104 protein-coding genes, 1 tRNA gene and 1 other annotated feature (2 of these 106 only partly in view) are annotated in these 114,505 nt (G+C 64.5%); of the genes, 64 read left to right on the forward strand and 41 right to left on the reverse strand.

Translation table 11 applies throughout. The features are described 5' to 3' along the window. Window positions 1-11: the 5' end (the start) of an aldo/keto reductase gene (locus C5L14_RS09650; protein ID WP_105861802.1), read on the reverse strand. 976 nt of this gene lie to the left of the window's left edge; the window shows 11 of its 987 coding nt (coding positions 1-11); the start codon lies at window positions 9-11; its stop codon lies off the left edge, out of view. Window positions 12-155: 144 nt separating this feature from the next. Between C5L14_RS09650 and C5L14_RS09655 the strand changes: the two genes are divergently transcribed. Further along, window positions 156-1,073, forward strand: coding sequence for a LysR family transcriptional regulator (locus tag C5L14_RS09655; RefSeq protein ID WP_105861803.1), 918 nt, complete (start codon window positions 156-158; stop codon window positions 1,071-1,073). 13 nt (window positions 1,074-1,086) lie between these two features. On the opposite strand, the gene C5L14_RS09660 is transcribed toward C5L14_RS09655, so the two are convergent. From C5L14_RS09660 to C5L14_RS09670, 3 genes are read right to left on the reverse strand one after another with little or no spacing between them, the layout of a single operon-like run. Further along, a complete protein-coding gene (locus tag C5L14_RS09660) occupies window positions 1,087-2,055 on the reverse strand; it encodes a threo-3-hydroxy-L-aspartate ammonia-lyase (protein ID WP_105861804.1) in 969 nt (322 codons plus the stop codon). Then, window positions 2,052-4,133, reverse strand: a complete 2,082-nt coding sequence (locus tag C5L14_RS09665; RefSeq protein WP_105861805.1) for a prolyl oligopeptidase family serine peptidase — start codon at window positions 4,131-4,133, stop codon at window positions 2,052-2,054. The genes C5L14_RS09660 and C5L14_RS09665 overlap by 4 nt, the downstream gene beginning before the upstream one ends. Window positions 4,134-4,175: 42 nt before the next feature. Further along, the gene (locus tag C5L14_RS09670; protein ID WP_105861806.1) at window positions 4,176-5,336 is read right to left on the reverse strand and encodes a M20 aminoacylase family protein; all 1,161 of its coding nucleotides are present in this window, start codon (window positions 5,334-5,336) and stop codon (window positions 4,176-4,178) included. Between the two features lie 98 nt (window positions 5,337-5,434). Between C5L14_RS09670 and pgi the strand changes: the two genes are divergently transcribed. From pgi to C5L14_RS09690, 4 genes are all read left to right on the forward strand, one after another. Beyond that, complete coding sequence (pgi, locus tag C5L14_RS09675; RefSeq protein WP_105861807.1) at window positions 5,435-7,072, forward strand: glucose-6-phosphate isomerase; 1,638 nt, start codon at window positions 5,435-5,437, stop codon at window positions 7,070-7,072. A gap of 624 nt (window positions 7,073-7,696) precedes the next feature. Further along, window positions 7,697-8,098, forward strand: a complete 402-nt coding sequence (locus tag C5L14_RS09680; protein ID WP_105861808.1) for a hypothetical protein — start codon at window positions 7,697-7,699, stop codon at window positions 8,096-8,098. Then, the gene (locus C5L14_RS09685; protein WP_146126874.1) at window positions 8,064-8,405 is read left to right on the forward strand and encodes a hypothetical protein; all 342 of its coding nucleotides are present in this window, start codon (window positions 8,064-8,066) and stop codon (window positions 8,403-8,405) included. The genes C5L14_RS09680 and C5L14_RS09685 overlap by 35 nt, the downstream gene beginning before the upstream one ends. Before the next feature lie 371 nt (window positions 8,406-8,776). Beyond that, window positions 8,777-9,862: a dipeptidase gene (locus C5L14_RS09690; RefSeq protein ID WP_105861810.1), complete on the forward strand. Its 1,086-nt coding sequence runs from the start codon at window positions 8,777-8,779 to the stop codon at window positions 9,860-9,862. 208 nt (window positions 9,863-10,070) lie between these two features. Here the strand turns inward: C5L14_RS09690 and C5L14_RS09695 are convergent, their stop codons facing one another. From C5L14_RS09695 to C5L14_RS09765, 15 genes are all read right to left on the reverse strand, one after another. Further along, window positions 10,071-10,805: an endonuclease III domain-containing protein gene (locus C5L14_RS09695; protein ID WP_105861811.1), complete on the reverse strand. Its 735-nt coding sequence runs from the start codon at window positions 10,803-10,805 to the stop codon at window positions 10,071-10,073. A 10-nt stretch (window positions 10,806-10,815) separates the two neighbouring features. Then, window positions 10,816-14,070, reverse strand: a complete 3,255-nt coding sequence (locus C5L14_RS09700; protein ID WP_245443338.1) for an error-prone DNA polymerase — start codon at window positions 14,068-14,070, stop codon at window positions 10,816-10,818. 149 nt (window positions 14,071-14,219) lie between these two features. Beyond that, a complete protein-coding gene (locus tag C5L14_RS09705; RefSeq protein WP_105861813.1) occupies window positions 14,220-15,938 on the reverse strand; it encodes a Y-family DNA polymerase in 1,719 nt (572 codons plus the stop codon). Continuing rightward, window positions 15,853-16,575 (reverse strand): ImuA family protein, encoded by a 723-nt coding sequence (locus tag C5L14_RS30315; protein ID WP_181161101.1) that lies wholly within the window; start codon window positions 16,573-16,575, stop codon window positions 15,853-15,855. The genes C5L14_RS09705 and C5L14_RS30315 overlap by 86 nt, the downstream gene beginning before the upstream one ends. Before the next feature lie 326 nt (window positions 16,576-16,901). After that, window positions 16,902-18,386 carry a SulP family inorganic anion transporter gene (locus C5L14_RS09715; RefSeq protein WP_105861815.1) on the reverse strand — a complete coding sequence of 495 codons (1,485 nt, stop codon included), beginning with the start codon at window positions 18,384-18,386 and terminating at the stop codon, window positions 16,902-16,904. Between the two features lie 69 nt (window positions 18,387-18,455). Continuing rightward, window positions 18,456-18,511: a sequence feature (sul1 is cis-regulatory element that is thought to sense ions involved in sulfur or methionine metabolism; They are found in Alphaproteobacteria), on the reverse strand. Between the two features lie 111 nt (window positions 18,512-18,622). Further along, complete coding sequence (locus C5L14_RS09720) at window positions 18,623-19,567, reverse strand: ABC transporter permease (protein WP_105861816.1); 945 nt, start codon at window positions 19,565-19,567, stop codon at window positions 18,623-18,625. Then, a complete protein-coding gene (locus C5L14_RS09725; protein ID WP_105861817.1) occupies window positions 19,564-20,619 on the reverse strand; it encodes an ABC transporter permease in 1,056 nt (351 codons plus the stop codon). Before C5L14_RS09725 ends, C5L14_RS09720 begins: the two co-directional genes overlap by 4 nt. After that, on the reverse strand, window positions 20,619-22,127 hold the full coding sequence (locus C5L14_RS09730; RefSeq protein ID WP_245443324.1) for an ABC transporter ATP-binding protein: 1,509 nt from the start codon (window positions 22,125-22,127) through the stop codon (window positions 20,619-20,621). The genes C5L14_RS09725 and C5L14_RS09730 overlap by 1 nt, the downstream gene beginning before the upstream one ends. A gap of 190 nt (window positions 22,128-22,317) precedes the next feature. Continuing rightward, entirely contained in the window at window positions 22,318-23,352 is a 1,035-nt protein-coding gene (locus C5L14_RS09735) for a BMP family protein (protein WP_105861818.1), read from the reverse strand. A 204-nt stretch (window positions 23,353-23,556) separates the two neighbouring features. After that, on the reverse strand, window positions 23,557-24,852 hold the full coding sequence (locus C5L14_RS09740; protein WP_105861819.1) for an amidohydrolase family protein: 1,296 nt from the start codon (window positions 24,850-24,852) through the stop codon (window positions 23,557-23,559). A 202-nt stretch (window positions 24,853-25,054) separates the two neighbouring features. Next, entirely contained in the window at window positions 25,055-25,975 is a 921-nt protein-coding gene (locus C5L14_RS09745; RefSeq protein ID WP_105861820.1) for an ABC transporter permease, read from the reverse strand. After that, window positions 25,975-27,042, reverse strand: a complete 1,068-nt coding sequence (locus C5L14_RS09750) for an ABC transporter permease (protein WP_105861821.1) — start codon at window positions 27,040-27,042, stop codon at window positions 25,975-25,977. Before C5L14_RS09750 ends, C5L14_RS09745 begins: the two co-directional genes overlap by 1 nt. Continuing rightward, complete coding sequence (locus tag C5L14_RS09755; protein ID WP_105861822.1) at window positions 27,032-28,564, reverse strand: ABC transporter ATP-binding protein; 1,533 nt, start codon at window positions 28,562-28,564, stop codon at window positions 27,032-27,034. The genes C5L14_RS09750 and C5L14_RS09755 overlap by 11 nt, the downstream gene beginning before the upstream one ends. A 301-nt stretch (window positions 28,565-28,865) precedes the next feature. Beyond that, a complete protein-coding gene (locus C5L14_RS09760; RefSeq protein ID WP_105861823.1) occupies window positions 28,866-29,960 on the reverse strand; it encodes a BMP family ABC transporter substrate-binding protein in 1,095 nt (364 codons plus the stop codon). Between the two features lie 62 nt (window positions 29,961-30,022). Beyond that, window positions 30,023-30,793, reverse strand: a complete 771-nt coding sequence (locus C5L14_RS09765; RefSeq protein ID WP_105861824.1) for a GntR family transcriptional regulator — start codon at window positions 30,791-30,793, stop codon at window positions 30,023-30,025. Here C5L14_RS09765 and C5L14_RS30825 point away from each other — a divergent pair. The 7 genes from C5L14_RS30825 (at window position 30,792) to C5L14_RS09795 (ending at window position 37,196) form a co-directional block, all read left to right on the forward strand. Further along, entirely contained in the window at window positions 30,792-30,914 is a 123-nt protein-coding gene (locus C5L14_RS30825; RefSeq protein WP_281062568.1) for a hypothetical protein, read from the forward strand. The genes C5L14_RS09765 and C5L14_RS30825 overlap by 2 nt on opposite strands. Window positions 30,915-30,988: 74 nt before the next feature. Continuing rightward, a complete protein-coding gene (locus C5L14_RS09770) occupies window positions 30,989-31,855 on the forward strand; it encodes an aromatic ring-hydroxylating oxygenase subunit alpha (protein ID WP_105861825.1) in 867 nt (288 codons plus the stop codon). Between the two features lie 33 nt (window positions 31,856-31,888). Further along, on the forward strand, window positions 31,889-32,794 hold the full coding sequence (locus C5L14_RS09775) for an aromatic ring-hydroxylating oxygenase subunit alpha (RefSeq protein WP_105861826.1): 906 nt from the start codon (window positions 31,889-31,891) through the stop codon (window positions 32,792-32,794). Window positions 32,795-32,817: 23 nt separating this feature from the next. Then, entirely contained in the window at window positions 32,818-34,584 is a 1,767-nt protein-coding gene (locus C5L14_RS09780) for a Rieske 2Fe-2S domain-containing protein (RefSeq protein WP_105861827.1), read from the forward strand. A gap of 144 nt (window positions 34,585-34,728) precedes the next feature. Then, complete coding sequence (locus C5L14_RS09785) at window positions 34,729-35,376, forward strand: glutathione S-transferase family protein (RefSeq protein WP_105861987.1); 648 nt, start codon at window positions 34,729-34,731, stop codon at window positions 35,374-35,376. 119 nt (window positions 35,377-35,495) lie between these two features. Continuing rightward, window positions 35,496-36,482 (forward strand): tRNA dihydrouridine(20/20a) synthase DusA, encoded by a 987-nt coding sequence (dusA, locus tag C5L14_RS09790; protein ID WP_105861828.1) that lies wholly within the window; start codon window positions 35,496-35,498, stop codon window positions 36,480-36,482. 111 nt (window positions 36,483-36,593) lie between these two features. After that, the gene (locus tag C5L14_RS09795; protein ID WP_105861829.1) at window positions 36,594-37,196 is read left to right on the forward strand and encodes a hypothetical protein; all 603 of its coding nucleotides are present in this window, start codon (window positions 36,594-36,596) and stop codon (window positions 37,194-37,196) included. A gap of 89 nt (window positions 37,197-37,285) precedes the next feature. On the opposite strand, the gene C5L14_RS09800 is transcribed toward C5L14_RS09795, so the two are convergent. The 3 genes from C5L14_RS09800 to cobT all read right to left on the reverse strand — a co-directional run bounded on the left by C5L14_RS09800 (window position 37,286) and on the right by cobT (window position 39,959). Then, a complete protein-coding gene (locus tag C5L14_RS09800; RefSeq protein WP_105861830.1) occupies window positions 37,286-38,044 on the reverse strand; it encodes an MBL fold metallo-hydrolase in 759 nt (252 codons plus the stop codon). Between the two features lie 351 nt (window positions 38,045-38,395). Next, on the reverse strand, window positions 38,396-38,695 hold the full coding sequence (locus C5L14_RS09805; RefSeq protein ID WP_105861831.1) for a porin: 300 nt from the start codon (window positions 38,693-38,695) through the stop codon (window positions 38,396-38,398). A 238-nt stretch (window positions 38,696-38,933) separates the two neighbouring features. After that, window positions 38,934-39,959 carry a nicotinate-nucleotide--dimethylbenzimidazole phosphoribosyltransferase gene (gene cobT / locus C5L14_RS09810; protein WP_105861832.1) on the reverse strand — a complete coding sequence of 342 codons (1,026 nt, stop codon included), beginning with the start codon at window positions 39,957-39,959 and terminating at the stop codon, window positions 38,934-38,936. Between the two features lie 173 nt (window positions 39,960-40,132). On the opposite strand from cobT, the gene cobS reads away from it, so the two are divergent. The 6 genes from cobS to cml all read left to right on the forward strand — a co-directional run bounded on the left by cobS (window position 40,133) and on the right by cml (window position 44,835). Then, window positions 40,133-40,939 (forward strand): adenosylcobinamide-GDP ribazoletransferase, encoded by an 807-nt coding sequence (cobS, locus tag C5L14_RS09815; RefSeq protein WP_245443325.1) that lies wholly within the window; start codon window positions 40,133-40,135, stop codon window positions 40,937-40,939. Between the two features lie 35 nt (window positions 40,940-40,974). Further along, a complete protein-coding gene (locus tag C5L14_RS09820; protein ID WP_105861833.1) occupies window positions 40,975-41,223 on the forward strand; it encodes a DUF1289 domain-containing protein in 249 nt (82 codons plus the stop codon). Window positions 41,224-41,304: 81 nt separating this feature from the next. Continuing rightward, complete coding sequence (locus C5L14_RS09825; RefSeq protein ID WP_105861834.1) at window positions 41,305-42,090, forward strand: transporter substrate-binding domain-containing protein; 786 nt, start codon at window positions 41,305-41,307, stop codon at window positions 42,088-42,090. Between the two features lie 44 nt (window positions 42,091-42,134). Then, a complete protein-coding gene (locus C5L14_RS09830; RefSeq protein WP_105861835.1) occupies window positions 42,135-43,010 on the forward strand; it encodes an NAD(P)-dependent oxidoreductase in 876 nt (291 codons plus the stop codon). 27 nt (window positions 43,011-43,037) lie between these two features. Next, window positions 43,038-43,373 carry a hypothetical protein gene (locus C5L14_RS09835; protein WP_105861836.1) on the forward strand — a complete coding sequence of 112 codons (336 nt, stop codon included), beginning with the start codon at window positions 43,038-43,040 and terminating at the stop codon, window positions 43,371-43,373. Window positions 43,374-43,614: 241 nt separating this feature from the next. Further along, window positions 43,615-44,835: a CmlA/FloR family chloramphenicol efflux MFS transporter gene (gene cml, locus C5L14_RS09840; protein ID WP_105861837.1), complete on the forward strand. Its 1,221-nt coding sequence runs from the start codon at window positions 43,615-43,617 to the stop codon at window positions 44,833-44,835. A gap of 257 nt (window positions 44,836-45,092) precedes the next feature. On the opposite strand, the gene C5L14_RS09845 is transcribed toward cml, so the two are convergent. From C5L14_RS09845 to moaA, 6 genes are all read right to left on the reverse strand, one after another. Further along, on the reverse strand, window positions 45,093-45,305 hold the full coding sequence (locus C5L14_RS09845; protein ID WP_105861838.1) for a hypothetical protein: 213 nt from the start codon (window positions 45,303-45,305) through the stop codon (window positions 45,093-45,095). An 89-nt stretch (window positions 45,306-45,394) separates the two neighbouring features. After that, window positions 45,395-46,180 (reverse strand): enoyl-CoA hydratase-related protein, encoded by a 786-nt coding sequence (locus C5L14_RS09850; RefSeq protein WP_105861839.1) that lies wholly within the window; start codon window positions 46,178-46,180, stop codon window positions 45,395-45,397. 14 nt (window positions 46,181-46,194) lie between these two features. Next, on the reverse strand, window positions 46,195-47,124 hold the full coding sequence (locus C5L14_RS09855) for a DMT family transporter (protein WP_105861840.1): 930 nt from the start codon (window positions 47,122-47,124) through the stop codon (window positions 46,195-46,197). Further along, window positions 47,124-48,008: a DMT family transporter gene (locus C5L14_RS09860; protein ID WP_105861841.1), complete on the reverse strand. Its 885-nt coding sequence runs from the start codon at window positions 48,006-48,008 to the stop codon at window positions 47,124-47,126. Before C5L14_RS09860 ends, C5L14_RS09855 begins: the two co-directional genes overlap by 1 nt. A gap of 113 nt (window positions 48,009-48,121) precedes the next feature. Next, the gene (solA, locus tag C5L14_RS09865) at window positions 48,122-49,252 is read right to left on the reverse strand and encodes an N-methyl-L-tryptophan oxidase (protein WP_105861842.1); all 1,131 of its coding nucleotides are present in this window, start codon (window positions 49,250-49,252) and stop codon (window positions 48,122-48,124) included. A gap of 345 nt (window positions 49,253-49,597) precedes the next feature. Beyond that, a complete protein-coding gene (moaA, locus tag C5L14_RS09870; protein ID WP_105861843.1) occupies window positions 49,598-50,605 on the reverse strand; it encodes a GTP 3',8-cyclase MoaA in 1,008 nt (335 codons plus the stop codon). A gap of 314 nt (window positions 50,606-50,919) precedes the next feature. On the opposite strand from moaA, the gene C5L14_RS09875 reads away from it, so the two are divergent. Further along, on the forward strand, window positions 50,920-51,303 hold the full coding sequence (locus C5L14_RS09875; protein ID WP_245443326.1) for a gamma-butyrobetaine hydroxylase-like domain-containing protein: 384 nt from the start codon (window positions 50,920-50,922) through the stop codon (window positions 51,301-51,303). Window positions 51,304-51,463: 160 nt separating this feature from the next. Here the strand turns inward: C5L14_RS09875 and C5L14_RS09880 are convergent, their stop codons facing one another. Together C5L14_RS09880 and C5L14_RS09885 are read right to left on the reverse strand one after the other, a co-directional pair. Then, window positions 51,464-52,048, reverse strand: coding sequence for a L,D-transpeptidase (locus C5L14_RS09880; RefSeq protein ID WP_105861989.1), 585 nt, complete (start codon window positions 52,046-52,048; stop codon window positions 51,464-51,466). A gap of 182 nt (window positions 52,049-52,230) precedes the next feature. Beyond that, window positions 52,231-52,974: a 3-oxoacyl-ACP reductase family protein gene (locus C5L14_RS09885; RefSeq protein ID WP_105861845.1), complete on the reverse strand. Its 744-nt coding sequence runs from the start codon at window positions 52,972-52,974 to the stop codon at window positions 52,231-52,233. 79 nt (window positions 52,975-53,053) lie between these two features. Between C5L14_RS09885 and C5L14_RS09890 the strand changes: the two genes are divergently transcribed. Beyond that, entirely contained in the window at window positions 53,054-53,386 is a 333-nt protein-coding gene (locus C5L14_RS09890) for an ArsR/SmtB family transcription factor (RefSeq protein WP_105861846.1), read from the forward strand. Window positions 53,387-53,488: 102 nt separating this feature from the next. Further along, window positions 53,489-53,890 (forward strand): rhodanese-like domain-containing protein, encoded by a 402-nt coding sequence (locus C5L14_RS09895; RefSeq protein ID WP_105861847.1) that lies wholly within the window; start codon window positions 53,489-53,491, stop codon window positions 53,888-53,890. Window positions 53,891-54,002: 112 nt separating this feature from the next. On the opposite strand, the gene C5L14_RS09900 is transcribed toward C5L14_RS09895, so the two are convergent. Beyond that, on the reverse strand, window positions 54,003-54,773 hold the full coding sequence (locus C5L14_RS09900; RefSeq protein WP_245443327.1) for a helix-turn-helix domain-containing protein: 771 nt from the start codon (window positions 54,771-54,773) through the stop codon (window positions 54,003-54,005). A 232-nt stretch (window positions 54,774-55,005) separates the two neighbouring features. On the opposite strand from C5L14_RS09900, the gene C5L14_RS09905 reads away from it, so the two are divergent. From C5L14_RS09905 to C5L14_RS09970, 14 genes are all read left to right on the forward strand, one after another. After that, window positions 55,006-57,261: a marine proteobacterial sortase target protein gene (locus tag C5L14_RS09905; protein WP_105861990.1), complete on the forward strand. Its 2,256-nt coding sequence runs from the start codon at window positions 55,006-55,008 to the stop codon at window positions 57,259-57,261. 74 nt (window positions 57,262-57,335) lie between these two features. Beyond that, complete coding sequence (locus C5L14_RS09910) at window positions 57,336-57,878, forward strand: class GN sortase (protein ID WP_105861849.1); 543 nt, start codon at window positions 57,336-57,338, stop codon at window positions 57,876-57,878. 75 nt (window positions 57,879-57,953) lie between these two features. Then, the gene (locus C5L14_RS09915; RefSeq protein WP_105861850.1) at window positions 57,954-58,736 is read left to right on the forward strand and encodes a DeoR/GlpR family DNA-binding transcription regulator; all 783 of its coding nucleotides are present in this window, start codon (window positions 57,954-57,956) and stop codon (window positions 58,734-58,736) included. Window positions 58,737-59,122: 386 nt separating this feature from the next. Beyond that, a complete protein-coding gene (locus C5L14_RS09920) occupies window positions 59,123-60,631 on the forward strand; it encodes a sugar ABC transporter ATP-binding protein (protein ID WP_105861851.1) in 1,509 nt (502 codons plus the stop codon). Then, window positions 60,631-61,626 (forward strand): ABC transporter permease, encoded by a 996-nt coding sequence (locus C5L14_RS09925; RefSeq protein WP_105861852.1) that lies wholly within the window; start codon window positions 60,631-60,633, stop codon window positions 61,624-61,626. Before C5L14_RS09920 ends, C5L14_RS09925 begins: the two co-directional genes overlap by 1 nt. 12 nt (window positions 61,627-61,638) lie before the next feature. Beyond that, entirely contained in the window at window positions 61,639-62,607 is a 969-nt protein-coding gene (locus C5L14_RS09930; protein ID WP_105861853.1) for an ABC transporter permease, read from the forward strand. A 162-nt stretch (window positions 62,608-62,769) separates the two neighbouring features. After that, window positions 62,770-63,873, forward strand: coding sequence for a substrate-binding domain-containing protein (locus C5L14_RS09935; protein WP_105861854.1), 1,104 nt, complete (start codon window positions 62,770-62,772; stop codon window positions 63,871-63,873). Between the two features lie 227 nt (window positions 63,874-64,100). Further along, window positions 64,101-65,147: an ADP-ribosylglycohydrolase family protein gene (locus tag C5L14_RS09940; protein WP_105861991.1), complete on the forward strand. Its 1,047-nt coding sequence runs from the start codon at window positions 64,101-64,103 to the stop codon at window positions 65,145-65,147. Continuing rightward, entirely contained in the window at window positions 65,144-66,115 is a 972-nt protein-coding gene (locus C5L14_RS09945; protein ID WP_105861855.1) for a PfkB family carbohydrate kinase, read from the forward strand. Before C5L14_RS09940 ends, C5L14_RS09945 begins: the two co-directional genes overlap by 4 nt. Before the next feature lie 86 nt (window positions 66,116-66,201). Continuing rightward, a complete protein-coding gene (locus C5L14_RS09950; protein WP_181161103.1) occupies window positions 66,202-67,266 on the forward strand; it encodes an ABC transporter substrate-binding protein in 1,065 nt (354 codons plus the stop codon). A gap of 280 nt (window positions 67,267-67,546) precedes the next feature. Continuing rightward, entirely contained in the window at window positions 67,547-68,440 is an 894-nt protein-coding gene (locus C5L14_RS09955; RefSeq protein WP_428832614.1) for an ABC transporter permease, read from the forward strand. Between the two features lie 9 nt (window positions 68,441-68,449). Then, window positions 68,450-69,229, forward strand: coding sequence for an ABC transporter permease (locus C5L14_RS09960; RefSeq protein WP_105861857.1), 780 nt, complete (start codon window positions 68,450-68,452; stop codon window positions 69,227-69,229). Then, entirely contained in the window at window positions 69,216-70,271 is a 1,056-nt protein-coding gene (locus C5L14_RS09965; RefSeq protein ID WP_105861858.1) for an ABC transporter ATP-binding protein, read from the forward strand. Before C5L14_RS09960 ends, C5L14_RS09965 begins: the two co-directional genes overlap by 14 nt. A 2-nt stretch (window positions 70,272-70,273) precedes the next feature. Then, window positions 70,274-72,511 carry an MGH1-like glycoside hydrolase domain-containing protein gene (locus C5L14_RS09970; protein WP_105861859.1) on the forward strand — a complete coding sequence of 746 codons (2,238 nt, stop codon included), beginning with the start codon at window positions 70,274-70,276 and terminating at the stop codon, window positions 72,509-72,511. A gap of 82 nt (window positions 72,512-72,593) precedes the next feature. Here C5L14_RS09970 and C5L14_RS09975 read toward each other — a convergent pair whose 3' ends face one another. The 3 genes from C5L14_RS09975 to C5L14_RS09985 form a co-directional block, all read right to left on the reverse strand. Then, window positions 72,594-74,453, reverse strand: a complete 1,860-nt coding sequence (locus C5L14_RS09975; RefSeq protein ID WP_105861860.1) for an ABC transporter ATP-binding protein — start codon at window positions 74,451-74,453, stop codon at window positions 72,594-72,596. A gap of 177 nt (window positions 74,454-74,630) precedes the next feature. Then, on the reverse strand, window positions 74,631-75,920 hold the full coding sequence (locus C5L14_RS09980; protein WP_105861861.1) for a glycerate kinase type-2 family protein: 1,290 nt from the start codon (window positions 75,918-75,920) through the stop codon (window positions 74,631-74,633). 191 nt (window positions 75,921-76,111) lie between these two features. Then, window positions 76,112-76,735, reverse strand: a complete 624-nt coding sequence (locus C5L14_RS09985; protein WP_105861862.1) for a CGNR zinc finger domain-containing protein — start codon at window positions 76,733-76,735, stop codon at window positions 76,112-76,114. A 97-nt stretch (window positions 76,736-76,832) separates the two neighbouring features. On the opposite strand from C5L14_RS09985, the gene C5L14_RS09990 reads away from it, so the two are divergent. Next, on the forward strand, window positions 76,833-77,765 hold the full coding sequence (locus C5L14_RS09990; RefSeq protein ID WP_105861863.1) for a DMT family transporter: 933 nt from the start codon (window positions 76,833-76,835) through the stop codon (window positions 77,763-77,765). Between the two features lie 273 nt (window positions 77,766-78,038). Here the strand turns inward: C5L14_RS09990 and C5L14_RS29955 are convergent, their stop codons facing one another. From C5L14_RS29955 to C5L14_RS10000, 3 genes are all read right to left on the reverse strand, one after another. Beyond that, window positions 78,039-78,314, reverse strand: a complete 276-nt coding sequence (locus C5L14_RS29955; RefSeq protein ID WP_146126877.1) for a hypothetical protein — start codon at window positions 78,312-78,314, stop codon at window positions 78,039-78,041. Between the two features lie 193 nt (window positions 78,315-78,507). Continuing rightward, window positions 78,508-78,582: transfer RNA gene (locus C5L14_RS09995), tRNA-Val, on the reverse strand. 14 nt (window positions 78,583-78,596) lie between these two features. Further along, a complete protein-coding gene (locus C5L14_RS10000; protein WP_105861864.1) occupies window positions 78,597-79,295 on the reverse strand; it encodes an HAD family hydrolase in 699 nt (232 codons plus the stop codon). Between the two features lie 196 nt (window positions 79,296-79,491). On the opposite strand from C5L14_RS10000, the gene C5L14_RS10005 reads away from it, so the two are divergent. The 20 genes from C5L14_RS10005 (at window position 79,492) to C5L14_RS10100 (ending at window position 101,667) form a co-directional block, all read left to right on the forward strand. After that, window positions 79,492-79,845, forward strand: a complete 354-nt coding sequence (locus C5L14_RS10005) for a hypothetical protein (protein WP_105861865.1) — start codon at window positions 79,492-79,494, stop codon at window positions 79,843-79,845. Between the two features lie 225 nt (window positions 79,846-80,070). Next, window positions 80,071-80,769, forward strand: coding sequence for a ribose-5-phosphate isomerase RpiA (rpiA, locus tag C5L14_RS10010; RefSeq protein WP_105861866.1), 699 nt, complete (start codon window positions 80,071-80,073; stop codon window positions 80,767-80,769). 17 nt (window positions 80,770-80,786) lie between these two features. Beyond that, window positions 80,787-81,431, forward strand: a complete 645-nt coding sequence (locus C5L14_RS10015) for a DUF2059 domain-containing protein (protein ID WP_105861867.1) — start codon at window positions 80,787-80,789, stop codon at window positions 81,429-81,431. Between the two features lie 229 nt (window positions 81,432-81,660). Beyond that, complete coding sequence (gor, locus tag C5L14_RS10020; protein WP_105861868.1) at window positions 81,661-83,022, forward strand: glutathione-disulfide reductase; 1,362 nt, start codon at window positions 81,661-81,663, stop codon at window positions 83,020-83,022. Between the two features lie 116 nt (window positions 83,023-83,138). Then, window positions 83,139-84,341, forward strand: a complete 1,203-nt coding sequence (locus C5L14_RS10025) for a tetratricopeptide repeat protein (RefSeq protein WP_105861869.1) — start codon at window positions 83,139-83,141, stop codon at window positions 84,339-84,341. A gap of 258 nt (window positions 84,342-84,599) precedes the next feature. Continuing rightward, window positions 84,600-85,985, forward strand: a complete 1,386-nt coding sequence (locus tag C5L14_RS10030) for a class II 3-deoxy-7-phosphoheptulonate synthase (RefSeq protein ID WP_105861870.1) — start codon at window positions 84,600-84,602, stop codon at window positions 85,983-85,985. 197 nt (window positions 85,986-86,182) lie between these two features. Then, window positions 86,183-87,079: a metallophosphoesterase gene (locus C5L14_RS10035; RefSeq protein ID WP_105861871.1), complete on the forward strand. Its 897-nt coding sequence runs from the start codon at window positions 86,183-86,185 to the stop codon at window positions 87,077-87,079. Between the two features lie 132 nt (window positions 87,080-87,211). Further along, the gene (locus tag C5L14_RS10040) at window positions 87,212-88,075 is read left to right on the forward strand and encodes a metallophosphoesterase (RefSeq protein ID WP_105861872.1); all 864 of its coding nucleotides are present in this window, start codon (window positions 87,212-87,214) and stop codon (window positions 88,073-88,075) included. Window positions 88,076-88,147: 72 nt separating this feature from the next. After that, window positions 88,148-89,746, forward strand: a complete 1,599-nt coding sequence (locus tag C5L14_RS10045) for a GMC family oxidoreductase (RefSeq protein ID WP_105861873.1) — start codon at window positions 88,148-88,150, stop codon at window positions 89,744-89,746. Between the two features lie 136 nt (window positions 89,747-89,882). Beyond that, a complete protein-coding gene (ppk2, locus tag C5L14_RS10050) occupies window positions 89,883-90,803 on the forward strand; it encodes a polyphosphate kinase 2 (protein WP_105861874.1) in 921 nt (306 codons plus the stop codon). 178 nt (window positions 90,804-90,981) lie between these two features. Beyond that, window positions 90,982-92,178, forward strand: a complete 1,197-nt coding sequence (locus tag C5L14_RS10055; RefSeq protein ID WP_105861875.1) for a glycine C-acetyltransferase — start codon at window positions 90,982-90,984, stop codon at window positions 92,176-92,178. 64 nt (window positions 92,179-92,242) lie between these two features. Beyond that, on the forward strand, window positions 92,243-92,497 hold the full coding sequence (locus C5L14_RS10060) for a type II toxin-antitoxin system Phd/YefM family antitoxin (protein ID WP_105861876.1): 255 nt from the start codon (window positions 92,243-92,245) through the stop codon (window positions 92,495-92,497). Then, on the forward strand, window positions 92,497-92,910 hold the full coding sequence (locus C5L14_RS10065; protein ID WP_105861877.1) for a type II toxin-antitoxin system VapC family toxin: 414 nt from the start codon (window positions 92,497-92,499) through the stop codon (window positions 92,908-92,910). The genes C5L14_RS10060 and C5L14_RS10065 overlap by 1 nt, the downstream gene beginning before the upstream one ends. A 9-nt stretch (window positions 92,911-92,919) precedes the next feature. Then, the gene (tdh, locus tag C5L14_RS10070; RefSeq protein ID WP_105861878.1) at window positions 92,920-93,948 is read left to right on the forward strand and encodes an L-threonine 3-dehydrogenase; all 1,029 of its coding nucleotides are present in this window, start codon (window positions 92,920-92,922) and stop codon (window positions 93,946-93,948) included. A gap of 173 nt (window positions 93,949-94,121) precedes the next feature. Beyond that, window positions 94,122-95,186, forward strand: coding sequence for a multiple monosaccharide ABC transporter substrate-binding protein (gene chvE / locus C5L14_RS10075; protein WP_105861879.1), 1,065 nt, complete (start codon window positions 94,122-94,124; stop codon window positions 95,184-95,186). A gap of 390 nt (window positions 95,187-95,576) precedes the next feature. Next, window positions 95,577-96,596: a multiple monosaccharide ABC transporter substrate-binding protein gene (gene chvE, locus C5L14_RS10080; RefSeq protein WP_245196698.1), complete on the forward strand. Its 1,020-nt coding sequence runs from the start codon at window positions 95,577-95,579 to the stop codon at window positions 96,594-96,596. 79 nt (window positions 96,597-96,675) lie between these two features. Then, window positions 96,676-98,205: a multiple monosaccharide ABC transporter ATP-binding protein gene (mmsA, locus tag C5L14_RS10085; protein WP_105861881.1), complete on the forward strand. Its 1,530-nt coding sequence runs from the start codon at window positions 96,676-96,678 to the stop codon at window positions 98,203-98,205. 2 nt (window positions 98,206-98,207) lie between these two features. Then, complete coding sequence (mmsB, locus tag C5L14_RS10090) at window positions 98,208-99,410, forward strand: multiple monosaccharide ABC transporter permease (RefSeq protein WP_105861882.1); 1,203 nt, start codon at window positions 98,208-98,210, stop codon at window positions 99,408-99,410. A 135-nt stretch (window positions 99,411-99,545) separates the two neighbouring features. Beyond that, entirely contained in the window at window positions 99,546-99,893 is a 348-nt protein-coding gene (locus C5L14_RS10095; protein WP_105861883.1) for a diacylglycerol kinase, read from the forward strand. 37 nt (window positions 99,894-99,930) lie between these two features. Continuing rightward, window positions 99,931-101,667 (forward strand): NAD+ synthase, encoded by a 1,737-nt coding sequence (locus C5L14_RS10100; protein WP_105861884.1) that lies wholly within the window; start codon window positions 99,931-99,933, stop codon window positions 101,665-101,667. A gap of 88 nt (window positions 101,668-101,755) precedes the next feature. Here the strand turns inward: C5L14_RS10100 and gcvA are convergent, their stop codons facing one another. Further along, window positions 101,756-102,682 carry a transcriptional regulator GcvA gene (gene gcvA / locus C5L14_RS10105; protein ID WP_105861885.1) on the reverse strand — a complete coding sequence of 309 codons (927 nt, stop codon included), beginning with the start codon at window positions 102,680-102,682 and terminating at the stop codon, window positions 101,756-101,758. A 127-nt stretch (window positions 102,683-102,809) separates the two neighbouring features. Here gcvA and C5L14_RS10110 point away from each other — a divergent pair, with 127 nt between their 5' ends. Together C5L14_RS10110 and C5L14_RS10115 are read left to right on the forward strand one after the other, a co-directional pair. Further along, on the forward strand, window positions 102,810-103,514 hold the full coding sequence (locus tag C5L14_RS10110; protein ID WP_105861886.1) for an SDR family oxidoreductase: 705 nt from the start codon (window positions 102,810-102,812) through the stop codon (window positions 103,512-103,514). A gap of 143 nt (window positions 103,515-103,657) precedes the next feature. Then, entirely contained in the window at window positions 103,658-104,224 is a 567-nt protein-coding gene (locus tag C5L14_RS10115) for a DUF2059 domain-containing protein (RefSeq protein ID WP_181161104.1), read from the forward strand. Window positions 104,225-104,264: 40 nt separating this feature from the next. Here the strand turns inward: C5L14_RS10115 and C5L14_RS10120 are convergent, their stop codons facing one another. Together C5L14_RS10120 and C5L14_RS10125 are read right to left on the reverse strand one after the other, a co-directional pair. Beyond that, on the reverse strand, window positions 104,265-106,226 hold the full coding sequence (locus C5L14_RS10120) for an FAD-dependent oxidoreductase (RefSeq protein WP_245443328.1): 1,962 nt from the start codon (window positions 106,224-106,226) through the stop codon (window positions 104,265-104,267). 176 nt (window positions 106,227-106,402) lie between these two features. After that, window positions 106,403-107,236: a MipA/OmpV family protein gene (locus C5L14_RS10125; RefSeq protein ID WP_105861888.1), complete on the reverse strand. Its 834-nt coding sequence runs from the start codon at window positions 107,234-107,236 to the stop codon at window positions 106,403-106,405. A gap of 361 nt (window positions 107,237-107,597) precedes the next feature. Between C5L14_RS10125 and gltX the strand changes: the two genes are divergently transcribed. The 3 genes from gltX (at window position 107,598) to C5L14_RS10140 (ending at window position 110,501) form a co-directional block, all read left to right on the forward strand. Then, window positions 107,598-108,926, forward strand: coding sequence for a glutamate--tRNA ligase (gene gltX / locus C5L14_RS10130; RefSeq protein ID WP_105861889.1), 1,329 nt, complete (start codon window positions 107,598-107,600; stop codon window positions 108,924-108,926). A gap of 82 nt (window positions 108,927-109,008) precedes the next feature. Then, a complete protein-coding gene (locus C5L14_RS10135; RefSeq protein ID WP_105861890.1) occupies window positions 109,009-109,857 on the forward strand; it encodes a hypothetical protein in 849 nt (282 codons plus the stop codon). Between the two features lie 176 nt (window positions 109,858-110,033). Continuing rightward, a complete protein-coding gene (locus tag C5L14_RS10140; RefSeq protein WP_245196700.1) occupies window positions 110,034-110,501 on the forward strand; it encodes a CreA family protein in 468 nt (155 codons plus the stop codon). 66 nt (window positions 110,502-110,567) lie between these two features. Here the strand turns inward: C5L14_RS10140 and C5L14_RS10145 are convergent, their stop codons facing one another. Further along, window positions 110,568-110,870 carry a hypothetical protein gene (locus C5L14_RS10145; RefSeq protein WP_105861892.1) on the reverse strand — a complete coding sequence of 101 codons (303 nt, stop codon included), beginning with the start codon at window positions 110,868-110,870 and terminating at the stop codon, window positions 110,568-110,570. Between the two features lie 373 nt (window positions 110,871-111,243). Here C5L14_RS10145 and cysS point away from each other — a divergent pair, with 373 nt between their 5' ends. The 3 genes in view from cysS to cimA are tightly spaced (each overlapping or abutting the next) and all read left to right on the forward strand, a layout consistent with a single transcriptional unit that may run on beyond the window. Then, on the forward strand, window positions 111,244-112,686 hold the full coding sequence (gene cysS / locus C5L14_RS10150; protein ID WP_105861893.1) for a cysteine--tRNA ligase: 1,443 nt from the start codon (window positions 111,244-111,246) through the stop codon (window positions 112,684-112,686). After that, on the forward strand, window positions 112,686-113,210 hold the full coding sequence (locus C5L14_RS10155) for a GNAT family N-acetyltransferase (protein WP_245443329.1): 525 nt from the start codon (window positions 112,686-112,688) through the stop codon (window positions 113,208-113,210). Before cysS ends, C5L14_RS10155 begins: the two co-directional genes overlap by 1 nt. Beyond that, a protein-coding gene (gene cimA, locus C5L14_RS10160) for a citramalate synthase (RefSeq protein ID WP_105861894.1) crosses the window boundary here: on the forward strand, window positions 113,207-114,505 show its 5' portion. 297 nt of this gene lie beyond the right edge of the window; 1,299 of the gene's 1,596 nt are visible here — the first part of the coding sequence; the start codon lies at window positions 113,207-113,209; the stop codon falls past the right edge of the window. The genes C5L14_RS10155 and cimA overlap by 4 nt, the downstream gene beginning before the upstream one ends.

The raw sequence follows: 114,505 nt of genomic DNA on the forward strand, positions 1-114,505 counted from the left end.
CGTTCTTTCATCGTTTCATCCCTGCGTTTCGCGGCCTCCCAGAGTCAGGCTGAGCCGGCGGTTTCAGATCCGCGAGGAGGATAGGGCTTGAGCGTGCCGGCCGCTCATAGTTTAGTGTGAACAGCGATCATCGAAGCAATGAAGAAAATTCATTTATGGCGACTTTCGAGCGGACGGACCTCGGCGATTTCAACGTCTTCCTGACGATCGTCCGCCGACGCAGCTTCACCACGGCCGCCATCGAACTCGGCCTGACGCCGTCTGCGGCCAGCCATGCCATGCGGCGTCTCGAAGCCAGGCTCGGGGCCAAGCTGCTGAACCGCACGAGCCGGGCGGTCTCGCCGACCGATCTCGGCCTCAAATTCGCCCAGCGCCTCGAAGAAGGCTTCGATGCGATCGGCTCGGCCCTGGAGGTGCTGGAGGCGCCGGGAAATGTTCGCTTCGGCGAGTTGCGCCTCAACGTCTTCCGGGATGCCGCCCATCTCCTGATCTCGCCGGCCCTGCCGGAATTCACCCGCCAATGCCCCGATGTGCGCCTGACCGTCGCGGTGGATGACCGGCCCATCGATATCGTCGCCGAGGGCTATGATGCCGGCATGCGCTATGGCCACCATGTGCCGGAGGACATGATCGCCGTGCCGCTCACCGGGGCGCAGCGCTGGGTGGTGGTCGGTTCTCCCGCCTATTTCAGGGAGCATGCCAGGCCGCAGATCCCCGATGATCTCGCCGGCCATGTCTGCCTGCAATTGCTCCTGGGCGACAACACCGCCTATCGCTGGGATCTCGGCAGCGGCGGGGAAGCGCGCCGGCTGCGCGTGCCCGGCCTCATCACCCTCAACGATACGGCTACCACGATCACGGCCGCCAAGGCTGGGCTCGGCCTGGCCTATGTCCTGGAAGCGCGGATCGCCGAAGAACTGGAGGAAGGCAGCCTGGAGATCGTCCTTGCCGACCAGGCTTCGGACGGTGATCCCTTTCACATGTATTATTCGAGCAGGCGCCACAATCACCCGGCCTTGCGCACCCTGATCAACATCATCCGCCAGCAGAACGGCATGACCCGGCTGGCGTGAGCCAAGAGCGCGCCTATTCCGCCAGCAATTCGCAGAAGCGCTCCAGATCGACATTGCCGCCGCTGATCAGCACGCCGACACGCTTGCCGGCAAGCTCCGCCTTCATGGCACGGGCGGCAGCGAAGCCGAGGCAGCCCGTCGGCTCGATGACGAGCTTCATGCGGGTGGCGGCAAAGCGCATGCACTCGACGAGTTCCGCGTCCGAGACGGTGAGGATGTCGTCGACGTCGCGCTTGATGATCGGGAAGGTATGGGATCCCAGATATTGGGTCTGGGCGCCGTCGGCGATGGTGCGGGGCGTATCGATCCGGACGATCCGGCCGGCGCGGAAGGATTGCTGGCCGTCATTGCCGGCCTCCGGCTCGACACCGTAGAGCCGGCAGTTGGGCGAGAGGGCACGCGTTGCCAGCGCCGATCCGGCGAGCAACCCGCCACCGCCGAGACAGACGAAGAAGGCATCGAGTTCGCCGACTTCCTCGAAGAGTTCCTTGGCTGCAGTGCCCTGACCGCAGAGCACGTCCGGGTGGTCGTAGGGCGGGATCAGCGTGAGGCCCTGCTCATGCGACAGGTTTCTCCCGATCACTTCTCGATCTTCGGTATAGCGATCATAGAAGATGATCCTGCCGCCATAGCCCCTGGTGGCCTCGGCTTTCGCCTTCGGCGCGTCATGAGGCATGATGATGGTGGCGGGAATGCCGAGGATGCGGGCTGCAAGGGCGATCGCCTGGGCATGGTTGCCGGAGGAAAAGGTCACCACGCCCCGGCGTTTCTGCTCGTCGTCGAAGCGCGACAGGGCATTGAAGGCACCCCGAAACTTGAAGGCGCCCATGCGTTGCAGGTTCTCGCATTTGAAGAAGACCTGCGCGCCGAGTTCCTCGTCGAAGCTCCGCGAGGTCATCACCGGCGTGCGGTGCGCCTGGCCGCGAATGCGCTCGGCGGCGGCGGCGACATCGGCATAATCAGGCAAGGCTGGGCGGCTCATGCCTGGCTCTCCCAGCCGATCGCCTGGCGCAGGAAGGCATAGCCGAGGGCGATGAAGGACGCGCGTTCGCGGCTGTCCTTGCCATAGCCGTGGCCACCGGCCTCGGGCTCGTAGAAATGCACGCGATGGCCGAGCGCTTCCAGCTTGGCCGCCATCTTGCGGGCATGGGCAGGATGGACCCTGTCGTCGCGGCGGGTGGTCGCCAGCAGGATGGGCGGATAGGAACCGGCATCGGCGACGTGATAGGCCGAGATCTTCTGCAGGAAGGCCCAGTCCTCGGGCTTGTCCGGATCGCCATATTCGTCGATCCAGCTCGCACCTGCCAGGAGCTTGGTGTAGCGTCGCATGTCGATCAAAGGGATGGTGCAGAACAGGGCGCCGAACTTTTCGGGATGGCGGGTGAGCATGTTGGCGATGAGAAGCCCGCCATTGGAGCCGCCTTCCGCCGCGATGCGCCCTGGCTGGGTGATGCCGCGGCTGACCAGGTCGCCGGCCACCGCCGCGAAATCCTCATGGGCGAGATGCTTGCCCTCGCGCCGGCCGGCCTCGTGCCAGCGGGCGCCGAACTCGCCGCCGCCTCGAATATTGGCGGTGACCGAGGTGCCGCCCCGTTCGAGCCAGAGCTTGCCGATCGAGGCGCTGTAGCTGGGCAGCACGGAAACGCCAAAGCCGCCATAGGCCGTGAGGTGAACCGGCGCTTCGCCGGTCTCGCCGGCAGGTCCGACCAGCGTATAGGGGATCTTCTCGCCGTCGGCCGAGACGGCCTCGTGCTTGACGACCTTCAGCCCCCTGCTGTCGAACGCGTCGGGGCTGCGCTTGAGGAGGAGGGGACTTTGTACCGCCTCCGGCCTGCTCATATCGAGCAGCAGCATTTGCGGCGGCGTAATCGGGTCCTGCAGCGATACCATCACTTCGCCATTGGTATCGGCCTCCTCGGCATCGAGCGACCAGGCATGAACGACGCCCGTGGAGGGCAGTACGTCGATGGTGTGCTTTCGCCATCCTTCCAGGCTGGGCGTGACGACCTCGAAACGAGGCTGGAGATTATCGAGAATCGACAGCATGAGCTGCCCCCGGTTCCAGAAAAACCCGTCCAGGGTACGGCGCTCCTCAGGTTCGAACAGCACCTGGAAAGCGCGGTCGCCCGCCCGGAAGGCGGAGAGGGAAATGCCGAGAAGGGCGTCACCGGCAAAGCGGATGTCGGCCGGGGTCCAGGCTGTGCGCAGCTTCACCGCCAGCCAGTCGCCGAACACGTCCCACTGCGAATCGGCGGGCAGAGCGATCGCCTCGCCCGGACCGTTCCTGTCGCCGAGCCAGCCGCGTGTTTCGAAAAAGACGGGCTTTTCGAGGAACCAGATGCGTTCGCTGCCGCCGGTGCGGTCGATACCGGCCCAGACGGACATGGATTGGGGCTGGACCTCGAAGACGATCGCTGTCTTCAGGGGGTCTTCGCCGCGCCGCCACAGGCGCACGGTGCGGGCATAGCCGGAGGTCGTCGCCATGCCTTCGCCAAGCGCGCTGGACAGCAGCAGCGTATCGGCATCGAGCCAGGCGATGCCGCCCTTGGCTTCCGGCAATGTGAAGCCGTCGGTGACGAAACTGCGCGTCGCAAGGTCGAATTCCCGATGCACGGCCGCATCGGCGCCGCCGCGCGACAGGCTGAGGATGGTGCGCCGGCGCTGGTGCGGTTCGAGCGACGCCCCGGCCCAGACCCAGTCTTCGCCTTCCGTCGCGGCGAGGGCGTCGAGGTCGAGCAGGATGTCCCACGCCGGTTCCGTCTGCCGGTATGAGGCGAGGGTGGTGCGGCGCCACAGGCCACGCGGATTGGCGGCATCCGTCCAGAAATTATAGACGAACTCGCCGCGCCGGCTGATGCCGGGAATGCGGTCGGGGCGATCGAGGATCGCAGCCAGGGCGTCGCGGTCGCGCTCGAAACCGGCAGTGCCGAAGCGGGCCAGCGTTCGCTGTGAACGCTCGTTGACCCAGGCGAGGGCGTCTCCGCCTTCGATATCCTCCAGCCAGAGATGGGGGTCGTCGTCGGGCGCGGCCAGAGTCGGCCGGGAGACGCGATCGGACATGCAGGACGTTCCTCGAGGTAGGGGGGCCGGGAAAGAGCGATCTCAGCCGGCGAGCCGTGTTTGCGCCAGCTGCGTCCAATAGCTGATTCCGGCGGGAATGATGGCATCGTTGAAATCATAGGCGGCATTATGCAGCCCGGCGCTGTCGCCATTGCCGATGAAGATGAAGGCGCCAGGGCGCGCCTCCAGCATGTAGGAAAAATCCTCCGCCCCCATCATCGGCGGAGCGGCGGTGTCGACGGCGGCCGAACCCGCCACCATGCGGGCAATCTCGCCGCAATAATCGGTCTGGGTGTCGTGGTTGCGCGTCACAGGATATTGGTGGCGGTAGGTGATCTTGGCCTTGGCGCCGAAGGCCTGCGCGGTCAGCGAGGCGACCTCGGCCACGCGCCTTTCCAGCAGAGCGCGCATGTCGGCTGTGAGGGCGCGGCAGGTGCCGTGCAAATGGGCGGTGGAGGGAATGACGTTGTAGGGCCCGCCCGTCTGGATCGTCGTTACAGAGACCACCGCGCTCTCGAGCGGATCGGCATTGCGCGCGACGATGCTCTGCAGGGCCGTGACGATCTGAGCGGCGACCAGCACCGGATCGATGCTCTCCTGCGGGCGGGCGGCATGGGCGCCCCGGCCGGTGATGTCGATGTCGAACGTGTCGCTGGAGGCCATGATCGGGCCGCGGCACATGGCAAAATGCCCGGGCGCCAGGCCTGGCAGATTGTGCATGCCGTAGACTTCCTCGATGGCGAAGCGCTCCATCAGTCCGTCCTCCACCATGGCCTTGCCGCCGCCGCCGCCTTCTTCGGCGGGCTGGAAGATCACCACGGCGTTTCCGCTGAAATCGCGCGTGCTGGCCAGGTTCTTGGCGGCGCCGAGCAGCATGGCGGTATGGCCGTCATGGCCGCAGGCATGCATCTTACCCGGCACGGTGGAGGCATATTGCACGCCGCTTTCCTCCAGGATCGGCAAGGCATCCATGTCGGCCCGCATGCCGACCGTGCGCGAACCGGGGCGGCCCTTGATCACGCCGACCACGCCGGTACGGCCGATGCCCTCGACAACCTGGTCGCAGCCGAAATCACGCAGAAGACCGGCCACCAGCCCGGCCGTGCGCTCGACGTCATAGAGCAACTCCGGGTGGCGATGAATGTCGCGGCGCCATTCGGTCGCCTCGGTTGCCAGAGCCTTGATGCTTTCCGAAATCGTCATATGCCTTCAGTTCCAATATTGATTTATGCCCCCGCTCCGGGCGACAAACACAGCCCGCAGTTTGGCACGCCTTCGGACAATGAGGAAGGGAAACGGATATGGAGCATTCACAGGCCGCAAAGGTTTGGCAGGATCTCGAAGCCCACAAACAGAAACTGGCCTCGACGACGACGCGCGACCTTTTCGCCGCGGATCCCGACCGATTCGCCAAGTTCTCCTTCACGCTCGACGACGTGCTGGTGGATTTTTCCAAGAATCGCATCGCCGACGAGACGCTGTCCCTGCTGCTCCAATTGGCGCGGGCGCATTGCATCGAGACCCGCCGGGACGAGATGTTGAAGGGCGACAAGATCAACACCACCGAGGGGCGGGCGGTGCTGCATACGGCCCTGCGCGCGCCTGCCGATGCCGACATCCGGGTCGACGGCAAGAATGTCGTGCCCGACGTGCATGAGGAACTGGCGCGCTGCTACGCTTTCGCCGAGAAGATTCGCTCGGGCGAGCTGCGTGGCGCCACCGGCGACAAATTCACCGACGTGGTCAATATCGGCATTGGCGGCTCCGATCTCGGCCCCGCGATGGGCGCCCGCGCCCTCTCGCCCTATGCCGACGGCCCGCGCGCCCATTTCGTCTCCAATGTCGACGGCGCGGACATGGCGGATACCCTGTCGCGCCTCGACCCCTCGCGCACCCTGTTCCTGGTTTCGTCGAAGACCTTCACCACGATCGAGACCATGACGAACGCCCAGTCGGCGCGGCAATGGATCGCCAAATCGCTGGGCGAGACGGCGGTGGGCGACCATTTCGCGGCGATCTCCACCAATATCGTCGCGGTCGAGGCCTTCGGCATCAACAAGGACCGGATGTTCCGCTTCTGGGACTGGGTCGGCGGGCGCTATTCGATGTGGTCGGCCATCGGCCTCGGCCTGATGATCGCCGTCGGGCCGGAGAACTTCTCGGAGTTCCTGGCCGGGGGCCATGAGGTCGACCACCATTTCGCCACCACGCCGCTGGAGAAGAACATCCCGGTGCTGATGGGTCTGGTCGGCATCTGGCACCGCAATTTCATGGGCTATGCCGCCCATGCCGTGTTGCCCTACGACCAGCGCCTCGGGCGCTTCCCGGCCTATCTGCAGCAGCTCGACATGGAGTCCAACGGCAAGCGCGTGCATCTCGACGGCTCGCCGGTGACCTCGGAGACCGGTCCCCTGGTCTGGGGGGAGCCCGGGACGAACGGCCAGCACGCCTTCTATCAGCTCATCCATCAGGGCACCAATGTGATCCCGGCCGACTTCCTCATCGCGGCCGAGCCGCATGAAGCCGGCATGGGCGACCATCACGCCATCCTGATGGCGAACTGCCTGGCGCAGACCGAAGCGCTCATGCATGGCCGTTCGCAGGAGGAAGCGATGGCAGTACTGAAGGCCCAGGGGCTTGACGACAAGAAGATCGCGCTTCTCGCCCCGCACAAGGAATTCCCCGGCAGCCGCCCCACCACCACCATCGCCTATCGCAAGCTCACCCCGCGCATGCTCGGCCGCCTCGTGGCGCTCTACGAGCACAAGGTGTTCACGCAGGGCGTGATCTGGGGCATCAACTCCTTCGACCAGTGGGGCGTGGAACTCGGCAAGGAACTCGCCTCGCGCCTCCTTCCGGTGGTCAAGGGCGCGACCGTCGACGGCCTCGATGCCTCGACCAAGGGACTGGTAGCGCATTTGAAATCGCTGCGAGGCTAGAGAGGAGGGCGGGCCGTCGGCCCGCCATTCCATATTAGAACAAATAGAGAACAAAATTTGACAAGGTCGCGATACTCGGATAACTTGTTGCTATGGAGTGCGCGAATATGAAATCAGTTGGGAAATTTCTGTTCTCCCTTGCTATATCTTTTGCGACATTGAGCTGTAGTGTTCGTATTTCTAACGAATTAGGAGATAGAATTTATGATCCAGTTGAAGGATCTTATGTTTTAGTGAGAAATTACGGTACAAAAAACATAGATTTTCTCTTTACGGATTGTGTATTCTATCTTGAAAATGGAAAGGTACTTTCTAAGCGAGTTCGTATAGAAAATCTTGCGCCAAATAAGGAAATTAAGATCCGATCGGGTTTAGGGAAGGATAGAAAAGTGGAATGTAAGCCACTGCCTTGGTATATGCAGGATAGTGTACGAATATCGAGATAGGTATTTTAAATAATAATTAATACTGAATAATGAGTATAATGTATATGAATTTTATAATTAAGGCGAAGGTATGCTTGAATCTAAGTGAAAGGATGCTGAGAATTTAAAATAGAAATGGAGAGTATTTTAAATTGAGGTCTTTAAAGGTTGAGATGCGGGAATTCATAAGGAGACGAAAATGCCGGATTGGCGTATTGCTTATAATGAAAGGCCGCTTGGTGTCGGCGTACATGGTGTCATAGAGATTTATGACGATAAGGGAAAACTCCGACGGTGGTACGAGGGGCTGGCAGCGGATTCGAAGCTTAATAAGAAGCCTATCGGATCCGAGAAATTTGGCGATGTCATCCAAAGCGATATCTGGGATGCCGATAGGCTGCTGCATTTAAAGGAAAAAGATCGCAAGTCTCCCAACGCCTTGAAAGACTCAAAGGAAGCCACCACGGTCTATGTCGGCCCGCAAGCTGCCGTGGAGAGTGCCATGCGCGCCATGACGGCTGCTTCCAAGGCGATCGATGCGAAAAGAATTCCTTATCAATTGCCGCTTGTCGATTCCGGCCTTTCAGCCCCCTACCAATAGCAATTCCTATATCGCCACCATGTTTGCCGTCATGGGCTTGAAGAAACCGCCGCCGAACAGTGGCACTGCTATGGGGCAGGTCGGTGCCGGCAAGCTATTGCTGGACCCTGACGAGATTGCCGGATTTCATGGCATGATCGGTCAGGCGGAGAACCGGAATGTTCCCCTGCCGCCGATCCGCCCATCGGCCGAGATCGATGGCATCGGCAAGCAGAGCATGAATGAAGCGGCTCCCGCCAATGCGAACGCGCCTGCACAGCCGCTTTATCTGCGCATGCCGGAGATGGCGCGTAAGCTCTATCCTTAGGAAGCGTCGAGGCATAAGTGAATTGTGTTGGCTCGACCTTTGTCATTGCCGGGCTCGACCCGGCAATCCAGCGCCTTTCCAAACAGTGAAGATGGCGACCGCTGGATGCCCGGGTCAAGCCCGGGCATGACAAGGGCGGCGCTTTGGTTATTTCTCGGCGCTTCCTTAGAAGGAAGGTCATTGCTTCCCCTGATCATCTCGGACGCAACAGCACAGCGTATCGCGATGATCAGGGGACCTGTGAACAATTGCATGTGTTCCAATCACGAAGCGCTATGTCTTGATAGGCGTCAGCCGAAGTGACAGTCTGACCCGGCGCGGCGACTCGGTCGAAGGTTTCCGGTCGCCGCTTGCCTGGAAGGACATCCCCCGTGACTTCGACCGCCGAACCGTCAGCCATCGTTCCTGTCTTCGATGGCCATAATGACACGCTGCTTCATCTGGCCTCCGGCAAGGCGAAACAGGCCGAGATTGCCTTTGGCGAGGGGGATGGTTCGGGTCATATCGATCTGCCCCGGGCGCGTGCCGGCGGTTTTGCCGGCGGTTTCTTCGCTATGTTCCCGCCGCCCCAGGCCTCGACGACCAATATGGACGAGGAGATGAAGGGCGCGAGCTATGATCTGCCGCTGCCGCCCTTGCTGCCTTGGGAGAAGGCGCAGGCCTCGACCGTCGGCATGCTGTCGATCATGTTGCGACTGGAGCGGGCCTTTCCCGACGATGTCGCCATCTGCCGCAGCGCCGCCGAGATCCGTGCCGCGATGGCGGCCGGCAAGATCGCGGCCGTCCTGCATATCGAGGGGGCGGAGGCGATCGATGCCGATTTCACCAGCCTCGACGTGCTCTTCGCCGCCGGCCTGCGCTCGATCGGGCCGGTGTGGAGCCGCCCCAATATCTTCGCCCATGGCGTACCCTTCCGCTTTCCGGCCTCGCCGGATACCGGTCCCGGCCTGACCGAGATCGGCCGCGAATTGGTGAAGCAGTGCAACCAGCGCGGCATCATGATCGACCTCTCGCATCTCAATGAGAAGGGTTTTTGGGACGTTGCCGGGTTGAGCACGGCGCCGCTCGTCGCCACCCATTCCAACGTCCATGCTTTGTGCCAGTCCACGCGCAATCTCACTGACAGGCAGCTCGATGCCATCAGGGAGAGCAGCGGCGTCGTCGGCCTCAATTTCGCAACCTGCTTCCTGCGGCCGGACGGCGCCATGCGTGCGGATACCGATCTCGAAATCATGGTGCGCCATCTCGACTACCTGGTCGAACGCCTGGGCGAGGACGGCGTTGCCTTCGGGTCGGACTTCGACGGCGCGGTGATCCCCGCCGCCATCGGCAGCGTTGCCGGCCTGCCGCGCCTGATCGAGAAGATGCGCGGCGCGGGATATTCTGAGGCCCTGCTGCACAAGATCGGCCATGAGAATTGGCTGTCCCTGCTGGAGCGGACGCAGGGGCAGGGCTGAGATCTCGCTTCAAAGCGTTGAGGTCTGTAGTCTGGATAGCGTGGCGCGACCCCTCATCCGCCCCTTCGGGGCACCCAGTCCACTCCAAGTGGAGTGGACGATACCCGCAAGGGGAGAAGGTGTTCGGCTTGCGTTTCGCTTTACAAAATAGACCCCTTCTCCCCTTGCGGGAGAAGGTGCCGGCAGGCGGATGAGGGGTTATGATGCCCTATGGCCTCGGGATCTTCGATGCCAAGGCGGTTCCATGCCGGCACAGATCCGCCAACCCGCACCGCGGACAGAGCGGCCTCTGGCTGGTGCAGACCTCCTGGCCGAAGCGTTTGATCAGCCAGTGCAGCTCATAGAGATCGTCGGCATCCCAGCTTGCCGGCATCAGGCGCAGCATGATTCGATGGGCCATGGTGAAGCTGGCATTGTCGGGCAGCAGACCGAAGCGTTCGGCGAAACGCCTGATGTGCCTGTCCACCACGAAGACACGCCGCCGGAGCGTCGAGAAATTGAGCACTGCTGCCGCGCATTTGGGGCCGATGCCATCGTAACGCTGGAGCAGCTCCATCGCGGCTTCGACCGAGAGCGCAGCGAGGTGATCGAGATCGAACCGCCCCCGCTGCTCGACGATGCGATCGACCGAAGCCACCAGCTGGCTGGCTTTCTTCTCGGGATGGGTGACCGTGGCAAGCTGCTGAAGCACCTCGCGGGGGTCGCTCTGCCCCAGCCTGTCGAGAGGACGGAAATGCTCGCACAGGGCCTGGAAGGCTTTCTCGGAAGCGGAATCATAGGTTTCCGAGCTGATCAGCGCCTTGACGAATTGCTCTGGCGGCGTGTGTCGCCGAGTATCGCGCTGAGGGCCATAGGCGGCGAGCAGGCGCTGGCGCAGCACGGCGATGGGTTCCTCCCGGCCGAAATCGAGCCCGAGCTGGATCTGCTCCCTGATGGCAGGCATGCCCACTTCCTCAATGGAAATCCCGGCTCTTGAACAGGCTCAGTTCGAGCTGAGCCGGCGGCGGAGCTGGCTGGCCGTCCGGCATGTCGCGCAGGCGGGCGAGTTCGGCGGACAGGTCGAGCACCTCCTCGGCGATGACATGCACCACGTCGCTGGCGCGCTGCAGCCGGCCGCGTATGGCGACGAAACGGGCATTCATCACCGCGCGGCGGTTCCTCTCGAAGGTCCGCGACCACACGATGATGTTGGCGATGCCGGTCTCGTCCTCGATGGTCATGAAGACGACGCCGCTGGCGGTGCCGGGGCGCTGGCGAGTCACCACCAGGCCGGCGACGGTGACGAGGCTGTCCTGGGTGAGGGTTTTGTCGCGATGCGCCTCGTTGGTGATGGCACCGAGCTGCTGCAATTGCGGGCGCAGGAAGGAGCAGGGATGGGCCTTGAGCGACAGACCCGTCGACTGATAGTCCTCCAGCACATGCTCGCTCTGCGACATTACGGGCAGGGCGACGGCAGGTTCGGGAAACAGGGCATCGTCGAAATCGTCGGCCAGCAACGGCATATCCCGGCTCGTCCTGGTGGCGCCGATGCCGATGGTCTCGAAGCGGCGCACGGCCCAGAGCGCCTCGCGCCTGTCCAGGCCGAGAGAACGGAAGGCATCGGCCTCGGCCAGCTTCTGCATCGCCGCCAGCGGCAGGCCGCTCGCCGTGCCGAAGCGCTCCAGGCTGGAAAAGCCATTGCCGCGCCGGCCGGTCATCGCAAGGATCTCGTCCCTGTTCAGCCCGGAGACCAGCCGCATGCCCAAACGCACGGCAAAGCGATGTTTGGTGGGGTCGCTGGCCGGCTCCAGCGTGCAGTCCCATTCGCTGTAATTGACGTCGACGGGCCGGATCTCGACGCCATGCTTCTTGGCGTCCTGCACCAGCTGTGCCGGCTGGTAGAAGCCCATGGGCTGGCTGTTGAGGATGGCGGCGCAGAAGACGTCGGGGTAGTGGCATTTGATATAGGCGGAGACATAGACCAGCACGGCAAAGCTGGCGGCATGGCTTTCGGGAAAGCCATATTCGCCGAAGCCCTCGATCTGGCTGAAACAGCGTTCGGCGAAGGCCTGTTCATAGCCGCGGCGCACCATGCCGTCGATGAACATCGTCTTGTAGTTGCCGATCGTGCCGGTGTGCCGGAAGGTCGCCATGGCCCGCCTCAAACCATCGGCCTCGTCCGGCGTGAAGCCGGCAGCCTTGATGGCGATCTCCATGGCCTGTTCCTGAAAGAGGGGAACGCCGAGCGTCCGGCCCAGGACTTCCGCGAGTTCGTTCCTGTCGCCGCCGCGCCGCATGGGCAGGTCGTTTTTTTCGAGGCCATCACGTCGACGCAGATAGGGGTGCACCATGCCGCCCTGGATCGGGCCGGGGCGGACGATCGCCACCTCGACGACAAGGTCGTAGAATTTCCGGGGCCTCAGCCGCGGCAGCATCGACATTTGCGCCCGGCTCTCGACCTGGAAGACGCCGACGGAATCGGCCTTGCAGAGCATGTCATAGGTGGCCTCGTCGTTGCGGGGCAGGGCCGCGATCGCGCCGAGATTGCGATCGTAATGGCGTTCGAGCAGGTCGAGCCCGCGCCGGATGCAGCTCAGCATGCCGAGTGCCAGCACGTCGACCTTCATCATGCCAACTTCATCGATGTCGTCCTTGTCCCATTCGACGAAGGTGCGGTCCGCCATGGTGGCATGGCAGACGGGCACGGTGTCGTCGAGCCTCTCGCGCGTGAGCACGAAGCCGCCGACATGCTGCGACAGATGGCGGGGAAAGCCGGTGAGGGCAGCAGTGAAATGGAGCGCCTGGCGGATCACCGGATTGTCGGGATCGAGGCCCGCCTGGCGCACCCGGCTCGGTGTCCAGGTCTGCATGCCCATGCCCCAGACCGTCTTCGACAGGGCCGCCGTCACGTCCGGCGTCAGGCCCAGCACCTTGCCGACTTCGCCCACCGCCCGCCGGGAGCGGTAATGGATCACGGTCGAGCAGATCGCGGCGCGATGGCGGCCATAATGGTCGTAAATGCGCTGAATGACTTCTTCACGGCGCTCATGTTCGAAATCGACGTCGATATCCGGCGGTTCGCCACGGTTCTCCGAAATGAAACGCGAGAACAGTAACTCCGTTTCGGTCGGACTGACCTCGGTGATCCCCAGGCAATAGCACACGGCGCTGTTCGCCGCCGAACCGCGGCCCTGGCAGAGAATTTTGAGGGTGTTGCGAGCATGATCGACGACATCGTGCACGGTGAGAAAATAGGGCGCGAATTCCAACTTGGCGATCAGGGCTAGCTCTGCGCGAACGGCATTGACGACCTTCTCCGGGACCCCGCGGGCAAAGCGCTTCCTTGCGCCGGCCCAGGCCAGGTCTTCCAGGTGCTGCTGAGCGGTCTTGCCCGGCGGAATGGGCTCGTCGGGATATTCGTAGCGCAGCTGCCGCAGATCGAACGTGCAGGCCTCAACGATTTCGAGCGTGCGCGCCAGCGCGTCGGGGTGGTCGGCGAAGAGAGCGGCCATTTCGGCGGGCGACTTGATATGGCGTTCCTCGTTGATTTCGAGCCGCAACCCGGCTTCGGCCAAGGTGCATTTCTCGCGGATGCAGGTGAGGATGTCGGCAAGCGGCCTTTGGGCCGGCACGTGGTAGAGCACGTCGTTGATGGCGACCATCGGCGCGCCGATCCTCTCGCCCAGTTCGGCGATCAGGCCGAGGCGGCGGGGTTCGTCTCCCCTGAGGCGGTGGGAGCCGGCGAGATAGACGGAGCCCGGCGCGGCCTCGGCCAGCCTGGTTGCCCGTTCGACGAAGAGCGGATCGAGCGTATCGGGCGGCAGCACGATCAGTCTCTGCCCCTCGCAGGCGGCGAGAATGGCTTCGAAGCCGAACTGGCATTCGCCTTTCGCGCGCACCATGCGCTTGTTGTTGTCGCTGAGCAGACGGCAGAGCCGGCCATAGGCCGCGCGGTCGGTGGGATAGGCGATGGCCTCGAAGCCATCCATGGTGACGAGGCGCACGCCGGGCAGATAGCGCAGGGATGGATGTTGCTTGGCCTCGCGCAGGGCCCGGACCACGCCGGCGAAGGAGTTGCGGTCGGCTATGCCGATGCCGGCCAGGCCGAGCCTCTGGGCCTGCCTCACCATGTCCTGCGGGAAGGAGGCGCCGCGCAGGAAGGAAAAATTGGTGGTGACGGCGAGCTCGGCATAGGCGGGGCTCGCGTCCTGGCCGAGCTTCGACGCAATCGCACAGCAATCGTCATTGCGAGGAACGAAGTGACGCGGCAATCCAGGCGCTATAAAGCGCGGTGTTTGCGGCTCCTGGATTGCTTCGCCCCGCCAATCGTTCGATTGGCAAGGCTCGCAATGACGGTCATTATCGGCTGCCTCATATCTCATGCCAGCAGCCCTCGGAGGGACCAGCTCTGCCGGCCGTCATGGCAGAGCCAGAAGCGCTGGCCGGTCTGTGTCTCTGCGACGTAATAGTCCTGGTAGGTCGGCGCAGGCAGCAGGACGCTGCGCTCACGCGTGGCTTCGGTGTCCTCGAAACGGTTGCGTTTCTGACTCCTGGGACTCTCGCCGTCGGGGAGGGAAGGCGCTTCCTCGCCCAGCTTGCCCCAGCCATATTCCTCCTTGCCCGGTTTGTCGGGCAAGGTCGGGGCCGCCGTCTCCCACCAGGGGCCGGCGATGCGCTCCGGTCCCTGCAATGCGGTGATGTGGTGGGAAGAGCCGCGCCAGCGGACATGATCGGGCAGGCCGTCCGGACGCGTGGCGAGGATTTGCAAGGGCTCGGGCTGGTCCAGGAACAAGGGCGGACGTTGACGCGAGCCATCGGCTGTCGGCCAGGCCGGCTCGGGTTCGGCGGCATCGCGTGCCTCTTCTGCAAAGGCCGGATCGTGCCGGGCGACGGGATGGAGCTGGCGTACGCTGCCGGGGCCGAGGCGCTGGCGGAGGGCGTCGATCAACTCCGCCCGGCGTTCGGCGGCATCGGCCGGCGGCGCATCCCGGCGCCCTTCCTTGAGAGACAGGCGGTTCTGGCGCTGGCCGAATTTCTCGGTGACGGTCGCGGTCAGGCTGATGGTCTCGAAACCGAAACCGGCATCGATGGCCTCGCCCAGCCGTTCCAGATCGAGCTCGACCAGCCTGGCGATATGGGCCGGATCGCGGGTGGCGGCGGCAAGGCCGATATGGATGGTGCGCACCTCGCCATCGACCCGGAACAGGCGCAGCTGCAAGGCCCGTGCGGCCACGCCGCCGGCGACGAGGGCGGGAACCAGATCCTGCATCAGGCGGGTGGCGACATGCACCACGGCCGCCTGGCTCACCACCGGCTCGAGGAGCTGGCGGCTGCGATGATAGAGCGGCGGCGGCTCGATCAGGGCGAGGGCTTCCTCGCGCCGCCCCATGGCCTGGTCGAGGCGCTTGAGCAGGATCGCATCGAAACGCGCGGCGAAGGGAGCGCGCGGCTTGCCGATGAGATCCCCGATGCGGATGAAGCCGAGGCGGCGCAAGGTCTGGACGAGGTCGTCGCCAAGGCGCAGGGCGGCCAGGGGCAGATCGGCAAGTGCCGGGCCGGGATCGCCGCCCTCGGCGAGGGTGCAGCCATTCCGGGCATGGAAGCGTGAGAGGGCCCAGGCCGCGCCCGGCGTGTCGGCCAGCGCCACACGCGCGCCGAGGCGAAGATGGCGCAGGCGCTTGACGATGTCGGCGAGCAGGGCCTGTTCGCCGCCGGCCAGATGGCTGGCGCCGGTGACGTCGAGGAACAGGCCGTCGGCTCCGTCGGCCTCGCGGTAGAGGGCCACGGAAGGCGTATAGCGCATCGCCCACAGGCCGAGCCGGTGCAGGGCCCTCGCATCGGCCTCCGGCATGGCCGGCCGGGTCTGCAGGCCCGGCACCTTGGCTCTCGCATCGGCGACCAGCCCGCCCACGGCGAGGCCTTCCGTCTCGGCCGGCTTGCTGGCGGCTGAAATGCGCGGGCCGCCGGCGGCATCGACCGTCAGGACGAAGGGGTAATGGCCGTCGATCGTATCAGGCGACCTTGGCGCGTTGCTCTGGGCGACGAGAAAGCGCTGGATCGGCCAGCGTGGCAGATAGATCGAGACGATGCGAGGCATGGTCATACTCCATGAGCCAGGATCCGCTTTGCCCGTTGCGGCTGCGTTCGAGCCGAACGTGCCAGCGCCAGGCGGTGAGAAGGCCGAAACGATCGCGCGGACCTGCGGCCGCTCCGACGCGCCAGCGGGACATCGCAGCCAGGGAAGGCGTGGCCAGAGGCGGGCGCAGAAGGAAGAGGGGGCAGGGGGCGGAGGCTGCCGCGAGCTGGAGGCGGCGGCTGGTGGCGGCATCCATGCCACCGCCCGTCACGGCTGCCACCGCCGCGGCGGCGCCGGAGCGCAGGATCTCCTCCATGGCCCAGGCAGCCTCGGTCTCGTCGCCGGCCGTGACCACGATGAGCCTGGCCGGATCGAGGCCGAGGGCGTTGAGGCCATGGCCGTAGAGCCGGCCGAGGCCGGCCATGCCGCGCGGCGAGGTCACCAGCCAGACCATACCCTTGGCCTGGCGCAGGGACAGGCGGGAGGCGAGGAAACCCAGCGCGCAGCCATTGTCGAAAATGGTTTGCGGCGCGATTTCATGCAGGCCGTCCAAGGCGAGGCCGCCGCCCGGCAGGCGGGTGTCGATCCCCCCGATGCCGAAAGGCAGCACGCCGGCATCGGCATGCACATGATCGAGCCGGGGCAGCAGAGCGCGCAATTCCGCCAGCTTCTCGGCCCGTTGGCCGATGGGAGAAAATCGCGATTCCGCTGGATCGCAATTTTTCTCCGGCCCCACGTTTTGACGCGATGTCTCAATCGCAAAGCCTATCGGCTTTTCTGGGAAATGTTTGGGGACAGGAGGAGGGGCAACGCGTATCGTCATGGCTAAAGTCCGTTTCGCTCAGACTAGAACAAAACGAGAACATTTCAAGCGGACTCTTCGATCATGCGCCATTCGGCCGGGAAAGCGCCCGGCATGGTAAAGGGACTCTGCAATGGCGAGGCGGCCGAGTCCCCGATTTCAAAAGTCGGGCGAAGCGTGCCTCAATGCGACGGCAAAGAGCGGGCCTGGCCTTCCTTGTCGTGCACGGCGAAGCGCTCCACCAGGGTGGCGCTGGCCTCGTTGAGGCCGACGACCTCGACCTCGCGCCCATGGCGACGCGCCTTGAGGACGATGCGGTCGAGTGCGCCAACCGCCGAGATATCCCAGAAATGCGCCGCGCCGACGTCGATGACGATGCGCTTGACGGGTTCCTGTACGTCGACGGCATCGCTGAAGGTGCCCGCCGAGGCAAAGAAGATCTGCCCTTCCACCCGATAGACGCGTTCCCTGCCGTCGGCCGAGAGGCTCGAGCGCACACGGCTGAGGCGTGAGACCTTGCCGGCGAAGAATACGCCCGACAGCAGTACGCCCACCAGCACGCCCTTGGCGAGGTCGGCCGTCGCCACCACGGTGCCGACGGTTGCCAGCATCACCACGGAGGAGGGCACGGGGTTACTGCGCAATTGCAGGAGCGAGCGCCAAGAGAAGGTATTGATCGAGACCATGATCATCACCGCCGTCAGGGCGGCGACCGGCACGATGGCGAGCAGGTCCTGCAGCGCCACCAGCAGAATCAGGAGGAAGCCCCCGGCCACCAGCGAGGATAGGCGGCCGCGGGCGCCGGAGGAGACGTTGATCACCGACTGGCCGATCATGGCGCAGCCGCCCATGCCGCCGAACAGGGCCGAGGCCATGTTGGCGATGCCCTGGCCGGCGCATTCGCGGTTCTTGTTGCTCGGCGTATCCGTCATGTCGTCGACGATCTGCGCGGTGAGCAAGGATTCGAGCAGGCCCACGGCGGCCAAAGTGAGCGCCACCGGCGTCAGGATCTGCAACGTCTCCAGCGTCAGCGGCACCTCAGGCAGGCCGAAGCTCGGCAAGGCGGAGGGAAGCTCGCCCAGATGGGCCACGGTGCGCACGTCCAGCCCGAACCCCCAGACGATGGCGGTAAGCACGGCGATTGCAACCAGGGGCGCCGGAACGGCCTTGGTCACATAGGGAAACAGATAGATGATGGCGAGGCCGAAGGCGATCAGGCCATAGGTCGCCACCGGCACATGCACGAGCTCGGGCAGCTGGGCCAGGAAGATCAGGATCGCCAGGGCGTTGACAAAGCCCGTCATCACCGACTGCGAGACGAAGCGCATCAGCCGGCCGAGCTTGAGAAAGCCGGCGATGATCTGGAAGACGCCCATCAGGATGGTGGCCGCGAAGAGATATTGCACGCCGTGGTCGCGCACGAGGCCGGTCATCAGCACGGCCGTGGAGGCGGTGGCCGCCGAGATCATGGCGGGGCGCCCGCCGGTGAAGGCAATCACGCAGGCGATCACCACGGAAGCGTAGAGGCCGACCTTGGGGTCGACGCCCGCGATCACCGAAAAGCCGATGGCCTCGGGGATCAGGGCAAGGGCGACGACGATGCCGGAAAGCACGTCACCACGCGGATTGGAAAACCATTCCCGGGAATAGGCAGACAATTTGTTCATGAGAAAATTCGCAAGGGACATGCGGCCATACCCGATGCAGCGGGTTGGATGATGCTGTCACGACATTTGCGTTATCCGGCGGATCGGCGGCCGGAAGAGCCACCCGGAATTTCACCGGGTCCTTCTGAATGGCCTCCTTCTAGCGGCAAGGTGCAGGCCGAGGCAAGGCGTAAGGTAGCACTGGCCGCAATTTTGTTGCGGCCGGCAGCAAATCGAGGGCGGCCGCGTTTTCGCGCTCAGCGCTCCTCCTTGCGGAAGGGCTTGAGCAGGGCTGCCGGTGCCACCGCGTTGCGCGACATCATCGCCATGGCGACGATGGTGAGCAGGAAGGGAAGCATCAGGAAGATCTGATAGGGGATGTGTCCCAGGCCCACCGCCTGCAGGCGCAGCTGCAGCGCGTCGACGCAGGCAAAGAGCAGGGCGGCGCCGGTGGCGCGCAGGGGATCCCAGCGCCCGAACACCACCAAAGCGATGCAGATCCAGCCGCGTCCCGAGATCACGCCGAAGGTGAAGGCGTTGAACTGGGCCATGGTGAGGAAGGCACCCCCGAGACCCATCAGGGCACCGCCCAGGATGACGGCCTCGAAGCGGCGGGCGGTGACGCTGATGCCCGCGGAATCGGCGGCGCGCGGATTTTCGCCGACCATGCGCAGGCCGAGGCCCCAGGGCGTGCGATAGATCAGGAAAGCGCTCAGGGCAACGCCGATCAGCGCGAGATAGACCAGGGCATATTGGTTGAACAGGATCGGCCCCAGGACCGGTATCTCGGCAAGGCCGGGGATCGGCACCGGCTGGAAGGCGGCGATGGTCGGCGGCGAGGCCTGCTGGCCGAACACCAGGCGATAGAAGAAATAGGCAAGGCCTGAGGCGAACAAAGTGATGCCGATGCCGGAGACATGCTGGCTGAGGCCGAGCGCCACCGTCAGCACGGCATGCAGCGCCCCGAGCAGGGCGCCGGTCGCGATGGCGGCGAGGACACCGAGCCAGGGGCTGCCGGTGAAATAGGCGGCGGTGAAACCGGTCATGGCCGAGAGCAGCATGATGCCCTCGATGCCGAGATTGAGCACGCCTGATCGTTCGGAGATCAGCTCGCCCAGCGTGGCGAAGATCAGCGGGGTGGCGATGCGCAGGGTCGCGGCGAAGAAACCGACCTGGAAGATCTGTTCGAGGACCAGGTTCATGCCGTGACCCTCTGACAGCGCAGGCGATAGGAGGTGAACAGGAGCGCGACCAGCATGGTGAGCAGCGAGGTGCCCTGGATGACGTCGGCCAGAAAGACCGGCACGCCGGTGGCGCGCGACATCGCTTCCGCGCCGGTCATGGCCGCCGCGAAGAACAGGGCGGCCGGCACCACGCCGAGCGGATTGAGGCGGGCCAGCATGGCGATCACGATGCCACTATAGCCATAGCCCGGCGACAGATCCCCCATCACCTGGAAATGCACGCCGCCGACCTCCCCGACGCCGGCCAGGCCCGCCAGCCCGCCGGAAAGCAGAGCGGTGGTGACCAGGATGGCGTTGACCTTGATGCCGCCATAGGCGGCCGCCTCGGCATTCTCGCCGGTAACGCGGATGGCGAAACCCAGCGTGGTGCGCGTGATCAGGAACCAGACAGCGGGGGCGGCCAGCAAAGCGGCCAGGACGCCCAGATGCAGGCGCGTGCCCTCGAAGAAAACGGGGAAATTGGCGCTGTCCTCGATCGGTGGCGAGATCGGATAGCCCGAGAGCGAATCCTTCCAGGGACCCTCGATGAGGGCGAGCACGCCGAGCAGGATCACCGAATTGAGGAGAAGCGAGGAGACGACATCGTCGACCCTGAGCTTCACCCTGAGGAGGGCCGGGATCAGTGCGGCGATGCCGCCGGCCAGCGCCCCTGCCAACGCCATGGCGACGTAGGCGAGCGGCCCGGGCATCGGAAAGGCGCCGACGAAACAGCTTGCCACCGCGCCGGCCATCAACTGGCCCTCGGCGCCGATGTTCCAGAACTTGGCCCGGAAGGCGACGGCAACGGCGAGGCCGGTGAAGATCATCGGCGCCGCTTTCACCAGCGTCTCGGTGAGAGCGTAGAAATCGCCGAAGGCGCCCTTCAGCATCAGCCCATAGGCCTCGAACACGTTGGCGCCGGCGAGTACGATCAGGCCGCTGCACAGGACGAGCGCGACCACGACCGCCAGCACGGGCAAGGCGACATTCAGCCAGACCGGTGTGGATTGGCGGGGTTCCAGCCTGAGCATCAGTGGGCTCCCGTCATCAAGAGGCCGAGTTTCTCGATCGTGGCTTCGCCGGCCGGCAGGATGCCGGCGACCCGGCCCTCATAGAGCACGGCGATGCGGTCGGAGAGGGTGAGCAATTCTTCCAGATCCTCGCTGATCACGATCAGGCCGCGGCGGCGGGCGCGCAGGTCGAGGAAGCGCTCATGCACGAAGCGGGCGGCGCCGACATCGAGGCCGCGGGTGGGCTGGGCCACGATCAGCACCTTGGGATCGAAGGCGAGTTCGCGCGCCAGGAGGGCCTTCTGCATGTTGCCGCCGGAAAGGGAACCGGCTCTCGCCATGGGCCCGGCGCAGCGTATGTCGAAGGCCCGGATCTGCTCCTCGGCGAAGGCCTGGATGGCGCCGGGCTTGAGCAGGCCGCGCGCACTGAAAGCGGCGGTGCCGATGCGCGGCAACACCATCGAGTCCGCGAGCGGCATGGCGGTGACCATACCCTGGGTCATGCGATCCTCGGGGATGCGGCCGAGCCCCATCTCCTGCACGCGGCGCGGGCCATAGGGCACGACCTCGGCGCCGGCGATCTTCAATGAGCCTGCCGAGGGGGAAAGCATGCCCGCGACCACGTCCGCCAGCGCCCTCTGGCCATTGCCGGTCACCCCGGCAATGCCGAGGATCTCTCCCTCGCGCACGGAAAGGGAAACGCCGGCGAGCCGCATGCCGCCATGGCGATCGGTCGAGACGTCATCGAGCGACAGGACCACGGCGCCGGGCTCGGAGGCGGGGCGTTGCGGCGGCACGATCTCCTGGCCGCACATCAGCCGCGCCATCTCGGCCGAGGAGGTCCTGGCGGGCTCGGCGATGGAGCCGACGACGCGGCCATGGCGCAGCACCACGCAGCGATCGGTGATGGCGCGCACCTCCGTGAGCTTGTGCGAGATGAAGATGATGCCGAGGCCCTCGGCCGTCATGGCGCGCAGCGCCTTGAACAGTCCTTCCGCCTCTTCGGGCGCGAGGACGGCCGTGGGTTCGTCGAGGATGAGGAGCCTTGCGCCGCGGAACAGGGCCTTGATCACTTCCAGGCGTTGCTGCTCGCCGACGGCAAGCGAGGAAACCGGCCTGTCCGGATCGAGGCGAAGATTGAACTTGGCGGCGATCTCGCCGAGGCGGGCGAGGGCGCCGGCCCGGTCAAGCCGACCGCCGCGCCCCGGCAGGCCGACCAGCAGGTTTTCGAGCACGCTGAGGCGCGGCGCGAGGTGGAAGTGCTGGTGCACCATGCCGATGCCGGCTGCAAGCGCATCGGCGGAATTGTGGATGCGCCGTATCTGTCCCTCAATCAGGATCTCGCCCTCGTCGGCCGCATAGGCGCCGAACAGGATGTTCATCAGCGTGGTCTTGCCGGCCCCGTTCTCGCCGAGCAGGCCGACGATCTCGCCCGGGCGCACCAGGAGATCGACGTCCGCATTGGCCTGCACGGCGCCGAAGCGCTTGGAGATGCCGCGCATCTCGACGAGGGGAGTGGAAAGGGGCATGGGCGAAAGGCGCACCTGGCGTTCTACCCTCCCCTGGAAGGGGAGGGTCGGACGAAGTCCGGGGTGGGATGATGGCCGGCAATGATTTTCTTCCAAACCATCAATGTCGACACCGTCGTTGAGGGGCGCTGGCCACCCCACCCCGACGCTGCGCGTCGACCCTCCCCCTCCAGGGGAGGGTAAATTATGCTCAATCCGAAACGGGGGTATTCTCGTCGACGTCGACGCGGAAGGTGCCGGCGAGGATCTCCGCCTTCTTCTTCTCCACCAGGTCCTTCACCTCGGCCGGCAGCAGCTTGTCGAACTTGTGATAGGGCGCGAGCGAGGAGCCGCCCTTGGCCATGCGCGAGAAATCGCCATAGTCCTGGGCGGTGAACACGCCGGCGCGTACCATCTTGATGGCCTGCTGCACGGTCGGGTACATGTCCCAGACCGGGCCCGTGATCACAGTGTCAGGCCCCTGGTCGGATTGATCGGACATGTTGGAGATCGCATAGATCTTCTTTTCCCTGGCCGCGTCGATCACGCCGAAGCGCTCGGCGTAGATGACGTCGACGCCGCCGTCGATCTGGGCGATGGCGGCTTCCTTGGCCTTGGGCGGATCGAAGAAGGAACCGATGAAGGTGACCTTCTTCTTCACCTGCGGATTGGCCTCCTTGGCGCCGGCGAAGAAGGCGTTCACTAGGCGGTTGACCTCGGGAATGCCCATGGCGGCCACGGCGCCGACGGTGTTGGACTTGGTCATCTTGCCGGCGATCAGCCCCGACAGATAGGCCGGTTCGTGGATCCAGTTGTCGAACACGCCGAAATTGGGCTCGGCCGGCCCGGCCCCGGAGCCGAACAGGAAGGCGGTCTTGGGGAACTGCTTGGCGGTGCGGCGGGATTCGCGCTCGGCGGCGAAGGCATCGCCCATCACCAGCTCATAGCCGCCCTGGGCATATTCGCGCATGACGCGACCGAAATCGGCAGCCTGGACCTTCTCGGAGAACTTGTAGTCGATGCCGAGTTCCTTCGCCGCCTTGGTGAGGGCGACATGGATCTGCTTGTCCCAGGGCTCCTCGATCGGGGTAGCGAAGATCGCGGCAACCTTGAGCTTCTTGTCGGAGGCGGCGAAAGCCGGCAGTGGTAGCCCGGCCGCGACCAGGCCGGCAGCGCCCAGCCCGATGAAATGGCGGCGCGACAGGCCTGTTTCCCCTTGAAGCAGGCTGCGATCTCTACGCGACATGTCATTCCCCTCTTTTGTCGGATAAAGTTTAAAACGGTTCGAAATACGGGATGGAACGTCTGGTTTGCCAAGCACTTGACGGCTCTTGCCGGAGCAATGTGCCCTGTGGCGCGACGCCTGTCCAGATGGTCAAATCCAGTGTGCCGATCTTCAAATCGTCACAGGCTGGGTCACTATGCCGGTCTGAAGACCGGCATACCACTCTCACTCCGCCGCCTTGGGCGCATAGCTCGCCGGATCAAGGCTGGCGGGTCGACCGGGCAGGTCGAGCGTGCTGCGCCGGGCCGGTGTCTGCGCAATCACCTTGCCCCGGCGAATGACGGACAGGCGGGTGGGGCGCATGCGCACGGCCTCGATCGTATCGGCCGCCTGCAGGATGACGAAATCGGCATGGCAGCCTTTGGCGAGGCCATAGTCCTCCAGACCCATGACGGCAGCCGGTACCGAGGTCACCGCCTCGAAGGCCCAGCGTATCGCCTCGCGGCTGGTCATCGGCACGGCATGCACCGCCATGTGCGCGACATCCAGCATGTCGGCGCCGCCGAGCCCGTACCAGGGATCCATCACACAATCCTGGCCGAGCGCCACGGGGATGCCGAGCGCCCGCATCTCGGGAATGCGCATCAGGCCGCGGCGCTTGGGATAGCCGTCGTGGCGGCCCTGCAAGGTGATGTTGATCAGCGGATTGGCGATCGCGAAGATCCCTGCCTCCAGGATCAGAGGCAGCAGCTTGGAGACGTAATAGGAATCCATCGAATGCATGGAGGTGAGATGCGAGCCGGCGGCCCGCCGGCCCAGCCCGAGGCGATGGGACTCCGCCGCCAGCGTCTCGATATGGCGCGAATGCGGATCGTCGCTCTCGTCGCAATGCAGGTCGATCATCAGGCCGCGCTTGGCGGCGATGGCGCACAGGGCCTTCACCGAGGCGGTACCGTCCTCCATGGTGCGCTCGAAATGGGGAATGCCGCCCACCACGTCGACGCCCATGTCGAGCGCCCGCTCGAGATTCCGGGCGGCCGTGGGCGAGCGGTAATAGCCGTCCTGCGGGAAGGCGACGAGCTGCAGGTCGAGATAGGGTTTCACCCTGGCCTTGACCTCGAGCAGCGCCTCGACCGCGAGCAGACGGTCGTCGCAGATGTCGACATGGCTGCGCACGGCCAGCAGTCCCTGGCTGACGGCGAGATCGCAATAGCGCAGCGCCCGTTCGATCACCGCCTCATGGGTCAGCATGGGCTTGAGCTCGCCCCACAGCGCAATGCCTTCCAGGAGCGTGCCCGACTGGTTGAGCCGGGGAAGGCCCAGCGACAAAGTGGCGTCCATGTGGAAGTGGCAGTCGACGAAGGGGGGCGCCACCAGATGTCCGCCGGCATCGATGCGTTGGGCCGCCTCGGCCGCGATGCCCGGCTCGATCGCGGTGATGCGTCCGCCCGTTACAGCGATGTCCTGGCCGGTACGTCCGTCGGGCAGGGTGGCGTTGGTGACGATGAGGTCGAGCGACATCGGGGCGGTTCCGTTAAAAGTCGTTCAGGAAGGAAGGGCAATTGTCATCATGGGCGGTTTGACGGATTCGGCCAATGAGTCAATCCGCCTTGCCTCTCACCCAGGGCCGCGCATTCGGGACAACACGTAGGCGCGAATACCCTCCCCTGGAGGGGGAGGGTATGAGACGGCGATCATTGACTCGAATCCGCGGCCTCGGCCCTCATCCCGCCGGCCTGAACGGTTTGGCCAGCGAGGCCGGGAAGTGCAGGGCCAGCATCTGGCGGTTGCGCGAGATCAGCACCAGCACCACGATGGTGGCGAGATAGGGCAGGGCCGACAGCAACTCGGAGGGCACGGCAAGGCCGAGCGCCTGGCCCTGCAATTGCAGGATGGTCATGCCGCCGAACAGCCAGGCGCCGAGCAGAACGCGCAAAGGCCGCCAGGTGGCGAAGACCACCAGGGCCAGCGAAATCCAGCCCTTGCCGGCCGTCATGTTCTCGACCCAGAGCGGCGTGTAGGCGACCGAGAGATAGGCACCAGCAAGGCCCGCCATCAAGCCGCCGAACAGCACGGCCATGTAGCGGATGCGCACCACCGGATAGCCGATCGCATGCGAGGTCTCCGGCGACTCGCCCATGGTGCGCAGGATGAGGCCGGCCTTGGTGCGATAGAGGAACCAGCTGATCGCCGCGAACAGTATAAGCGCGAGATAGACCAGCGCGTCGAAGCGGAAGAACATCGGGCCGATCACCGGAAGCTGGGAGAGCACCGGGATGTCGAGCGGCTTCAGGGCCTCGATCGGGGCGCTGCCGAAATTGCGCCCGACAAAGGCGGAGACGCCGGAACCGAAAATGGCGAGCGCCAGGCCGGCGGCATATTGGTTGGTGAGGAAGGTGAGGGCGAGCACGCCGAACAGCAGCGAGGCTGCGGCCCCGGCCAGCGCGCCGATCAGGATGGCGACGGGCATGGGCAGGCCTGCCATCACAGCCCAGAAGGCGAAGGCGGCGCCCATCAGCATCATGCCCTCGATGCCCAGGTTGAGGACGCCGGATTTCTCAACCACCAATTCGCCGAGCGCGGCATAGATCAGCGGCGTGGCGGCGATGATGGTGCCGGTGAAGATCGCGATGGTGAGGTCCATCAGGCATGCTCCCGCACGGGGCTGAACCGGTAGAAGATGAAGAAATCCGCAGCGAGTAGGAAGAACAGCAGGATGCCCTGGAAGATGCGGGTGAGGGAGGAGGACAGGCCGATGGTGAGCTGCACGCTTTCGCCGCCGAGGAAGAGAAGTGACATCAACAGGCCGCCGAGTACGATGCCGAAAGCGTTGAGCCGGCCGATGAAGGCGACGATGATCGCCGCAAAGCCGTAGCCGGGCGAGACCTGCGGGGACAATTGCCCGAGCGGCCCGGACAGTTCGGCCATGCCTGAAATGCCTGCGGCCGCGCCGCCGGCGAGAAGGCCGATCCACACCGCCGCGGATTCGCGGAAGCCTGCATAGCGGGCGGCGAGGGGAGCGGCGCCGCTCACCGACATCTTGTAGCCGAGGAAGCTGCGGTCGGTGAACAGCCACATCGCGATCACCCCGATCACGGTGAGGATCACAGAGGTGTTGAGGCGATAGGCATCGTCGAAGACGGGAAACATCGCGGCGGGGGGCAGCAGCGCCGTCTGCGGATAGTTGAAGCCGGCCGGGTCGCGCCAGGGGCCATGCACCAGCCAGGACAGCAGCAGGCCGGCAATATAGGTCAGCATCAAGGTGACCAGGATCTCGTTGGTGTTCATCTGCGCCCTGAGGAAGGCGGGAATCGCGGCCCAGGCCATCCCGGCCAGCGCGCCGGCCAGGATCATCAATGGCAGCAGCAGCCTGCTTTCCGGATCAGGATAGAACAGGCCGACGCCGCAGGCGGCGATCGCCCCGATGATCAATTGGCCCTCCGCGCCGATGTTCCAGACATTGGCTCGAAAGCCGATGGCGAGCCCACAGGCGATCAGGATCAGGGGCGAGGCCTTCAGGAGCCATTCCGAGACGCCGTTCATCGAGTTCAGCGGCGCGATGAAGAAGGCCTGCAGGGTCTGAAGCGGATCCTGGCCCAGCGCTAGGAACAGAATGGAGCCGACAAGCAAGGTGAGCAGGGCCGCGACCAGGGGCGCGGCGAGGCGTATGGCGGCGGACGGTTCGGGTCTTTGTTCGATCTTAAAGCGCAACGGAACCGCTCCCACCATTCTGGCCCTCGCCACCGATCCTCGTCATGAGCAGGCCGACCTCTTCGCGATTGGTTTCCGTCCGGACGAGGGGCGGCGAGACCCGCCCCTGGCAGATCACCAGCAGCCGGTCGCAGATCTCGAAGAGCTCGTCGAGTTCCTCGGAAATCACCAGCACGGCAGCGCCCGCCCGGCTGAGATCGATCAGCGTCTGGTGGATGAAGGCGGCCGCGCCGACATCGACTCCCCAGGTCGGCTGGGAGACCAGGAACAGGGTCGGCGCCAGCGCGATTTCCCGCCCCACGATGAATTTCTGCAGATTGCCGCCAGACAGGCTGCGCGCGCTCGCGCGCGGACCGTTTGCCTTGACCTTGAATGTCTCGATGACGCTGCCGGCAAAGCCCATCGCCCGCTTGCGGTCGACCAGGCCATGGCGCACCAGGTCCTTGCCATGGGCCGTGAGCACGGCGTTCTCCCACAGCGTATGCGGCGGCACGGCACCGCGGCCGAGCCTTTCCTCGGGCACGAAAGCAAAGCCGCGCCGGCGCCTGGCGGCGGCATCGAGCCGGCCGACGGCCTGCCCACCGAAACGGATGGCCTCATGCTCCGCGACTGGGCGCTCGCCGCTGAGGGCGGCGATCAGCTCGGCCTGGCCATTGCCCGAGACGCCCGCGAGGCCGACGATCTCGCCGCCATGCACGGCGAAACCGACGTCGTGGAGGGCAACGCTCCCCTTGTCTGACGGCACCGACAGGCCGCGTACCTGAAGGATCGGCTCGGCGCTGCGCGTCGAGGGCGTGACCTTCATCTCGGGCAGGGTCGATCCGACCATCAGCCGGGCCAGCTCCACCGAGGTGCTCTGCTTGGGCTTGGCGGTGCCGGTCACCCGGCCGTTGCGCAGCACGGTGGCGGAGTCGCACAGCGTCTGCACCTCGTCGAGCTTGTGGCTGATATAGAGGATGCTGCAGCCTTCGGCGGCGAGCTGGCGCAGCGTCTCGAACAGTTTCGCCACCGCCTGCGGCGTGAGAACCGAGGTCGGCTCGTCCAGGATCAGGAGCTTGGGCGTGCGCAGGAGGCAGCGCACGATTTCGACGCGCTGGCGTTCGCCGACCGAGAGGTCGTGCACCCGGCGCCAGGGATCGATCGGCATGCCGTAGCGCTCCGACAGCGCCGTGATCCGCCTAGCGAGTTCTTCCAGTCGGAAGGGACCGGGAGCGCTGAGGGCGATGTTCTCGACGACGGTGACCGACTCAAACAAGGCGAAATGCTGGTAGACCATCTCGATGCCGAGGGCGCGCGAGCTTGCCGGGTCATGCGCCTCGATCAGCCTGCCGTCGCAAAGGATCTCGCCGGAATCGGCCTGGGCCGCGCCATAGATGATCTTCATCAGCGTCGACTTGCCGGCGCCGTTCTCACCCAGCACCGCGTGGATTTCCCCGGGCATTATCGAGAGCGAGATGCCGTCATTGGCAATCACGCCGGGATAGCTCTTGGTGATGTTGCGCAGTTCGAGGCGCGGGGTCATGGCCGGTCCTTGAATACGGGGTGGGGGAAGGTGAGCCTCGAGCGCGCACGCTACCCAATGAGGCGCGACAAGCCTTCCCCACGAAGTTGGGGAAGGTGCCCAAACAGAGTTTGGGCGGATGGGGTGTGGCGGGCAGCGCAGAGTGCATCACAAGACGGCGCTACGGTTGCGCAAGCTTTTGATGGATTGCGACCCGGCTCGCCGCACCCCCTCCGACCCGACTTCGTCGGGCCATCTCCCCCAGCTTCGTGGGGGAGGCTTGGTGCGCCTTTCTCCGTTTGGTCAGAGCCTGGTCTACCCCTTATCCGAGCTTGCCGATCATGCCCTTGACGAACCAGTTCATACCGCGAATGTCGGCGTCCGTGGCCACCGCGCCGGCCGCGACCTTGACGGCACCGCCCTGGTCCTTGAGCTCGCCCGCATAGGGGTGGACCTTGCCCGAGCCGATGTCGGCCTCCAGCTGCTTGAGCTTGGCGACGACATCGCCAGGGATGGCCTCGTTATAGGGCGCCATCTTGACCACGCCGCCGGCGAGCCCGTCCCAGCGCGCTTCGGGCTTCCAATTGCCTTCGGCTACCCCTTTGGCCGCGCGCACATAGTCGCTCGACCAGTCGAGGGTGAAGGCAGTAAGCTGTTTGCCGGCCCCGAACTTCGCCATGTCGCTGGCATAGCCGATCGACCAGGCCCCGCCTTCGCCGGCGACCTGCACGCCGGTTGCGGTATCGGTCATCGAGCAGATCACGTCGCAGCCCTGCGACAGCAGGGTCTTGGCGGCCTCCTTCTCCTTGCCGGGATCGAACCAGGAATTGAGGAAGATGGCGTTGCAGGTGATTTCGGGCTTCACGCTCTGGGCGCCGAGCAGCAGCGCATTGGCCGGGCCAACGATGTCGGGGATCGGGAAGCCGCCGATGAAGCCGATCTTACCGGATTTCGTCATATGGCCGGCCGCGGCGCCGGCCACGAAGGTACCCTCGTAATATTTGGCTTCGAAGGTGCCGAGATTGGCCAGGTGCACGATGCCCGAGCAGTGCTCGAAGGCGAGCTTGGGGAAGCGCGGCGCCACCTTCTGCAGCGGCGTGCCATGCGAGAAGCTGGTGCCGAAGATCAGCTTGTTGCCCGAGGAGGCCAATTCGCGGAAGACGCGTTCGGCATCCTGCGGCATGAAGATGTTGTCGATGACGGTGATGGCGACCTTGTCGCCGAATTCCTTCTTGATCGCTTCGACGCCGAGGCTGTGCTGCTTGGTCCAGCCGATATCGGCCACGGGCGAGACGTAGACGACACCGATCTTGAGCGGCTCGTCGGCATAGGCGCGGCTCGCAAAGCTGGCGGTTCCCAGAGCAGCGCCGGCCATGCCGGAATATTGCAGGAATTTTCGCCTCGTCAGGTCGATCATGATGGCAGTCCTCTGTTGGCTCGGTGAATGCCCGGCTTGTCGCCGAGTCTGTATGGAAGTGTCTATTTCGAAGTGTGGCTGTGGCGATGCTTTGCCGCCTCACCATTGCTTTTCCGGGCGGGCTGGCGCCGGGTTTGCGAAACTTCGCCGGCTTTCGGCTCCAGATAGGGCTCCAGGGCTTCGCGGGGCGACAGCTCCGGAAAGACCTGCCGATCCATGATATAGCCGCGCACCACGCTGCGGTGATGGGTATCGATCAGTTCCATCGCCTGTTTGAGCCGCCCCTTCTCGAGCAAGTCGATCACCCGCGAATGGTCGTCGATCAGGTTGCAATAGTCGAAATCGGCCGTGACCAGCGAGCGCAGCAGCGTGGTGCGTCGGACGAGCTGGGCGTGGATATCCTGCATCACCTTGTTGCGGCTGAGGCGGACGAAGATCGTGTGGAATTCCTGGCCGAGGACATCGGCCAGGGCGTCGTTGCCGGCGGCGATGGCCTGGCGCTGGCGTTCGACGTGCTGGCGCAATTCGGCCCAGCCGGCGGGGCCCAGCCGGTCGCTGAGCTGGGCCGCCACGCCCTGTTCGACCAGAGTCAGCGCGTCGTAGATTTCCAGCGCTTCCTGCATGCCGGGGCGGGCGACGAAAGCGCCGCGATTGCGCTCGATCTGGGCGAGGCCGTCATCGGCGAGCCGGATCAGGGCCTGGCGCACCACGATGCGGCTGACGTCGAAGATCTCGGCGAGCTCCCGTTCGCCGAGCTTGCAGCCGGGCACCAGCCGGTGCTCGATGATGGCCCGGGTCAGGATGTCGGCGATCGCCTGCGAGCGGCTGCTCATGCCCAATACCTCCCGCGCCGGCAGCACGGCATGTCCGAACTGCCTGCAGCATATCGGTATTCAATCTTCCATCCGTGTCAATCAAGAATCCTTCTTTGTCGTGCAATTTTTAATTGATTGATATCCAATCCTGTGGTTCCAATGCCCGTAACGGAGCTAGGTTCATGGGGAAGAGCTAGCCGAGGGGAGGGTGCGATGAGCCAAGCAACCCTTTGTAGTGACCAAGTCCTTCTGAACGACTGGCACGTGATTGCCGATCTGACGAACCTGATACCCGGCAAGCCCTTCCGAACCCGCCTGCTCGGTGTCGCGCTGGATATCCGCTGCGATGACGGTGCCGATTGGCGGGTTGTCCGCGAGGATGATGGCGGCCCGCTCGCTTCGACCTGCCGCTACGGCTTTCTGTGGGCGTGCCTGGGAGTGGCGGAGCGCGATATTCCGAGCGTGCCGGAGGCCGGGGAGGAGGACCGCTACCTGGTGACCGGCGGCTCGATCGCCGTCCATGCCTCCGGGCTGCGGGCCGTCGAGAACTTTCTCGACATGGGCCATCTGCCCTTCGTGCATTCGGGTACGCTGGGAGAAGAGCCTCATACGGAAGTGGCGCCCTATCATGTGCGGGTGACCGAAGCCGATGAGATCCTGGCGACCGAGTGCCGGTTCTTCCAGCCTTTTGCCTCGCCTTCCGCGCAGGGCGGCTTCCTGGTCGACTATGTCTATAAGGTGATCCGGCCCTATACGGTGGCGCTCTACAAGAGCAATTCCGTGCACAAGGAGCGTTCCGACGTGATCGTGCTGTTCGTACAGCCGGTGGACGAGGAGAATTGCGTGGCCCATCCCCTGCTTTGCTATGTGAAGGACGGTACCGGCGAGGCCGCCATCCGCGGCTTCATGCAGTTGATCTTCGCCCAGGACAAGCCGATCCTGGAAAACCAGGTGCCCAAGCGCCTGCCGCTCGATCCGCGCGCCGAGACGCCGATCCGGGCCGATGCCGTCTCCGTCCATTATCGGCGCTGGCTCAGGGACCATGCGGTCTCCTACGGCGCCATTCCGGCGCGGCTTTGAGGCCTGGCGCCCCAAGATCCAAGAGGAAGAGCAATGACGCAGACACGATGCAAGGATCCTGTGACCCTCAATCTGTGGCACCCGCTCGCGGCGGTGGCCGAAACCCCCGCCGGCAGGGTCGCGGAAACCGTGCTGCTGGAGGAGAGGCTCGGCTATGCCGTCGACGAGCAGGGCGATGCCGCGGTCTGGCTGGCCCGGCCCGGCCTTCGTCACGGCGACAGCGTCGATATCGCAGGCCTGGGGAATACCCTCCCCGTCAAAATAGCCTATGGCTATGTCTGGACATCGCTCGGCGAGCCGCCGGCGGAGCTCTTCCCCATCCCGGAATTCGCCGAACCCGACCGCCGCCGCCTCAATGCCGCGACCGTGGGCGTGCATGTTTCCGCTCCGCGTGCCATCGAGAACTTCCTCGACATGGGCCATTTTCCCTATGTCCATACCGACATTCTCGGCGCCGAGCCGCACACGGAGGTGAAGGAATACGACGTCGAGATCTCGGTCGAGCGCGACGAGATCCTGGCGACGCGCTGCCGCTTCTTTCAGCCGATGGCTTCCACCGTCTCGACCGGCGGGGCCGATGTCGACTATGTCTACCGCGTGCCCCACCCCTTCTGCTCGGTGCTCTACAAATCGAGCCCGATCGACGAGAGCCGGCGCGACGTCATCGCCGTCTTCCTGCAGCCGGTCGACCAGGAGCATGTCCGCGCCCACATGATGCTGTGCATCCTCGACGACGAGAACGAGGACAAGGTGATCAAGCGCTTCCAGCAGACCATCTTCGGGCAGGACAAGCCGATCCTGGAAAACCAGTTCCCCAAGCGCCTGCCGCTCGATCCCAGGGCCGAGACGCCGATCCGCGCCGACAAGTCGGCGATCGCCTATCGCCGCTGGCTCAGCCAGAAGGGCGTGACCTATGGCGTCATTCCCGCCGCGACCTGATACGCCGAATTCCGGAGACCACCATGCTCGAGACCGCCAAGACCCGCTGGCATCCCATTGCCGCGTCTCATGACCTGCCATTCCGCCATGTCTTCCATGGCCAGCTGCTCGGCCGCGAATTCGCCGTCTGGCGTGCCGATGACGGCTACGTCAACATCTGGGAGAACCGCTGCCTGCATCGTGGCGTGCGCCTGTCGATCGGCATCAATGACGGGCGCGAGCTCAAATGCCAATACCATGGCTGGCGCTATTCCAACCGCACGGCGGGCTGCACCTATATCCCGGCCCATCCAGCCGATGCCCCGGCGCGCACCATCACCAACCGCACCTTCGCCTCGGTGGAGCGCTACGGCCTGATCTGGTCGGCCGAGGAGCCGCTCGGCGAGGTGCCGGAGATCGCCGGCCTCTCGGAAGGCAATCTCCTGGCCCTGCGCGGCATCCCGGTGAATGCGCCGCCCGAATTGGTGGCGGAGGGGCTGAAGACCCATCGCTTCCAGCCAAGCGGCGCCCTGGCGGGGGCGTCGGCCGAGACGGTGGTCGAGGCTGCCGATGGGCTGAGCATGGCGCTGCGCTCGAAGGAGGGCGAGCACTCGACCCTGGCAGTCTTTTTCGTGCAGCCGGTCGATTCCAACCGCTCCGTCATCCGCGGCGTGCTCGACGCCGTTCCGGAGGGACCCGCCCGGCTGGCGGCGCTGCGTCATCACAATGAGCTCCTGTCGAAACTGCGTGACAGGCTGGAGCGCGAGGCGGCTGCCCGGCCGGCGCCGGCGCCCCTCGAGGCGGTGATCGAGCGTGTCTCGCCCGAGCTCGCCGAGATGCCCGAACTCACCGCCCATGGCCGCAAGGCCACCATTCGCGTCGAGGTGGCACGCAAATGGCAGGCGGCCGAGGGCATTGCCGGCTTCGAACTGCGCCCGGTGAAAGGCCTGCTGCCGACATTCCAGCCCGGTGCCCATATCGACGTGCATCTGCCCAACGGCCTCATCCGCCAATATTCCATCACCAACGGCCCAGGCGAGACAGACCGCTATGTCATTGGGGTCAAGCGGGAGCGCGATTCCAAGGGGGGCTCGACCTGCCTGTACGACAGCGTGCGCGAAGGGGACGTGCTGGCGATCTCCGATCCGCGCAACAATTTCCCCCTGCGCCGCGATGCCTTGAGGACCATCTTCATCGCCGGCGGCATCGGCGTGACCCCGATGCTGGCCATGGCCCAGGCGCTGCATCACCAGGGGCTGGCGCACGAATTCCATTACTTCGCGCAGAACGAGGGACAGCTTGCCTTCCGCGAACGGCTGGAGCTGCTGAAGGCGACGCTGGTGCCGCATCTCGGCCTCGGCCCTGAGGCGACGGCGGCCAGGCTGCGCGAAATTCTCGCGGCCTATGACGGCGACACGCATCTTTACCTCTGCGGCCCGGGACCGATGCTGGAGGCGGCGCGCGCCATCGCCGCCGAGCTCGGCTGGCCGGAGGAGGCGGTGCATTTCGAGTATTTCAAGAACACCAGGGAGATCGACGACTCCTCCAGCTTCGAGATCGCCCTCGCGCGCTCGAACATGACGCTGACGGTGCCGGCGGGCCGCACCATCCTCGAAGTCATGCGCGAGGCCGGCATCGACATGCCCTCCTCCTGCGAACAGGGGGCCTGCGGCACCTGCCTGTGCTCGGTGATCGAGGGCGAGCCCGATCACCAGGACGTCTATCTCACGCAGGCCGAGAAGAAATCCGGCACCAAGATCATGACCTGCGTCTCGCGTGCCAAATCCGCCCGCCTCATTCTCGATCTCTAGCGCAACGATAATTTTTGTAGCCGTCATTGCGAGCGTAGCGAAGCAATCCAGTCTCACGAGTGCGGCTAAGCCTGGATTGCTTCGCTACGCTCGCAATGACGAAACACCACTCTTCCTGCAAGACTGCAATTCTGGGATATGACCGTGATCAAGCTCTACGACTACGAACTCTCGGGCAATTGCTACAAGCTGCGCCTGCTGATGGGCATCCTCGGCATTGCCTATGAAACCGTGCCGGTCGATTTCTATCCCGGCCGCGAGCACAAGTCGGACTGGTTCCTCAGGATCAACCCGCTCGGCCAGTTGCCGGTGATCGAGGATGACGGGCTGGTGCTGCGCGACGCGCAGGCCATCCTGGTCTATCTCGCCGCCAAATATGATGCCGGGGGCAGCTGGTATCCGCAGGGCAATCCGGCCCTGCTCGGCGAGATCAGCCAGTGGCTGGCCTTCGCCGACGGCATCACGGCCACGGCCTCGGCGGCGCGGCTGCATGACGGCCTGTTCTACGAGCTGGACGTGGAGGCGGCGCGATCGGGCGCCCACCGCCTGTTCCGCATCCTCGACGAGCATCTGTGGTTCGGCGAACAGGAAGGGCGGGACTGGCTCTGCAACGCCCCCAGGCCGACCATCGCCGACATCGCCTGCTTTCCCTATGTGATGCTGTCGGAAGAGGGCGGCATTCCCCGCCAGGACTATCCGGCGATCCGCCGCTGGTCCGACAGGGTCAAGCGCATCAAGGGCTTTTCGGTGATGTCCGGCGTCTTCCCCGCCGGCCCGGCGAAGGCGGCGTGAGGAAGCCTCTGCCGATCAACTCTTTGAAAAGACAGGAAAATGCTGTAAGAGCCTCAAGCGCTTCGCAGCCGACGCCCTCCTGACGGGCGCCGCGAGCGTAAAAGAGCAACGAAAGCAGCATGTTGGACAGAGACTTTTCCATCGCCCCGATGATGGACTGGACGGATCGCCATTGCCGGTTCTTCCATCGCATCCTTTCGGCGAAGGCCTTGCTTTATACCGAGATGGTGACCACCGGCGCCGTTATTCACGGCGACCGGCAGCGTCTGCTCGGCTTTTCCGGCGAGGAGCATCCCATCGCCGTGCAGCTCGGCGGTTCCAATCCGAAGGATCTGGCCGTCTCGGCCCGCATCTGCGCCGATTTCGGCTATGACGAGATCAATCTCAATGTCGGCTGCCCGTCCGACCGCGTGCAGGAGGGGCGGTTCGGCGCCTGCCTGATGGCGGAGCCGGAGCTGGTGGGCGAGTGCGTCGCCGCCATGAAGGCCGCCGTCGACCTGCCCGTCACCGTCAAATGCCGCATCGGCATCGACGAGCAGGATCCCGAGGCCGCGCTCGACCGCATCACCGCGGCCGTGCGGGCCGCCGGCGTCGACGCCCTGATCGTGCATGCGCGCAAGGCCTGGCTGAAGGGGCTGAGCCCCAAGGAAAACCGCGACGTGCCGCCGCTGGATTATGGCCGCGTCTACCGGCTGAAGGAAGCCAATCGCGATCTCTCCATCTCGATCAATGGCGGCATCAAGGCCGTCGAGGAGTGGAGCACGCATCGGGCTCGCCTCGATGGCGTCATGGTGGGGCGGGAGGCCTATCAGAATCCCGAAATCCTGCTTGCAGTCGATCCCACCCTGTTCGGCGTGGCCGCGCCTGTCGCCGACGGTTTCGAGGCCATCGAGGCGATGGCCCCCTATGTCGAGGCGCAACTGGCACAGGGTGTTCGGCTGAGCTCCATCACCCGCCACATGATCGGCCTGTTCCCCGGACGGCCGGGCGCGCGGCTCTACCGGCGCCACCTCGCCACCGAGGCGGTCAAGCCGGGCGCCGGGCTCGAAGTGCTGTTCGAGGCGGCTGCGCATGTCCGTCGCGCCATGGAGGCCAAGGCCGCCTGATCAGTCCGGATCGCGCGCTGCTCCCGTCAAAGTGAATCGCCTCGTCCCGCCGCGCCGCTATGCTGCGCCACTGGGCACGCCGTTGCGTCGCGGGGGCGCGGAGTTTGCATCATGACGAAACCCTATCGGCTTGCCGGTCTGCTGGCGCTCGCTTTCCTTGTTCCGGCTCAGGCGCAGGAGGCCCCGCGCAAGATCTTTCGTGGCACGGTCGAAACGCTCGACAGCAAGGGGCTCAGCCTCAAGACCAAGGACGGCCAGAGCGTCTCGATCCATCTCACGCCTGACTGGAAGGCCCGGCTGGTGGCGCCTATCGGCGTGGAAGCCATTCATGCCGGCAGCTTCATCGGCACGGCGCAGATCCCCCAGGCGGACGGCTCCGGAAAATCGCTGGAGGTCCATGTCTTTCCGCCGGGCGTGAAGAGCGGCGAGGGCGAGCGGGACTGGGATTCCCAGCCCGGTGCGCGCATGACCAACGGCACGGTGGGGGGCGAAGTCGTCTCCACGGCGGCGGGAAGAGAGGTCACGCTCAGCTTTCCCGGCGGCAGCCGCAAGATCGTGATTCCCCGCGAGGTTCCCGTGGTGCAGTTCAATGCGGCCGAGCGGACGATCATCAAGCCGGGAATCGCGGTTTTCGTCGTGGCGCAGCCCGACGGCAAGGACTGGCGCACCAACAGCGTGGCCACCGGCCAGAACGGCGCCGCGCCGCCGATGTGACAAGAGTGGAATGCGGACATCCTGTCCGTTCTTGGAGAGGCATTGCCGGAGCAGGGCGGACAAGATGTCCGCGCTCCCAGGAAGAGCTCTTAGACCTCAATCACCATGCCGTCCTCGGCAAGGTCGAACAGAGAGCGGTCGACCTTGTCGCGATAGGCCAGCATGGTCGGGCCCATATGGGTGAGCACCACGCGCTTGGCGTTGAAATCGCCGCGGCGGGAGAGCAGGCGATTATAGTCGAGATGCGGCGGGGTCTCCTCGATGGCGAAGCATTCGAGAAAGAGCAGGTCCGCGCCATCGGCGATCTCAGGCAGGACTTCGGTCCATTCGGTGTCGCCGGAATGGACGAAGACCTTGCCGCCGCCTTCCAGCCGGATGGCCGTGGCCGGCGCACCGCACGGATGCACCACCTCGACGGTGCGGATGGTGAATCCCTGGGCGTCGCGCTGCGTGCCGGGCGCCATTTCCTCCACGCTCCAGGCAAAGCTCCAGGGCGTTTCCATGGTAGCGCCGGCAAACAGCGCCTCGATGGTGGTGGACAGGCGTTCGATCGTGCCCGGAGGGCCGATGATGCGCAGTGAACGGGTACGCTTGCGGACCCACTGAGCATCGAGCAGCAGGAAGGGAATGCCGCCGAAATGGTCGCCATGCAGATGGGTCAGCATGATCAGGTCGATCTGGTCGGGATCGATGCCCATGGCGCTGAGCGCCGTCATCGTGGTCGCGCCGCAATCCAGCAGGCAGACGGTGCGGCCCTCCTGCGGATCCTCGATCTCGACCAGGCTGGCGGTGTTGAACCGTCCTCCCGATCCGAAGGCATCGCCACAGCCGATCACCGTCACGCGCATGGCAGGACCTCCTGCCGCCGGGGCGCTGCGAAACGGAGTGAGCGGAAAGAGATCTGCCTCATGCGGAAGTCTGTTCTATTTCGATAACAAGCCCCGCAGATCTGCGAGGCTTCAACCAGGAGATGCGCGTCGAGTCACCCACCGGTATGAACCGAAAAGTCCCAGAACTTCAACTCAAAGAAAGCGGGCAAAACCAGCCGGAATGAACCAGGAGTGGCCAGTTCACGAAATGCCGAAACTGTCTGTGCGAAAACGCACAAGGCGAGCGGCTCGAAACGCCGCAAGCATTTGAGATCCTATGGATTCCTCCCGGTCGAACCGAATGGCTCGAGCGGATGGAATCTGCCTGGTTCAGAATTTGCGGGCGGTCGGCTCGACCACGATGCGGAAGGGGCCGAGATCGCTGTCGCCGCGCGCATCGACATGGCCCTTGACGGTGGAGCCGAAACCGCTCTGCTGGCCGAGGCCGCTCTGCTTCCTGAAACCGTAATCGGCGCGGAACTCGCCGCCGACCCTGATGCACATGCCGGTATCGGCCGAATAGACGAAGCCTTCGCCATATTGGCTGCAGCGGGGATCCGTTTTCTCGCCGGCAAAGCCGGGCGCCGTAAAGGCAAGTACGGCAATGGCAGCGCTGATCGTCCTGAACATGAATAGGCTCCTAAAGCGTCTTGCGATCGGATCGTTCACGGGAGATCGCAAGACGCATCGAAACAAAGTTGGAGCAAAGCAGGTATTTTCGCCGAAACATACCCGACTCTAGCAGCGACTCAGGCCTAGCGCCCGATCGTGACCACTTCGCGGCAAAGCTTTTCCGGCTCGAACACGAGATATAACGGTTTGTTACATCCAGCCGCCGCGCCGCCCCGTCTGTATCATCGGGATAAGCTCACGCCTTGTCGGTGACGCCCGCCTGCGCGAAGGTCGCCATGCCGGTATGGCAGGCAAGAGCCGCCTTGATGAGGGATACCGCCAGGGCCGCACCGGAGGCTTCGCCGAGCCGCATGTCGAGATCAAGCAGCGGTTTCTTGCTGAGCCGAGCCAGGACATCGCCATGGGCGCCCTCGGCAGAAACATGCCCCGCGATGCAATGGTCCAGCAGGGCGGGGTCCATTGCGTGAAGGATCGCTGCGGCGGCGCAGACGACATAACCGTCCAGTACCACGGGCACGCGCTGGCTGCGCGCCGCCAGAATGGCGCCGGCCATCGCCGCGATTTCACGGCCACCCAGGCGCCGCAGCACTTCGAGCGGATCCTTGAGATGGCTGCGATGAAATTCGACCGCGGCCGAGACGGCTGCAATCTTGCGGGCGAGACCGGCATCGTCGACGCCCGTGCCGCGGCCGACCCAATGGGCCGCTTCCCCGCCATAGAGCGCATGGTAGATGGCGGCAGCGATGGTGGTGTTGCCGATGCCCATCTCTCCCAGGGCCAGCAGGTCGATGCCGCCGGATACGGCCTCCATGCCGAAAGCCATGGTGGCCGCGCAGGCCTTTTCGTCGAGCGCCGCCTCGCAGGTGATGTCGCCGGTCGGGATGTCCAGCGCCAAGTCGAACACCTTGAGGCCGATGTCGAAGGTCGAGCAGATCTGGTTGATCGCGGCGCCCCCGGCTGCGAAATTCTCCAGCATCTGGCGCGTGACTTCCTGCGGGTAGGGCGAAACACCGCGGGCGACCACGCCGTGATTGCCGGCGAAGATCGCCACCAAGGGGCGCGAGACGGTGGGAGACGGCGTGGCCTGAACGCCGGCGAGCCACTCGACGATGGTTTCCAGCCGGCCGAGACTGCCCGGCGGCTTGGTCAGCTGGCCGTCGCGCTGCTTCACGCCCGCCACTGCGCTGGCGTCGAGGGCCGGCATGCCTCGGGCAAGCTCGCGGATGTCGTCGAAGGGCAGGGCGGTGCCGGCAAAAGCCATCGGGATGTTTCCAATGCAGGAGAAATGATTGGCCGCGCTTATAGACCGATGGCCACGAAGCGGAAAGGCCGCGTGACGACGGTTGCTGCCCCGGCATCGACACGAGAAGCAGTCGGGTGCAGGACATCGCGCCGTTGCCTTGAAGGTTCCTCGCATGGCATGCAGGGCCTGCCATGATGCATTCATCATTTCTCGCCGGCGTTCCTCAAGCTCTGCGCTTCTGGTCGCGCCTTCCAGTGCCTGTCCTGTCCATCGAGATCGATCCGCATGGCCGGCCCGATATGGAGCGGCTGGCGCCGGCGACGCCGCTGGCCGGGGCCGTGCTCGGCCTGGCGGCCGCTATCGTGCTGGTCATCGCCCATCTCGCCGGCTTGCCTGCGACAGTTGCCGTCATCTTCGCCGTCGCCGCCCTGGCGGTGATGACCGGTGCCATGCATGAGGACGGGCTTGCCGATGTCGCCGATGGCTTCGGGGGAGGCGGCACACTCGAACGAAAGCTCGAGATCATGCGTGATTCGCGCATCGGCTCGTATGGCGCGACCGCCCTGGTGCTGGCTCTCGCCGCCCGGGTGTCGCTGCTCGCCGGGCTGCTGACGGCGACGGGCAATGTCTGGCGCACGGGCCTGGTCCTGGCTGCTGCCGTCGGCACCTCCCGCATTCTGGGATTACTGCCACTGATGTTGCTGGGACCGGCGCGCCCGGATGGTGCCGGCGCTTCGGCAGGCCGGTTGACCGGCCATGCCTGGCGCTCCGGCGCCGTCCCCGCCATGGTCGCAACGGCTTTGCTGGCCTGGGCCGGAACCGGCCATTTCATGTCGGTTGTCGCACCCCTGGCGGGGCTTGCGGCGGCCTATGCTGTCACGCGGCTGGCTGAACGGCAGATTGGCGGGCAGACCGGCGATGTCTGCGGTGCTGCCGTGATGCTCGCCGAAATGGCAATCCTGGCAGGCGCCCTGGCGCCTCTGGGCTGGCATGTCTAAATTATTGATACCTCTCTAGCCGGATTGTGAATGCCATGCAGATCACCTCCACACCCTGCGTCGCCATTTGCCGCATCGATGCGGCGAGCGGCTTCTGCATCGGCTGCGGGCGCTCCAGCCTGGAAATCCGGCGCTGGGTGGAGATGAGCGAGGAGGATCGCCTGGCGCTGATGGCGAGGTTGCCGGATCGTTTCGCGCAAACGCCGGCTCTGCAGGCCGCACGCGATGCTTTCGACGCCATGATGGCGGCCCGTCGGCGGACCGGCCGGCGCAATCGCGCATGAATGCCGCATTTGGGGGCTGAACTCTTGGCTGGTGATTGCGCCAAATCGCCGTCCACTATGTGAAATCATCGAGGAGACGGCATGAGTCGGATCGGCGTTCTCATCCTGGCTGCTGCTTTCGCTGCCTTGGCCGGCGGCACGGTCTCGGCAAGAGAGTGGAAATCGATCCGCATCGCCACGGAAGGCGGCTACCCGCCCTTCAACCAGCTCGATGCCAAGGATCAGCCCATCGGCTTCGATGTCGATATCGCCAAGGCGCTCTGCCAGAAAATGGGTGCGACCTGCAGTTTCGAAGTCCTCGACTGGGACGCCCTGATTCCGTCCCTGAACGCGGGCAAGGTCGATGCCATCGTGTCATCCATGTCGATCACGCCGGAGCGGCGGCGGCAGGTTGCCTTCACCAACCGCTATTATGATCGGCCCACGAGTTTCGTGGCCCGCAAGGACAGCAAGGTCGCTACCTGGGACGCGGCAGGACTGAAGGACAGGGTTGTCGGCGCCGTCGCCAACACCGTGCAGGCCGCCTTCCTGCAGGCGGAGATCCAGGGGGGAGGCGCCCAGATCAAGCTTTATGGCAGCCAGGACGAGGCCAATGCCGATCTCGTGACGGGCCGCCTCGATGCCGTGCTTGCCGACAAGCTTGTACTGGCCGGCTGGCTGGGCAAGCCCGAAAGCGTCTGCTGTGAGCTGAAGGCCGATGTCGACCTGGTGAAATATGCCAGGTTTTTCGGCGAAGGCGAGGGGATCGCCTTGCGCAAGAGCGATGGGGATCTTGCCGAAAAATTCAATAAGGCGATTGCCGATATCGTCGCCGATGGTACCTACAAGACAATCAACGATAAATATTTCCCCTTCTCGATCTATTGAGCCCGGCGGCTGCCAGAAGCCCTCGGGATAAAGGAGTTCTCGCAATGAAAGTGGCGTTTCTCGGCCTTGGCGTGATGGGTTTTCCGATGGCGGGCCATCTGGCCGTGCGCGGCGGCCATCAGGTCACCGTCTACAACCGCACCCCCGCCAAGGCACAGGCCTGGGTGGAAAAATACGGCAACGCCTCTGCCCCGACCCCGGCGGAAGCCGCCAGGGATGCCGACATCGTCTTTGCCTGCGTGGGCAATGACGATGATTTGCGCTCGGTGACGACAGGGCCGCAGGGCGCCTTTTCGGGTATGAAGAAGGGGGCTGTTTTTGTCGATCACACCACGGCCTCGGCCGAGGTCGCGCGCGAACTGCATGAAGCGGCCGGTACGCTCGGCCTCGGCTTCGTCGATGCGCCGGTTTCGGGCGGGCAGGCCGGCGCCGAGAACGGTGCGCTCGGCGTGATGTGCGGCGGCGACGCCGATGTCTATGCCCGGGTCGAACCGGTGATCGCCCACTATGCCAAGGCTTGTCAGCTGATGGGGCCGGCCGGCGCCGGGCAGTTGACCAAGATGGTCAATCAGATCTGCATCGCCGGGCTCGTGCAGGGCCTGTCGGAAGGTATCCATTTTGCCAACAAGGCCGGGCTCGACCTCGAAAAGGTCATCGGCGTGATCTCGAAGGGGGCCGCGCAATCCTGGCAGATGGAAAATCGCTGGAAGCCGATGCAGGAAGGCAAGTTCGATTTCGGTTTCGCCGTCGACTGGATGCGCAAGGATCTGGGGATCTGCCTCGAAACCGCCCGTGCGAATGGCGCGCAGCTGCCGGTGACGGCATTGGTCGACCAGTTCTATGCCGAGGTCCAGGCCATGGGCGGCCGGCGCTGGGATACGTGCAGCCTCGTCGCCCGGCTTGAAAAGCCGCGTAATTGAGCGGGCGATGATGGGAAAGCCGCAATCATGAAGACCCTCGAGGACATGGGCTCGCCGCCGGGTTTCGATGGCGAGCCGGACTACAATGCCGAGACCGACGAAGAAGAGGGCAAGCTCTATGAAAGCCTGATGCTGGCGACGGCGTCTGGCCTCGATGAAGCCGTTGCGGCCCTGACTGCCTTCCTCCGGCGCCATGTCGGTGCCGAATTGGAGACGACCTCCGAGGATGTCGCCGGTGTGCGCAGCTGGGTGGGACGGTGCCAGACCGCGGACCAGTCGGTGGATGCGCAATTGACCGATTTCGGGGACTATCGCGGCGGTTATCTCCGCCTCATCTCCAATCTGGATGGCTCGCGATCTTGACGGGGAGAGGCGAGGCCTGACAGGAGGCTTCGCCGCCGAGGATTGTTCACCCGTCGGCATTTTGCTAAACGCCTCGTTTCATCCGTTTCACAGGAGCCGGACATGAGAGGCCTCAAATCCTCGGACCGCTAGGCCGCAACGACATGTCGATGTTGTTGCGGCGTTCTGTCCGATCCCATCCGGTTTCGCACTGAAGAGGCAGACCGCCGCCGAATGTTTTCATTTGAGCGGATGTTTCGTCATGCCTGCCAAAAACCCCGTCTGGGGCCATGCCTTGCCGTCGGCCCTGTTGCTGATGGCCCCCTTCGATATCCTTGCCTCCCTGGCCATGGATATCTATCTGCCCATCGTACCCATCATGCCGGCTACGCTGGAAACCAGCGTAGCGGTGATCCAACTGACCCTCAGCCTCTATATGGTGATGCTGGGGGCCGGGCAGATCGTCTTCGGGCCGCTGTCCGACCGCATCGGCCGCCGGCCGGTGCTGATCGGCGGTGCCGCCCTGTTCCTGCTTGCGTCTCTGGGACTTGCGGCGAGTTCAAACGCCGCTGTCTTCGTGGCCCTGCGCTTCCTGCAGGCGGCCGGCGCCTCCGCTTGCCTGGTGGCGACCTTCGCCACAGTCCGGGACGTCTATGCAGAACGTCCCGAAGGCGCCGTCATCTACAGCCTGTTCAGCGCCATGCTGGCTTTCGTGCCGGCCTTGGGGCCGATTGCCGGGGCACTCATCGCCGATCGGTTCGGCTGGCGGGCAATCTTCCTCACGCTGGGCCTGTTGATGGCCGCCGCGTTCACCCAAGCGGCGTGGCGATGGCCCGAGACCCGGCGAGAAGCAGTCGAGGTCGCTCGGCGTCCGGCCATCACGGTTCTCGCCAGCTATGCCTTCTGGACCTATACGGCGGGCTTCGGCACAGCGATGGGGAGCTTCTTCGTCTTCTTCTCCACCGCGCCGCGGGTGCTGATCGACAGGGCCGGCTATTCGCCCCTGGCCTTCAGCCTTGCCTTCGCCACGGCGGCCGTCGCCATGATGGTCGCGACCCGTTTCGTGCCTGGCCGTATCGAGCGCTGGGGACGCCTGGGCTGCCTCAGGCGGGCCATGGCGACGATCCTGGCGGGGGCCGGACTGCTTGCCTTGGGCGAGACGGCGGGAGCGGCATCCTGGTGGAGCTTTCTCGCGCCGATGTGGGTGATCGCAATCGGCATCGTCCTCGCGGGCGGTGTCGCTGCCAATGGTGCGCTCCAGGGTTTCGATGACATCGCCGGCGCCGCGGTGGCGCTCTATTTCTGCGTGCAGAGCCTGATGGTGAGCGTGGCCGGCACCTTGGCCGTCCTGGTTCTGCCGGGGGACACCGCCTGGCCGCTGGTGGCCTATGCCGCTGGCATGGCGAGCTTGGTTCTTCTGCTTGCCGGAGCAAGGCGGGAAAGGCTGTCGAGGGCTGACGTCCAGAATCCGTCGGCGGGTTGAGCATTTCGCCTGGGCCCGTCTTGTTCTCGTCACAAAGGCTTCCTATATAGCCTTCCAAGGGTGATCCGGCGGACGCGTCGGGTGCCCGATCGAAAGGTAGCCCCACCACGGATGTACTGGGGGGCAGGCCGATTGAAATGAAAGGGCCGGCGTTTCGCCTTAGGGTTTGATCCTGGCCTTTGTCGCAAGGCAACCCCGTCAGCAATGGCGGGGTTTCGTTTTTCTGGCACTGATATCTGTCTTGAGCGCCGAAGTGTTCAGTCCTTGCGAATGAGGAAGAACCAGGCGAGATAGCCGCCGACGGCCAGGGCAATGAGCAGCATCACGGTCTGCTTGGTGTCGGCGCTCAGCGCCGCGTCGCGTTGTGCTTGGGCATAGCGGCTCGCCATTTCGGGGTTGCTGCTGACATAGATTGCGGCAATCCCGAGTATGGCGACCAGCACCAGCAGGGTCCAGCGTGAACGAAACAAATCAGATCCTCAACTTCAGCCTGGTTGCATTCTCGGCTGGAATGCCGGCGATTTCACGTTAAGAAAGCGCAATTCTAGAGCGAAGTGCGTCAGCGCCCTTGAAACTGGGGCGCCCGCTTGGCCAGGAAGGCGGCCACGCCTTCGGCAAAATCATGCGAGGCGCCGGCCTTGCGCTGCAGCGCCGCTTCCAGGGCCAGCTGGGCATCGAGATCATTGTCGGCGCTGGCCAGGACCGCCTCCCGGATCATGCGGAAGGCGAGGCCGGGGCCCTGGGCGAGCCTGGCTGCAAAGGCGGCGACGTCGTCGCGGAAGCTGGCATCCTCATAGAGCTTGTAGACGAGGCCCATGCGCAGGGCTTCCTCCGCCGGCACCGCCTCGGCCGTCAGCATCAGGGCGAGCGCCCGCTTGGGACCGATCAGGCGCGGCAGCAGCCAGGTTCCCCCGGCATCGGGGATCAGAGCGATCTTGGCGAAGGCTTCCTGCAGGGTCGCCGATCGCGCCGCCAGCACGATGTCGCAGGCGAGCGCGATGTTCATGGACGCGCCGACGGCCGGCCCGTTGAGCGCCGCGATGGTCGGCTTGGGCGAGTTGACGATCTGCTTGATCAGGGGATTGTAGTCCCGTTCCAGGGCAGGGCCGAGATCGATGCCGCCCTGGCTGTCGCGAGGCAGGTCCTCGGTGAGGTCCTGGCCTGAGGAGAAGGCACGCCCCTCGCCGGTGAGTACGATCACCTTGACGCCGTCGTCGGCAATTGCCGCTGCCAGGGCCACGCGGAGTTCGGCATGGAGGCTCGCCGTGAAGGCATTGAGCTTTGTGGGCCGGTTCAATGTCAGGGTGCGTACCGGACCCGCATTCTCCACCACCAACTCGCTCATGCCGTACTCCCTGTTCAGACGCCTTTTTCCAGCGCGGCCTCGATGGCTCGCCGGCGCCGCATTTCGCGTCCGGCAGCATAGAGGCCGCTGAGGATGATCAATATCATGCCGGCGCCCGCCCACACATCGGGTAAATCGCCGAAGACCGCAAGCCCGGCCAAGACCGAAAGCGCGATGGCCGAATAGCGGAACGGACTGACGACCGAGACATCGGTGCCGCGATAGGCGGCGATCACCAGGGCATGTCCGCCGACCAGGCTCAGGCCGCCCAGCATCAGGAGCGAGAGGTCGGCAAGGTGGAGAGGCTGCCATTCGGATACGGCCGAGCCGGCAAAGCCGGCCAGGGAGACGATGGTCGTGGTGCCGAGCGTCACCAGCAGGGTCGGCACGCTGGCGCCGATGCGGTGGGTGACGAGATCGCGCAGCGCCGCCAGCACGGCACAGGCCAGGGTGGCCAGGACATAGAGGTTGAGGCCTTCAGTGCTCGGGCGAGCCACCAGGATCACGCCGGCGAAACAGACGAACACGGCTAGCCATCGCCTGGCATCGACCTTCTCCTTGAGCAGCAGGGCGGAAAAGGCCAGCAGCAGGATCGGCGCGATCTGGCCGATGGCGGTGGCGATGCCGAGCGAAACATGGCTGAGGCCGAGGATGGAGGCGAAGGCGACCACGCTCTCCATGCCGCCGCGAGCCGCGACCCGCCACTGCCAGATCAGGCGGAAATGGCGTTGAAGGCCGCTGGCCAGGATGAGGGCGAGCACGAAGGCCGTCGCGAAGACACCGCGAATGGCGATGACCTCGCTGACGGGCATGCGGGCGGTGGCGAGCTTGGCGACGGAATCGTTCACCACGAAGCAGGCCATGGCAGCGATCATCAGCACGATGCCGCGCTGATTGGCCCGCTGGCGACCGAGATCGGCCTCGGTGAATGCAACCGTGGTCATCAGGCGATGGCTTCCTGCCTGCGCCTCGTTCTGACGAAGAGCAGGGCAAGCCCGCTTGCCACGATCATCACCATGCCGGTGATGGCGAGCCCGTTCGGCACCTCGCCCCAGACCAGGAAGCCGCCGATCACCGCCCAGACGGTGAAGCTGTAGTAATAGGGCGCCACGACCCCGGCCGGCGCCTTGCGGTAGCTCAGGAAGATCGCCATCTGGCCGAGCGTGACGATGAAGCCGGATGCCGCCATGGTCAGCCACTGGTCGAGTGAGGGCGGCATCCAGCGCTCATGGATCAGGGTGGCGCAGCCGGTGGCGAGCGTCAGCAGCACGGTGGTGGTGGTCAGGACGACGAAGGTGGGAATGGTGGCCGGCGTGCCCCGGGTAAGCAGGTCCCGCGTTGCCACCATCATGGCGGTCACAAAGGCGTAGAGCGCCGCAGGCGACAGGCCCGCACCGCCGGGCTGTGCCACCAGGAGGGCTCCGAGGAAGCCGGTGCAGACCAGAGCGAGGCGGACCGCTCCGATCCGTTCACGGAAGATCACGGCCATGGCGACGATGACCAGCAGAGGCGCGGTCTGGCCGATGGCGATCGCATCGGCGATCGGCATGGCGGACAGAGCGGCCATGTAGAAGAAAGTGGCTGCCGCCTCGAGCAGGGCGCGCAGGATGGCACGCCAATGCAGGGCGCCGCCGAGCTGGCGCATCTGCCCGGTCGCGACCAGCAGGAAGCTGCAGGACACCAGCCCGAAGAAGCCCCGCATGAACAGGACCTGGAAGGGCTGCAAACCTTGCGCCGTGAGCTTCATCAGGCTGTCGCTGACGACGAACAATCCTGTCGCGAGAACCATCGCGACGATTCCGGACCAAGGCGACTGTGCGGGCGGCATGGAGGCGCAATCAAAAGATCACCGCCGGCAGGCAGCGGCCAATCGGGAAGGTAAGAGAATAATACTTACCTATACTTTGCCCAATGATTTGGCAAAGACAAACCGAGAGGAACTCAAGAAAAACGCTTGAGGCCGAACATGCTGAGGTCGAAGCGGCTGCTGCCCATGGTGGCGAGTTCGGCCAAGGCCTCGCCGATGGCGCTGGCGAATTTGTAGCCGTGACCGGAGCAGGGCGAGGCGACGATGACCTGCTCGTGGCCGGGCAGGGTATCGATGATGAAATGCTCGTCGGGCGTCATCGTGTACATGCAGGCCTTGAGGCCGAGCAGGTCGCCATTGGCGCCAGGAATGTGCTTGGCGAGGCAGGCCCGCAATTGCTCGCGATGCCGGGGCGAGGGGACACGGCTGGGCGTGTCGGGATCATAGGGCTCGCCGCCATAATGCGGTGAGCCGAGCTTGAAGCCCGGATGCTGCCAGAGCGGAAAGCCGTAGAAATGGCCCTCGTCGGCTTCGAGCGTGAAAACCGGGAAATGGGATAGGTCGAAGAGGGAGGGCCGGGCGGGGGCGAACCAGCCGAGCGTCTGCAGCACCACCTCGGTCGACGGCTTGAGTGCGGGCACGAGGTCCCCGATCCAGGCGCCGGGCGACAAGACGAGCCTGCCGGCTTCGTAGCTGCCCTGGTCGGTCGTCACGCGCACCCCGCCGCCCGCTGTCGGCTCCCAGCCCAGCATGGCTTCGCAGCCGTGAATCTCGGCGCCGTGATGCAAAGCGAGCGCCGTATGGGCGAGGATGGCCCGCTCGGAAGCCACGAAGCCCGACTGGGGCTGGTAGAGGCCGATATGATTGCGGTCGAGCGTGAAGGGGTAGCGTGCCTCGATGGCATCGCGATCGAGCAGTTCGTGCTCCAGGCCATGGGCCTGGCTGGCCTCAAGTGCCTTCTCCACGATGCCGCTGCCCTCATGGGCGATGTCGAGGGCGCCGACCTCGAAGAACAAAGGCTCGCCGGTGAGCTTGCCGGTCTCGATCCACAGCTCCCGAGCTCGCTGTACCAGGGGCACATAGGCCTCGCCCTCGAAATAGGCCAGGCGCAGGATGCGCGTCAGCCCATGCGAGGAACCCATCGCATGGCCGATTTCGAATTTCTCCAGGCCGAGCACGCGCACGCCCCGCTTGGCGAGCTGATAGCAGGCGGCCGATCCCATGCCGCCGACACCGGCGACGATCACATCAAAGGTCTTGGACATTATGGGAGGCAAGTGGAAGGCAAACTGGCCGAGTCTTCAACCCCTGAGCAAAACGCGTTTAGACGAAACGCTCGTTCGCGGTCTTTCTTTGGTTCGGCCGTCATCGTGATTCCTGACGGTCTCGCCAAATTGCAAAACGCTCAGGAAGCGCTGTTCTCCTAGAGCAAAGCGCGTTCAAGCGTGAACGCTTATTTGCTCTAGCTCATTGTTCTGACGCGTCTTTGCGATTCTTGGTGACTCCGTCTAATCGCAAAACGCTATAGGACCGCCAGCATCCTGCCGGCTCTTCCTTCTCGCTGAGGTGACGTTTTCCAGGAGCCAGCAGGATGCTCGCGGTGCCAAGGCTCAGCCGCCGGTCACGCTCATATGCCGGCTGACCGCGGGTTGCTTGGTGCGCCGGTCGATGACGAAGTCATGTCCCTTGGGCTTGCGGGTGATGGCGCGATCGATGGCGGCATTGAGAAGGTCGTTCCCCTCGGAGGCACGCAGGGGCGCGCGCAGGTCGGCGGCGTCTTCCTGGCCGAGGCACATATAGAGCGTACCGGTGCAGGTGACCCGCACGCGGTTGCAGCTCTCGCAGAAATTATGGGTCATCGGCGTGATGAAGCCGAGGCGGCCGCCGGTCTCGCGGACGCGCACATACCGGGCCGGCCCACCGGTATTATAGGGAATGTCGTCCAGCGTGTAGGTGTCGAGAAGCTGGGCGCGCAGCACCGAGAGCGGCAGATATTGGTCGACCCGGTGCCCGGTCACGTCGCCCATCGGCATCACTTCGATGAAGGTGAGGTCCATGCCGCGGCCATGGGCCCATTCGATTAGCCCGACCGCTTCGTTTTCGGTCATGCCCTTGATCGCCACCGCATTGATCTTTACCGCTAGGCCCGCGGCCTGGGCCTTGTCGATGCCGTCCATGACCTTGGCGAAATCGCCCCAACGGGTGATCGCCTTGAAGGCCGCCGGATCCAGCGTGTCGAGCGAGACATTGATGCGCTTGACGCCGCAATCCCTGAGTTCGGCGGCGTAGCGGGCGAGCTGCGAGCCATTGGTGGTCACGGTGAGCTCATCGAGCCGCCCGCTGTCGAGATGGCGCGAGATCGAGCGGAACAGCGTCATGATATCGCGCCGGACCAACGGCTCGCCGCCGGTGAAGCGCAGCTTGCGGACACCCTTGGCGATGAAGGCGCTGCACAGCCTGTCGAGTTCCTCGAGGGTGAGCAGGTCCTTCTTGGGCAGGAAGGTCATGTCCTCGGACATGCAATAGACGCAGCGAAAGTCACAGCGATCCGTCACGGAAACGCGCAGATAATTGATAGCGCGCCCGAAAGGGTCGATCATCGGCGGCATGTCCGCCATTGCATGATCATCCAGCACGTCCACACTCCCGGGGGAAAGCGCTTTTGAGCAACTATCGCGCGGCCCCAACTCATTGTTTCGATGCATCCCTGCGAGGGCGGCGAACCGCCGGATCGAAAGGCGCCTTGGGACCACGTCCCCTTTGGTATTCTTCTAAGCCGACGACAGCCCAAACACCAATGATAGTCGAGGCAAACTGCCATTATGTCGCAGAGTCCGTGCCGAACGCTTCAACGACACCGATTGGCCTTTGCGGCTTGCGCTGCATCCGCCTTCTCCTTATGTGGCGATCAGAACAAAAAAGGGAAGATGCCGTGAGCGGAGACGTCGCGAAGGCCTGGCCGACCGAATTGCGCCTGTCCAAGGACAAGAAGACCCTGACCGTGAGTTTCGACGACGGCCAGTCCCATGCGTTCAGCGCCGAGATGTTGCGCGTGATGTCGCCGAGCGCCGAGGTGCAGGGCCATAGTGCCGCCGAGCGCAAGACGGTGGGCGGCAAGATCAATGTGGCTATTCTGAGCCTTGATCCGGTCGGCAATTATGCCGTGCGCATTTCCTTCGACGACATGCACAATACCGGGCTCTATACCTGGACCTATCTGGCGGAACTCGGCCGGGAGAAGGAGAGCCGCTGGGCCTCCTATCTTTCCGACCTCAAGGAGAAGGGCCTGTCGCGCGAAAGGCCGGGGCAACGCTGAGAGGAAGCTGAGTGTTTCCCGACTCGGGCGAGGGCTGGACGGCTCAGCAGTTCGGATCCGAGACCGCTCTGCTCGGAACGCGGTCTCCGGACCCGACCGTGGTCTGGTCCGATCGCGACGCGGCATTCCATGCCGCATCGCGCAGGAGAAGACGCGCAACTCAACCCCGGATGATCACCACCCTGGTGCCGACCTTCACCCGCTCATAGAGATCGGTGACGTCGTCATTGGTCATGCGGATGCAGCCCGACGATACGGCCTGCCCGATGGTCTGCGGCTCGTTCGAGCCATGGATGCGGTAGAGCGAGGATCCCAGATACATCGCCCGGGCACCCAGCGGGTTCTGGATGCCGCCGGCCATGTAGGCGGGCAGGTCCGGCCGGCGCTTGCGCATCTGCGGCGGCGGGGTCCAGCCCGGCCATTCGGCCTTGCGGGAGATACGGTGCACGCCGCCCCATTCGAAGCCCTTGCGGCCGACGCCAACGCCATAGCGCAGGGCCGTGCCGTCATCGAGTACGAGATAGAGCCGCCGTTCGGGCGAATTGACCACGATGGTGCCGGGCTTCTCACGGCCGCTATAGCTCACCACCTCGCGCGGGATCGGTGAGACGGCGGCGACAGCGCCGGCATTGGCGGGCTGGCGCGGGCCGCCGAACAATTTCTCGAAGATGCTGGCTGCGTTGGCCGAGCTTGAGGCGATGCCCAAGCTCGATGCCAAGACCAGGCCTGTCAAAAGACGACGCATGATGAAGCCCCGAATGGTTTGATCGAAATTCTTCGATCCCACTTGAATGAACAGAGCCCCGATCTTCAGATTCTTCAACTGGTGAAAGACCGTCAGCAGGCAGTCTTTACGTGAAAATCAAGGCCTGTGTTCTCTCAACAACACTTGGCCGCGACATGCAGTGCGTATTGGCACAAGATCTCTCAAGCATTGGTACCGCCATCGATGGTATAGGCGCCTCCCGTTGCATATTGCGCCTCCGGGCTTGCCAGCCAGGCGACCAGGCCTGCGATCTGGCTGGGCTCGCCATATCTGGGGATCGCCATCGCCGCCCGAGCCTGATCGGCGCGTTCGGTGGTGGCGGGGTTCATGTCGGTATCGGTCGGGCCGGGATGGACGATGTTGACCGTGATGCCGCGTGGACCGAGATCCCGGGCCATGGACTGGCTGAGGCCGGCCAGGGCTGACTTGCTCATGACATAGAGACCGATGCCGGCGCGCCCGACCCGGCCGACCAGATTGGAGCCGATGGAGATGATGCGCCCGCCTTCTCCCATATGGGCCGCGGCGGCCTGGGAGGCGACGAAGGCACCGCGCAGATTGGCGGCTATGATGTGGTCGAAATCTGCGAGGGAGACCTGTTCAATGGTGCCGCCGGTGAAGATGCCGGCATTGTTGACGAGGATGTCGAGGCGGCCGAACGTCGCGGCCGCCCGGTCGACGGCGCCGCGGACGGCATCGGCATCGGCGCTGTCGGCCTTGATCGCCAGGGCACGCTGGCCCGTGCCCCGGATCTGCTCGGCAACAGCTTCGGCGCTGTCACCGCGGCTCGCATAGGTGATCGCAACGTCGGCGCCCGATTCCGCCAGCCGCAGGGCGATGGCTGCGCCGATCCCGCGGCTTCCTCCGGTCACGATGGCTGCCTTGCCCGCCAGGGTCTTGATCATGAGGATCTCCTTGGTAAGGTATTCGCCTTACCTAGCAGCTTATCTAGGTATGATTCAAGGCTTACCTTGGGGGGTTTTCATGGCCGATCGCGAGGGCCATCCGGAGCCGGAAGAAATGCAACTCGGCAAGCTGCTTGCGGCGCTTGCCGATCCGCTGCGCAGGCGCGTGATTGCCGAACTGGCCCAGGCGCCGGACGGCACGGCGCGACATTGCGCCTCCTTCGGCTTCGAGGTCAGCAAGGCGACGCTGACCCATCATTTCCGGGTGCTGCGCGAGGCGGGCCTGATCTGGCATTTTGATCGCGGCAACAGCCGGGCCGCCAGCCTGCGCCGGCAGGACGTCGAGGCACGCTTTCCCGGTCTGTTGGGATTGATTGCTGCGGATATCGAGGACGTGCCACGTCGTGCATGAGATCAATTCTGGCCAGATCTTGACGCTGTCTGGCAATCGCGCCAGCGGCCCGGATGAGGCGCATGGGCTATGAGGATGGCATCGACACCACAGGAGACGATCATGAGCCTCGTCAGCGCCATCCCCGCAGCACCGCCCCATCATGCCATTGCCCATTTCGAGCGCCGCCTCTCGGTCGAAACCGATTGTTCGGACGTCGCTCAGGCGCTTGCCTCCGGCGAACGGGATTTCGTTCTCCTGCATGTCGTCGGTTCGCCGGAGACCTTCCGCCGCCGCCACATTCCCGGCGCGCTTCATCTGCCGCACCGCGAGATCGATGCGGCGCGCATGGCGCAATGGCCCGATGACACCTTGTTCGTGGCCTATTGCGCCGGCCCCCATTGCAATGGCGCCGACCAGGCAGCCCTCAAGCTCGCCCGGCTCGGCCGGCCGGTGAAGATCATGATCGGCGGCCTCACCGGCTGGGCCGACGAAGGCTTGGCTTTCGCGGAAAGGGAGGGGTGAGGCCATTCCTGGGACCGCCAGCATCTTCTGGCTTCTTGTTTTAACAAGCGCCGCGTTTCCAAGGGCCAGCAAGATGCTGGCGGTCCCGCGAGAAGCGATCAAATAGCCCGCTTTACGGTCCCGCCTTGAACAGGGCGAATTCCTCGGCCGTCACGCGATCGAGATGCTCGCGATAGGCATCATGGTGGCGGTGCGACGGGCCAATCCGGCCGAAGGACAGCTGGGCCTCGCCGTCGGGGCGGATAGGCACCAGGGCGATGGCTGCCGAGACCGGCGTGAGCTGCGTACCGCGGCCGGCGCGCAGCGAGGTCAGGATACCGTACATCGCGCCCGTATGCGTCGGACGGCCGACCACCGCCACCCGGTACTGGCCGCTGATGGAGGTCACCAGATAGACATGGCCTGACTGGTTCGGCACCGAGACCTCGCCCTGCTGGTTGAAGCCGGTGTCGAGGCGCTCGGCCTCACGGAAGATCAGGCGGGAGGCGCTGTCGCTCCAGGATATTTCGGTGCGATAGGCAAACACCGCGCCGGCCTCGCCGAAGGAGGGGCGCAAAGTAAGGTAATTGCCGGTGAGCCAGGACACTGCCGCCTTGGTGTAGGAGCCCAGATGGTCCGGCGCCGTGCCGCCCCCCGGAGCAGCTATCGGGGCGGAGGCATGGTCTGCATGGCGCAAGTCGGTGCCGAGGGCTTCCTCCAGGCGGATGACGGTGGCGAGGGTGAAGGGGCGACGGCCGGACAGGGCCTTTTCCAGGGTCGATAGGCTGATCTTGGCCTTTTCGGCGAGGGTCTGGCGCGAGATGCGCCGGCGTGCCAGAGCCTCGCGCACCGCGAGCGTAATCTGGTGGGCTTGTTCGCTGGAAAACTCGCTGTCGGATGACACGGGGCTGGTCCTGCTGAAGCGATCACGCTGACCAGGCCTGATGACCGGCCGTCGCGCACAATCACGTACAAAACCGGACATTGCCGCAGGAGGCCACCGCCGGCAAGGCGCTTTGTGACGGAATATGCCTAACAAACGCGGTTAATGAAGCTCGTACGCACAGTCCTCGCGAGAGCAGAACGGGACCAGGCCGACTGAGGCCAGACAGCGTTCAATCGAGGACGACATGCACATGAACCAAGCGGTTGCCGGCCGCCAAACCGGCAGACGACGGCACCCTCATTCCGGTATCGGCCGCCGCGCTATGGGGGCGCTGGCCGAGCGTTTTCTCATGGTGGTGCTGATCCTTGCGACCTTCCTGCTCTTCGTTGTCGGCGCCTATGCCTCGCCCCGCGTCACCGTCGACGACGTCAAGGCGGGTTCCTTGCTGCTGCGCACCGAGGATCCAGGTAGTTATGTCGAGGCCGTCCGGACGGCCACCGACGTCCAACTCGGCGTGAGCGGTCCGACCATTCGCGCCACCGTGACGCAGATGTTCCACAATCCGGGCAAAAGCTGGGTTGAGGGCATCTATGTCTTCCCGCTGCCCGACGGTGCCGCCGTCGACACCATGAAGATGGTGGTCGGCCAGCGCGTGGTCGTCGCCGACATCAAGGAAAAGCAGCAGGCCAAGCTGGTCTATGAGCGTGCCAAGGCCGAGGGCAAGAAGGCCGCGCTGGTCGAACAGCAGCGGCCGAACATGTTCATGAATTCGATCGCCAATATCGGCCCCGGCGACACGGTGGTGATCCAGATCGAATATCAGGAGCCCGTGCGCCAGGCCGACAACACTTTCTCCCTCCGCGTACCGCTGGTGGTGGCGCCGCGCTTCTCGCCGAGCACGGTCGGCGCCGGCTCGGCCGAGACCGTGACCTTCCAGGACAAGTCGGGCTGGGGCGCTGTCACGCCGGCTCCGGCATCGGGTCAGGTGCCGCAGGCGCCGGTGCTCGATCCGCGCGAGAATGCGCCGGTCAATCCCGTGCAGATCCGCATCGATCTCGATGCCGGCTTTGCGCTGGGCGAGGTGAAGAGCACCTTTCATCCCATCAAGATCACCGAGAAGGGGCCCCGGGCCCGTCATATCGAACTGGCTTCGGGGCCGGTGCCTTCGGATCGCGATTTCGAATTGACCTGGCAGGCCCAGCCCAGCCAGACGCCCTCCGTCGGCCTGTTTCGCGAGAAGGTCGGCAGTGACGACTATCTGATCGCCTATGTCACGCCGCCCACCGCCAGATCCGCCCAAGCCGACCAGCGCCCGCGCGACGTCACCTTCGTGATCGACAATTCCGGCTCGATGGGAGGCACCTCGATCGAGCAGGCCCGGGCGAGCCTCGCCTATGCGTTGGGGCGGCTGACGCCATCGGACCGCTTCAATGTCATCCGCTTCGACGATACCTTCACCAACCTGTTCGGCGGCACGCTGCCGGCCACGCCCGAGAACGTTGCGCGGGCCCAGGACTATGTCTCGCGCCTCCAGGCCGATGGCGGCACCATGATGGTGGCCCCCATGCTGGAGGCCCTCAAGGATAGCCACGAGGGCGAAAAAGGTTTCCTGCGGCAGGTGGTGTTCATCACGGACGGCGGCATCGACAATGAGCAGGACCTGTTCGACACCATAGCCTCGCACCGCGGCCGTTCGCGCGTCTTCATGGTCGGCATCGGCTCGGCACCGAACTCATATCTGATGACCCGCGCGGCCGAACTCGGCGGCGGTGCCTTCATGCAGATCGGCTCGGTCGATCAGGTGCAGGAACGTATGAAGCAACTGGTCGACAAGCTGGAAAGCCCGGCGATGACCAATATCGACATCGCTTTTTCCGGAGGCGCGGCCGATGTGACGCCGCGCATCCTGCCCGATCTCTACCATGGCGAGACCCTGGTGCTGGCGGCCAAGGTCAAGCACCTCACGGGCAGCGTCGAGGTGCGCGGCCTCATCGACAGCAAGGGCTGGTCCATCGCGCTGCCGGTTGCTGGCGCCGCGGAAGGAGCCGGCATTTCCAAGCTGTGGGCGCGCCGCAAGATCGATGATGCCGAGGTGGCGCAGACACTGCGGCAGATCGGCCGGGAGGAGGCCGACAAGCGCATCCTGGCGCTTGCCCTCGATCACCATCTCGTCACCCGGCTTACCAGCCTGGTGGCCGTGGACAAGACCCCGATCCGCCCACGCGGCGTGCACCTGTCCCGTTCCGACGTGCCGCTGAACCTGCCGGCCGGCTGGGATTTCGACAAGGTCTTCGGCATCAAGGGGGAGGCTGCCGCCGACCGCGAGCAGCGCCAGGCCCTGCTGGATCTCGATGGCAGGAAGGTGCAGACGATCGACGCCTCGCGCGCCATCAGCCTGCCGCAGACTGCGACGGATGCCGAGCTGCGCCTGATCATCGGCGGCCTGCTGCTTGCCGGTGGCCTCGCCTTCGGCTTCCTCACCCGTCGGCGCAGGGCACTCGCATGATCGTGCTCCCATTCCCAAGGCTCCCGCCCGCAGCGGCGGGAGCTTCCTGGTTTGCCAGGATCCGGTTGCTGGTCATGGGTGGACTGCTCTGCGCCGGCCTGGTCCTGGGCGGGCAGGGAGTTTGGATCCACGCCAAGGCCTTCCTCGCGCAGATCCTGCTCAATCGGGCCTTCGATCAGTCGGTCGCCAGCGGCGCCATCGTCAAGCCCTGGTCCTGGCTGGATACCTATCCGGCCGCCCGTATCGAGGTCCCGCGTCTCGGCAAGAGCGCCGTGGCGCTGGAAGGAGCGAGCGGACAGGCGCTGGCATTCGGGCCGGCGCACGTCGCCGGCACGCCTGCGGCCGGAGAGGAGGGCACGGCCGTCTATGCCGCCCATCGCGACACGCATTTCGCCTTCCTCGGCGAGGTAAGGGTCGGGGACGAGATCAAGGTCATCCGCCGCGACGGCGTCGCCATGCGCTATCGCGTCACCGGGCAGGATATACGTCCCTGGGACAGCTCCGGCATCGACCCCGCCGCGCCTGGCCGCCATCTCGTGCTGGCCACCTGCTGGCCGTTCGACGCCGTTACCAGGGGGCCGCTGCGCTATCTCGTCCACGCCGAACTGGCGCCATGAGGAATGAGCAAGGTCGATTGAAGTGGCGCCAACCATGATCTAGTTTGCTCAGAAAATATCCGACGGGAGCGAACTGTGAGCGAACTGAACCGCCAGAACCGGATCATCGAGATCCTGGGCAAGCGTCCCTTCCTCACGGTGCGGGACCTGCAAGGGCAATTGGGAGTCTCCGCCGCCACCATCCGGCGGGATATCGACAAACTCGACCAGACCGGCAAGGCGCAGAAGGTCTATGGCGGCATCGCGGTGCTCGATGGCTCGGCGTCGCCCGGCCGCCACGCGGCCCGGCCCTATGACGAAAACCGCGATCTGGCGGTGGAAGCCAAGCAGGCGATCGCGGAAGATGCGGCAACGCTGGTGCGCGACGGTGATTCCATCATCATCCATGGTGGTTCGACCTGCTTCTATCTCGGCACCAGGCTCGCCCATCGCAATGTCCGCCTCTATACCAACTCCATGCCCTTGGTGGCCTTTCTCAGCGACCGGGGCAGTTGCAGCCTGACGGTTGCGGGAGGCGAATTGCATCGTGAGCCGGGCATTATCCACCCGACCGCGCCCGCGCCTCCCTTCTACGCCTCCAAATTCTTCCTGGGGGCGCAGGGCATCAGCCGCGACGGATTGCTGGAGTCCCATCCGCTGCTGGTGCGCACCATCATCGATCTGAGCGCCAATGCCGATCAGGTCGTCGTGCTCGCGGACAGCCGGAAATTCGCTATCCGTGCGCGCAGTGTCGCCCTGCCACTGTCCAGGGTGGGCGTCCTCATCACGGATGACGGCTTGTCGGATCGGGACGCCAAGATGCTTGAGAATGCCGGCATCAGCATCCGGGTCGTCTCCCTCGCGCCCGATACGGTTTGATTGTGTTGCCGTCGCCTGTCATGAGCGAGTTCAATCGGTATGGCGCTCAGTCTATTGCATGCGCCGACGTCGCTATGCCTCCCAGCTGGCGTACCACTCTTTTTTTCGGGTTGAAAAATATAACAAAAATGCAAATTTCGCGGTAAGTGGAGTTCTCGTGGCAATGATTATTTTAGATCATAGGTGAGCTAATTATCTCACCGTGTGCTTTATCACGCTTGCTGAAAGACGATTTTTGATCTAGTTGGGCAATATGTCTTACAAAAAAGCGTGAGGAGAAGCGCGGACATGGGGGAGACGCGGGTCGGCCGGATGGCGTTCGCCACCGGGCAAGCCTTTCGGTCAGGCCTGGATCGTTCCATGGCGGCCGTCGCTCGGAGGACGTCATGACGGCCGTCGTCAGCCTCCACGACATCTCCAAATCCTTTTCCGGCGTGAAGGTGCTGCGCGACGTCAATTTCGACGTGCGCCCCGGTGAGGTCCATGCGCTGCTCGGTGAGAACGGTGCCGGCAAGTCGACCCTGATCAAGGTGATCGCCGGCGTGCATCAGCCCGATACGGGTACGCTGACGGTCGGCGGCGAGAGCGTCCGCTTCACCTCGCCACGGCACGCGCGCCGGCACGGCATCGCCACCGTCTATCAGGAACTCCTGCTGTTTCCCGAACTGACCGTGGCGGAAAACATCTTCCTGGGCAATGCACCCCGCCAAAAGTGGGGCGGGCTCGATTGGAGCGCCATGCGCCTCAAGGCACGCCAGCTCCTGGATTCCCTGGACAGCCACGATCTCGACGTGGACGCCAAGGTCGGCACGCTCTCCGTCGCCAATCGCCAGCGGGTCGAGATCGCCAAGGCACTGTCGCAGGATGCACGCCTGCTGATCATGGACGAGCCGACAGCCGCGCTGGTGGAGGCCGATGTGCGCCGGCTGATGAGCGTGGTCAAGAAACTGCGCGAACGCGGCGTCGCCATCATCTATGTCTCCCACCGCATGCCTGAGATTTTCGAACTGGCGGATCGGGTCACGGTGCTGCGCGACGGCATCTATATCGGCACGCGCGACATTTCGGAGGTGACCGAGGCCTCGCTCGTCTCGATGATGGTCGGCCGTTCGATCGAGCAGCTCTTTCCCAAGGTGGAAGCGCCGCTCGGCGAAGTCGCGCTCGAACTGCGCGATGTCAGCTTCGGGCGCAAGGTGCAGAACATTTCGCTGAGCCTGAGGGCGGGCGAGATCCTCGGCCTTGCCGGCCTGATCGGTTCGGGGCGTACGGAGCTCGCGCTGACCGTCTTCGGCATCACGCCGGCCAGCACGGGCGAGATCCTGGTCAACGGCCGCAGGGTGACCATCGACGGCCCGCGCGCGGCGCGCGACCTCGGCATCGCCTATGTGCCGGAGGATCGTGGCTCCCAGGGGCTCGTGCGGCCGATGACCATCCGCGAAAACGTCTCGATGGCGGTGCTCGACAAGATGTCGAACGGCTTCGCCATCCGCTTCGGCGATGAGATCCGCCGTTCGGTCGAGGCGATCAAGCGGCTGGGCATCCGGACCCGCGGCCCGGAGCAGGTCGTCGGCGAACTCTCCGGCGGCAACCAGCAGAAGGTCGTGCTGGCCAAGTGGCTGGAGGCCAATCCGCGCATCCTGATCATGGATGAGCCGACGCGTGGCATCGATGTCGGTGCCAAGGCCGAGATCTACGCGCTGATGGGGCGGCTGGTGCAGCAGGGCGTCGCCATCCTGATGATATCGAGCGAACTGCCGGAGGTGCTCGGCATGAGCGATCGCGTCCTCGTCATCAATGGCGGGCGCCTCGTCGCCGAATTCGACCGCGCCCAGGCGACGCCGGATGCCGTCGGCGCCGCCATGACCAACGCCCAACCCCTGCAGGGAGCGGCCTGATGGGCGAGACTGCATCCTCTTCCGTCCTCGTGCCCTCGCGCGGTCCCTTGGCGCGCCTGTTCGGCGGGCTCGGCCAGGAAATGGTGGTGCTCGGGGCGCTCGTCGTGCTGATTGCCGCCATCGGCCTCTACAATCCGCGCTTTCTCGGCTCCAGCAACCTGAACGCCATCTTCGCGGGCAATGCCTATATCGCAGTGGCCGCCATGGGCATGGCCATGGTGATCATCTCCGGCCATATCGACGTCTCGGTGGGATCGCTGATCGGCGTTCTCGCCACCATTGCCGGCACGCTGGCGACCAAGGGCTATCCGGTCTGGATCGCCTGGCTCGTGCCGGTGCTGGTGGGCATCGCCATCAACGCCTTCGTCGGCGTGCTGGTCGCCTATGCCAGCATCCCCTCCATCGTGGTCACGCTCGGCATGCTCTCGATCCTCAAGGGCGGGCTGATCCTGGCGACCAGCGGCAACTGGATCAACAATCTGCCGCCTGACTTCCTGATCGCGCAGATGAGCTGGTTCGGCGTGCGCTCGCCCATCGTCATCATGGTGGTGCTGACGGCCGCCGTCGCCTTCTGGATGCGGTATTCGGCCTTCGGGCGTTCGATCTACGCCGTCGGCGGCAATCCCGAGGCCGCCCGTGCGGCTGGCATTCCGGCCAAGCCCGTGACCGTTGCCGTCTTCGCCATTCACGGCTTCTTCGCAGGTCTGGCGGCGCTGCTCTTTGCCACGCAGCTGCAGGTGATCCAGTCGACCGTGCCTCCTGGCCTCGAGCTCACCGTCATTACCGCTGCCGTGATCGGCGGTGTCTCCATCCTCGGCGGTACCGGCACGGTGATCGGCTCCACCCTGGCGGCCATGCTGTTCGCCACCATCACCTCGGCCCTGACCTTCATGCCCTATTCCAATGTGCTGGTGTTCTGGAAACAGGCGATCGTCGGTGTGCTCATTCTCATCACCGTGCTGGCGGACATGGTCCGCCGCCATCGCATGATTTGAGGGGAGGGCACGATGAACTGGCGCTCCCTTCTGCTTCGCCACGAGACCATCCTGGCCTTGCTGCTGGTGGTCGTGCTCGTCTTCCTGGCACAATCCTCCGACAGGTTTCTCACCGTCGACAACCTCCTCAACCAGGCCCGGCTGATGACGGAGATCGGCTTGATCGCTCTGGCGATGACCTTCGTCATCGTCACCGGGGGCATTGATCTTTCCGTCGGCTCGATCGTCGGCGTAGTTGCCATCATGCTCGGCGTGCTCTGGCAGAATCTCGGCCTGCCGCTGCCGGTCGCCATCGCGCTGGCACTGGCGCTCGGCACCTTGTGCGGGGTGGTCAACGGCCTGATCATCACCATGTTCCGGGTGCCGCCCCTGATCGCCACCCTGGCCACGCTCGCCCTCTATCGCGGCCTGGCGGAGGGCATCAGCCAGGCCCGGTCCGTGCGGGGCTATCCCGACTGGTTCCTGGTGCTGGGGCAGGGGCAGGTGCTCGACGTACCGGTGCAGGTCTGGCTGCTCGTGCTGGCGGCGATCGTGGCGGCCTGCGTGCTCGGCCTGACCGTGTTCGGGCGTGCCACCTATGCCATCGGCTCCAACGAGATCGCCGCGCGCTTCTCCGGTCTTGCGGTCGATCGCACCAAGATCCTGATCTACGGCGCCTCGGGCCTGTGCGCTGCGATGGCCGGCGTGATCTTCGTGTCGAGAGTGACGACCACACGCTCGGACATGGGGTCGGGCTGGGAGCTCGATGCCATCACGGCGGTGGTGCTCGGCGGCACCAGCATCTTCGGCGGGCGCGGCACCATCATCGGCACGGTGCTCGGCCTCGCCCTGATGCAGGCGCTGAAGAACGGTCTGCTGCTGCAGGGCTACAAGGGCGACAGCACCATCATCCTGATCGGTACGGCCCTGATCCTCACCGTGCTGCTCAGCAATCTGGTTCCCCTGCTGAGCCGCATGGCCGGCCGCAGGCGGCCGGCTTGATAAAAGGCCTTCCGGGCGGGGCCTGCGCTCCCGCCCGAAGAGGATGTTCTGGCGTAAGGCGTTCAATTTCAACGATCTGGCCCTCGTTCCGGAATCGATTTCTCCGGCGGCGAGGACGGCAATGGCAGCCGGTGCAAGACCGGCGAACTGTGGAGGAAGACCATGATCCGTATATCCCTGGCTCTCGCCCTGAGCGTGTCCCTCGTGGGCCTGGCGCATGCCGCCTCGGCCTGGACCGGCGGCGACGACCTGCCCACCAATCCGCTCGCCTGCGATGCCACGCCGGCCAGCGCGACGAGCAAGCCCTATGACGGCGGTGCCGTCACCGGCGCGCCCGACCGCAAGGGCAAGCCGATCAAGGTGGTCGACGTGCCCAAGCTTATCGGCATCGGCTATTTCAACGCCACCTCCAAGGGCATTGCCGACGCGGCCAAGGAGCTCGGGAATGTCGATGCCAAGACCGACGGGCCGACCAAGGCCAATATCGACGAACAGATCACCTTCATCGACAATTACATCACCTCCGGCGTCGACGGCATTCTCTATGCCGCCAATGATCCCGTCGCGATCGCGCCAGTTTTGAAGAAGGCGCTGTCCAAGGGCATCAACGTCGTCGGCTATGACGCCAATTCCACGCCGGATTCACGCCAGTGGTTCGTCAACCAGGCCGAGTTCAACGGCATCGCCAAGGCCATGGTCGACAACATGGTCAAGGAGAGCGGCGAGGATGCGGGCGTTGCCATCGTCACCTCGACCTTCACCACGCCCAACCAGGCGCGCTGGATCGCCGAGATGGGTGCCTACGCCGCCAAGTGCCATCCCAAGCTGAAGCTCCTGGAGACGGTGGAGGCGCAGGAGGACAATGCGCTCTCCTTCTCGCAGGCGACCACGCTGATCAACAAATACGGCTCCGACCTCAAAGGCATCTTCGGCATGACCAGCGTCGCCACGCCGGCATCGGCCGAGGCGGTGACCCAGGCCGGCCAATGCGGCAAGGTGGCCGTGATCGGGCTGGCCACACCCAATGCGATGAAACCCTATGTCGCCAAGGATTGCGTGAAATCGGTGGTACTGTGGAACCCGGTCGATCTCGGTTATGCCGCCATGCAGGTCCTGCGCGCTACGGCCGATGGTTCGCTCAAGCCCGGCGACACCAAGGTCAAGGCCGGCAAGCTCGGCGAGCTCAACGTGATCAACGGCTCCGAAGTGCTCCTCGGTTCGCCCTTCGTGTTCACCAAGGAGAATATCGACAAGTTCGATTTCTGACGGAAGACCAAGGCTGTAGGCGCCTTTTCCGAATCGGATTGTCGCCTGGGCCAGCAGCGCATGTGAAGCCGGGAGAAATCCCGGCTTTTCCTTTGACGTCGTTCCGGAATCGGTGTGGAGAAAGCAGTATCCGACTACCCGCCCGGATGCCTCTTGACAGGGGGCGAATTGCACGGGAAGATCGTTTGTACACAAACGAATTTCGGCGCTTTCTCGAAGGGGCAGCCATGGCTATTTCCGCTCAAAGCCGTGCTCGGGGGGCGCTGGTCGGCCTGGCGATCGGCGATGCCTTGGGCATGCCCACGCAATATATGCCGCGGGCTCTGGTCTCGGCACGCTATGGTATTCTCGAGCGCTTCGAACCGGCACCCGACGACAATCCGATCAGCCGCGGCATGCCGGCCGGGCGTGTGACGGATGATACCGACCAAGCCGTCATCCTCGGCAAGCTTCTGGTCGAGGGCAAGGGCTATGTCGATCCCAGGCGTTTCGCCGACGAACTCCTGGCCTGGGAAACCCGCATGATCGCGGCCGGCTCGGCCGATCTCCTGGGCCCTTCCACCCGCAAGGCGCTGACGCTGATCGCCGAAGGCATGCCGACGGACGAAACCGGGCGCACCGGCGCCACCAACGGCGCGGCCATGCGCGTTGCCCCGGTCGGCATCGTCTTTCCCGCACGTCCCGTCGAGGCGCTGGTCGACGCCGTCTTCCAGTCCGGCCATGTCACTCACAACACCACCATAGGCCTCGCCGGCGCGTCGGCCGTCGCCGCGGCCGTCAGTGCTGCCGTGGACGGAGCCACTATCGATGAAGCCTTGCAGGCTGCCGTCGAGGGCGCGCGGCAGGGTGCGAAACGCGGCTTCTATTTCGCCGGCGGCGACATCGCCGCGCGGATCGGCTGGGCGATCGAGCTGGTGCGGGGCAAAAGCGAGGCCGAGGCCCTCGATCTCATCTACGACATCGTCGGAACCGGCGTCGCCACGCAGGAAGCCGTGCCCGCCGCAATGGCCATCATCTCGCTGGCGCCCGACGACCCCTGGCGCATCTGCCGCCTGTCGGCGAGCCTGGGCGGCGACTGCGATACCGTCGCCGCCATCGCCGGTGCTGTGGCCGGCGCCTGCCACGGCGTCGAAGCATTTCCCGCGCCGGTGACCGCAGCCCTCGAATCCGCCAATCCGGACCTCGATCTTATCGGCCTGGCGGACCGTCTCCTCGCTCTGCGCGGCAGGGCGTCGATCCTGCCTCCCGTCGCGAAGGGAACTTCCTCGGCATGAGCAAGAGGCCGCCTCCCACCCGGCTCCTCTCCGTCGGCAGTGTCCTGGCCGATATCCGCCTCGACGTGCCCTGCCTGCCGCAGCGGGGCGGCGACGTACTGGGCTCCGAGGCGACGATCAGCGCGGGAGGGGGCTTCAACATTCTCGCGGCGGCTGCTCGCAACGGCCTCAAGGCCGCCTTTGCCGGGCAGCATGGCAATGGTCCCTATGGCGAGCGCATCCGTCGCGAACTGGCAGCCGAAGGCATCGAGGCCCTGATGCCGGCGAGCCGGGATGGCGACAGCGGCTTTTGCATCGTGATGGTGGAGCCCGACGGCGAGCGCACCTTCGTCACCAGCCCGGGCGTCGAAGCGCGGCCGGGGCAAAAACCGCTTCCCACTTTGCAACTGGGGCCGGCCGATGCGCTGTTCGCTTCGGGCTACGACCTTTGCTACCCGGAGCTTGGTCCGGCGATCGCCGATTGGATCGGCGACCTGCCGGCGAGCGTCACCGTGATGATCGATCCCGGCCCCCTGGTCGCCGACATTCCCGCCGAGATCATGGCCGCGGTATTGGCGAGGGCCGATATCTTCACCCTGAACCGACGCGAGGCTGGCCTGCTCACCGGAAGCGATGACAGGGCGGAAGCGGCCAAGCGGGTTCGCGATCGCCTGTCGCCGGGCGCATTGGTGATCCTGAGGGATGGCCCGGCCGGGTGCTTCCTGCTCGGCTGCGACATTGGGGAGCCCGGCCTGCAGGTTCCCGCGCCGGTCGTGCAGATGGTCGACGCGACCGGAGCGGGAGATGCCCATACGGGCGTGTTCCTGGCCGCGCTCGCGTCTGGCTGTCCCGCTGCCGAGGCCGCAAGGCGCGCCAATGCCGCCGCTGCCCTTGCCGTCACCCGCAAGGGGCCGGCGACCGCGCCCCGCACGGACGAACTGGCCGCCTTCCTTGCCGAACAGGAGGCCGAGAGGACAACAAAAGGATAGGGCGGATGCCCCGCAGGCACGAACGCCCAGCCAATGATAAGAAAATCGAGAGCAGAATGTCGCCATCGACGAAGGGAATTGGAAAGATGACATATCGGATCACCCGCCGCCATTTCACCGCCTTGGGAGCCGCGGCCGTCGCCGGCCTGTGGGCACGCCCGGGCTCTGCCCAGGCCAAGGAAATCACCGTGCTCAACTGGAAGGGCTACGGCACCGACGAGGCCTTCGCGCTCAAGGCCTTCGCCGAGCAGACCGGCATCACGGTCAAGCACGACTATTTCAACTCCGAACCGGAGATGCTGACCAAGCTGCGCACCAATCCGGGTGCCTATGACGTGGTGCTGATCAACAGCGCCCGCACCCAGCAGGCCCAGGCCGAGGGCCTGATCGACCCGGTCGACCTTGCCACCATCGCCAATGCTAAGGATCTGGCTCCGGCCCTGAAGGACCACGCCAACCTCAAGGCCGACGGCAAGACCTATGGTCTCGCCTGGCTCTGGGGCATGAATTCCCTCGCCGTGCGGCAGGGCATCAGCGCCGACAGTTGGACGATCTTCTCCGACCCCAAATATGCCGGCAAGCTCGCTTTGTTCGACGACGCCGTGACCTCTGTCGGCATCGGCGCTTTGCTGACCGGGCAGGATGCCAACGATCCCAAAGACCTCGCCAAGATCACCGAGGTGCTGAAGGCGATGAAGCCGAACGTCAAGCTGATGTGGTCGAGCGAGGACGAGTGGAACAAGGCGTTTGCCGCCAAGTCCTTCGACATCTCCGTCTACTGGTCGGGCGCGGCGGTGCGCTCCATCCGCCAGCACAAGCTGCCGGTGGAATTCATCGTGCCCAAGGAAGGCGCCATCGGCTGGCTCGATAGCCTGGCAGTGCCGACCTCCAGCACCAAGAAGGAGGATGCGCTCAAATTTCTCAACTACATGATCGATCCTACCTTCTACCTCACCTGGGCCAAGGAGGCAGGCGCCCCGGCCTCCGCCAATGAGGGAGCGATGAACAAGCTGCCGGCCGATGATCTCAACCGGCAGATTCACAAGGCCGACTACCTGCCGAAGCTGACCTTCATGGCCGCCTTGCCGGATGATCGCCGCCAGTCCTTCAACGATCTGTGGGAAGAAGTGAAGGCCTTCTACGCCAAGTAGCAAGGCTTCAAGAAAGTATAGCTGATTCAAGGGTGTAGCCAGTCCTGATGAATCGGTTCGGCAGGGCCGCGGCGGGCCTCGCTGCCACCGGCGGCCTCGGAAAGGACTCTCGCATCAAGGGCTTGGCAGCCTGGTGTGAATCAGATCGGCAGGCCCTTGTCGCCTTGGACAAGGGCCGGTCGCTACTGCCCTGCAATCGCGGGAAGGATCCATGGCGCTTGGTGCATCGCCGCTTTCAGGCAGAGCGATGCTGGCGACAAGGGAGGGATGAGTGGAGATCGTGTCGAAAGCCGATGGCGGCAAGGCAGGCCCCCGCAGGCGCCTGGGGCAGGGCTGGACCACGGCGGCCTTGTTGACGCCGGCCTATGGCTGGCTGCTGCTGGCCGTCTTCCTGCCGCTCTGCGCCATGCTGTTCTTCAGCTTCCTGAAGAGCTCGCCGGTCCCGGGGCGGGCGCTGGTCTACACCGTCGACAACTATCTCGCCTTCATCAAGCGGCCCTATCTGTTCAACGTCGCCTGGACCTCGATCCAGATCGGGCTGTGGACCACGGGGCTGTGCGCGCTGATCGGCCTCCCCGCCGCGATCGCCCTGGCAAGGGCGACCGCCGGGCGTTCGCGACACATCCTGTTCCTCCTCATCATCCTGCCGTTCTGGACCAACGGGCTGGTGCGCGTGTTCTCCTGGACCATGGTGCTGAGGGAAGGGGGCATACTCGATTATGCCCTGCACTGGCTCGTGCCGGCGGCGCCCTCGGTGTCGCTGCTCTACAGCTTTCCGGCCATCATCATCGGCCTGGTCCATGCCTATCTGCCCTATATGATCCTGACCTGCTATCTCTCAGCCACGGCGATCGAGGATTCGACCATCGAGGCCGCCCGCAGTCTCGGCGCCCGCACCCCGGTGGTATTCTGGAAGATCCTGCTGCCGCTCTGCATGCCCGGCCTGATTTCCGGGGCGATCCTGATCTTCGTGCCGGTGATCGGCAGCTTCATGGAGCCCCGCATCCTGGGGGGGCGCATCGGCGTCACCATGGGTACCGTGATCGAGGACCAGTTCACCGCGGCCTTCAACTGGCCGCTGGGCGCGGCCCTGTCCTTCACCATGCTGGCGGTGGTGCTCGCGATCTTCGCCGTCTCCTCGCGCGTGCTCTCCGGCCGCGCCGCGACGCCGTAGGAGGGAGCCATGATCGCACTCGGGCGCACTTTCCTGGCCGCCACCCTGGTCTTCCTCTATCTGCCCATCGCGGTGATGGTGGCGATGGCTTTCAACGCCTCGCCTCTCTACACCCTGCCGATCGAGCCGACCTTCCACTGGTTCGGCGTGCTCGCCGAGAATGGACCGCTCCTCTCGGCCACATACAACAGCCTGATGATCGCCCTGGCGACCTCGATCATCGCCACATCAGTAGGCACGCTGGCCTCGCTCGCCCTCAATCGCCGCACCTTCCGGGGACAGTCGCTGCTCAAGGTGCTGCTGCTGCCTCCGATCGCCATTCCCTGGCTGATCACCGGCACGGCCATGCTGGTGTTCTTCTTCTGGACGGGCATTGGGCGCGGCCTGCATGCCATGCTGATCGGTCATGTCGCCCTGGCCATCCCCTATGTCGTCCTGATCGTCGGCACCGGCATCCAGACATTGCGGGCCGATCTCGAGGAGGCGGCGATGAGCCTGGGCTCGACGCCGATCCATGCCTTCTTTGCGGTGACGCTGCCTTTGCTGGCACCGAGCATCATCGCGGCCCTGCTGTTCGCCTTCGCGGTTTCGCTCGACCAGTTCGTGGTCTCCTACTTCCTGGCGACGCCGGGCGTCTCCACTCTGCCGGTCGAGATCTATGCCTCGATCCGCAAGGGCTTCACGCCGGAGATCAATGCGATCTCCGCCATCTTCCTCGGCGTCTCGGCCGTTCTCGTGCTGATCTTCGCCCAATTGTCCAATCTGGGAGGCAGTCGTGATCGGCGTTGAAGTCGCTTCGATCAGCAAGGGCTACGGATCCTTGCGCGTGCTCGAGAAGGTGAGCACCGCCTTCAAGGCGGGCGAGTTCACCAGCCTGCTCGGCCCTTCCGGTTCCGGCAAGACCACGCTGCTGCGCATCATCGGCGGCTTCGTCGATCCGGACGAGGGCAGGATCCTGTTCGGCGGCGAGGATGTCACCGAGGTTGCCCTGTGGCAGCGCAAGGTCGGCATGGTGTTCCAGTCCTATGCGCTGTTTCCACATATGAGCGTTTTCGACAATGTCATCTTCGGGCTCAACCGCCAGGGCATCCGGGGCGAGGCCGCGCGCAAGGAGGTGGGCCGGGTGCTGGAGATGGTCCATCTCACCGGCTTCGAGCAGCGCAAACCCAAGCAGCTTTCGGGCGGCCAGCAGCAGCGCGTGGCGCTCGCCCGCGCCATCGTCACCAAGCCGCGGGTACTTCTGCTGGACGAGCCCCTGTCAGCGCTCGACCGCCGCCTGCGCCAGGACATGCAGATCGAATTGCGCCGCATCCAGCGCGAGAGCGGCCTCACCACCATTTTCGTCACCCATGACCAGGAGGAGGCGCTGACCCTCTCCGATACCGTCGCCATCCTCGACGGTGGCCGCATCGTGCAGGAGGGCGCGCCGCTCGACATCTATGAGCGACCGCGCACGCGTTTTGCCGCCTCCTTCCTGGGAGACGCCAATTTCTTCGAAGGCAGCGTGACAGGGGACGGCATCGCGATCGGAAGCGGCGTCATTCACACGGGCGACGGGCTTCCCAGCCCCGGCAGCAAGGTCACGGCAGCGGTGCGGCCCGAAAAGATGCGGCTTCTGGCGCCGGGAGAAAACCCCGGCAGCGATAACGTCTTCGCCACGAGGATACGCGAGATCATCTATGCCGGCGCGGTCTCGACCTTCATTGCCGAAGGGCCCGGCGGCGGCGACATCAAGGTGCTGTCCCAGAACCGGGAGATCTCGCCGGTCTCGCCCGGACAGGCCATCACGCTGGCGTGGTCACCGGCCAATACCGTCCTGCTGCAGGCCTGACGATGCCGGTCAGCGTCAATATTCCGCTCGAACGTGCCTGGAACAGCTGGTCGTCGCGGCCGGCGGAAATGGTGTTCCTGCCGCTCGGCCTCAGGCTTACCCCGCTCGCCTTCGCGGCCAGCACCGGCAAGGCCTGCCTGTTCGAGCCGGGCGACGCCGTCATGCTGGGGCGGCACGCGCTCGACGGCTCCCTGGTGGAGCTTCAACTCTCCCACGCCGGAACGACCCTCGACTGGCGTTATGGCAAGGCCGATCCCTTCAGCATCACCGGCAGCTGGCGGATGGCCGAGGCCGGCGAATGGGGGGTGCGCTTCTGGATCAATCTCTGCCTTTCGGCCGACGGTGGCGAGCAGGTTCGTTTCGAGGAGGCCGACGGAGCTCTGATCGTCCGTGTCGGGCATCGCTTCGCTGCCCTTGTCAGCGAGGAACCACCCGTGCAGGTGACCGGACATGTCTCGCTCGCCGAGGCGGTGCAGGATTATGAAACCCACGGCTATTTCCACACCGGGTCCCGGGCCGAGGCAGCGCCGGTCCTCGTGCTGCGCTTCAACCTGGAAATGATGCGCGACAATCGCTTCGCGCTCGCCATTGCCGACAGGCAGGATCTCGCCGTCGCCCAGGCGCGAGCCCTGCTGGCGCGGCCCGACGTGGTGCCGCCTCGACCGGACGGCGAGCCCGCCGTCGCCCTGGCGGCACTGCGCGACGTCGTCGCCTGGAACACGGTATGGGACGGCATCAACCAGCGCTCCTATACTGCCATCAGCCGCAACTGGGACCTGGGGAAATTCGGTGGCTACGGTGTCTGGCTGAACGACCAGTTCTATGCCGCCCTGATGGCCGGCGAATTCGACGCCGGTCTCGCCCGCGACAATCTCGCCGCCGTATTTTCCGGCGCGACGCCGCAGGGCAATCTGCCCTGCCTGCTCACCGCCAGCGACGCCTGGGTCGACCGCAGCCAGAGCCCCATCGGCGGTTTCGTGGTCTGGCAGCTCTATCTGCGCCATCGCGCCCGCGACCTGCTCGAAAATGCCTATGCCGTGCTGGCGCGCAACCACGCCTGGTGGTGGCGGGAGCGCGATCCGGGCGGGACGGGGCTCGCCTCCTTCGGCACCTCGGATGTGGGCGACGGGCTCTACAAGGGCACTCATTTCGGGGCACGCAATGAATCGGCGATGGACAATTCGCCGGTTCACGACGAGGCGCGCTACGACAAGGCCACGCGCACGCTCGATATCTGGGATGTCGGCCTCAACAGCCTGCTGGCGCTCGATGCCGAGATGCTCGCTTTGATGGCAGCAGAACTGGGGCGCGAGGAGGAGGCGACGGCTCATGCTGCCCGCGCCGAAGCCACGAAAGCTCTTATTCAAGAGACTTTATGGGATGGCGAGCGCGGCATCTTCGCCAATCGCCGGCGTGGCGGCGGCTTCGTCAGGAGCCTGGCGCCGACCAGTTTCTATCCGCTGCTCGCGGGTGCTGCGACGCCCGGGCAGATCGAACGGCTCTGCGGGCACCTTGACGATCCCTCCGGCTTCGGCGGCGATCCGGTCATTCCCGGCGTCAGCCGTGCCGATCCCGCCTTCAAGGACAATTCCTATTGGCGCGGCCGGATCTGGCCGCCCTTCAACTATCTCGTCTATCAGGGGCTGCGCCGCCACGGGCTGGACGAGAGGGCTTCGGCCTTGGCCCAGCGCAGCTTCGCGCTGTTCCGCTCCGCCTGGGAAAGCCGCCGCATCTGCCCGGAAAACTACAATGCCGAGACGGGAGAGCCGCTCGACCAGCCCGACACCGAGCGCTTCTACAGCTGGGGCGCATTGATGGCCAAGCTCGGCATCGCCGCGGTGACAGATGTTACGCCCTGGCATGGCTGGGAAATCGGCAATCCGGGCGGGGAGGGCGAACTGGGACCCTTCGCAAGCCCGCTGGGGCAGGTTCGCCTCGCCCTTTCACAGGGCCGTTTGCGCCTGATCCAGGGCGAGCGCGTTTTGCTGGAAACCGATGTGGCCGGCCGGATCTCCCGGCTTTCGATGACGGATGGTGCGATATCGCTGCGCCTGCCGCCACTCGAACGGGCCTGCTTCCTGCGCTTCCCGCATCTCCATGCCGGCATGACGCCCCAGGCGAGCCTCGACGGCGAGACGGTCGCAACGTCGGAGGAGGGCGGCATCCTGGTCCACCTTCCTGCGAGCGCCAAGGCGGCCGATCTCGAGCTGCGGTGGCGTGCGCGAATCACCGGCATTTGAAACGAACGGCCTTGGGCCCCTGGATCCCTTCTCGGGGCTTGCCACTTCACCGGGGATGACGACGCATTTATCTCGGTGCGTCTCAAGCAGCCGAACTGTCCTCCAAAGCCAGGAAGCCGCCGGACTGGCGGCGCCACAGCCTGGCATAGAGGCCGTCGCGCGCGATCAGTTCCTCATGCCGTCCCTGCTCGACGATACGGCCGCCATCGAGCACGATGAGGCGATCGAGTTCCGCGATCGTCGAAAGACGATGGGCAATGGCGAGCACCGTCTTGTCGTGCATCAGGCGGCGAAGCTGGCCCTGGATTGCCGCCTCCACCTCCGAATCCAGGGCGGAGGTCGCTTCGTCGAGTACCAGGATCGGGGCGTTCTTGAGCAGCACGCGCGCGATGGTGATGCGCTGGCGCTGTCCGCCGGAGAGCTTGACGCCGCGCTCGCCCACGCGCGACTCGTAGCCGGCGCGTCCTTCCTGGTCACCCAGCGTCACGATGAAATCATGCGCGGCGGCCTGCCTCGCCGCATCCTCGATGGCATCCTTGTCCGCTTCCGTGCGGCCATAGGCGATATTGTCCTGGATGGAGCGGTGCAGCAGGGAATTGTCCTGCGTCACCACGCCGATATGCCGGCGCAAACTGTCCTGGCTGACGCCGGCAATGTCCTGCCCGTCGATCAGGATCCGGCCGGACTGGATGGCGTAGAGACGCAGCAGCAGGTTGACCAGCGTCGACTTGCCCGCGCCGGACGGGCCGACGATACCCACCTTCTCGCCGGGGCGGATGGTGAGCGAAAGATCCGAAAACACCGGCTGCGTGCCGCCATAGCCGAAGCGGACATGCTCGAAGACGATTTCGCCGCGTGGCACCGAGAGCGTGGCGGCGTCGGGAGCGTCGACGAGGTCATGCGGCTTGGCGATCGTCAGCATGCTCTCCTGCACGGCGCCGATATTCTCGAAGACGTCGCGGATCAGATACATCAGCCAGCCCGAGAGCTGGATCAGCCGCAGCACCAGAGTGAGGGCCGCCGCACCGGCGCCGGCCGTCATGTTGCCCTGGCTCCAGAGCAGGAGGATCATGCCGGCGATCACCGCCAGCAGCAGGCTGTTGAGCACCTGCAGGGCGAAACTGGCGCCGAGGATCAGGCGCATCAGATCGAGAAAGCTCTCGTTCCAGCGCTTGAGCGCTTCCCTGACCGCCGAGCGTTCGAGATCGGAACGGGCGAACAGCTTCACGGTGAGGATGTTGGTGTAGGAATCGACGATGCGCCCGGTGGTGGTGGAGCGACCGAGGGAATTGGCTTCCGAGCGCTTCAACGCTCGCGGTACAAAAAAGGAGAGCAGTGCGGCATAGGCGGCCAGCCAGGCCACGACAGGCAGCACCAGCCAGGCATCGACCGAGCCGAAGAAGCCAATGGTGACCCCGGCAAAGACCAGCGCATACCAGAGGTCGCCGATCACCGCGATGATCGCCGAGCGAATCGATTGCCCGGCCTGGATCACGCGCGCCGACAGGCGCCCGGCAAAGTCGTTCTGGAAATAAGTAAGCGAATGGCCGAGCGTATAGATGTGGTTGCGCCAGCGGATCTGGTTGGTGAGCGGCGGCACCACGATCAGATTGGTGACGGCCTGGGTCACGAAGAACAGGACCGGCCTGAGCAACAGCACCACGAACAGGGCGCCGGCGAGAAGCAGGCCGTGGTCGCGCAAGAGGGTCTGCGGCGAGCCCTTGTTCAGCAGGTCCACGAACCAGCCGACCATCAGATAGATGCCGGCCTCCACGCCGCTGAAGGCCAGCTCGATCCCCATGATGGCCAGCAGCCAGCCTTTCACGGGCTTGAGGTGGTGCCACATGAAACGCCATACCCCGGTGGGCGGCGTGTCGTGCTCGTCGAAAGCGGCGAATATATCTATGCGGCTTTCGAGAAATCGGAATAAGCGCGCAAACATCGAAAATATGACCTTGAAACAATGCTGGAATCGCTTGCGGCGACACCAAAGCAGGAGTTTCGGGTCAAATTACGAGTCGCACCAGCCTTGTTGGCGGCCGGCAGGTGTTTCAAAAATGCGGACATCAGCAACATGCCTGCATGTCGCGATGTCCGCATCTTCCTGTCCGTACGTGCTTCAGTCCACCAGGATGACCCGGAGGTCGTTGACATTGGTGAAGGTCGGGCCGGGCGCGACGAGATCGCCGATGGCTTCGAAGAAGCCGGTCGAGTCGTTGTCGGCGAGATAGGCGGCCGGGTCGATGCCGGCCGCACGGGCCCTTGCGAGCGTGGTCTCGTCAATGATCGCACCGGCTGGGTCGGTGGCGAGGCCGCCGCCCCCATCCGTGCCGTCCGTATCCGCGGCGAGCGCGCTGATGCCGCTCTCGCCCTCGAGGGCGAGGGCCAGGGCCAGGCTGAATTCCTGGTTGGGCCCGCCGCGTCCCTTGCCGGTGATGGTCACCGTCAGTTCTCCGCCGGAGATCAGGGCGGCGCGGCGGCCGGCGGCCTTCAGCGCGCGGGCCTGCCGCGCCTGGTCTGCGGCGACCTGCCGGGCTTCGCCCTCGACATTGGCGCCGAGCACGACCGGTTCATAACCATGCTGCTCGGCGAGGCGGGTCGCGGCCGCGATCATGTCGGAGGGGGTGACGACGATGCGGAACTCGCTCTTGGCAAAGACCGGATCGCCCGGCTTGGGCGTCTCGTTGCCGGCGTCCTCGAAGAGGGCCTTGGCCGCGCCGAGAGGCGTATTGAAGCGTTCGGCAATGGCGAGAGCCTGCGCATTGCTGACGGGATCGGGTACGGTGGGGCCGGAGCCGATCACGGCGGGATCGTCGCCGGGAACGTCCGAGACGGCGAGGGTGAGCAGGCGCGCGGGATAGGCGGCCTGGGCGAGGCGGCCACCCTTGATACGTGACAGGCGCTTGCGCAGGACATTGATCTCGCCGATGGCGGCGCCCGAGCGCAGCAGGTGACGGGTGATGGCGCGCTTGTCGTCCAGGGTCAGCGCGCCGGCGGGCGCCACCCAATTGGCGGAAGCGCCGCCGGAGAGCAGGACCAGCACCAGATCGTCCTCGCCGGCCGCTGCTGCAAGCGCGAGCGCGCGCTCGGCGCCATCGATGCTGCCCTGGTCCGGCACAGGGTGCCCGGCCTCGATCATCGGCAGGGTCTTGAGCGGGCGCCCATAACCATGGCGGGCCACCGCCACGCCGTCGATGCGATCGGCCGGGACGCCGAGGGCAGTATAGTGGGCTTCCGCGATCTCGGCCATGCTGCCGGCCGCCTTGCCGGCGGCAAGCAGGATCAGCCGTCCCGAGGCAGGGGGAGGCGGCAGATGCTGCGGCAGGAAGGTTGCCGGATGGGACGCAGCGACCGCCCCCGTGAAAATGGCGTCGAGAGTCTGGCGGCGGGCATCGACACGGTCAGGCATTGCGTCTTCGGGCTCCCTCGCGGCAGGACGCGGATGAGAAAACGCGTCATGCTTCATGCTTGTTCTTTGCATCGGTTCCTGCGCTGCCCGGCGATGAGGCAGCCGCAAGGGTGATGGCTTGCCATGTCCCTTAACCTATGGAGGCGCGGTGAGGCCAGCCCGTTGGCGGTAATTTTGGAAAGCGTCGGCGGTCAGGCGCCGGGGCCGCCTCTCTCGCGGAAGCGCCGCACGCGCATATGGGTGCCGCAGGCCTCTTCCGAACACCATTGGCGGCGTCCGCCCCGCGAGGTGTCGAGAAACAGCCAGCCGCAATTGATGCCATGGCATTCCCGCACGCCCCGGCGCCCGCTGCGGCCGGTGAGCAGGTCGGCCGCGGCGAAGGCAATGCGATGGAGGATGGCGTCGAGGGTGCCATCGTCGCGCCAGCCCCATTCGAAAATGCCGGCAGCCAGGCGCAGTTCGCGCTGATGGTTGGCGCTCTGCAGCACGCCGTCAAGACGAGCAGCATCTTCTTCGCTGCCCGTTTCGCCCATGGTTTCAGCGAGAAAGAGATTTCTCAAGGTCGTGCGCAGGGATCTGGCTCGCAGCAAGGCCGCGTCCGCCTCGGCCGGCTCGCTGTCGGCCCGTTGCCGCAGGCGGTCCGAAAGGGCCGAATCGATCAGATCGCCACGCCGGGCCCAGGTGATGAGATCGCCATAGGAGACGAGCAGGTCCGGCCCCCAGCGATCGCGCCAGGCGTCGACCGTGTTGACGAAATCCAGGGCCGGATGTCCGCCGACGAGGCGGATGGTGGCAATGGTCTTGACCTGGTTCATCGCAGCACTTTCCAGCGCTGACTCTCGGAATTCAAGCGTGCATTGTAACGATTATAATGATATATAACCGTTACACAAGATCTGCCGAGGTCCCGTTATGCCCAGCCGTACCACCTTGCTGTTCCTGGCTCTCTGCGCGATCTGGGGAACCACCTGGATCGGCATCAAGGCCGGCGTGGAGGCGGTGCCGCCCCTGCTGTTTGCCGGCACGCGCTTTACCGCGGCCGGCTTGTTGCTGCTCGGATTCGCCGCTTGGCGCGAGGGGCTGCCGCGGCTGGCGTGGCGGGATCTGCCGCGTCTCGCGGCCACCAGCCTGCTGATGATAACGCTGTGCTATGCGGCGCTGTTCTGGGGGGTGGCGCATGTCGATTCGGGTACGGCCGCCGTGCTCGAAATGTCGCTGACGCCGATAGCCCTGATGGCTTTCGCGCTCTGGCTGCGGGAAGAGAATTTCGACAGGCGGCGTTTCGGTGCCCTCCTTCTCGGCATGGCGGGGCTGACCATCCTGTTCGGGCCGACTGCGGTTCGAAATTGGTCTGCAGCGGCGGGCGAGGGCGCGGCATGGCGCCTGGCGGGAGCGGCAGCGGTGTCGTGGGCCGCAGTGGCCTATGGCTGGGGCTCGGTGGTCGCGCGTCCCTTGCTGCGGCTCTACTCCTCGACCGTCGTGGCCGGGAGTACCACCCTCTTCGGCGGCCTGCTGTTGCTCGCCGCGTCGCTCGCCGGCGAGCCCGGAGCAATTCGGGCGTTGGCTGGGCAATGGGGCGCGGCGGCCTGGGCGGGATGGCTGTTTCTCGTGCTGTTCGGCTCGCTGATCGGCTACACCATCTACATGACGCTCCTCAGGGAGATCGGCGCCACGCGTGCGGGAACCTATGCCTTCGTATCCCCCATCATTGCCGTGCTGCTCGGCATGATCTGCTTCGGCGAACAGGTCCGCCTCCTCGACCTGCTCGGCATGGCTGTGATGCTGGCCGGGGCTGGCCTTGCCATGGCGGAGCCCAAGGCGCGGCTGAAGCCCGCCACCAATTGAGAACAGAGCGGAGAGGCCGGAAGAGAAATACGGACGCAGTTGTTCACGAGGTCGTGCCGGACGCATTGCGGCCTGCAATGCTGCGAAGCAGATCCGGGATCATAAGCCGGCCGTAGCTCGTCCGCAGATGCGGGACGACCAGAACGTGACTTGTTACGAATGGGGAGCTTTTCGGGTCAAGAACCCGTCAGAACAAGACTCCGGTGCAAGGTGCGATTCGGACAAATCGCTCCTTGCACCGGTCAACGGCTTCGCTGTCTTTCCCGGGAAAGATCAGGTGCGCCGATGATGGCGGTAGTGCCGGCGGTGATGGTGGCGATGCCGATAGCCTTCGCCACCGTGTTGACGCAGCCACCGCGGCCCGCGATGCACGCCGGGCACGCCATACCATTTGCAGCGGGCGCTGTTCGACGGCGCGTTGCAGGTCCGGTCCCTGACTGTTTGTACGAGCGAGGGATTGTCCGGCTGGGACACCGGCATGGCCGAGGATGGACCGGCGAGGGCAAAGGTGGCGCCTAGGGCGAAAGCGGCGGCAATAAGAAATCTCATGAGCCTCTCCTGTCGAAATGAAACGAAAACACGCATTTGATCGAAAACGCTCGATCAAACGCATGGGCAGGGAGAAAGTTCCTTATGGGATGGCGATGTATATCGCGGCGGATGCGCAAATTGAACCACCGCTCCGCGCCTCAAAACTGGGCCTTGAATACGGTTGTCACGTATTGGTTTTGCGGAGTCTGAATGGTGGGCGCGACAGGGATTGAACCTGTGACCCCTCCCGTGTGAAGGGAGTGCTCTCCCGCTGAGCTACGCGCCCCCGAAGGGAAGCGCCTATTTGGATAAAGCCGGCTGCGCTGTCAAGCCGGTAATCGCGTCGATTGCAGAAATCAGTTGATCGAAATGCGAAATGACGTGGGTTGCCCCCAACTGAGTGGCGGGAATGTCGGTGTAGCCGAAATCCACGCAGACCGACGGCAGCCCGGCGCGCAGGGCGGTGTCGATGTCGGTCTTGCTGTCGCCCACCATGACGGCGTGGGTAGGATCGCCACCGGCGGCCTCGATCGAGAGGGTGAGGTGGCGCGGATCAGGCTTGAACCAGGCGAAGGCGTCGCGCCCGCAAATGGCGCTGAAATAGGGGGTCAGTTTCAGGGCTTCGATCAGGCGCACGGAATGTTCGGTCACCTTGTTGGTGCATATGCCGAGCAGCCAGCCTCGCGACTTCAGCGTCTGCAAGGCTTCTTCGACACCGTCGAAGGCAACCGTCTCATCGGCCAGATGCTCGCCGTAATAGTCGAGAAAATCGCGATAGAGCACGTCCATGCGGGCCGGCTCGACCGTCTGGCCGCATTCGGCAAATCCGCGTTCCAGCAGCGCGCGGGCGCCGGCACCCAGCAGACTCTGCGCTCTCTCGACCGGCAAGGCGGGCAGCCCTTCGCGAGCCAGGATGAAGTTCAGCGTTCCCATCAAGTCGCGGGCGCTGTCCACCAGCGTTCCGTCAAGGTCGAAGATCGCTGTCCGCGGCTGCATCATGCTGTTCTTTCCGGCTTGGTCTGGAAAATGCCATGTCTGGGTGGCAAGCGAAGAGTCGAGAATTCACGATTCGAGTTAGGACCGTATCGTCCGTGTGAATGTAACCGGGTTGGATCGCGCCTGACTAGGGCGTGTGACACGACGCCCCAGGCATTCGGGACATGCGCTCCGCCGAGGAAACGACGAGCCAGTCATCATGAAGCGTTCGCTAGGCCTTGCAGCCCTCCTTCTTACCGCCGGCCCTGCGCTCGGAGCCGACTATGTCTTCGTCGCGGCGCCGCAGAAGGACCTCAACCGCATCTACCGTGTCGACCGGCTCACCGGCGAGGTCGGGGCCTGCCAATATGGCGTCAAGGAGGACAATACCGGCGTCACCCTCTGTTTTCCGGCCGGCGAAGGGGCCGGCAAGCAGGAGCCCGGCGACTACACGCTGATCGCCTCCAGCCATGAGCGCGAGAGTTCGGTGTTCCGGGTGGAACAGCGCACCGGGACGATGAGCGTGTGCTATGTCTGGAAGGACCAGGTCATCTGTACGCCCCCCGGAAGATAGGCCAAAGCGGGTATCCGGCGCATGACGGACTTGCCTGCCGGAGGGGCGGGGCCGATTTTCCTTGTGTCTAGCCCCTTGCTTCTCAAACTTAACTGATGCAATCGGCAGCAAAGCCGTTATAACCGCCGCCTGATCCTGGGATGGGTCGCCCGCTATGGTTTGATCTTGTCAAACGCCGAGCCATAACGGATGACACGCTCGATAACCCGAACCGCCAAGGTTGCCATGACCCCTGACGACATGAAGCGCGAAGCAGCCCGAGCCGCGCTCGCCCATGTCGAAAGCGGCATGCGGCTGGGCCTGGGCCATGGCTCGACGGCCAAGCACTTCGTCGACCTATTGGGCGAGAAGGTGCGGGGCGGGCTCGAAGTCGTCTGCGTGCCGGCCTCCGAATTCACCCACGACCAGGCCAGGGATCTCGGTATTCCTCTGACCACGCTGGACGAGACGCCCGAACTCGACCTGGCGGTCGACGGAGCCGACGAGATCGGTCCGGCTCTCGGATTGATCAAGGGCGGCGGCGGTGCGCTGCTGCGCGAGAAGATCGTCGCCTCGGCGGCTGCCTCGATGCTGGTGATCGCCGACGAATCCAAGGTGGTGCCGGTGCTCGGGCGCTTCCCGCTGCCGGTGGAGGTCATTCCCTTCGGCTTTGGTGCGACCCGGGCTGCTATCGAGCGTATTGCCGCAAAACTCGGACTTTCCGGTGAATTGCGCCTGCGCCAACAGTCCGACGGCCTTGTTTTCGTCACGGATGGCGGGCACCACATCCTAGATTGCCACTTTCAACAGATCCCCGATCCCGCTGCCCTGGCGGCGGGCCTGTCCACCATTCCCGGTGTCGTCGAACACGGATTGTTTCTCGGATTAGCCAAGGGCGCCTATGTCGCCGGCTCTTCGGGCGTCCGCTTCATCGGGCCAGCCTGATTTGTGATGGGAGTTCCATGATGCTTCGTCAACGCCATGTTTGTGGGCAGGTTCGCGTCTTGGCCGCCGCCATGGTCGCCGGACTGCTTGCAAGCGCCGCAGCGCTGCCGGCTTCGGCGCAGAATGCCACGCCGGCGCCAACGGCCGAGGTGCCGACGGGCAATGCCGCCCAGCCGACGCCGGAGCAGCTGGCGACGGCCGTGCAGTTCCTGAAGGCTTCCGGCCTGACCGTCGGCTTCGACGACATCATTCCGCAATATCTGCAGCAGGCGACCGCCATCTATACCGGCCAGCGTCCCGAACTCAGCCAGATGATCAACGAGGCGGCCATCTCGCTGGTGCCCGAATTCATGAAGAAGCGGATCGAGCTCGATAACAGCCTCGCCAAATTCTACACCACGCGTTTCAGCGAGGACGAGCTCAAGCAGCTGATCGCTTTCTACGAAAGCCCGGTCGGCAAGAAGCTTGCCACCCAGCAGCAGATCATCCTGCGTGATTCGATGCCGGTGGTGCAGGGCTGGACGCGCGAGCTGCAGGACGGCGTGATGAAGCGGGTGCGCGAAGAGGTGGAGAAGAAGGGCGGCAAGCTCGGTCCTTCGCCGACCGAAACGTCCGGAGACGCACCGGCCGCGGCAGACAAGCCCGCCGCGCCGGCCCAATAAAATCGAATATCAGCCTTGTTCGGAAGCGGGATTGATCACATCAGTCCCGCTTCTTACGTTCAGGCGTCGCAAAGCAAGGCGCATGCACGCGTAAGCGCTTCTTTGCTCTGGTTCTTCGTTTCGACGTATCGTTGCGATTGCGGAGCGTTTCCATCTCATCGCAACACGCTTTCGCAATCCTCCCGGATGATCGCTTGCGCAGGCCGGGCAATGGCAGTCAGGCTCAACCATGTCGCAATTCGACTATGATCTGTTCGTGATCGGCGCGGGATCCGGCGGGGTGCGCGCCGCCCGCATCGCAGCCTCGCATGGGGCGCGGGTGGCCATCGCCGAGGAGTTCCGGGTCGGCGGTACCTGCGTCATTCGTGGCTGCGTGCCCAAGAAGCTCTATGTGCTGGCCAGCCGTTTCGCCGACGAATTCCGCGAGGCGGCCGGCTTCGGCTGGACCGTGCCCGAGGCCGAATTTTCCTGGCCCAAGCTCGTGGCCGCCAAGGAAGCCGAGATTACCCGGCTTGAACGGGCCTATTCGGCCAATCTGGAAAAATCATCGGTGGCGACCTTCCCGAGTCGCGCCGTGATCACTGCTCCGCATACCGTGCAGCTGGACGGCGGACGCAGCTTCACCGCCGGCCGGATCCTGATCGCAACCGGCGGGGCGCCGGTCAAGCCGAACGTACCGGGCGTCGAACTCGCCATCACCTCCAACGAGGTCTTCGACCTGCCCGGCCTGCCGGAAACGATGATCATCGTCGGCGGCGGCTATATCGCCGTCGAATTCGCCTGCCTCCTGCAGCGGCTGGGCGTGAAGGTGACCCTGGTCTATCGCGGCGAGGCGATCCTGCGCGGTTTCGACGACGATGTGCGCCGGGTGCTGACGGAGGCGATGGGCGCGGCGGGCATCGAGATCCTGATCCGCACGGATCTCAAGCGCATCGAGGCGGACCAGGCGGGCGGGCGGCGGGTGACCCTCACCAACGGCCAGACGCGCCATGTCGGCGAGATCATGGTGGCGACCGGGCGCAAGCCCAATACGGCGGGCCTCGGTCTCGAAACGGTCGGCGTGGAGATCAACACCGCCGGCGCCATCGCGGTCGACGACCAGTCGCGCACCACCGCACCCGGGATCTGGGCGGTCGGCGATGTCACCAATCGCATCAATCTCACCCCCGTCGCCATCCGCGAAGGCCATGCCTTTGCCGATACCGTCTTCGGCAACAAGCCTTGGCTGGCCGACCATCGCCTCGTGCCGACGGCCGTGTTCTCCACCCCGGAGATCGGCACCGTCGGCTTGAGCGAGGAAGAAGCGCGCGCCGAATGCGGCGGGGGTGTCAGCATCTTCCAGACCTCGTTCCGAGCCATGAAGGCCACCCTGTCGGGCAGCGGCGATCGTGTCTTCATGAAGCTGGTGGTCGACAAGGTGACCGACAAGATTCTCGGCGTGCATATCGTCGGCGAAGGGGCGGCCGAAATGGCGCAATTGCTGGCGATCAGCGTCAGGATGGGCGCGACAAAGGCGGATTTCGATGCCACCATGCCGCTGCATCCAAGTGCGGCCGAGGAATTGGTGACGATGCGTACGCCTGTCCGCTAAGCCGGCCTTTACCAGCCCGGCTGCAGAGTGCACGCCGTGCGATAGCGGCGATTCCCCCGCTTGGATGTCCGGCCGCTGCGCATGAGAGGGCGGCGGGCAGGCGGTTCGGGGAGGGCATGATGCGGGCTCCTGTGGTGATTTTCGGCACGCTGGCCGCTGGCATGATCGTGCTTGCGAACGCGGCCTCTGCACTCAATCTCACCCCGCCCCACGGGCGGCATGTTCCTCCCTTGCGCGCTGTGCCAGCCCAGCCCCAGGCGGAGGAAGCCGTCACCGATTGCGATCGCCTGGCGGCCAGCCCCGAGGACAGCCAGAAGGTCGTGGATGGCGTCGCCATGGAGGCGCTCGACGGCGCGCTGGCTCTGACGCGCTGCCGGGAGGCCGTCAGCCGCTACCCTGCCGTTGCGCGCTTCCAGTTCCAGCTCGGACGTGCCCAGGAAAAGCTCGGCAATGATGCGGCTGCCCTCGAGGCCTATCGCAAGGCGGCCGATCTCGGCAGCCTGATCGCAGCCTTCTCGGCCGGGGTGCGCGAACGCGACGGTGTCGGCGTCCCGAGCAATGACGCCGAGGCGAACCGCCTGTTCAAGCTCTGCGCCGACAAGGGCGACGCAGACTGCCTCAACTCCCTGGCCTATCAATATCAGGTCGGGCGCGGCGTGAAAGCCGATCCGGCGCAAGCCCTGGCGCTCTACAAGAAGGCGGCGGAGGCGGGACTGGCCGCCGCCAACGTCAATCTCGGCTTTCTCTATCGGGATGGCGAGGGCGTTGCCCAGGATTTCGCGGAAGCGGCCCGGCAATTCCAAGAGGCGGCCGACAAGGGCGATCCGGCGGGCGCCCGCAACCTCGCTTTGGCCTATCAGAGCGGACAGGGCGTGCCGAAGGATGGCGCCAAGGCAGTGGCGCTGTTCCAGGCCGCAGCCGACCAGGGCGACGACGATGCCCTGGTGAAGATCGCCTATGCCTATCTCAGCGGCGACGGCGTGCCCAAGGATGAAGCCAAGTCGGTCACCTATTATCGCCTTGCCGCCGATCGCGGCAATACCGACGGCATGGCCGGCCTGGCTTTCGCCTATGCCAATGGCACGGGCATCGCGGCCGACGGGAAGGCGGCAGCGCTGTGGCTGATGCGCGCGCTGGCAGCCGGCAACGAATACAGCTTCAACCAGCTCACCGACCACTGGGGCGCCTGGAGTCTGGACACCCGTGTGGAAGTACAGTCGATACTGGTCGATCGCGGCCTCTACAGCGGCAAGACCAACGGCACCCTCAATCGGGAGACCTTGAAGGCCCTCAAGGTCCTGGCGGGACGGGAGAATTGAGAGCATGGATGCCAGCGGTCGCGGGAAAAGCCGATCTCGAGCGGCTTGGAATCGCACGCGCCTCTTGATTTGGCTAAAACGGCCTGAACATGCCCGAAAATTTCGTGAATGGGGCGAAAAGCCACGGTTTTACGCTGGTTTTCCGTCTGCCGGACGCGTATAGAACCGGCCTTCGCCGGAAAACGCCGGCCCCGTGAAAGTATCGTCGTCGTGCTGGGCGGCTATTGCCGGCTCGCCCTGAGAACAGGAAATATACTCATGTCCGAGCGTTGGACACCGCAGAGCTGGCGTTCCAGACCCATCCAGCAGTCGCCCGTCTATCCTGACGAAAAGGCCCTCAACGACGTCGAGGCGACGCTCGCGACTTTCCCTCCGCTGGTTTTTGCAGGTGAAGCACGCAAGCTCAAGCGCCAGCTCGCCAAGGTGGCGGCCGGCGAGGCCTTCCTGCTCCAGGGCGGCGACTGCGCCGAGAGCTTCGCCGAGCACGGCGCCGACAACATCCGCGACTTCTTCCGCGTCTTCCTGCAGATGGCGGTGGTGCTCACCTTCGCCGGCTCCTCGCCGGTGGTGAAAGTCGGCCGCATCGCCGGCCAGTTCGCCAAGCCGCGCTCGGCGCCCACCGAAAAGGTCGGCGAGATCGAGCTGCCGGTCTATCGTGGCGACATCGTCAACGGCACCGAATTCACGGCCGAGGCGCGCATTCCCGATCCGCGCCGCCAGCTCGAGGCCTATCGCCAGTCGGCGGCGACGCTCAACCTGCTGCGCGCCTTCGCCACCGGCGGCTATGCCAATCTCGCCCATGTACACCAGTGGATGCTCGGCTTCGTCAAGGACTCGCCGCAGAGCTCGAAATACCAGGCCCTGGCCGAACGCATCACCGAGACGCTCGACTTCATGCGCGCCTGCGGCATCGACCCGGAATTGCATCCGGAGATGCGCATCACCGATTTCTATACCAGCCACGAGGCGCTGCTGCTCGGCTATGAGCAGGCGATGACGCGCATCGATTCCACTTCGGGCGATCCCTATGCGACCTCGGGCCACTTCATCTGGATCGGCGACCGCACGCGCCAGCTCGATCATGCCCATGTCGAGTTCTTCCGTGGCGTCAAGAATCCGATCGGCCTGAAATGCGGCCCGTCGCTCAAGCCCGACGAGCTGATCAAGCTGATCGACATCCTCAACCCCGAAAACGAGCCGGGCCGCCTGACCCTGATCGCGCGCTTCGGCCATGACAAGGTCGAGCAGCATCTGCCCGAGCTCATCCGCGCCGTGAAGCGCGAGGGCCGTTCGGTGGTGTGGTCGTGCGATCCCATGCACGGCAACACCGTGAAGGCGATGAACGGCTACAAGACCCGGCCGTTCGACCAGATCACCGGCGAGATCAAGAGCTTCTTCGCCGTGCACCAGGCCGAAGGCACCTATGCCGGCGGCCTGCATCTGGAGATGACCGGCAAGAACGTCACCGAATGCACCGGCGGAGCTCGTGCCGTGAGCGAGGCCGATCTCGCGGACCGCTACCACACCCATTGCGATCCGCGCCTCAATGCCGAGCAGGCCATCGAGGTCGCCTTCATGGTGGCGGATCTGGTCAAGAAGGAACGCTCGGGCCAGATCAAGCCGAGCATCATCGCGGCGGAGTGAGGGCGCGCGTCGCCTTTCCATTCCGACCGGAAGACCGATCTATCGAGAGGCGGGTCCGTTGGCCCGCCTCTCGGCTTTTCTGCCCTTTGTCGACGGGATTGCGCTGACTTTCCTCCGATCCTGCATCTTTCGACGATTTGCGCATCACATCCACGCGGCAAGGTTGCCCAAGCAACCAATGCAATCCGTGGATCCCAATGCTTTCCCGACGCCATTTCCTGCTCAAGGCCGGTCTCGCCACGCCCTTCCTGTCCAGCGGCTACGCCTTCGGCGTCGAGCCGCAGCGTCTCGTGGCGACACGCTACCGAATCTCGCCGGAGAATTGGCCTGCGGGACTGGTGCTCAGGATCGCCGTGCTCGCCGACATCCACGCCATCAATCCCTGGATGAGCCCCGCCCATATCGAGCGGATCACGCACGCCACCAACGCCCTCGAGCCCGACATCGTGCTGCTGGCTGGCGATTACGAAGCCAGCATGCCGCTCTATGGCGTCGGCTCCTATGTCTCGATGGAGGATTGCGCCAAGGCGCTCTCGCTGCTTCGCGCTCCCCTGGGCGTGCATGCCGTGCTCGGCAATCACGATCTGGGACGGCGTGGCAAGGGTGGCGACAGTGTCCGGCGCGCCTTCGCCGCGCATGGCATTCCCGTCATGGAGAATGTGGCGGTCCGGCTGGAGAAGACAGGGAGAGGCCTCTGGCTGCTCGGCTTGGGAGATCAGTGGGGAGGGATCCATCATAGGAGGCTCGACGACCTGCCGGGCACGCTAGCCCAAATGAGCGATGACTCGCCCGCGATCCTGCTCGCCCATGAACCGGACATCTTTGCCGAGCTGGCGCATCTGGATCGCGAACGCCGCATTGCCCTGACGGTCTGCGGACACACGCATGGCGGGCAGGTCAGTTTCCCGTTCTATGGCCCGAGAGGCGTGCCCTCCCGCTATGGCAGGCGTTTCGCCTATGGCCACATCGTCGAAGACAACCGCCACCTTGTCGTCTCGGGTGGCCTCGGCATGACCGGGGTGCCGGTACGTTTCGGCGTACCGCCGGAGATCGTGATGATCACGCTGGATGGCGGCGGCTCACCGGTGAGTTAGGCCGAGCACCTCGTGCTCGGCTTGCGCATGGCGATTGCGCTTTCTTTCCATCGCTCATGCATATCGTTGCTGCTGCGGCGCCACAAAGATGCGCGAAGATTGTTTCGTTCGTTGAAATATCCACGGTTCCGCATGCTCTCCAGACGCAATTTCCTCCTCAAGGCCGGCCTTGCCACACCCCTTCTGTTCGGCGGCTATGCCTTCGGGGTCGAACCACGACGGTTGCTGGTGACGCAGTACCAAGTCGCACCGCCCCAATGGAGAAGCGGCCCGACGCTGCGCATCGCTGTGCTCGCCGACATCCATGCCATCAATCCCTGGATGACACCCGCCCATATCGAGCAGATCGCCCTCACCACCAATGCACTCAAGCCCGACATCGTGCTGCTGGCAGGCGACTACGAGGCGGGCATGGGGCGCTTCGGTGTCGGCTCCTTCGTGCCGATGTCGGAATGCGCCAGGGCGCTTTCCATCCTGCGCGCGCCGCTCGGCGTGCATGCCGTGCTCGGCAATCACGATATCGGCTGGCATGACGGCGACAATGTCCGCCGTGCCTTCAGAGCCAACGGCATCCATGTGATGGAGAATGCGGTGCTGCGGCTCAAGAAGGACGGGCGGCCCTTCTGGCTGCTCGGCCTCGGCGACGGCAATTACGGCCTCGACGACCTGCCGGGCACGCTCGCCAAGGTAGGCGACGCCGCCCCGGCGATCCTGCTGGCGCATGAGCCGGACATCTTCGTCGACGTGCCCGATCACATCGGCCTGACGGTCTGCGGTCATACGCATGGCGGGCAGGTGGTCCTGCCCGGCATCGGAGTGATTCATGTTCCCTCGCGCTATGGCAACCGCTTTGCCTATGGCCATATCGTCGAGGGGGATCGCCACCTCGTCGTCTCGGGTGGCCTTGGCATGACGGGCCTGCCGGTGCGCTTCGGCGTGCCGCCCGAGATCGTGATGATCACCCTAGGGGCGGGGCTGCCGGCGTCCGAGGCCTAATCCGTTTGCACTCCTGCCAAAGTTGTGAAACACAACGAACTCGTCTGACAATTGGGGCGGGTTCTGATCGCAATGACTTACGACACCATCATCGTCGGCGGCGGCTCGTCCGGCTGCGTGACAGCCATGCGGCTCGTGCGCGATCTCGGCCAGCACGTGTTGATGCTGGAAGCCGGCCCCGCCCGCATGAATCCGATCATGCATATGCCGGCCGGCTACATGAAATATCTGGCCAAGGACACCTATCTCACCATGCATAGGATGGAGCGCCAGCCCCAACTCGACGGGCGCGCGACCATCGTGCCGCAGGGGCGGGTGCTTGGCGGCGGTTCCTCGGTCAATGCCATGGTCTATATGCGCGGTCAGCCGGCCGATTATGACAATTGGGCCGACAATTACGGAGCGGAAGGCTGGCGCTATGCCGATATCCTTCCGCATTTCATCGCGATGGAAGGCAATGCCGATCTCGATACGCCGGTGCATGGCACCGCCGGTCCGCTCAAGGTCACCAGGCCGCTCTATACCTGCGAGATGACCAGGGCCTTCCTGGAAGCGCTTCCGTCTCTGGGCGAGCCGCTCAACCCCGACTTCAATTCCGGACGCCAGCGCGGCGTGGGCCTCATGCAGGGCACCATGGATCGGGTGACGAAGCGCCGCTGCTCGGCCGTGGATGCCTTCCTGCCGCTGGTGCGCGGCGACGAACGTCTGACCATCACCACCGAAGCGATCGTGACGCGCCTCGTCATCGAGGGGAACCGCTGCACGGGTGTGGACTATGTCGAGGGAGGCCGGACCCAGAGAGCGTCCGCCGCCACGGTGATCCTCGCCGCCGGCACCTATGTCACGCCCAAGCTCCTGATGCTGTCAGGCATCGGCCCGGCCGACCATCTCCTGCGCCACGGCATCAAGCCCCGGGTTGACCTGCCGGGGGTGGGAGAGAACCTGCAGGATCATTGCGAGGTGCCGGTGATCGCCGCCTCCAACGGTCGCTACGGCTATTTCGGCCAGGACAAGGGCTGGAACATGATCCGCAACGGCCTCGACTATCTCCTGCGCAAGCGGGGGCCGGTAACCACCACGGGCGTGGAGGCCTGCGTCTTTACCAATCCCGACGACCCGCAGGCCGATGCATCGCTGAAGATCTATTGCGTGCCGACTGTCTATCTCGACCGCGACATCACCGATGTCACCGCCTGCGACGGTGTGACCTTCACCACCTGCCTGCTCAGGCCGAAATCGCGAGGGACGGTGAGGCTGCATTCGGCGGATCCACTCGAGCCGCCGGTTGTCGACGGCGGTTTCCTCAAACATCCCGAGGATATCAGGCTGATGATCGCGGGCCTGCGTTTTGCCCGTTCCTTCCTTGACACTTCGCCGATCAAGGAGAAGATCTCCCATGAGATGCTGCCGGGTGCCGACAAGGTTTCCGACGCCGATTTGCACGCCCATTGCAAGCGTATGGTCAAGACCAACTACCACCCCGTCGGCACGGCGCGCATGGGACGGGACGATGATCCGATGGCGGTCCTCGATTCCCAGCTGCGTGTGCGCGGCGTCGAGGGCTTGCGCGTATTCGACTGCTCGGTGATGCCCGAGATCGTCAGCGCCAATACCAATGCCCCGGTGATGGCCATCGCCCATCGCGCCGTGGAGTGGCTGAAGACGGGCTGACCGCCCGGCGAGGAGCTTGCCGGACGTGTCACATAACTGAAATATTCCTGCACTACGGGCTTCACGAAAGCATGGGCCTATGGCGCCCGAGACATGCCTGGCCGATCGGAACGGCCTTCTCGCAAGGAGTATTCGCATGACGACGCCAGCGGATAGCAGACCCAATCTCGACCGTATCCGGCAAGAAATCGCCGATGGATATGATGAAGAACTCGAATTGGAGCTGGAAGAGGCACGCCTCGACCGCATTCTGGGGGATGCACCCGAGCTGGAGGAGCGCGATACGCTCGATCGCAAGATCTATTTCCGCGAGCTCTTCCGCCTGCAGCACGAACTGGTCGAGCTGCAGGACTGGATCCAGCACCACAAGCTGCGGGTGGTGGTGCTGTTCGAAGGGCGCGATTCCGCGGGCAAGGGCGGCGTGATCAAGCGCATCACCCAGCGCCTCAATCCGCGCATCTGTCGCGTGGCCGCCTTGCCGGCGCCCAACGAGCGCGAGCGCACGCAGTGGTATTTCCAGCGTTATGTCGCCCATCTGCCGGCCGGCGGCGAGATGGTGCTGTTCGACCGCAGCTGGTACAACCGGGCAGGCGTCGAGCATGTCATGGGCTTTTGCACCGATGCCGAATATGAGGAGTTCTTCCGCTCCGTGCCCGAATTCGAGCGCATGCTGGTGCGCTCGGGCATCATTCTGTTGAAATACTGGTTCTCGATCACCGACGAGGAGCAGGAATTCCGCTTCAACATGCGTATCCAGGATCCGCTCAAGCAGTGGAAGCTGAGCCCGATGGACGTGGAATCGCGTCGGCGCTGGGAAGACTATACCAGGGCCAAGGAAGTGATGCTGGAACGCACCCATATTCCCGAGGCACCCTGGTGGGTGGTCGAGGCCGTGGACAAGAAGCGCGCGCGCCTCAACTGCATCAGCCATCTGCTCAGCCAGATTCCCTATGGCCAGGTCGAGCATCCGCCGGTCGTCCTGCCCGAGCGGGAGCGCCACGAGGATTATGTGCGCCATCCCGTACCCTCGGAAATGTATGTGCCGAACGTGTTCTGAAGCATTTTTGCCCCGAATGTCGGCGACAAGTCCAGGGACGTCGCCCGTCATCGTGGCGCCTCGCTTCGCGGCCGACCGAAGCGGGACGCCATCCGCTTTTGGCATGATCTCATCATTTGAAGCGCGGTCGGTTTTGGCTTAGGCCTGTGAGCCCAAACAGGTACAAGGGAGCCGCCCGATGTCGCTCATCGATCATGTCAAATCCACCCTGACGGAAATCGCCAGGGACGGCTTGTGGAAGAGCGAACGCGAGATTGCCGGCCCGCAGCGCGCCCGCATCGAAGTGGCCGCCGAGGCCGGACGGCGGCCGATGCTCAATCTGTGCGCCAACAACTATCTCGGCCTTGCCGACAATCCCGAGATCATCGCCACCGCCAAGCAGGCGATGGACGGCCACGGCTTCGGCATGGCCTCGGTGCGCTTCATCTGCGGCACGCAGACCCTGCATCGCGAACTCGAGCGCACCATCGCCCGTTATCTCAACAAGGACGATGCGATTCTCTTCGCCGCCTGCTTCGACGCCAATGGCGGGGTGTTCGAGCCGCTGCTCGGCGCCGAGGATGCCATCGTCTCCGACAGCCTGAACCATGCCTCGATCATCGACGGCGTGCGCCTGTGCAAGGCCAAGCGCTATCGCTTCGCCAATGGCGACATGAACGATCTCGAAGTGCAGTTGCAGGCGGCCAAGGCCGACAATGCCCGCCACATCGTCATCGCCACCGACGGCGTGTTTTCCATGGACGGCTATCTCGCCGACCTGAAGACGCTCACGGACCTTGCCGGGCGCTACGGCGCCAATGTGATGGTGGATGATTGCCACGCCACCGGCTTCATCGGGCCGGAGGGGCGCGGCACGCCCGCTCGCGCCGGGGTGGAGGACAAGGTCGATATCCTCACCGGCACGCTGGGCAAGGCCTTAGGTGGCGCCATGGGTGGCTATGTCGCCGCCAGCCAGCCGATCATCGATCTCCTGCGTCAGCGTGCACGTCCCTATCTTTTCTCCAATTCTTTGGCCCCGCCGGTCGCGGCCGGCTCGATGAGGGCGATCGAACTGGCTCAGGCGGGCGATGGCCTGCGCGAAAAACTGTTCGCCAACACCAGGCGTTTCCGCGCCGGGCTGGAGAAGGCCGGCTTCGAGCTCCTGCAGGGCGAGACGCCGATCATCCCGGTGATGCTGCATGATGCCCGCCGCGCGCAGGAGATGGCCCGGGCCCTCGACGAACGCGGCGTTTATGTCGCCGGCTTCTTCTTCCCGGTGGTGCCGAAGGGCAGGGCGCGCATCCGCACCCAGATGTCGGCCGGGCTCACGCAGGCCGATATCGATTTTGCCATCGACGCCTTTGCCGATGCCGGGAAAGCTCTGGGCGTGATCTGATCTTTTCGCGTGATTGGTTTTGCAAGATGTAGTATTGTAACTACATTTCTTGCGGAGGTATTCGATGAAACATATGAGCAGCCGCGAGTTCAATCACGACATCGGCAAAGCCAAGCGGGCTGCTGAGGAGGGACCGCTCCTGATCACCGATCGCGGCAAGCCCGCCTTCGTGTTGTTGAAACATGAGGAATATCAGCGTCTTGTTGGGCAAGAGCCGAGCATCGTCGATCTACTCCGCCAGGACGAGCCGGAAGCGGATTTCGATTTCGAGCCCCCGCGATTGCGTGAGATCGTGCGCAGGGAGACGGTATTCGATTGATGTTCCTGCTGGATACCCATGTCCTGTGTGAGTTGCGTCGTCCCCATCTTGCCGCGCCGAAACTTGTTGAATGGGCTCGCGCCACCGCCAAATCGAGACAATTCATCTCCGCGATTACGATGATGGAACTCGAAATTGGCGTGTTGTCGATCGAACGCCGTGATCCGGCGCAAGGCGGAATCCTCCGCAACTGGTTGGTTGGCAAGGTCGAGCCCAGCTATGACGGTCGGATTTTGCAGTTCGGATTTCGGACCGCGCAGATATGTGCACGCCTGCATGTCCCGGACCGACGTCCGGAACGTGATGCAATGATCGCGGCCACGGCCTTGGAGCACGGCCTTACGATGGTTACCCGAAACGTCACCGATTTTAGCCCGCTCGGCGTTCCTGTCTTCAACCCCTGGCAAGCCTGAAGGCCTCCCATGAAAGCCCTCGTCAAGTCCAAGCCCGAACCCGGCCTTTGGTTCTCGGACAATGAGCCGATGCCCGAACTCGGGCCCAATGACGTCCTGGTGAAGGTGCGGAAAACCGGGATTTGCGGTACCGACATCCACATCTACAAATGGGATGCCTGGGCACAGAAGACGGTGCCCGTGCCGATGATCGTCGGCCATGAATATGCCGGCGAGATCGTCGAGATCGGCTCGGCCGTGCATAGCCTCAAGATCGGCGAGCGCGTGTCCGGTGAAGGTCACGTCATCGGCATGAAGAGCCGGGCGACGCGGGCAGGGCGCTTCCATCTCGATCCCGACACGCGCGGCATCGGCGTCAACATGCCCGGCGCCTTCGCCGAATATGTGAAGGTACCGGCCTTCAACATCGTGCCGCTGCCCGAGGAGGTCGACGACGAACTGGGCGCCATCCTCGATCCGCTCGGCAATGCCGTGCACACGGCGCTGTCCTTCGATCTCGTCGGCGAGGACGTGCTGATCACCGGCGCCGGCCCGATCGGCATCATGGCGGGGGCCGTGGCCCGCCATGCCGGCGCGCGCCATGTGGTGATCACCGACATCAACCCCGTTCGCCTGGACCTTGCCGCCAAGGTGGCTGATATCGTGCCGGTCAATGTCGCCAAGGAAGATCTGCGCGATGTGATGAGCCGCCTGAAGATGAAGGAAGGCTTCGATGTCGGCCTGGAGATGAGCGGCGCGCCGGTGGCCTTCCAGCAGATGCTCGACGTCATGCTGATGGGCTCCAAGATCGCCATGCTGGGCATTCCTGCCACGCCCTTCGCCGTGGACTGGAACAAGATCGTCTTCAAGATGCTGACGATCAAAGGCATCTATGGCCGCGAGATGTTCGAGACCTGGCACAAGATGCTGGCCATGCTGCAGAGCGGGCTCAACATCCGCCCTGTAATCACCCATCGCCTGCCCGTCGCCGACTATCTCCAGGGCTTCGAGACGATGGCGCGGGGCGAGTGCGGCAAGATCGTGCTCGACTGGGGGTGAAAGGAGCCGACGGCAATTTTATGCCGGTCATAGCGATCCATGAGGTCCGTCCATCATCGATCGTTGACTCGCAGAGGTACTAATTTATCATTCGGCAAACCATTGCAATGAGACAATCGACGACTGCAATGACGAAAAATTGAGGTACGTAACTCATGAAATCGGGAGGCATTATGGGTTTGTTTCAAAAACTATGTCTGGCGAGCGCCCTGGCTGCCGGCGTTCTCGCGGCGCCGGCCTTGGCGCAGGACAAGGGGACCGTCGGCATCGCCATGCCGGACAAGACGGTCGAGCGCTGGATCGACGACGGCAAGAACGTCGTCAAGCAGCTCGAAGCCAAGGGGTACGGGGCCGATCTGCAATATGCCAATGGCGATATTCCCGGCCAGCTCGCCCAGATCGAGAACATGCTGACCAAGGGCGACAAGGTGCTGGTGATCGCGGCGATCGACGGCACCACCCTGGCAGACGCTCTCAAGGCGGCGGCTGCCAAGGGCGTGAAGGTCATCGCCTATGACCGTCTGATCCGCAATTCGGAGAATGTCGACTATTACGCCACCTTCGACAATTTCCAGGTCGGCGTGCTGCAGGCGCAGTCGCTGGAGACGGCTCTCGGCCTCAAGGACGGCAAGGGGCCCTTCAACATCGAGCTGTTCGGCGGCTCGCCGGACGATAACAACGCCTTCTTCTTCTACAACGGCGCCATGTCGGTCCTGCAGCCCTATATCGACAGCGGCAAGCTGGTGGTGCAGTCCAAGCAGATGGGCATGGACAAGGTCGGCACGCTGAACTGGGACGGTTCGCTCGCCCAGTCGCGCATGGACAACCTTCTCTCCGCCTTCTACACCGACAAGAAAATCGACGCCGTTCTCTCCCCGAACGACACCCTCGCCCACGGCATCATCGCCTCCCTGAAGGCGGCCGGCTACGGCTCGGGCGACAAGCCGATCCCCTTCATCTCGGGTCAGGACGCGGAAGTGGCCTCGGTCAAGGCGATCATCGCCGGCGACCAGTATTCCACCGTTTTCAAGGACACCCGTGAATTGGCAAAGGTGTCGGTCGGCATGGTCGATGCCGTGCTCTCCGGCGGCAAGCCCGAGATCAACGACACCAAGAGCTACGACAACGGCAAGAAGGTCGTGCCGACCTATCTGCTCAAGCCCGTTTTGGTCACCAAGGACAACTGGAAACAGGTGCTGGTCGACAGCGGCTACTATAAGGAAGATCAGTTGAAATAGGGGCTCGGGACATCGAACGGTAACCGGCGACCGCAACGCCGGCCGTTCGCCCTGACGGATTGACCTGCGATGACGAGAGGCGCCACCGTGGCTCCTGAAGGACGGTGGCGCATCATCTGTTTGCTAATTGTAATACCAATTGACAAGCATTGGAAAGCTCTTATGAATTCTGAGCCTGACTGGAAGAGGCATCTCCAGGCGGCATAGTTATGGACGCATTCCGCCATGCCTTGGAGATGAGAAGAGATCCCATTGGGACCACTTCGATTCCCGATATCGGCTGAGGGGCTATTTTCTAGAACCGGTCCGTCCCGGACCGGGAAAACGTCAACTTGGGAGAGAGACGTGAAATTGTTCAAATCCTTGCTTTTGGCTGCCGCCTTCGGCGCGATGACCGTCGCGTCGCCGGCCCTTGCTCAGGATAAGGGGCCTGTCGGCATCGCCATGCCGACCAAGACTTCGGAGCGCTGGATCGACGACGGCAACAATGTCGTCAAGCAGCTGCAGGCCAAGGGCTATGCCACCGATCTGCAATATGCCGACGACGACATTCCCAACCAGCTCGCCCAGATCGAGAACATGCTGACCAAGGGCGACAAGGTGCTGGTGATCGCCTCGATCGACGGCACCACGCTCGCCGACGTGCTCAAGGAAGCTGCCGCCAAGGGCGTGAAGGTCATCGCCTATGACCGTCTGATCCGCAATTCGGAGAATGTCGACTATTACGCCACCTTCGACAATTTCCAGGTCGGCGTGCTGCAGGCGCAGTCGCTGGAGACGGCTCTCGGCCTCAAGGACGGCAAGGGGCCCTTCAACATCGAGCTGTTCGGCGGCTCGCCGGACGACAACAACGCCTTCTTCTTCTACAACGGCGCCATGTCGGTCCTGCAGCCCTATATCGACAGCGGCAAGCTGGTGGTGCAGTCCAAGCAGGCAGGCATGGACAAGGTCGGCACGCTGCGCTGGGACGGTTCGCTCGCCCAGTCGCGCATGGACAACCTTCTCTCCGCCTTCTACACCGACAAGAAGGTCGATGCGGTCCTGTCTCCCTATGACGGCCTGTCGCGCGGCATCATCGCCTCTCTGAAGGCGGCCGGCTATGGCTCGGGCGACAAGCCCATGCCCTTCATCTCGGGTCAGGACGCGGAAGTCGCCTCGGTCAAGGCGATCATCGCCGGCGACCAGTACTCGACGATCTACAAGGACACGCGCCAGCTCGCCAAGGTGTCGGTCGACATGGTCGATGCCGTGCTCTCCGGCGGCAAGCCCGAGATCAACGACACCAAGAGCTACGACAACGGCAAGAAGGTCGTGCCGACCTATCTGCTCAAGCCCGTTTTGGTCACCAAGGACAATTGGAAGCAGGTGCTCGTCGATGGCGGGTACTACAAGGAAGACCAGCTGAAGTAAGTGGTCGTCCTTAAACCATGTTAGGGTATCGGGCGGCTGGCACCACGGTGCCGGCCGCCCTTTTCACAGGTCATCCACTATGACAGCCATCCTGGAAATGCGGGGCATCACCAAGACCTTTCCGGGGGTCAAGGCGCTCAGCAACGTCAACCTCACGGTCAACGAGGGCGAAATTCATGGCGTGGTCGGCGAAAATGGCGCCGGCAAATCAACCCTGATGAAGGTGCTGAGTGGGGTCTATCCCTACGGCTCCTACGAAGGAGAGATCCATTTCCGCGGCCAGGAGTGCCGTTTCAAGGATATCCGCCATTCCGAAGAGCTCGGCATCATCATCATCCATCAGGAGCTTGCCCTGGTGCCGCTGCTTTCCATCGCCGAGAACATCTTCCTCGGCAATGAGCAGGCCACCGGCGGCCTGATCGATTGGCCCCTGACCTATGGCAAGACCCGCAAGGTGCTGGACAAGGTTGGGCTGAAGGAATCACCGGACACGCTCATCACCAATATCGGCGTCGGCAAGCAGCAGCTCGTCGAGATCGCCAAGGCCTTGTCGAAGGACGTCAAGCTGCTGATTCTGGACGAGCCGACGGCCAGCCTCAACGAAAGCGACAGCGATGCGCTGCTCGATCTCCTGTTGGAGTTCAAGCGGCAGGGCATTTCCTCGATCCTGATCTCGCACAAGCTCAACGAGATTTCCAAGGTCTGCGACGAGATCACCGTGATCCGCGACGGTGCCTCGATCGAGACCCTCGACTGCCGCAACGAGGCGATCAGCGAGGACCGCATCATCAAGGGCATGGTCGGGCGCGAAATGGCCGACCGCTATCCCAGCCGCCAGCCTAAGATCGGCGAGCCGGTCCTGGAGATCAAGGACTGGGTGGTGCACCATCACGAGCATTCCGACCGGCAGGTGGTCAAGGGCGTGAACTTCACGGTGCGCAAGGGCGAGGTCGTCGGCATTTCCGGCCTGATGGGCGCAGGGCGGACGGAGCTTGCCATGAGCATCTTCGGCCACTCCTACGGCCAGCGCATCAGCGGCCAGGCCCTGATGCACGGCAAGCCGGTCGATCTTTCGACCATCCAAAAGGCGCTGGACAATGGCCTGGCCTATGTCACGGAGGATCGCAAGCAGCTCGGCCTCGTCCTGGAAGAGGACATCATCAAGAACATCACGCTCAGCAACCTGGAAGGTGTGTCGAAGAATTCCGTCATCGACGACATCAAGGAATTGCGGGTGGCCAACGACTACAGGCGCAAGCTGAACATCCGCTCTCCCAACGTCTTCCAGAAGACGGTGAACCTGTCGGGTGGCAATCAGCAGAAGGTGGTGCTCTCCAAATGGCTGTTTTCCAATCCTGAATTGCTGATGCTCGACGAGCCGACGCGCGGCATCGATGTCGGTGCGAAATATGAAATCTACAGCATCATCAACGAGATGGTGAATGAAGGCAAAGCCGTGCTGATGATTTCCTCCGAGATGCCGGAACTGCTCGGCATGTGCGATCGCATCTATGTGATGAATGCGGGCCGCTTCGTAGGCGAATTCCCCGGGGCCGAGGCCACCCAAGAAAAGATCATGCGCGCCATCATGCGTGCGGAAGGACATTGACGATGACGACAAACACCATGGAAGCCCAGACTGCTTCGCCCAAGAAATCGATCCTCGAATATATCAGCGGCAACATCCGCGACTATGGCCTGCTGATCTCTCTGATCGTCATCGTCGGCTTCTTCCAATACATGACGGAAGGGCGGATGCTGGCACCGTCCAACATCAACAACATTCCCAACCAGAACGGCTATGTCATCGTCATGGCACTCGGCATGCTGCTGGTGATCGTGGCAGGCCATATCGACTTGTCGGTCGGCTCGGTCTGCGCCTTCACCGGCGCCGTCGCCGCGACGCTGATGGTGAAGCTCGGCTGGCATTGGGCACCGGCGGCGGTCGCCACCCTGGTGGTCGGGGCGCTGATCGGCGGCATCCAGGGCTATTTCATCGCCTATCTGCGCATTCCCTCCTTCATCGTCACCCTGGCGGGCATGCTGGTGTTTCGCGGGCTGACCTATCGCCTGCTCGGCAATACCAATGTCGGTCCGCTGCCGGCCCAGTTCAACCAGCTCAGCGCCGGCTGGATTCCGGACCCGTTCGCGGCGCCGGGTTTCTTCACCACCACTTTTGCCCTCGGCCTGATCGCCGCGGCGCTGTTCATCCTGGTGAACATCAAGGGCCGGATGACTCGGCTCAAGCACGGGGTGGAGGAAGAACCGCTGGCGATCTTCATCGGTCGCAATATCCTCATGGCGGTCGTGACCGTCTATGTCGGCTACCTCCTCGCCATGTATCGCGGCCTGCCGATGGTGTTGATCATCCTCCTGGCGCTGACGCTGCTCTATGTCTTCGTGACCACCCGCACCGTGATCGGCCGACGCATCTATGCCCTCGGCGGCAACGAAAAGGCCGCCAAGCTCTCGGGCATCAACACCGATCGGCTTATCCTGCTGACCTTCGTCAATATGGGTGCATTGGCGGCGCTGGCAGGGCTCATCGTCACCTCCCGCTTCGGCGGCATGGCGACCCCGAAGGCCGGCGACGGTTATGAGCTCGACGTCATCGCGGCCTGCTTCATCGGCGGTGCCTCGGCCTCGGGTGGCGTCGGCAAGATCACCGGCGCGGTGATCGGCGCCTTGCTGATGGGCGTGATGAATGTCGGCATGTCGATCCTCGGCCTCGGCATCGACGACCAGAAATGGATCAAGGGCCTGGTGCTGCTCTTCGCCGTCTGCCTCGACGTCTACTACAAGAAGAAGCGCTGAGAGAGGCCATATCGATGGCAGTATGCCGGCCTTCGGGCCGGCATTTTGCTGGATAGAGTCTTGAGTGCAATGGCCGATTCTCCTTGGCGATTGCCGCTGCGTGGCCTTAAAACGCTGCCGTTCTCGGGAGTGGTCATGGAGCGAATCGTCAAGGCATTCTTCAATTCGGCGGCGGGTCTTGCCCATGCCGTCCGCTATGAATTGGCGGTGCGCCAGGAGGTCGTCGTCCTTGCCGTCGCGGTGCCGGCGAGCTTCTTCGTCACCGAAAGCTGGTGGAAGCGCCTTGCCCTGATCGGCGTCATCCTGCTCGTGCTGATGGTGGAGTTGCTCAACACCGCCATCGAGGCACTGTCCGACCATGTCACGCCCGACCGCCACCCCCATATCCGTATCGTCAAGGATCTCGGTTCGGCGGCCGTGTTCACGGCGCTGACCCTGGCGGGGCTGACCTGGATTCTCGCGCTGGCCGAAAGGCTGGTGTAAGGATGGCGGATCGTTTTCCATTCGCCGTTGAAGTGACATGAGCACCGATATTCTGCGCATTGCCGTCGCCCAGCTCAAACCGACGCTCGGCGACATCGCCGGCAATCTTGCCAAGGCCCGCGCTGCCAGGGCGAACGCGCGCGATCAGGGTGCCGACCTCGTGCTGTTCACCGAACTGTTCCTTTCCGGCTATCTGCCCGAGGACCTGGTGCTGAAGCCTGCCTATCAGGATGCCTGCCGCGCCGCCCTGGAAGACTTCGCCCGCGATACGGCCGATGGCGGGCCGGCTGCCCTGATCGGTCTGCCCTGGCGTGAGAAGGACAAGCTGCACAACGCGGTGGCGCTGGTGGACAAGGGCGTCATCGCTGCCGTCCGCTTCAAGAACGACCTTCCCAATTACGGCGTGTTCGACGAGAAGCGCGTGTTCCAGCCGGGGCCCTTGCCGGGCCCGATCGCTTTTCGCGGCGTGCGCCTGGGCGTGCCGATCTGCGAGGACATCTGGGGGCATGACGTGGTGGAATGCCTGGCCGAGACCGGTGCCGAAATCCTGCTGGTGCCCAATGGCTCGCCCTATCACCGCGACAAATCGGATATCCGTCTCAACGTCGCGGTGGCGCGCGTCGCCGAATCGGGCCTGCCTCTGCTTTATGCCAACGAGGTCGGCGGCCAGGACGAGGTGATCTTCGACGGCGCCTCCTTCGCCCTCAACGCCGATCATCGCCTGGCAGTGCAATTGCCGGCCTTCCGGGAAGCCGTCGTCACCACCACCTGGCGGCGCGGGGCGCAGGGCTGGACGTGTGAGCCAGGCACGGTCGAACCGGTGGAGGAGGGCGAGCAAGCCGATTACCAGGCCTGCGTCCTGGGGCTGCGCGATTATGTCGACAAGAATGGTTTTCCCGGCGTGGTGCTGGGTTTGTCGGGCGGTGTCGATTCCGCCCTGGTGGCGGCCATGGCTGTGGACGCGCTCGGACCCGAGCGGGTGCATTGCGTGATGTTGCCCTATCGTTTCACCTCCAAGGAATCCCTGAAGGACGCCTTCGAATGCGCCACGGCGCTCGGCGTGCGTTATGACGTCGTGCCGATCGAGGCCCCGGTGAACGGATTGGAGAGCGTGCTCGAGCCGCTGTTCAAGGGCCAACCCCGCGGCATTGCCGAGGAGAACATGCAGAGCCGCACCCGCGGCACCATCCTGATGTCGATCTCCAACAAGTTCGGCGCCATGGTGGTGACCACCGGCAACAAGTCGGAGATGTCGGTCGGCTATTGTACGCTCTATGGCGACATGAATGGCGGTTTCAACCCGATCAAGGACCTTTACAAGACCGAGGTCTATCGCCTGTGCGAACTGCGCAACCGCTGGAAACCGGTGGATGCCAAGGGGCCGGCCGGGGTGGTGATCCCGCAGAACATCCTGACCAAGGCGCCGTCCGCCGAACTGCGCGAGAACCAGAAGGACCAGGATTCGCTGCCGCCCTATGACGTGCTCGATGATATCCTGCGCTGCCTCGTCGAAAGTGAAATGCGGGTCGCCGAGATCGTGGCGCGGGGCCATGACGAGGAAACCGTGCGCAAGGTCGAGCGTCTGCTCTACCTTGCTGAGTACAAGCGCCGCCAGGCCGCTCCCGGTGTGAAGGTGACCGAAAAGAATTTCGGCCGCGACCGCCGTTATCCGATCACCAACCGGTTCCGGGACGGCAACAAGCCCGCCTTCGTGCCCGATGCCGCGCTCTATCGGGTCTCCTCCACCGCGAGCGCGGATGCGGTGGATTTCTGAGCGCTAGAGCAAAGCGCGTTTAGACGGAAACGCTGTTTTGCTCCAGCTCTTTGGTTCGAAGCGTCTTTGCGATTCCTGGTAGTTCCGTCTAATCGCAAAACGCTTTAGGGGCGTCCGCCCGTGCTTCCGCCTCAGCCGTCGCGATGAGCCAGCGCCGGACTGCGTCCGTCGGTTCGGGATGGCGCTGCCGGCGCGGCAGCACGACGTAGAAATCATGGCTACCGGACATTTCGGCAGCCACCGGCTGGATCAGCCTGCCGCTGGCGAGATCGCCGGCGACGAGGAAGCGGCTGGCGAGCGCGATGCCCTGGCCGGCAGCGGCCGCCTCGATCGCCAGTCCCGTCTGATTGAAGCGCATCCGCCGCGGTTGGATGAGCGGCTTCAGCCCCAGCGCCTGTTCGAGAAACTCGGGCCACAGATTATGGGTATCGTGCAGGAGGGTATGGCTCGGGATCTCGGCCGGTTCGATGCCATTCGTCCCGGCCGGCAGCAAGGCAGGGGCGCAGACGGCGATCACCTGCTGCGCAAACAGGCGGTCGACCACCAGCCCCGGCCCGAAGGGCAGCCGCCCCTGCCGCACCGCGATGTCGACGCCGTCGCTTTGGAAATTCGACAGGCTCTCATTGGCCAGAATGCGCAACTCGACGAGCGGGTGCTGGGCTACGAATTGCGGCAGCCTGGGGATCAGCCATTTGGTCGCGAAGCTCGGCGTGACGCTGATCGTCAGCCTGGCAGGCTCGGGGCGCAGTCCCAGCGTCGCTTCGGCGACGAGTTCGAAAGCCCGGCGGATATTGGGCAGATACCCCTGCCCGGCGTGGGTGAGGGCAAGCCCACGAGGCAGGCGTTCGAACAGCTTCACCCCGAGATCGGCCTCCAGCGCTCGGATATGCTGAGCGACGGCGCCCTGGGTCACGTTCAGTTCCTCGGCGGCGAGGCGGAAGTTCAGATGGCGCGCAGCAGCTTCGAAGGCGCGCAGGGCCTTAAGTGGGGGGAGGCGAGGCAAGGCGTCCGGCATGCAGTAGTTTTTCTACAGGGCCAGAACAACTATTCTGGCTCGAATGAAGCTGATTTGTCAGTATATCAGGAAGACAGGCCCTTTGTCGCGGTCTTGCACCGCTTCGGAATATGGAAGGACGAATTCAATGGCAGCAGAAAAAGTAGCGATCATTACCGCCGGCGGCAGCGGCATGGGAGCGGCGGCCGCAAGGCGCCTGGCCAAGGATGGCTATAAGGTCGCCATTCTTTCCTCCTCCGGCAAGGGCGAGGCCATCGCCCAGGAATTGGGCGGTCTCGGTGTCACCGGCTCCAACCAGTCCAACGAGGACCTGCAGCGCCTCACCGATCTGACGCTCGGGCGTTGGGGGCGTGTCGACGTACTGGTCAACAGTGCCGGTCATGGCCCGCGCGCGCCGCTTCTGGAGATCACCGATGAGCAATGGCACACGGGGCTCGACGTCTATCTGATGAACGTTGTCAGGGCGACCCGCCTGGTGGCCCCCGCGATGGTTCGCCAGAAGAGCGGTGCCATCATCAACATCTCGACGGCTTGGGCCTTCGAGCCGACGGCGATGTTCCCGACCTCCGCCGTGTTCCGCGCCGGGCTTGCCGCCTATGCCAAGCTCTTCGCCGATCAGCATGCCGCCGACAATGTGCGCATGAACAACGTGCTGCCGGGCTGGATCGACAGCCTGCCGGCCACCGAGGAACGCCGCGACAGCGTACCGATGGGCCGCTACGGCACCAGCGAGGAGATCGCGGCCACGATCGCCTTTCTCGCCTCGGAGGGCGCCGGCTACATCACCGGCCAGAACATCCGGGTCGATGGCGGGCTGATGCGCTCGCTCTGAGGCCGATCGGAGGCCTTTCGTCCAATGGCGGGAAGGCGGGCAACGCATCCATTTGAGTGAGGGCGCGGCATCTTGTCTGCCCGCGCAACTGGCCTATCCTGTCTGAGGGCACTCTGAGGGATGGATCAGTCATGCTTGGACGAATGCTGTTTGCTGCTGCCGCCCTGGTCGGCTTGCTGACGACCGGGGCGATGGCCGACGACCAGGGGCGATTGGCGCTCGCGCGCCAGGTCGTGCAGGCCATGCACGCCACCGATACTATGCGGCAGGCCCTGCCCCTGATGATGGCGAACATGAAGCCGATGCTGGATCGGCAACCTGGCACGACCGAGAAATTCCGCGACCTGTTCATGGCGCGGTTCCTGGAAAAGGCGAATACCGAACTCGACCAGTTCGCCGATGAAATCGCGCAGATCTATGCCCAGCAATTTTCCGAGGAAGATCTGAAGAATTTGATCGCCTTTTATGAAAGCCCGACCGGAAAGAACCTGGTTTCCAAGCAAGCGATCCTCATCGCCGCATCCAGCGCCGCAGGGCGGCAATGGGGCATGAAGGTCGCCGGCGAAGCGCTGCAACAATATGCCGATGAATTGGCCAAGGCCCAGGCGTCGGACGGGGCCGTTCCATTCCCCGCGAAGCCGGCTGCGCCAGACGCGGGTCCCCCGCCTGTCGTGACTCCCCCGAAGCCTTCTGCCGCTCAGCCGGGGTGATCGGCCCGGCGGCGCCTGATCATGGCTGCGGGAGATATCTTCAGATCGCCCAGCCCGCCTTCAGTCCCTCCAGCACGGCTTCCTCGGCCGTGCGGGGCGTCAGGCAGTCGCCGATGACATGGATCTCGGCGGGCAGGCCCTCCAGCTCGGCTTCCAGGGCATTGACGGCCTCATGGCCGAGCGACGTCACCAGCGTGTCGATGCCGTCGACGATGATCGGCTCGCGGCCGGTGACATGGGCGAGATAGACGGTCTGACCGTCGACGCCGTAGAGATCGGCATAGGGTATGACCTCGATGCCGAGATCGTGCAGCACACCGGCCCAGTGGTCGCGCACATAGGCCTGGATGCGTTGGCCCGGCATGTAGCCGTTGACGGCGAGGCGGACCTTGCAGCCGGCCCGCGCCAGCTTCTCGGCGACGCCCATGCCGATCCAATCGCAGCGCCAGTCCGCCACCAGCACGGAGCTGCCGATATTGGCCTCCTCGCGCAGCACCTGCCAGGCATCGACGACATGCGCGGTCTCGGCGCCGGGCAATTCGGGATGGCGCGGCGTGGCGCCGGTGGCGATGATGACCGCGTCGGGACGCTCGCGCTCGACCAGGGCACGGTCGACCCTGCTGTTCTTCACCACGGTGACGCCGGCGAGTTCGGCCTCGCGGGTAAGATTGGTGACGATGCCGCCGAACTCCATGCGCCGCGGCAGCAATTGCGCCAGCAGAGCCTGGCCGCCGAGCCGGCCCGACGCCTCATAGAGCGTGACGTCATGGCCGCGCGAGGCGGCGATACTGGCGGCCTTCATGCCGGCCGGGCCACCGCCCGCCACCAAGACCTTCTTTACCGTAGCCGCCGGCAACACCTTGCCGTAGCGCAGCTCGCGCCCGGTCTCGGGATGCTGGATGCAGGATATGGGCACGCCGAGCTGGAAATGGCCGATGCAGGCCTGGTTGCAGGCTATGCAGGCGCGGATGTCGTCGAAGCGGCCCTGTTCGGCCTTGGCAGGCATGTCGGGGTCGCAGATCAGCGCGCGCGTCATGCCGACCATGTCGGCCTCACCCTTGGCGATCAGCTGTTCGGCATCCTGGGGCTGGTTGACGCGCCCTGCATAGAAGACCGGGGTTTTCACCCTGCGCTTCACGGCCGCCGCCGATGGTGCGCCATAGGCGCTGGAAAAGGCCATGGCCGGCGCGATGTGCACGGCGCCGCCGAAGCTGGCGGAGGAGCCGACCGTCAGGTTGAAGTAGTCGAAGCTGCCGTCGAGCGTGGTGAGCACCTCTGCCACTTCCTCGGCGGTGAGGCCGTTGAGGTCGCTGTCCTCGGAGGAAAAGCGCAGGCCGACCACGAAATCCGGCCCGGTCCTGGCGCGGATGGCGGCAAGGCTCTCGCGGATGAAGCGCAGCCGGTTTTCGAGCGAACCGCCATAGGCATCCTCGCGTAGATTGACGCGGGGATTGACGAATTGCGAGGGCAGGTAGCCGTGGCTGCCGACGATCTCCACACCGTCGAGCCCGGCCGCTTCGAGCCGGCGTGCGGCCTCGCCATAGCCCTCGACGATCTCGCCGATCATCGCCGCGCTCATGGCCCGCGGCATGACGTGGAAGCGCTGGTTAGGCACGGCGGAGGGCGCGTAGGCGACGGGGGCGGTGCCTTCGGCCGTCTCCATGATCTCGCGGCCGGGATGGAAGAGCTGCCCGAACACCGCGGCCCCCTCGGCATGGCAGACTTCGGCAAGGCGCCGGTAGCCGGGGATGCAGTCGTCGCTGGTCGCCATCAGGAGATGGGAGGTGTAGCGCGCCGTCTCGTGCACGCCGGCGACCTGCAGCACGATCAGCCCGACGCCGCCCTGCGCGCGCGCCTGCTGATAGGCGATCAGCGCGTCATTCGGCACGAAGGCGGTGGGCAGGGTGGTGTCGTGCCCGGTCGACATGATGCGGTTCTTGATGCGCAGATTGCGGATCGTGAACGGCGAATAGAGGTGGGGGAGGGCGGCGGACTGGCTCACGGTGCCTCGCAGGAACTGGACCCGTACTGGGTGCACGGGGGCGATCCTGCAATCAACATGGCCGATTGTCGCGAGGGCGCACCGGTCATCCCGCGCGGGCGCTTTTCTCCTCAGGCGCTCCCGCTTCTGCGGAGCAGCATTGCCTGTTGCGCCGCATGCGGGATGACTGGCCAGCCTCAGAGATTGAAGTCGAAGCGGTAGCTCGCCGAGATGCCGATCAGCAGCTGATCCTTGGAGCCGCGTTCCTTCACCAGGCTCGAACTCGCGGCGGGGCCGGTAAGGCGGCTATATTCGGCAAAGGCGCTGGTGGTGATCTTGTCCGTGGTTTTCCAGGTCACCGCGCCGCCGACGCCGACCGACTTCAACCCACCTCCTGGCGAATAGGGGCTGAGGCCCGAAGCGAGCGATTCCTGCAGGTTCACGCCGTAATAGGCGTCGAAATAGCTGTGCGAGGCCAAGGAGAGGCGGGGACCGCCGGAAAGCCGCCAATCCGGGGCTATGTCATAAAACGCGTCCGCGGCGAGATCGGCGACGAGACCATGATGCGAACGGATGCCGTGCCGCAATTCGGCGCGCAAGCGCAGCCATTCCGTCGGATAGATATCGGCGAAGATGCCGAGTTCGCCACCCCAGCGCACCGGCTTGAGGCCCTTGAGATCGTCGTCGGTGGAGCCGTCACGCTCGAACAAGATTTTGCCGACCGGGCCGATTCGCAGGAAGCCGTTGTCGAGCAGGCCCACGCCCGGATTGTCGTTGCGCGAGGTGAAGGCCGGTCCCTTGCCCTGGCGGGACAGTGAGATGATCGGCGAGGGCAGGAAGCTGAAATCCTTGGCGCCCTCATATTTGGGGCCCATGGCGGCGGTCGCGCCGAGTTCCAGAGACCAGCCGCCGGCGATGTAGTTGTCCCAGAATCCGGTCGGTGTGTAGGAAGAGGACTGGGCCAGTGCCGGCGTCGCCAGAACGGCTAGAACTCCTGCCGCAACGGCAGTCTTCAGGGAGGTACGCAACATCACTCTATTCCCATTTCCGGTCGCGGCAGGAGCGGCCGCGAACTTGGCCGCACAATGCCTTCGAGGTGACAACAAACAATGAATGCTGGCATGAATAATCAACGAATTCCCTAACGTCATGTTTTGGATGCCGAGGGCATCGTCAGTTTCGTGATGCCCATTGTGAAGGCATTCACTGAGTGGCGATGATCAGCCGGAAAAGGAGTCTATGAGCCGGCTGCGATTGATTATCGTGTCCCTTATAAACACGATGGCGATTTTGTGGCCAGCAAAAATGGCACGAGCCTGTTCATAATCTCTCCTTCAAAAGGAAGGGCGCGCGGTATAGGACAGGCCATATTTCCAATTTCGAAAGCCCGTCATGCCGCCCGTCGTTCGCTTTGCGCCATCTCCCACCGGCTATATCCATATCGGCAATATCCGCACCGCTTTGCTGAACTGGTGTGTGACCAAACGCGCGGGCGGGCGCTTCATCCTGCGCTATGACGACACCGACACCGCCCGCTCGCGCCAGGAATATGCCGACGCCATCGCGGTGGATCTCGCCTGGCTCGGCATGGTGCCGGACGTGCAGGCCCGCCAGTCGGAACGCATGGCGCTCTATGATGCCGCGGCCGCCCGCCTGCGCGAGGCCGGCCGGCTCTATCCCTGCTACGAGACCGAGGAGGAGCTGGAGCGCCGGCGCACCTTGCAGAAGGCACGCGGCCTGCCGCCGGTCTATGACCGGGCGGCCCTGCGCCTGACGGCGGAGCAGAAGGCGGCGATGGAGGCCGAGGGCCGCCGGCCGCATTGGCGCTTCCTGCTCAACCACCGCATCGTCGAATGGCAGGACGGCGTGCGGGGGCCCGCACATGTCGACACCGCCTCGCTCTCCGATCCGGTACTGATCCGCGCCGACGGCGGCTATCTCTATACACTGCCCTCCGTGGTCGACGACATCGACCTCGGTGTCACCCACATCATCCGCGGCGAGGATCACGTCACCAACACCGCCGTGCAGATCGAGATCTTCGAGGCGCTGGGCGGCAGCGTGCCGGCTTTCGCTCACCACAACCTGCTCACCACGGTCAGCGGCGAGGGACTGTCCAAGCGCAGCGGCGCGCTGTCGATCGGCTCGCTGCGCGAGGCCGGCTTCGAGCCGATGGCGGTGGCGAGCCTTGCCGTGCTGACCGGTACGGCTGAGGCTGTCAGGCCGATCGCGACTTTGCAGGACCTGGCTGCGCTGGTCGACCTCTCCCGAATCTCGCGGGCGCCGGCGCGGTTCGATCCGGCCGAGATCGAGACCCTCAACGCCAAGCTGCTGCATGAGACGGCCTATGCGGATGTCTCGCAGCGGCTCTCGGCCCTCGGCGTCGGGGGCGGCGAGGCGTTCTGGCTCGCCGTGCGCAGCAATCTCGTCAGGCTCGCGGATGCGAAGACCTGGTGGGATGTGGTGAGGGGACCGGTCGCCAAGGGCGAACAGGATCGGGAATTCCTCCACCGTGCCGCCTCTCTGCTTCCGGCCGAGCCCTGGGACGAGAACACCTGGGGCGCCTGGACACAGGCCGTGAAGGACGCCACCGGCGCCAAGGGCAAGGCCCTGTTCATGCCGCTGCGCCAGGCGCTGACCGGCCTCGACCACGGTCCCGAACTCAAGGCGCTGCTGCCGTTGATCGGCCGCGAGCGGGCGCTGGCGCGACTTGGCGCTTGAAGGAGCTCCGAAGGCCTAGTTCACCAAGGTGTCTCGACCAGTCGAGCGCTGACGGGCTAATTTGCCTGTTTTGGAGGTGAAAATGACAGGTCTTCTGCCCAACACTGCCACCAATCCCCAGCCCGGCACCATCGCAAGGCCGACGATCGTCAGCAATCGGGTGCAGCCACCCGCGCAATGCAGCGACAATCGTGCCAAGCTGGCCAACCTCCGCAATCTCATCGCCGCTGCCGAGCGGGAATATCGCGAGATGACCATCGAGCTGGATCGCTTGGACGATGAAGGCCGGATCTGGCTGGTCGTGGACCTGATCCACAAGACCGCCTTGGCTTCGCTGGATCTGGGGGCGGCGATCATGCAGGTCGCGGGGCTCAAGACAGGCGACGCGGCGCGGGCCCTCGCGGATGGCACCCAGACCGTCAGCGACACCTTCATCGGTACGTCGGGCGTGCTGGACGGATCGGTCTCGGGCAAGGATTTCGCGCGAACCATGGCCCAGCGGGCGCTGACCCATGCCAAGCCTGGCACGGCCGGTCAGGCCATGGCCAAAGGGCAGGCGGATATTGCCCTGGGCTCCTGGTCGAGCATCGACAACATCACGGGTGCGCAGGGGCGTAGCGCCGCCAATTCCCGTGCGGCCGAAGCAGGCGTGGAATTGGCCGCCGGGCTGATCCAGCGTAGCGCCGATACGCTCGATGCGGGCACGGCGGGTGGCAGTCCCGTTGCCAAGAGGGTCGGCGCAGCGGCGCAGATCGCCAAGGCGATGGCCAGCTACAATCGCGAGCTCGAGGGTGCCTTCAACCGTCGGCTGGAGATATCGAGCGGCCTGATGGCGACCAAGGCAACCATGCAGGCCACGCTGCAACGCGCCATGGCTCGTTATCGCAGGGACGCAGCCGAACTGGAGAGGCTGCTCCAGGCCTGCATCTGAGGCCTCTGATGAAGATTGGGGCACGCGATGTCCCAAGCGGCCCATACCGGGCTTGGCGCCATGGTCCTGGCGCCTCTGGCGCATCGTCGGCTTCCATCCCATATGGAGTGCCTATGAGGAGAGCCTGTATGCTGCGTCAATTCTGCCTCGGCCTTGCCGCCCTTGGCCTTGCCTTCATGGCGCCGGTGACGTCCAAGGCCCAGGAGCCCGACCTGATCTTCCGCAAATCGACGGTATGGAAGTTCCTGACTCCGGACGACAAGCTTGCCGTCTACGGCATCGACGATCCCGATGTCGAAGGGGTCGCCTGCCACTTCACCGTGCCGGAGAAGGGCGGTCTGAAGGGCATGTTCGGGGTGGCGGAGGAGGTGTCCGACGTCTCCCTTGCCTGCCGCCAGGTCGGGCCGATCAAGTTCAAGGAAAAATTCGAGCAGGGCGCCCTGGTCTATCGCCAGTCCCGCTCGCTGTTCTTCAAGAAGATGCAGGTGGTGCGCGGCTGCGACGCCAAGCGCAATGTGCTGGTCTATCTGGTCTACACCGACAAGCTGATCGAGGGGTCTCCGAAGAACTCGACCTCCTCGGTGCCGGTGATGCCCTGGGCCGGCGAGCCGCCCCAGAAATGTGCGGATTTCGTCACGGACTGAGGGCGGGACCCGGCAGTACCGTCGCCCGCATCCTCATTCCCGCAAGTGTCCACGCCTCGCGGGTGATCACTTCTCGCAGGTGATCACCACGGCGTGCGGCTGAGCGGCAGCGGCGACCTGCGTCGGCGCGTTGATGGCGCCCGTGATGTCGGTTTCGGTCTGGCGGCGGAAGGCGACGGCCTTGGCATAGCCGTTGGCGACACACCATTCGCTGGCGATCGGCTGGCCGCAGGGAGCGCCGCTTTCCAGGCAGGTATCGACGCCATAGCCATCGTCGGCATTGACGACGAAGGAGGCCACGTTCTGGGCGGAGGCGGGGCTGGCGAAGGCCAGGCAAGCCGCGATGAAGGAGAGGGTACGCAGGTTCATCGAAATCACACATGTGAACGGGGACTGCCCCGTTCGGATAGCGGAGCCTGCCTATCATCGCTGTGCGTTTTTAAACATACGTAAATCTGCGTGTTTAATTTTTGGCGAAACTCTGTTGCCTGGGTGCATCACTCCGGCACCGGAGGAGGGGGCGGGATCTTGCTCCATCATTCGATCGAGCCGCTGGAAGCGGTGTGTCGTCCTTTTCTCGCGCGGCTTGACAACGCTGGCCGCATGGCACATTGCTCCCGCCATGACAAAGACGGCCATCCTTTCGCGGATTATTTGCAGCTAGCAGACACGCTGGCTGGCGCCGTCATTCGCCCAAAATCTTGAGCGCAGGACGCCCCCGGCCAGCCGAGGTGGGGAACTCATGGTTATCAGGCTCTACGATACCCGTACGCGCGCCAAGGTCGATTTCACGCCGATCGATCCCGATCGGGTGCGTATGTATGTCTGCGGCCCGACCGTCTACGACTTTGCCCATATCGGCAATGCCCGGCCGATCATCGTCTTCGACCTACTGTTCCGCCTGCTGCGTCACGTCTATGGCGCGGAACACGTCAGCTATGCGCGCAACATCACCGACGTCGACGACAAGATCAACGAGCGCGCGGCCGAGCGCGGCATCACCATCCGTGAACTGACTAACGGCACGCTCGCCCAGTTCCATCGCGACATCCGGGAGCTCGGCGTGCTGATGCCCGATCAGGTCAACCAGCCGGGACAGCCGCCGCAGATGGTCGAGCCGCGCGCGACCGATCATATCGAGGAGATGAAGGCCATCATCGAGCGCCTGGTGGCGCGCGGTGTCGCCTATGTCGCCGAAGAACATGTGCTGTTCTCCGTGCATGCCATGGAGAAGCTCGCGACAGTACCGCGCTATGGCGCGCTTGCCCGCCGCTCGCTCGACGAGATGCTGGCCGGTGCCCGGGTCGACGTCGCGCCGTATAAACGCGACGCCATGGATTTCGTGCTGTGGAAGCCCTCGCATGGCAATCAGCCCGGCTGGCCGAGCCCCTCGGGAATCGCCACGCCCGGCCGCCCGGGCTGGCATATCGAGTGCTCGGCCATGTCGATGGCCACGCTGCTCACCCCCTATGGCGGCGGCATCGGCTGCGACGACCCGGCCCGCAACGTCTTCGACATCCATGGCGGCGGCATCGATCTCGTCTTCCCGCACCACGAGAACGAGATCGCCCAGAGCTGCTGCGCCTTCGGCACGCCGGTGATGGCCAATATCTGGATGCATAATGGCTTCCTGCAGGTCGAGAGCGAGAAGATGTCGAAGAGCCTCGGCAACTTCATCACCATTCGCGAATTGCTCGGCACCGACCGCTTCGGTGGGCGCGCCTGGCATGGCGACGTGCTGCGGCTCGCCATGCTGCGTACGCACTACCGCCAGCCGATCGATTGGACCCTGCAGGCCTTGAACGAGGCCCAGCAGACCCTGCTGCGCTGGTATGAGGACGCGCCGGCGGGCGGAAGCGTCGATGCCGGCGTGATCGAAGCGCTGTCGGACGATCTCAACACGCCGGCCATGCTGGCGCGCCTGCACCAGATCGCCGATCCGGCCAACCGGGCGGCGACGCTCGCCTTTCTGGGCTTCAGCAACGATGCAGCCGCCCTGAAGGGGGACACCCATGTCAGCGAAGGCCTGAGGCTTGAGGTCGAGGCGCTGCTATCAGCCCGCAAGGTGGCGCGTGCCGAGAAGAACTGGCCGGAGTCGGATCGCATCCGCGACGAGCTCGCCCGGCTGAACATCGCCGTCAAGGACAACAAGGACGGCACCACCAGCTGGGAGGTCAAGCTCTGATGGCCAAGTCGACGTCGAATCCCGCGATGCCCAAACCGGGGCTGCGCCCCTTCCTGCCCGCCGATGCGCCGATTCTGGCCGAGATCTTCCGCGCCAGCATTCACGAATTGACGGGCGAGGACTATTCCGAAAGCCAGCAGGAGGCCTGGGCCGAAGCCGCCGAGGACGAAGAAGCCTGGACCAAGCGGCTGGCCGGCTGCCTGACCATCGTGGCGACGGTCGGCGGCTCGCCGGTCGGCTTCATCGCGCTGAAAGGCAAGGACTTGGTCGATCTGCTCTACGTCCATCCTGCGGTTGCCGGGCAGGGCGTGGCCTCGACGCTCTATGGCGCCATCGAGCAACTCGCCAAGGCCCGCGGCGCCACCCAGCTGACCGTGGATGCCAGCGACACCGCCCGTGACTTTTTCCAAAGGCAGGGTTTCGTGCCCCAGCAGCGCAACACCGTGTCGCGCGGCGACGAATGGCTCGGCAACACCACCATGAAGAAAGCGCTCGCGGCTCCGCCCGATGCGACCCGGCAATGACGCGCGATCGGCTCTATCTCTTCGATACCACCTTGCGTGACGGGGCCCAGACCACGGGCGTCGACTTTTCCCTCGCCGACAAGCAGGCGATCGCCCGCCTGCTCGACGATCTCGGTGTCGACTATGTCGAGGGCGGCTATCCCGGTGCCAATCCGCTCGACACGCAGTTCTTCAGCCAGCCGAACGGCCTCAAGGCGAAGTTCACCGCCTTCGGCATGACCAAGCGGGCGGGGCGCTCGGCTGCCAATGACCCCGGTGTTGCCGGCCTCCTCGATGCGCAGGCGGATGCGATCTGCTTCGTGGCCAAGAGCTGGGATCACCAGGTCCGCATGGCGCTGGGCATCAGCCTGGAAGAGAACCTCGATTCGATCCGCGACAGCGTCGCCACCGCCAAGGAGCGCGGCCGCGAAGTGCTTGTCGACTGCGAGCATTTCTTCGACGGCTACAAGGCCAATCCCGATTATGCGCTCGCCTGCGCCCGCACGGCTTACGAGGCCGGCGCGCGCTGGGTGGTGCTGTGCGATACCAATGGCGGCACCCTGCCGCATGAGGTGGAGCGCATCGTTGGCGAAGTGGTCGAGACGATCCCGGGCAGCCATCTCGGCATCCATGCCCACAATGACACCGAGCAGGCCGTTGCCAATTCGCTGGCGGCTGTCAGGGCGGGCGTGCGCCAGATCCAGGGCACGCTGAACGGGCTCGGCGAGCGCTGCGGCAATGCCAATCTCACCTCGCTGATCCCGACGCTCCTGCTCAAGCCTGCTTATGCCGAGCGCTTCGAGATCGGGGTGGATGCAGCCAGGCTGGAGAATCTCACGCGCATCTCGCGCAAGCTCGACGAGCTGCTCAACCGCATGCCCGACCATCATGCGCCCTATGTCGGCTCCTCGGCCTTCGCCACCAAGGCCGGCATCCATGCCTCGGCGGTGATGAAGGATCCGTCGACCTATGAGCATGTGCCCCCCGAGAGCGTGGGCAACCGGCGCAAATTGCTGGTCTCGGACCAGGCCGGCAAGTCGAATATCCTGGCTGAACTGGAACGCCTGGGCCTGGCCATCGACAAGGACGATCCCCGTCTGTCGCGTCTCCTCGGCGCGCTGAAGGACAAGGAAGCGCAGGGCTATGCCTATGAGGGGGCGGACGCTTCCTTCTTCCTCCTGGCCAAGCGCATCCTCGGCAGCGTGCCCGAGTTCTTCTTCGTCGAGCGCTTCAGCGTCAATGTCGAGCGGCGCTGGAACGAGCGCGGCGAACTCGGCGTGTTCTCCGAGGCGATCGTCAAGGTCAAGGTCGGGGCC

It is taken from the genome of Labrys okinawensis (genome assembly GCF_002982075.1).
In the GTDB taxonomy this organism is placed as follows: domain Bacteria; phylum Pseudomonadota; class Alphaproteobacteria; order Rhizobiales; family Labraceae; genus Labrys; species Labrys okinawensis_A.

Coding starts and splice junctions, on each gene's coding strand:
- C5L14_RS09800 (WP_105861830.1), bottom strand. CDS start 38,044: ATGCGCGTGACGGTGATCGGCTGTGGCGATGCCTTCGGATCGGGAGGA.
- C5L14_RS09835 (WP_105861836.1), top strand. CDS start 43,038: ATGAAGACCCTCGAGGACATGGGCTCGCCGCCGGGTTTCGATGGCGAG.
- C5L14_RS09720 (WP_105861816.1), bottom strand. CDS start 19,567: ATGAACCTGGTCCTCGAACAGATCTTCCAGGTCGGTTTCTTCGCCGCG.
- pgi (WP_105861807.1), top strand. CDS start 5,435: ATGGAGCATTCACAGGCCGCAAAGGTTTGGCAGGATCTCGAAGCCCAC.
- C5L14_RS09670 (WP_105861806.1), bottom strand. CDS start 5,336: ATGACGATTTCGGAAAGCATCAAGGCTCTGGCAACCGAGGCGACCGAA.
- C5L14_RS09880 (WP_105861989.1), bottom strand. CDS start 52,048: ATGCGTCGTCTTTTGACAGGCCTGGTCTTGGCATCGAGCTTGGGCATC.
- C5L14_RS10025 (WP_105861869.1), top strand. CDS start 83,139: ATGATGCGGGCTCCTGTGGTGATTTTCGGCACGCTGGCCGCTGGCATG.
- C5L14_RS10100 (WP_105861884.1), top strand. CDS start 99,931: ATGAGCACCGATATTCTGCGCATTGCCGTCGCCCAGCTCAAACCGACG.
- C5L14_RS09830 (WP_105861835.1), top strand. CDS start 42,135: ATGAAAGTGGCGTTTCTCGGCCTTGGCGTGATGGGTTTTCCGATGGCG.
- C5L14_RS10005 (WP_105861865.1), top strand. CDS start 79,492: ATGAAGCGTTCGCTAGGCCTTGCAGCCCTCCTTCTTACCGCCGGCCCT.
- C5L14_RS09905 (WP_105861990.1), top strand. CDS start 55,006: ATGAACCAAGCGGTTGCCGGCCGCCAAACCGGCAGACGACGGCACCCT.
- cysS (WP_105861893.1), top strand. CDS start 111,244: ATGGTTATCAGGCTCTACGATACCCGTACGCGCGCCAAGGTCGATTTC.
- C5L14_RS10015 (WP_105861867.1), top strand. CDS start 80,787: ATGATGCTTCGTCAACGCCATGTTTGTGGGCAGGTTCGCGTCTTGGCC.
- C5L14_RS09860 (WP_105861841.1), bottom strand. CDS start 48,008: ATGCCGCCCGCACAGTCGCCTTGGTCCGGAATCGTCGCGATGGTTCTC.
- C5L14_RS09970 (WP_105861859.1), top strand. CDS start 70,274: ATGCCGGTCAGCGTCAATATTCCGCTCGAACGTGCCTGGAACAGCTGG.
- C5L14_RS09680 (WP_105861808.1), top strand. CDS start 7,697: ATGCCGGATTGGCGTATTGCTTATAATGAAAGGCCGCTTGGTGTCGGC.
- C5L14_RS09770 (WP_105861825.1), top strand. CDS start 30,989: ATGAGCCAAGCAACCCTTTGTAGTGACCAAGTCCTTCTGAACGACTGG.
- gcvA (WP_105861885.1), bottom strand. CDS start 102,682: ATGCCGGACGCCTTGCCTCGCCTCCCCCCACTTAAGGCCCTGCGCGCC.
- C5L14_RS10065 (WP_105861877.1), top strand. CDS start 92,497: ATGTTCCTGCTGGATACCCATGTCCTGTGTGAGTTGCGTCGTCCCCAT.
- C5L14_RS09725 (WP_105861817.1), bottom strand. CDS start 20,619: ATGCTCAGGCTGGAACCCCGCCAATCCACACCGGTCTGGCTGAATGTC.
- C5L14_RS10035 (WP_105861871.1), top strand. CDS start 86,183: ATGCTTTCCCGACGCCATTTCCTGCTCAAGGCCGGTCTCGCCACGCCC.
- C5L14_RS09780 (WP_105861827.1), top strand. CDS start 32,818: ATGCTCGAGACCGCCAAGACCCGCTGGCATCCCATTGCCGCGTCTCAT.
- C5L14_RS09945 (WP_105861855.1), top strand. CDS start 65,144: ATGAGCAAGAGGCCGCCTCCCACCCGGCTCCTCTCCGTCGGCAGTGTC.
- chvE (WP_245196698.1), top strand. CDS start 95,577: ATGACCGTCGCGTCGCCGGCCCTTGCTCAGGATAAGGGGCCTGTCGGC.
- cobS (WP_245443325.1), top strand. CDS start 40,133: ATGATGCATTCATCATTTCTCGCCGGCGTTCCTCAAGCTCTGCGCTTC.
- C5L14_RS09960 (WP_105861857.1), top strand. CDS start 68,450: ATGATCGCACTCGGGCGCACTTTCCTGGCCGCCACCCTGGTCTTCCTC.
- C5L14_RS09660 (WP_105861804.1), bottom strand. CDS start 2,055: ATGAGCCGCCCAGCCTTGCCTGATTATGCCGATGTCGCCGCCGCCGCC.
- tdh (WP_105861878.1), top strand. CDS start 92,920: ATGAAAGCCCTCGTCAAGTCCAAGCCCGAACCCGGCCTTTGGTTCTCG.
- C5L14_RS10045 (WP_105861873.1), top strand. CDS start 88,148: ATGACTTACGACACCATCATCGTCGGCGGCGGCTCGTCCGGCTGCGTG.
- C5L14_RS10115 (WP_181161104.1), top strand. CDS start 103,658: ATGCTGTTTGCTGCTGCCGCCCTGGTCGGCTTGCTGACGACCGGGGCG.
- C5L14_RS29955 (WP_146126877.1), bottom strand. CDS start 78,314: ATGAGATTTCTTATTGCCGCCGCTTTCGCCCTAGGCGCCACCTTTGCC.
- C5L14_RS09705 (WP_105861813.1), bottom strand. CDS start 15,938: ATGCCTCGCATCGTCTCGATCTATCTGCCACGCTGGCCGATCCAGCGC.
- C5L14_RS09765 (WP_105861824.1), bottom strand. CDS start 30,793: ATGAGCAGCCGCTCGCAGGCGATCGCCGACATCCTGACCCGGGCCATC.
- C5L14_RS09895 (WP_105861847.1), top strand. CDS start 53,489: ATGAGCCTCGTCAGCGCCATCCCCGCAGCACCGCCCCATCATGCCATT.
- C5L14_RS10030 (WP_105861870.1), top strand. CDS start 84,600: ATGTCCGAGCGTTGGACACCGCAGAGCTGGCGTTCCAGACCCATCCAG.
- mmsB (WP_105861882.1), top strand. CDS start 98,208: ATGACGACAAACACCATGGAAGCCCAGACTGCTTCGCCCAAGAAATCG.
- C5L14_RS09735 (WP_105861818.1), bottom strand. CDS start 23,352: ATGTCGCGTAGAGATCGCAGCCTGCTTCAAGGGGAAACAGGCCTGTCG.
- C5L14_RS09695 (WP_105861811.1), bottom strand. CDS start 10,805: ATGCCTGCCATCAGGGAGCAGATCCAGCTCGGGCTCGATTTCGGCCGG.
- C5L14_RS09715 (WP_105861815.1), bottom strand. CDS start 18,386: ATGAACAAATTGTCTGCCTATTCCCGGGAATGGTTTTCCAATCCGCGT.
- C5L14_RS09665 (WP_105861805.1), bottom strand. CDS start 4,133: ATGTCCGATCGCGTCTCCCGGCCGACTCTGGCCGCGCCCGACGACGAC.
- solA (WP_105861842.1), bottom strand. CDS start 49,252: ATGTCCAAGACCTTTGATGTGATCGTCGCCGGTGTCGGCGGCATGGGA.
- cobT (WP_105861832.1), bottom strand. CDS start 39,959: ATGGCTTTTGCCGGCACCGCCCTGCCCTTCGACGACATCCGCGAGCTT.
- C5L14_RS09980 (WP_105861861.1), bottom strand. CDS start 75,920: ATGCCTGACCGTGTCGATGCCCGCCGCCAGACTCTCGACGCCATTTTC.
- C5L14_RS09925 (WP_105861852.1), top strand. CDS start 60,631: ATGGGCGAGACTGCATCCTCTTCCGTCCTCGTGCCCTCGCGCGGTCCC.
- C5L14_RS09805 (WP_105861831.1), bottom strand. CDS start 38,695: ATGTTCAGGACGATCAGCGCTGCCATTGCCGTACTTGCCTTTACGGCG.
- mmsA (WP_105861881.1), top strand. CDS start 96,676: ATGACAGCCATCCTGGAAATGCGGGGCATCACCAAGACCTTTCCGGGG.
- ppk2 (WP_105861874.1), top strand. CDS start 89,883: ATGACGACGCCAGCGGATAGCAGACCCAATCTCGACCGTATCCGGCAA.
- C5L14_RS09920 (WP_105861851.1), top strand. CDS start 59,123: ATGACGGCCGTCGTCAGCCTCCACGACATCTCCAAATCCTTTTCCGGC.
- C5L14_RS09850 (WP_105861839.1), bottom strand. CDS start 46,180: ATGAGCGAGTTGGTGGTGGAGAATGCGGGTCCGGTACGCACCCTGACA.
- chvE (WP_105861879.1), top strand. CDS start 94,122: ATGGGTTTGTTTCAAAAACTATGTCTGGCGAGCGCCCTGGCTGCCGGC.
- C5L14_RS10000 (WP_105861864.1), bottom strand. CDS start 79,295: ATGATGCAGCCGCGGACAGCGATCTTCGACCTTGACGGAACGCTGGTG.
- C5L14_RS10145 (WP_105861892.1), bottom strand. CDS start 110,870: ATGAACCTGCGTACCCTCTCCTTCATCGCGGCTTGCCTGGCCTTCGCC.
- C5L14_RS10095 (WP_105861883.1), top strand. CDS start 99,546: ATGGAGCGAATCGTCAAGGCATTCTTCAATTCGGCGGCGGGTCTTGCC.
- C5L14_RS10125 (WP_105861888.1), bottom strand. CDS start 107,236: ATGTTGCGTACCTCCCTGAAGACTGCCGTTGCGGCAGGAGTTCTAGCC.
- C5L14_RS10135 (WP_105861890.1), top strand. CDS start 109,009: ATGACAGGTCTTCTGCCCAACACTGCCACCAATCCCCAGCCCGGCACC.
- gor (WP_105861868.1), top strand. CDS start 81,661: ATGTCGCAATTCGACTATGATCTGTTCGTGATCGGCGCGGGATCCGGC.
- C5L14_RS10110 (WP_105861886.1), top strand. CDS start 102,810: ATGGCAGCAGAAAAAGTAGCGATCATTACCGCCGGCGGCAGCGGCATG.
- gltX (WP_105861889.1), top strand. CDS start 107,598: ATGCCGCCCGTCGTTCGCTTTGCGCCATCTCCCACCGGCTATATCCAT.
- moaA (WP_105861843.1), bottom strand. CDS start 50,605: ATGGCGGACATGCCGCCGATGATCGACCCTTTCGGGCGCGCTATCAAT.
- rpiA (WP_105861866.1), top strand. CDS start 80,071: ATGACCCCTGACGACATGAAGCGCGAAGCAGCCCGAGCCGCGCTCGCC.
- C5L14_RS09990 (WP_105861863.1), top strand. CDS start 76,833: ATGCCCAGCCGTACCACCTTGCTGTTCCTGGCTCTCTGCGCGATCTGG.
- C5L14_RS10060 (WP_105861876.1), top strand. CDS start 92,243: ATGAAACATATGAGCAGCCGCGAGTTCAATCACGACATCGGCAAAGCC.
- C5L14_RS10155 (WP_245443329.1), top strand. CDS start 112,686: ATGGCCAAGTCGACGTCGAATCCCGCGATGCCCAAACCGGGGCTGCGC.
- C5L14_RS09940 (WP_105861991.1), top strand. CDS start 64,101: ATGGCTATTTCCGCTCAAAGCCGTGCTCGGGGGGCGCTGGTCGGCCTG.
- C5L14_RS10055 (WP_105861875.1), top strand. CDS start 90,982: ATGTCGCTCATCGATCATGTCAAATCCACCCTGACGGAAATCGCCAGG.
- dusA (WP_105861828.1), top strand. CDS start 35,496: ATGTTGGACAGAGACTTTTCCATCGCCCCGATGATGGACTGGACGGAT.
- C5L14_RS09935 (WP_105861854.1), top strand. CDS start 62,770: ATGATCCGTATATCCCTGGCTCTCGCCCTGAGCGTGTCCCTCGTGGGC.
- cml (WP_105861837.1), top strand. CDS start 43,615: ATGCCTGCCAAAAACCCCGTCTGGGGCCATGCCTTGCCGTCGGCCCTG.
- C5L14_RS09910 (WP_105861849.1), top strand. CDS start 57,336: ATGGGTGGACTGCTCTGCGCCGGCCTGGTCCTGGGCGGGCAGGGAGTT.
- C5L14_RS09740 (WP_105861819.1), bottom strand. CDS start 24,852: ATGTCGCTCGACCTCATCGTCACCAACGCCACCCTGCCCGACGGACGT.
- C5L14_RS09825 (WP_105861834.1), top strand. CDS start 41,305: ATGAGTCGGATCGGCGTTCTCATCCTGGCTGCTGCTTTCGCTGCCTTG.
- C5L14_RS09890 (WP_105861846.1), top strand. CDS start 53,054: ATGGCCGATCGCGAGGGCCATCCGGAGCCGGAAGAAATGCAACTCGGC.
- C5L14_RS09775 (WP_105861826.1), top strand. CDS start 31,889: ATGACGCAGACACGATGCAAGGATCCTGTGACCCTCAATCTGTGGCAC.
- C5L14_RS30825 (WP_281062568.1), top strand. CDS start 30,792: ATGCCCAATACCTCCCGCGCCGGCAGCACGGCATGTCCGAACTGCCTG.
- C5L14_RS09950 (WP_181161103.1), top strand. CDS start 66,202: ATGACATATCGGATCACCCGCCGCCATTTCACCGCCTTGGGAGCCGCG.
- C5L14_RS09760 (WP_105861823.1), bottom strand. CDS start 29,960: ATGATCGACCTGACGAGGCGAAAATTCCTGCAATATTCCGGCATGGCC.
- C5L14_RS09820 (WP_105861833.1), top strand. CDS start 40,975: ATGCAGATCACCTCCACACCCTGCGTCGCCATTTGCCGCATCGATGCG.
- C5L14_RS09795 (WP_105861829.1), top strand. CDS start 36,594: ATGACGAAACCCTATCGGCTTGCCGGTCTGCTGGCGCTCGCTTTCCTT.
- C5L14_RS10140 (WP_245196700.1), top strand. CDS start 110,034: ATGGCGCCGGTGACGTCCAAGGCCCAGGAGCCCGACCTGATCTTCCGC.
- C5L14_RS09755 (WP_105861822.1), bottom strand. CDS start 28,564: ATGACCCCGCGCCTCGAACTGCGCAACATCACCAAGAGCTATCCCGGC.
- C5L14_RS09730 (WP_245443324.1), bottom strand. CDS start 22,127: ATGCCCCTTTCCACTCCCCTCGTCGAGATGCGCGGCATCTCCAAGCGC.
- C5L14_RS09745 (WP_105861820.1), bottom strand. CDS start 25,975: ATGGACCTCACCATCGCGATCTTCACCGGCACCATCATCGCCGCCACG.
- C5L14_RS09855 (WP_105861840.1), bottom strand. CDS start 47,124: ATGACCACGGTTGCATTCACCGAGGCCGATCTCGGTCGCCAGCGGGCC.
- C5L14_RS09975 (WP_105861860.1), bottom strand. CDS start 74,453: ATGTTTGCGCGCTTATTCCGATTTCTCGAAAGCCGCATAGATATATTC.
- C5L14_RS09985 (WP_105861862.1), bottom strand. CDS start 76,735: ATGAACCAGGTCAAGACCATTGCCACCATCCGCCTCGTCGGCGGACAT.
- C5L14_RS09930 (WP_105861853.1), top strand. CDS start 61,639: ATGAACTGGCGCTCCCTTCTGCTTCGCCACGAGACCATCCTGGCCTTG.
- C5L14_RS09885 (WP_105861845.1), bottom strand. CDS start 52,974: ATGATCAAGACCCTGGCGGGCAAGGCAGCCATCGTGACCGGAGGAAGC.
- C5L14_RS10040 (WP_105861872.1), top strand. CDS start 87,212: ATGCTCTCCAGACGCAATTTCCTCCTCAAGGCCGGCCTTGCCACACCC.
- C5L14_RS09655 (WP_105861803.1), top strand. CDS start 156: ATGGCGACTTTCGAGCGGACGGACCTCGGCGATTTCAACGTCTTCCTG.